The organism is Paenibacillus sp. FSL H7-0918 (genome assembly GCF_038007025.1).
GTDB classification, from domain to species: domain Bacteria; phylum Bacillota; class Bacilli; order Paenibacillales; family Paenibacillaceae; genus Paenibacillus_AQ; species Paenibacillus_AQ odorifer.
Map to the genome: position 1 here is coordinate 230,686 of NZ_JBBOWJ010000003.1, position 115,343 is coordinate 346,028.

At 44.4% G+C, this 115,343-nt stretch carries 91 protein-coding genes (2 of these 91 only partly in view); 15 read left to right on the top strand and 76 right to left on the bottom strand.

Annotation, left to right across the window (positions count from 1 at the left end; genetic code table 11):
- The 9 genes in view from MHI15_RS20980 to MHI15_RS21020 are tightly spaced (at most 43 nt apart) and all read right to left on the bottom strand, a layout consistent with a single transcriptional unit that may run on beyond the window.
- Positions 1–819 carry the 5' portion of a DMT family transporter gene (locus tag MHI15_RS20980; protein WP_341164791.1) on the bottom strand. It extends 63 nt beyond the left edge of the window, so the window shows 819 of its 882 coding nt (coding positions 1–819); the start codon lies at positions 817–819; its stop codon lies beyond the left edge, outside the window.
- A gap of 43 nt (positions 820–862) precedes the next feature.
- Complete coding sequence (locus MHI15_RS20985; RefSeq protein ID WP_076217616.1) at positions 863–2,281, bottom strand: M20 family metallopeptidase; 1,419 nt, start codon at positions 2,279–2,281, stop codon at positions 863–865.
- A gap of 25 nt (positions 2,282–2,306) precedes the next feature.
- Positions 2,307–3,731, bottom strand: coding sequence for an amidohydrolase (locus tag MHI15_RS20990; protein ID WP_076306612.1), 1,425 nt, complete (start codon positions 3,729–3,731; stop codon positions 2,307–2,309).
- A gap of 20 nt (positions 3,732–3,751) precedes the next feature.
- Complete coding sequence (locus MHI15_RS20995; RefSeq protein ID WP_076217618.1) at positions 3,752–5,047, bottom strand: CapA family protein; 1,296 nt, start codon at positions 5,045–5,047, stop codon at positions 3,752–3,754.
- A 30-nt stretch (positions 5,048–5,077) separates the two neighbouring features.
- On the bottom strand, positions 5,078–6,061 hold the full coding sequence (locus MHI15_RS21000) for an ABC transporter ATP-binding protein (RefSeq protein WP_076217619.1): 984 nt from the start codon (positions 6,059–6,061) through the stop codon (positions 5,078–5,080).
- A gap of 9 nt (positions 6,062–6,070) precedes the next feature.
- Entirely contained in the window at positions 6,071–7,054 is a 984-nt protein-coding gene (locus MHI15_RS21005) for an ABC transporter ATP-binding protein (protein ID WP_076217620.1), read from the bottom strand.
- A 24-nt stretch (positions 7,055–7,078) separates the two neighbouring features.
- Positions 7,079–7,975 carry an ABC transporter permease gene (locus tag MHI15_RS21010; protein WP_076279734.1) on the bottom strand — a complete coding sequence of 299 codons (897 nt, stop codon included), beginning with the start codon at positions 7,973–7,975 and terminating at the stop codon, positions 7,079–7,081.
- Positions 7,976–7,991: 16 nt separating this feature from the next.
- Positions 7,992–8,939, bottom strand: coding sequence for an ABC transporter permease (locus MHI15_RS21015; RefSeq protein WP_076217622.1), 948 nt, complete (start codon positions 8,937–8,939; stop codon positions 7,992–7,994).
- A gap of 25 nt (positions 8,940–8,964) precedes the next feature.
- Positions 8,965–10,557: an ABC transporter substrate-binding protein gene (locus tag MHI15_RS21020; RefSeq protein ID WP_076277581.1), complete on the bottom strand. Its 1,593-nt coding sequence runs from the start codon at positions 10,555–10,557 to the stop codon at positions 8,965–8,967.
- 206 nt (positions 10,558–10,763) lie between these two features.
- Between MHI15_RS21020 and MHI15_RS21025 the strand changes: the two genes are divergently transcribed.
- Entirely contained in the window at positions 10,764–12,581 is a 1,818-nt protein-coding gene (locus MHI15_RS21025) for a GAF domain-containing protein (RefSeq protein WP_076217624.1), read from the top strand.
- A 162-nt stretch (positions 12,582–12,743) separates the two neighbouring features.
- Here MHI15_RS21025 and MHI15_RS21030 read toward each other — a convergent pair whose 3' ends face one another.
- The 3 genes from MHI15_RS21030 to MHI15_RS21040 form a co-directional block, all read right to left on the bottom strand.
- The gene (locus MHI15_RS21030; RefSeq protein ID WP_254848813.1) at positions 12,744–13,334 is read right to left on the bottom strand and encodes a TetR/AcrR family transcriptional regulator; all 591 of its coding nucleotides are present in this window, start codon (positions 13,332–13,334) and stop codon (positions 12,744–12,746) included.
- A 115-nt stretch (positions 13,335–13,449) separates the two neighbouring features.
- A complete protein-coding gene (locus MHI15_RS21035) occupies positions 13,450–14,850 on the bottom strand; it encodes an MFS transporter (protein ID WP_076279733.1) in 1,401 nt (466 codons plus the stop codon).
- A gap of 451 nt (positions 14,851–15,301) precedes the next feature.
- Positions 15,302–15,676, bottom strand: coding sequence for a winged helix-turn-helix transcriptional regulator (locus tag MHI15_RS21040; protein WP_076217626.1), 375 nt, complete (start codon positions 15,674–15,676; stop codon positions 15,302–15,304).
- Positions 15,677–15,828: 152 nt separating this feature from the next.
- Here MHI15_RS21040 and MHI15_RS21045 point away from each other — a divergent pair, with 152 nt between their 5' ends.
- From MHI15_RS21045 to MHI15_RS21060, 4 genes are read left to right on the top strand one after another with little or no spacing between them, the layout of a single operon-like run.
- Complete coding sequence (locus MHI15_RS21045) at positions 15,829–16,026, top strand: hypothetical protein (protein ID WP_076279732.1); 198 nt, start codon at positions 15,829–15,831, stop codon at positions 16,024–16,026.
- The gene (locus tag MHI15_RS21050) at positions 16,016–16,867 is read left to right on the top strand and encodes a DsbA family protein (RefSeq protein WP_341164792.1); all 852 of its coding nucleotides are present in this window, start codon (positions 16,016–16,018) and stop codon (positions 16,865–16,867) included. Before MHI15_RS21045 ends, MHI15_RS21050 begins: the two co-directional genes overlap by 11 nt.
- A 13-nt stretch (positions 16,868–16,880) precedes the next feature.
- Complete coding sequence (locus MHI15_RS21055) at positions 16,881–17,624, top strand: pirin family protein (RefSeq protein WP_341164793.1); 744 nt, start codon at positions 16,881–16,883, stop codon at positions 17,622–17,624.
- 23 nt (positions 17,625–17,647) lie between these two features.
- The gene (locus MHI15_RS21060; RefSeq protein ID WP_076277576.1) at positions 17,648–18,115 is read left to right on the top strand and encodes an SRPBCC family protein; all 468 of its coding nucleotides are present in this window, start codon (positions 17,648–17,650) and stop codon (positions 18,113–18,115) included.
- 138 nt (positions 18,116–18,253) lie between these two features.
- Here the strand turns inward: MHI15_RS21060 and MHI15_RS21065 are convergent, their stop codons facing one another.
- From MHI15_RS21065 to MHI15_RS21075, 3 genes are all read right to left on the bottom strand, one after another.
- Positions 18,254–18,694 (bottom strand): hypothetical protein, encoded by a 441-nt coding sequence (locus tag MHI15_RS21065; RefSeq protein ID WP_076307872.1) that lies wholly within the window; start codon positions 18,692–18,694, stop codon positions 18,254–18,256.
- 383 nt (positions 18,695–19,077) lie between these two features.
- Positions 19,078–19,311 (bottom strand): XRE family transcriptional regulator, encoded by a 234-nt coding sequence (locus MHI15_RS21070; protein WP_341164794.1) that lies wholly within the window; start codon positions 19,309–19,311, stop codon positions 19,078–19,080.
- Between the two features lie 408 nt (positions 19,312–19,719).
- The gene (locus tag MHI15_RS21075) at positions 19,720–20,271 is read right to left on the bottom strand and encodes a TetR/AcrR family transcriptional regulator (RefSeq protein ID WP_341164795.1); all 552 of its coding nucleotides are present in this window, start codon (positions 20,269–20,271) and stop codon (positions 19,720–19,722) included.
- A gap of 148 nt (positions 20,272–20,419) precedes the next feature.
- On the opposite strand from MHI15_RS21075, the gene MHI15_RS21080 reads away from it, so the two are divergent.
- The 4 genes from MHI15_RS21080 to MHI15_RS21095 all read left to right on the top strand — a co-directional run bounded on the left by MHI15_RS21080 (position 20,420) and on the right by MHI15_RS21095 (position 22,896).
- On the top strand, positions 20,420–21,343 hold the full coding sequence (locus tag MHI15_RS21080; RefSeq protein WP_341164796.1) for a ketopantoate reductase family protein: 924 nt from the start codon (positions 20,420–20,422) through the stop codon (positions 21,341–21,343).
- A gap of 133 nt (positions 21,344–21,476) precedes the next feature.
- The gene (locus tag MHI15_RS21085; protein ID WP_341164797.1) at positions 21,477–22,046 is read left to right on the top strand and encodes an MFS transporter; all 570 of its coding nucleotides are present in this window, start codon (positions 21,477–21,479) and stop codon (positions 22,044–22,046) included.
- 270 nt (positions 22,047–22,316) lie between these two features.
- Positions 22,317–22,556 carry a helix-turn-helix transcriptional regulator gene (locus MHI15_RS21090; protein WP_036677000.1) on the top strand — a complete coding sequence of 80 codons (240 nt, stop codon included), beginning with the start codon at positions 22,317–22,319 and terminating at the stop codon, positions 22,554–22,556.
- Positions 22,546–22,896 carry a DUF2178 domain-containing protein gene (locus MHI15_RS21095; protein ID WP_339187151.1) on the top strand — a complete coding sequence of 117 codons (351 nt, stop codon included), beginning with the start codon at positions 22,546–22,548 and terminating at the stop codon, positions 22,894–22,896. The genes MHI15_RS21090 and MHI15_RS21095 overlap by 11 nt, the downstream gene beginning before the upstream one ends.
- 209 nt (positions 22,897–23,105) lie before the next feature.
- Here MHI15_RS21095 and MHI15_RS21100 read toward each other — a convergent pair whose 3' ends face one another.
- The 35 genes from MHI15_RS21100 to MHI15_RS21270 all read right to left on the bottom strand — a co-directional run bounded on the left by MHI15_RS21100 (position 23,106) and on the right by MHI15_RS21270 (position 74,211).
- The gene (locus MHI15_RS21100; RefSeq protein WP_341164798.1) at positions 23,106–24,584 is read right to left on the bottom strand and encodes a serine hydrolase domain-containing protein; all 1,479 of its coding nucleotides are present in this window, start codon (positions 24,582–24,584) and stop codon (positions 23,106–23,108) included.
- Positions 24,585–24,950: 366 nt separating this feature from the next.
- Positions 24,951–26,444, bottom strand: a complete 1,494-nt coding sequence (locus MHI15_RS21105; RefSeq protein WP_341164799.1) for an SMI1/KNR4 family protein — start codon at positions 26,442–26,444, stop codon at positions 24,951–24,953.
- Between the two features lie 765 nt (positions 26,445–27,209).
- Positions 27,210–28,067, bottom strand: a complete 858-nt coding sequence (locus MHI15_RS21110) for an ABC transporter ATP-binding protein (protein ID WP_341164800.1) — start codon at positions 28,065–28,067, stop codon at positions 27,210–27,212.
- A 9-nt stretch (positions 28,068–28,076) separates the two neighbouring features.
- On the bottom strand, positions 28,077–29,090 hold the full coding sequence (locus MHI15_RS21115; RefSeq protein WP_076179405.1) for a FecCD family ABC transporter permease: 1,014 nt from the start codon (positions 29,088–29,090) through the stop codon (positions 28,077–28,079).
- Positions 29,087–30,112 carry a FecCD family ABC transporter permease gene (locus MHI15_RS21120; RefSeq protein WP_076281778.1) on the bottom strand — a complete coding sequence of 342 codons (1,026 nt, stop codon included), beginning with the start codon at positions 30,110–30,112 and terminating at the stop codon, positions 29,087–29,089. The genes MHI15_RS21115 and MHI15_RS21120 overlap by 4 nt, the downstream gene beginning before the upstream one ends.
- 74 nt (positions 30,113–30,186) lie before the next feature.
- Positions 30,187–32,157 carry an AraC family transcriptional regulator gene (locus MHI15_RS21125; protein ID WP_341164801.1) on the bottom strand — a complete coding sequence of 657 codons (1,971 nt, stop codon included), beginning with the start codon at positions 32,155–32,157 and terminating at the stop codon, positions 30,187–30,189.
- A gap of 261 nt (positions 32,158–32,418) precedes the next feature.
- On the bottom strand, positions 32,419–32,694 hold the full coding sequence (locus tag MHI15_RS21130; protein WP_340033123.1) for a hypothetical protein: 276 nt from the start codon (positions 32,692–32,694) through the stop codon (positions 32,419–32,421).
- A gap of 59 nt (positions 32,695–32,753) precedes the next feature.
- Positions 32,754–33,305 (bottom strand): NADAR family protein, encoded by a 552-nt coding sequence (locus MHI15_RS21135; protein WP_340033122.1) that lies wholly within the window; start codon positions 33,303–33,305, stop codon positions 32,754–32,756.
- Positions 33,306–33,307: 2 nt separating this feature from the next.
- Positions 33,308–34,195, bottom strand: a complete 888-nt coding sequence (locus MHI15_RS21140; RefSeq protein ID WP_076277376.1) for an NUDIX domain-containing protein — start codon at positions 34,193–34,195, stop codon at positions 33,308–33,310.
- Between the two features lie 26 nt (positions 34,196–34,221).
- On the bottom strand, positions 34,222–35,232 hold the full coding sequence (locus MHI15_RS21145; protein ID WP_076217643.1) for an AAA family ATPase: 1,011 nt from the start codon (positions 35,230–35,232) through the stop codon (positions 34,222–34,224).
- Complete coding sequence (gene pnuC / locus MHI15_RS21150) at positions 35,229–35,909, bottom strand: nicotinamide riboside transporter PnuC (protein ID WP_341164802.1); 681 nt, start codon at positions 35,907–35,909, stop codon at positions 35,229–35,231. Before pnuC ends, MHI15_RS21145 begins: the two co-directional genes overlap by 4 nt.
- A 480-nt stretch (positions 35,910–36,389) precedes the next feature.
- A complete protein-coding gene (locus tag MHI15_RS21155) occupies positions 36,390–36,512 on the bottom strand; it encodes a hypothetical protein (RefSeq protein ID WP_341164803.1) in 123 nt (40 codons plus the stop codon).
- Positions 36,512–38,161: a DUF6138 family protein gene (locus MHI15_RS21160; RefSeq protein ID WP_341164804.1), complete on the bottom strand. Its 1,650-nt coding sequence runs from the start codon at positions 38,159–38,161 to the stop codon at positions 36,512–36,514. The genes MHI15_RS21155 and MHI15_RS21160 overlap by 1 nt, the downstream gene beginning before the upstream one ends.
- A 44-nt stretch (positions 38,162–38,205) precedes the next feature.
- Positions 38,206–39,132, bottom strand: a complete 927-nt coding sequence (locus tag MHI15_RS21165; RefSeq protein WP_076126570.1) for an ADP-ribosylglycohydrolase family protein — start codon at positions 39,130–39,132, stop codon at positions 38,206–38,208.
- 306 nt (positions 39,133–39,438) lie between these two features.
- Positions 39,439–40,380: an alpha/beta hydrolase gene (locus MHI15_RS21170; RefSeq protein WP_341164805.1), complete on the bottom strand. Its 942-nt coding sequence runs from the start codon at positions 40,378–40,380 to the stop codon at positions 39,439–39,441.
- 60 nt (positions 40,381–40,440) lie between these two features.
- Positions 40,441–41,493: an LLM class flavin-dependent oxidoreductase gene (locus tag MHI15_RS21175; RefSeq protein ID WP_036677037.1), complete on the bottom strand. Its 1,053-nt coding sequence runs from the start codon at positions 41,491–41,493 to the stop codon at positions 40,441–40,443.
- A gap of 63 nt (positions 41,494–41,556) precedes the next feature.
- A complete protein-coding gene (locus MHI15_RS21180; protein WP_341164806.1) occupies positions 41,557–42,426 on the bottom strand; it encodes an NAD(P)-dependent oxidoreductase in 870 nt (289 codons plus the stop codon).
- Between the two features lie 69 nt (positions 42,427–42,495).
- The gene (locus tag MHI15_RS21185) at positions 42,496–43,080 is read right to left on the bottom strand and encodes a TetR/AcrR family transcriptional regulator (protein WP_254848966.1); all 585 of its coding nucleotides are present in this window, start codon (positions 43,078–43,080) and stop codon (positions 42,496–42,498) included.
- Positions 43,081–43,270: 190 nt separating this feature from the next.
- Positions 43,271–44,029, bottom strand: a complete 759-nt coding sequence (locus MHI15_RS21190; protein WP_076126564.1) for an ABC transporter permease — start codon at positions 44,027–44,029, stop codon at positions 43,271–43,273.
- Complete coding sequence (locus MHI15_RS21195; protein WP_341164807.1) at positions 44,026–44,799, bottom strand: ABC transporter permease; 774 nt, start codon at positions 44,797–44,799, stop codon at positions 44,026–44,028. Before MHI15_RS21195 ends, MHI15_RS21190 begins: the two co-directional genes overlap by 4 nt.
- Positions 44,796–45,509: an ABC transporter ATP-binding protein gene (locus MHI15_RS21200; RefSeq protein ID WP_076279714.1), complete on the bottom strand. Its 714-nt coding sequence runs from the start codon at positions 45,507–45,509 to the stop codon at positions 44,796–44,798. Before MHI15_RS21200 ends, MHI15_RS21195 begins: the two co-directional genes overlap by 4 nt.
- Positions 45,510–45,601: 92 nt before the next feature.
- Entirely contained in the window at positions 45,602–46,609 is a 1,008-nt protein-coding gene (locus MHI15_RS21205; protein WP_076190266.1) for a sensor histidine kinase, read from the bottom strand.
- Entirely contained in the window at positions 46,606–47,283 is a 678-nt protein-coding gene (locus tag MHI15_RS21210; protein WP_076190267.1) for a response regulator transcription factor, read from the bottom strand. Before MHI15_RS21210 ends, MHI15_RS21205 begins: the two co-directional genes overlap by 4 nt.
- 207 nt (positions 47,284–47,490) lie before the next feature.
- On the bottom strand, positions 47,491–54,288 hold the full coding sequence (locus MHI15_RS21215) for a stalk domain-containing protein (RefSeq protein ID WP_076190268.1): 6,798 nt from the start codon (positions 54,286–54,288) through the stop codon (positions 47,491–47,493).
- Between the two features lie 108 nt (positions 54,289–54,396).
- Positions 54,397–55,338, bottom strand: a complete 942-nt coding sequence (locus MHI15_RS21220) for a hypothetical protein (protein WP_341164808.1) — start codon at positions 55,336–55,338, stop codon at positions 54,397–54,399.
- Positions 55,339–55,679: 341 nt separating this feature from the next.
- Positions 55,680–61,286, bottom strand: a complete 5,607-nt coding sequence (locus tag MHI15_RS21225; protein ID WP_341164809.1) for a golvesin C-terminal-like domain-containing protein — start codon at positions 61,284–61,286, stop codon at positions 55,680–55,682.
- 295 nt (positions 61,287–61,581) lie between these two features.
- Positions 61,582–62,790 carry an SGNH/GDSL hydrolase family protein gene (locus tag MHI15_RS21230; RefSeq protein ID WP_076126551.1) on the bottom strand — a complete coding sequence of 403 codons (1,209 nt, stop codon included), beginning with the start codon at positions 62,788–62,790 and terminating at the stop codon, positions 61,582–61,584.
- A gap of 17 nt (positions 62,791–62,807) precedes the next feature.
- Positions 62,808–65,039 (bottom strand): FAD-dependent oxidoreductase, encoded by a 2,232-nt coding sequence (locus MHI15_RS21235; RefSeq protein ID WP_076281791.1) that lies wholly within the window; start codon positions 65,037–65,039, stop codon positions 62,808–62,810.
- An 84-nt stretch (positions 65,040–65,123) separates the two neighbouring features.
- Positions 65,124–66,746, bottom strand: a complete 1,623-nt coding sequence (locus MHI15_RS21240) for a response regulator (RefSeq protein WP_076281792.1) — start codon at positions 66,744–66,746, stop codon at positions 65,124–65,126.
- Positions 66,746–68,485, bottom strand: coding sequence for a sensor histidine kinase (locus MHI15_RS21245; protein ID WP_076281793.1), 1,740 nt, complete (start codon positions 68,483–68,485; stop codon positions 66,746–66,748). The genes MHI15_RS21240 and MHI15_RS21245 overlap by 1 nt, the downstream gene beginning before the upstream one ends.
- A gap of 190 nt (positions 68,486–68,675) precedes the next feature.
- Positions 68,676–70,262 carry an extracellular solute-binding protein gene (locus MHI15_RS21250; protein ID WP_036677074.1) on the bottom strand — a complete coding sequence of 529 codons (1,587 nt, stop codon included), beginning with the start codon at positions 70,260–70,262 and terminating at the stop codon, positions 68,676–68,678.
- 66 nt (positions 70,263–70,328) lie between these two features.
- A complete protein-coding gene (locus tag MHI15_RS21255; protein WP_036677077.1) occupies positions 70,329–71,198 on the bottom strand; it encodes a carbohydrate ABC transporter permease in 870 nt (289 codons plus the stop codon).
- A 13-nt stretch (positions 71,199–71,211) separates the two neighbouring features.
- On the bottom strand, positions 71,212–72,159 hold the full coding sequence (locus tag MHI15_RS21260) for an ABC transporter permease (protein ID WP_341164810.1): 948 nt from the start codon (positions 72,157–72,159) through the stop codon (positions 71,212–71,214).
- Positions 72,160–72,527: 368 nt separating this feature from the next.
- Positions 72,528–73,109 (bottom strand): TetR/AcrR family transcriptional regulator, encoded by a 582-nt coding sequence (locus MHI15_RS21265; RefSeq protein WP_076279708.1) that lies wholly within the window; start codon positions 73,107–73,109, stop codon positions 72,528–72,530.
- A gap of 91 nt (positions 73,110–73,200) precedes the next feature.
- A complete protein-coding gene (locus tag MHI15_RS21270; RefSeq protein WP_341164811.1) occupies positions 73,201–74,211 on the bottom strand; it encodes a fumarylacetoacetate hydrolase family protein in 1,011 nt (336 codons plus the stop codon).
- 155 nt (positions 74,212–74,366) lie between these two features.
- Between MHI15_RS21270 and MHI15_RS21275 the strand changes: the two genes are divergently transcribed.
- Positions 74,367–75,389, top strand: a complete 1,023-nt coding sequence (locus MHI15_RS21275) for an MBL fold metallo-hydrolase (protein ID WP_341164812.1) — start codon at positions 74,367–74,369, stop codon at positions 75,387–75,389.
- A 201-nt stretch (positions 75,390–75,590) separates the two neighbouring features.
- Here MHI15_RS21275 and MHI15_RS21280 read toward each other — a convergent pair whose 3' ends face one another.
- The 4 genes from MHI15_RS21280 to MHI15_RS21295 all read right to left on the bottom strand — a co-directional run bounded on the left by MHI15_RS21280 (position 75,591) and on the right by MHI15_RS21295 (position 79,473).
- Complete coding sequence (locus MHI15_RS21280) at positions 75,591–76,415, bottom strand: hypothetical protein (RefSeq protein WP_076126537.1); 825 nt, start codon at positions 76,413–76,415, stop codon at positions 75,591–75,593.
- Positions 76,416–76,500: 85 nt separating this feature from the next.
- Complete coding sequence (locus tag MHI15_RS21285) at positions 76,501–77,094, bottom strand: RNA polymerase sigma factor (protein WP_341164813.1); 594 nt, start codon at positions 77,092–77,094, stop codon at positions 76,501–76,503.
- 224 nt (positions 77,095–77,318) lie between these two features.
- A complete protein-coding gene (locus MHI15_RS21290; protein WP_341164814.1) occupies positions 77,319–78,194 on the bottom strand; it encodes a stalk domain-containing protein in 876 nt (291 codons plus the stop codon).
- Positions 78,195–78,591: 397 nt separating this feature from the next.
- A complete protein-coding gene (locus tag MHI15_RS21295) occupies positions 78,592–79,473 on the bottom strand; it encodes an AraC family transcriptional regulator (RefSeq protein WP_312149998.1) in 882 nt (293 codons plus the stop codon).
- A 117-nt stretch (positions 79,474–79,590) separates the two neighbouring features.
- On the opposite strand from MHI15_RS21295, the gene MHI15_RS21300 reads away from it, so the two are divergent.
- Both MHI15_RS21300 and MHI15_RS21305 read left to right on the top strand, forming a co-directional pair.
- Positions 79,591–81,708 (top strand): DUF5054 domain-containing protein, encoded by a 2,118-nt coding sequence (locus MHI15_RS21300; protein WP_341164815.1) that lies wholly within the window; start codon positions 79,591–79,593, stop codon positions 81,706–81,708.
- Positions 81,709–81,765: 57 nt separating this feature from the next.
- Positions 81,766–84,213 (top strand): glycoside hydrolase family 38 N-terminal domain-containing protein, encoded by a 2,448-nt coding sequence (locus tag MHI15_RS21305; RefSeq protein WP_339167910.1) that lies wholly within the window; start codon positions 81,766–81,768, stop codon positions 84,211–84,213.
- Positions 84,214–84,595: 382 nt separating this feature from the next.
- Here the strand turns inward: MHI15_RS21305 and cydC are convergent, their stop codons facing one another.
- From cydC to MHI15_RS21330, 5 genes are all read right to left on the bottom strand, one after another.
- Positions 84,596–86,323 (bottom strand): thiol reductant ABC exporter subunit CydC, encoded by a 1,728-nt coding sequence (gene cydC, locus MHI15_RS21310; protein ID WP_341164816.1) that lies wholly within the window; start codon positions 86,321–86,323, stop codon positions 84,596–84,598.
- Entirely contained in the window at positions 86,320–88,164 is a 1,845-nt protein-coding gene (gene cydD, locus MHI15_RS21315) for a thiol reductant ABC exporter subunit CydD (RefSeq protein WP_339187086.1), read from the bottom strand. The genes cydC and cydD overlap by 4 nt, the downstream gene beginning before the upstream one ends.
- A 68-nt stretch (positions 88,165–88,232) precedes the next feature.
- Positions 88,233–89,249 (bottom strand): cytochrome d ubiquinol oxidase subunit II, encoded by a 1,017-nt coding sequence (locus MHI15_RS21320; protein ID WP_341164817.1) that lies wholly within the window; start codon positions 89,247–89,249, stop codon positions 88,233–88,235.
- Complete coding sequence (locus tag MHI15_RS21325; RefSeq protein ID WP_341164818.1) at positions 89,246–90,610, bottom strand: cytochrome ubiquinol oxidase subunit I; 1,365 nt, start codon at positions 90,608–90,610, stop codon at positions 89,246–89,248. Before MHI15_RS21325 ends, MHI15_RS21320 begins: the two co-directional genes overlap by 4 nt.
- A 551-nt stretch (positions 90,611–91,161) precedes the next feature.
- A complete protein-coding gene (locus tag MHI15_RS21330; RefSeq protein WP_341164819.1) occupies positions 91,162–93,009 on the bottom strand; it encodes a hypothetical protein in 1,848 nt (615 codons plus the stop codon).
- A gap of 80 nt (positions 93,010–93,089) precedes the next feature.
- Here MHI15_RS21330 and MHI15_RS21335 point away from each other — a divergent pair, with 80 nt between their 5' ends.
- The gene (locus MHI15_RS21335) at positions 93,090–93,725 is read left to right on the top strand and encodes a TetR/AcrR family transcriptional regulator (RefSeq protein ID WP_217696907.1); all 636 of its coding nucleotides are present in this window, start codon (positions 93,090–93,092) and stop codon (positions 93,723–93,725) included.
- Between the two features lie 83 nt (positions 93,726–93,808).
- Here the strand turns inward: MHI15_RS21335 and MHI15_RS21340 are convergent, their stop codons facing one another.
- The 12 genes from MHI15_RS21340 to nikB all read right to left on the bottom strand — a co-directional run bounded on the left by MHI15_RS21340 (position 93,809) and on the right by nikB (position 104,835).
- Positions 93,809–94,798 carry an alpha/beta fold hydrolase gene (locus MHI15_RS21340; RefSeq protein WP_076277355.1) on the bottom strand — a complete coding sequence of 330 codons (990 nt, stop codon included), beginning with the start codon at positions 94,796–94,798 and terminating at the stop codon, positions 93,809–93,811.
- Between the two features lie 368 nt (positions 94,799–95,166).
- Positions 95,167–95,739: an NAD-dependent epimerase/dehydratase family protein gene (locus MHI15_RS21345; RefSeq protein WP_341164820.1), complete on the bottom strand. Its 573-nt coding sequence runs from the start codon at positions 95,737–95,739 to the stop codon at positions 95,167–95,169.
- 53 nt (positions 95,740–95,792) lie between these two features.
- Positions 95,793–96,626 carry an aldo/keto reductase gene (locus MHI15_RS21350; RefSeq protein ID WP_341164821.1) on the bottom strand — a complete coding sequence of 278 codons (834 nt, stop codon included), beginning with the start codon at positions 96,624–96,626 and terminating at the stop codon, positions 95,793–95,795.
- 15 nt (positions 96,627–96,641) lie between these two features.
- Positions 96,642–97,463, bottom strand: coding sequence for an N-acyl homoserine lactonase family protein (locus tag MHI15_RS21355; protein ID WP_445668011.1), 822 nt, complete (start codon positions 97,461–97,463; stop codon positions 96,642–96,644).
- Positions 97,464–97,481: 18 nt separating this feature from the next.
- Positions 97,482–97,841 (bottom strand): ArsR/SmtB family transcription factor, encoded by a 360-nt coding sequence (locus MHI15_RS21360; RefSeq protein WP_341164823.1) that lies wholly within the window; start codon positions 97,839–97,841, stop codon positions 97,482–97,484.
- 311 nt (positions 97,842–98,152) lie between these two features.
- Positions 98,153–98,902 (bottom strand): class I SAM-dependent methyltransferase, encoded by a 750-nt coding sequence (locus MHI15_RS21365; RefSeq protein WP_312151154.1) that lies wholly within the window; start codon positions 98,900–98,902, stop codon positions 98,153–98,155.
- A 7-nt stretch (positions 98,903–98,909) separates the two neighbouring features.
- Complete coding sequence (locus MHI15_RS21370) at positions 98,910–99,662, bottom strand: class I SAM-dependent methyltransferase (protein WP_341164824.1); 753 nt, start codon at positions 99,660–99,662, stop codon at positions 98,910–98,912.
- Positions 99,662–101,335, bottom strand: coding sequence for a nickel ABC transporter substrate-binding protein (locus MHI15_RS21375; RefSeq protein ID WP_341164825.1), 1,674 nt, complete (start codon positions 101,333–101,335; stop codon positions 99,662–99,664). Before MHI15_RS21375 ends, MHI15_RS21370 begins: the two co-directional genes overlap by 1 nt.
- Before the next feature lie 18 nt (positions 101,336–101,353).
- Positions 101,354–102,202, bottom strand: a complete 849-nt coding sequence (locus MHI15_RS21380) for an ATP-binding cassette domain-containing protein (RefSeq protein WP_076217688.1) — start codon at positions 102,200–102,202, stop codon at positions 101,354–101,356.
- 37 nt (positions 102,203–102,239) lie between these two features.
- The gene (locus MHI15_RS21385) at positions 102,240–103,025 is read right to left on the bottom strand and encodes an ABC transporter ATP-binding protein (protein ID WP_076126508.1); all 786 of its coding nucleotides are present in this window, start codon (positions 103,023–103,025) and stop codon (positions 102,240–102,242) included.
- Positions 103,022–103,867 (bottom strand): nickel transporter permease, encoded by an 846-nt coding sequence (gene nikC, locus MHI15_RS21390; protein WP_076279698.1) that lies wholly within the window; start codon positions 103,865–103,867, stop codon positions 103,022–103,024. Before nikC ends, MHI15_RS21385 begins: the two co-directional genes overlap by 4 nt.
- Before the next feature lie 23 nt (positions 103,868–103,890).
- Complete coding sequence (gene nikB, locus MHI15_RS21395; protein WP_254848809.1) at positions 103,891–104,835, bottom strand: nickel ABC transporter permease; 945 nt, start codon at positions 104,833–104,835, stop codon at positions 103,891–103,893.
- A gap of 275 nt (positions 104,836–105,110) precedes the next feature.
- On the opposite strand from nikB, the gene MHI15_RS21400 reads away from it, so the two are divergent.
- A complete protein-coding gene (locus MHI15_RS21400) occupies positions 105,111–105,764 on the top strand; it encodes a hypothetical protein (RefSeq protein ID WP_248548635.1) in 654 nt (217 codons plus the stop codon).
- A gap of 137 nt (positions 105,765–105,901) precedes the next feature.
- Here the strand turns inward: MHI15_RS21400 and MHI15_RS21405 are convergent, their stop codons facing one another.
- A complete protein-coding gene (locus MHI15_RS21405; RefSeq protein ID WP_341164826.1) occupies positions 105,902–109,198 on the bottom strand; it encodes a chitinase N-terminal domain-containing protein in 3,297 nt (1,098 codons plus the stop codon).
- Positions 109,199–109,471: 273 nt separating this feature from the next.
- A complete protein-coding gene (locus MHI15_RS21410) occupies positions 109,472–111,391 on the bottom strand; it encodes an AraC family transcriptional regulator (RefSeq protein ID WP_341164827.1) in 1,920 nt (639 codons plus the stop codon).
- Between the two features lie 332 nt (positions 111,392–111,723).
- On the opposite strand from MHI15_RS21410, the gene MHI15_RS21415 reads away from it, so the two are divergent.
- A complete protein-coding gene (locus MHI15_RS21415) occupies positions 111,724–112,902 on the top strand; it encodes a serine hydrolase domain-containing protein (RefSeq protein ID WP_312151162.1) in 1,179 nt (392 codons plus the stop codon).
- A gap of 131 nt (positions 112,903–113,033) precedes the next feature.
- On the opposite strand, the gene MHI15_RS21420 is transcribed toward MHI15_RS21415, so the two are convergent.
- The 3 genes in view from MHI15_RS21420 to MHI15_RS21430 are tightly spaced (at most 25 nt apart) and all read right to left on the bottom strand, a layout consistent with a single transcriptional unit that may run on beyond the window.
- Positions 113,034–113,981, bottom strand: coding sequence for an ABC transporter substrate-binding protein (locus MHI15_RS21420; protein WP_076307854.1), 948 nt, complete (start codon positions 113,979–113,981; stop codon positions 113,034–113,036).
- Positions 113,982–114,006: 25 nt separating this feature from the next.
- A complete protein-coding gene (locus MHI15_RS21425; RefSeq protein WP_341164828.1) occupies positions 114,007–115,056 on the bottom strand; it encodes an NAD(P)/FAD-dependent oxidoreductase in 1,050 nt (349 codons plus the stop codon).
- 25 nt (positions 115,057–115,081) lie between these two features.
- Positions 115,082–115,343 carry the 3' portion of an NtaA/DmoA family FMN-dependent monooxygenase gene (locus MHI15_RS21430; protein ID WP_341164829.1) on the bottom strand. The gene runs 1,049 nt beyond the window's last position, so 262 of the gene's 1,311 nt are visible here — the last part of the coding sequence; its start codon lies beyond the right edge, outside the window — the gene reads right to left on this strand; its stop codon occupies positions 115,082–115,084.

Here is a 115,343-nt window from a genome sequence, read left to right on the forward strand (position 1 = left end):
GCCGGCCAGTAGAAATCCGGTTAACGGCTCATTCAGCAGCAACGCACCAAGGGTTACGGAAACTATGGGGACAAGGAACAGGAAAGAGGATATCTTTTGAAGATTGCCGGCATTCACCAGGAAGAAATACAGCATCCAGGATACAGCAACTCCAAACACGCTCGCGTACAGGAGGCTTATTAAAAAAGAGCCGTTCCATACAATGCCGCTCCAAGTCTCAGTAATGGAACCGGCACCCGTCAGCACCACTCCTCCAATTAAGCACTGCATGGCCGCAAGCCACATGAAGTCTACCCGGCCGCTGACTCTCTTGACGTACACCGTGCCTACAGACCAGCTGATCGCTGTACCCAGGGCAAGAAGCAGCCCAGCTGCAGATGCATTCCCGCTTAAGTTCTGGATACTTGCCACAGCAACACCCGCAAACCCCGCCAGAAATCCGGTCACCTTCAAGGCTGACATTTGGTCTCCTAACCACAGCCAGGCCAGCACACCAACCATAACCGGCTGTAAATATACAATCACTGCGAACATGCCGGAAGGCAGATAACGAAGCCCCATGATTTGTAGACCAAAAAATAAAATGACGTTCAAGACCGCAGAAAGAATATATATCTGCCAGTTGGCCTTCCACCTCAGTGCGCTCCGTTTGTGAACCATCAGCAGAAACAGGATCGCCCCTCCCGCCAAGGTCCTTATACCTGTAAACAGCAGAGGTGGAGCATAATTCAGTGCAATTTTATAGACCGGAAACGAAGCACCCCAGATCAAAATCAGAATCATAACCAGCATAGCCGTACCGGCACGTGATACTTTCATTGTTCATTCCCCTTACTTGCTGTATCACCGCATTAACCTAAGGTTAGCGCTTAACAGGTCCTGGTGTTACGTCATCGGGGAAGGGGCATTTGTAGGTTCTGCCGTTCAGGCGCAAGGCATGCTCCCGCTGGGCTTCAGCCAGAACCTCTGGCTGAAGGAACAGTTCAAGTGCGGTAGCGCCAATGACCTTTCCTGCCTGCAGCATCCCTTTATGCCCTATGGACATTCCGCCCTGACTGACCACCTGCCACGTATGGAAAGGGGTCCCCAGTGCAACTGAGGTAACTTCACATTGAACCGTAGGCACCTTCCAGCTGACGTCTCCGACATCTGTGGAGCCCCAGAGCATGGAGGTCTGCGGATCGTATTCTTCCACCCGGTCTGCCAGCGCCTTGCCGTGCAGCCCGGCCGGCACATTGAATGTCCGCTCCTGACTAGTCAATGTACTGCGGATCGCTTCCGCAAACTGAAGCTCAGACTCATTATGAACCGGTCCGCCCAGCTGGACGAATTGCTCATACATCAGCTTCTCCAGCGTTTTGTTGACAATAAGCTCTGAGGAGCCGGAGTCGAATTGAATCTCAAGCTCTGTACCCGTCATAAGAGCAGCGCCCTTCGCCACATTGCATATCCGGTCATACAATTCTGCCAGATCTTCAGAACGTGGAGTGCGTAATTTGTACAGCACCTCCGCTTCCGCCTGGACTACATTGGGCGAGATGCCGCCGCTGTTGGTAATGGCATAATGCAGCCTGGCTTCAGGAATGATATGCTCCCGCAAATAGTTGCACCCCACATTCATCAATTCGACGGCATCCAGCGCACTACGGCCCAGATGAGGGGCCGCGGAAGCATGTGCACTGCGGCCCTTGAACTTAAAGTACACCTGGCAGGTTGCAAGAGAGGTATGATTGGTAACCTTGTTCCTTGCCTCCGGATGCCAGGTCAATGCAGCATCAACATTCTCGAACAGGCCGTTTCTGGCCATCAGGGCTTTGCCGCCCCCGCCTTCCTCGGCCGGACAGCCATAGAAGCGTACCGTACCGGCAAGACCATACTGCTCCAGGCAGTGCCGGACGGCGATCGCTGCGGCAAGCGCGCCCGTACCGAGCAGGTTATGCCCGCAGCCATGGCCGTTGCCTCCCGGGACTACCGGATGATTCGCGTTCTCTCCACGATGCTGGCTGAGCCCAAACAAGGCATCGTACTCTCCAAGAATAGCGATTACCGGCTTCCCGCTCCCGTAGCTGCCTACAACAGCAGTCCCGATATTGCCTGCGGCACGCTGGACCTCAAAGCCTTCCTGCTCCAGAATCTCCGCCATAAGTTCAGCGGACTGCTGCTCCTCATATCTGGTTTCGGCATACTCCCAGATCCGGTCACTTACAGAGATCAGCAGCTCCTGCTTCTGATCGATATACTCTTCTATAAATCTTAGCGTTTCCGCCTGTATTGGGGTCATCTATACCACTCCCATCAGATTGAATTTATCGTTTGACTGGACCGGGAACCACATCGTCTGCGATCGGACACAAGTAACTGCGGCCCGTAACCTTATGCCGGTGCTCCGCCTTAGCCTGTTCAAGCACTTCCGGCTGCAGGAACAGCTCCAGCGCTGTCAGTCCCATCAGCTTTCCGGCATGGAGCAGTGCCTTGTGAGCCGAAGACGAAGCTCCCTGGCTAACCACCTGCCAGGTATGCAGCGGTGTGCCTAGGGCCATGGAAGCGACATAACATTGCACCATCGGCATCTGCCAGCTGACATCGCCGAGATCGGAGGAGCCCATGACCAGGTGGTCCTGCGGGGAATAAGGCTCCAGCCGGTCTGACAGGGCCTTCCCTTCCAGACCGGAAGGAAGTCCATCCAGCTTATCCTGTTCGGTCAGCGTCGTGCGGATGCGGGAGGCGAATTCCAGCTCAGCCGCATCAAAGTCAGGAACACCGATCTCCTGGAATACCGCATAGGCTGCCCGCTCCAGTGTACGGTTCATGATTAGCTCAGAAGCGCCGGAGTCGGGACGGATCACAAGTTCAGTACCGGTCATCAGAGCCGCTCCCTCGGCGATTCTCACAATCCGCTCATACAAATCTGCCAGCTGCTCGGAGCGGGGAACACGCAGCTTGTACAGCACCTCTGCCTCTGCCTGCACAACGTTCGGTGAAATTCCGCCTGTGTTTGTAATCGCATAATGAATCCGGCAGTCAGACTCCATATGCTCCCGCAGATAGTTGACCCCCATGTTGGTCAGCTCCACACCATCCAGCGCACTTCTGCCCAGATGGGGGGCTGCCGCTGCATGGGCACTCCGCCCCTTAAACTGGAAGTATACCTGGCGTGTAGCAAGCAGCGTAGCGGAATTAATATAATTGGCTGGACCGGGATGCCAGGTAATAGCCGCGTCCACCCCTTCGAACAAGCCCCGTTTAACCATCAGCCCCTTGCCGCCCCCGCCTTCTTCGGCAGGGCAGCCGTAGAAGCGTACAGTGCCGGACAATCCTTGGTCCAACAGGTATTGTCTCACCCCGATGACTGCCGCAAGGGCCCCGCTGCCCAGCAGGTTATGGCCGCAGCCATGACCGTTTCCGCCTTCCACCACCGGCTGCTTGCTGGAAAGGCCCTTTTCCTGGCTAAGACCGAACAAAGCATCATATTCACCCAGGATACCGATCACCGGGGATCCGGTGCCGAAGCTGCCAATTACCGCGGTTGGTATTCCTCCAGCGGCTCTCTCTACTTCAAAGCCCTCCTGCTCCAGAATTTGCGCGAACAGTTCTGCGGAGCGCGCCTCTTCATAACGCGTTTCAGCAAATTCCCAGATCCGGTCGTTTATACTGGCCAGGAGCTCTCTTTTATGCTCAATCGTTCCGCTGATATGCTCAATAGCTTCAGATCTAATTTCAATGGTACCCATGGTCGTCACTCCTAACCCTCTTATAGTAGCTCTACCTTTCCGGTTCCACCTGCAATCCGGATGTTCGTACCCATCGGCTTGGACAGCCTCTGTAAATCCTGAAGCGCTGCATCACTTGAAGATAACTCAGGCCAGCCCCGTTGGTAACGCGGCAGGCCGAAGCCCATTTCAATGGGGTGCAGCGTAATTTCGATAATCCGGCCGTTCTCCATGGTCCAGCGGGGTAGGAAGGACTGCCAGATCCGCAGATTGGCGGCCATTCCCCGGGTATCATTCTGCCCCCTCTGATCAAACGCATCAGCAGTTCCGTGGGAACTGTCCAGGCCAAACTTTGTATAATAATCAGCGGGCAAATGCGCCACCGTCTCATTCTGAAAGATGAAGTTTCCCAGGCTGTAGAAGATCGGTCTCTCTTTGTACATCTCCATCCCGCATACCTTATGCGGGCCGTGACCAATAACTGCATGTGCGCCTGTATCAATACAGGCATGTGCGAACTCGCGCAGGAAATCGGCCGGCTCATCCAGGTGCGCGCCTTGCATTTCATGGGTATGGATACTGACCAGAACAACATCCGCTTGCCTAGCCGCTTCCGATACCGCCTTAAGAATCCGCTTCATATCGCCGGCATGCGCTGAAGTAGCCACACCTTCCTTCTCACCGGCTTCGAAAATATAGCTCCCGAAGGGAAGCTGTCCCTCCGGCAAGGCCACACGGTAGCCGCTCTCCACAGCATAATGGTATTCAGCATTGATGCCGGTAACCTCCGCAATGGCCCGCAGTTCCTCCAGCCGTCGTGCAGTGACCACTTGCCGTATTTCATGCCGTAGCGGGTTGACCCCCGGCCTGCCTATCATATCGGCACGCTGCTCTCCGGCGGGCCACGACTCGTGAAAAGAGGACGTAACCGCGATTAATGCCACCCTACCGGAGGGGGTATCCAAATATTTGGGCTCCCCCGCTCTCGCCAGATTCTCTCCGCATCCGGCATGGACGAAGCCGTAGGCATCCAAATATTTAGCCGTCGCTTCGAGTCCGCCGTAGGAATAATCCAGGCTGTGGTTATTGGCCCAGGCGACCAGATTGAAGCCGTATGCCTTAAGGTCCGCCAGCACCTCAGGCGGAGCAATCGCCCAGGTGCCTCCGCTCACCGCCCCCGGAAAGCCTTCATACCTGTGCGTAGTGACTTCTAGATTCGTGAAGCGCACATCTGCCGATTGGATCAATTCAGCCAGAACCGTATACTTTACTCCCTGATTCGCCAGCCTCCTTGTAATGAAGCTGTCTCCGGTGGCTATGAAAGAAATACTTCCCATTTTAATCCCTCCCTGGCTTAAAACAGCCTGCTAATGCAGATGACAGCTTACGAAATGTCCCTCGGTTACCTCTTTATTCAGAGGGGCTTCCGTCTTGCACCGGTCCATGACATAAGGGCAGCGGGTATGAAAAATGCAGCCCGCAGGCGGGTTTAGCGGAGAAGGTAAATCCCCCTTGAGAATCACCCGCTCGCGGACCTCATTCGGCTTCGTGGCCGGTACCGCTGACAGCAGGGCCTGGGTATAAGGATGCAGCGGAGTCCTGATCAGCTTGTCTGTAGGAGCCTGCTCGACCATCTGCCCCAGGTACATCACGCCGATCCGGTCAGAGATATGCCGGACCACGCTGATATCATGGGCAATGAAGAGGAAGGTCAGCTTAAGCTCACGCTGAAGCTGCTGCATGAGATTGATGATCTGCGACTGAATGGATACATCCAGCGCAGAGACCGGTTCGTCGCAAATGATCAGCTTGGGATTCATGACCAGTGCGCGGGCCAGCCCGATACGCTGGCGCTGCCCTCCCGAGAATTCATGCGGATAACGGTAATATTGATCGGCATTCATGCCCACCTTCTGCAGAATTTCCATCACCTTGTCTGTACGCTCCCGCTTATTCCCCATCCGGTGGATAATCATCGGCTCCTCCAGCGTAGCGCCAATCCGCTTGCGCGGATTGAGTGAGGAATACGGGTCCTGGAATACCATCTGCAGCTGCTGGCGCATCGGCTTCATCTCCCGCTCCGAGAGTCCAAACAGATCCTTGTTCTGAAAAATTGCCTGGCCTTCCGTTGGTTCAGTCAGCCGGAGAATGGTGCGGCCCATAGTGCTTTTGCCGCAGCCGGATTCGCCTACAACACCGAATGTCTCACCCTCGTACATGTTGAAAGAAATGTCATTAACCGCCCTGACCTGCTGGAGGGTTGCCCCTAGAGGGCTTTTTACCGGGAAATATTTCTTGACGCCCTTTACCTCAAGCAGAGGGCGTCTTGGTTGTTGAACGGTCATTGTCATCCGCCTCCTTTACTTGATTTGCTCATAATGCCAGCATCGCACCTTCTGGCCGTTGTCCGCCTCGCTCAGCTCCGGCATCCTCGACAGACACAGCTCATCGGCGTAAGGACAACGCGCGGCAAACCGGCACCCCTTCGGTACATTATTTAATGAAGGCACTGAACCCTTGATGACGTGAAGCGGCAAGGAACGGTCCCCATCCATATGGGGAATAGACTGCATCAATCCCTTCGTATACGGATGAAGTGGAGTGTCGAAGAGATCCTGCACATCTGCCTCCTCCACGATCTGGCCCAGATACATGACTACCACCCGTTTGCAGGATTCAGCAACCACGCCCAGGTCGTGCGTGATGAGAATTACGCCCATGTTAAGCTCCCGGTTCAGCTCCATAATCATGTCCATAATCTGTGCCTGAATTGTTACATCCAGCGCCGTTGTCGGTTCGTCGGCGATCAGCAGCTTCGGGCGGCAGGCGAGTGCCATGGCAATCATCGCCCGTTGTCGCATGCCTCCCGACAGCTGGTGCGGATATTCGTCCACCCGTCTCTCCGGGGAAGGAATTCCGGTCAGCCGGAGCATCTGGACCGCACGCAGCCGGGCTTCCTTCTTGGATACCTGCTGATGGATGCGGACCGCTTCTGCGATTTGATACCCTATCGTGTAGACCGGATTCAGTGAACTGAGCGGGTCCTGAAAGATCATGGCGATATCATTGCCGCGGATATCCTCCATCCCGCCAAGGGATTCCTTCAGCAGGTTCCTGCCCTCAAACAGCACCTCGCCTTCATAGCTGGCTGTGTATTTCTCGTCGAACAAGCGGAGAATGGATTGTGAGGTTACACTTTTTCCGCAGCCGGATTCACCTACAATGCCAACAATTTCACCTTCATTGACATGGAATGTTATTCCGTCAACTGCCGTTACCCTGCCTCGTTCTGTCTTGAAATGCGTTTTGAGCTCTTTGACCTCCAGCAGCAGCTGATTGTTCATGAATAGCCTTCTCCTCTCCGTGTTTTATTTTTTTACATTCTGCGTATGAGGGTCCAGCAGGTCACGCAGCCCGTCGCCGAACAGATTCAGCGAAAGCACGGACAGTACCATTGTTAAGCCGGGAAACACCGTCATCCACCACGCCTTCATGATGACCAGCTTGCCGTCATACAGAATATTGCCCCAGCTGGGCGAAGGCGCCGGAATTCCTGTACCCAGGAAGCTGAGTGAAGCTTCCACGATGATCGCTTCGGCGAAAATAAAAGTGGATTGTACAATCAACGGAGATAGCGTATTCGGTGCGATATGCATCCATAATATCCGGCTGCCGGAAGCCCCCTGTGCCTTCATGGCTTCAATATAGGTCTGCTCCCGGACGACAATCGCCGAAGATCGGACAGCCCGGGCTACTGCTGGAGTAAAGACAATGCTGAGCGCAATAATGACATTGGTGACATTGGCTCCGAGCGCGGCCATCAGTGCGATGGAGAGCAGAATACCCGGGAAAGCCATAAGCCCGTCGCAGATTCGCATTAGAATATTGTCCAGGAACCGGTAGTAGCTGGCGTACAGGCCAATCACAAGCCCCATGGCTGAAGTGGCAAGTGCAACGGCAAATCCTACCCCCATGGATACCTGGGCACCGTAAAGTGTCCGGCTGAATATATCGCGTCCAAAGTTATCCGTGCCGAACCAATGGTTCGTATCCGGCGCCTTCAAGCGGTCTGCAACAGTCATTTCATAAGGGTCATACTTGGTGATGTATGGAGCCGCAATTGCGGCAATGACTAGAATCAGGACAATAATAGATCCGAACACCATAGATTTATTCGCAAGCAGCCTCCTCATCATCAGGCTCCGGTGCTGTTTTTTCATATGGACTTTCACAGTTTGCAGATTCATATTCTCAATTGCGTCCATTTCATGCCCTCCTTGCTTAGCCATTTAACCGGACTCTTGGATCTATGACGCTGTATAGCAGATCCACCAGCAGGTTGATAAATACAAAAGCTACGGTAATAAATAACACAGCTCCCTGGATGACAGAATAATCACGACGCTGGACAGAGTTGACGATCAGCTGGCCGACTCCAGGGATATTGAAGATGGTTTCGAGAACCGCAGCCCCCGCAACCAGCCCAGCAAAGGTCTGACCGATGACTGTCAATACGGGCAGGAATGCATTTCTCAGGGCATGGCGGTAGATCACGCCTCTTTCCTTGACCCCCTTGGACCGGGCTGTCTTGATATAGTTGGCATTCAGCACCTCCAGCATCGAGGAACGGGTCATCCGGGCAATAAGCGCAGCTGTAATCGTGCCGAGCGCAGTAGCGGGAATGATTAAATACCTGAAATGCGTCCATAACCCGTCACTCAGCGGCCTGTATCCGGCAACCGGCAGCCATTTCAGATTGACTGTAAAGATCAGCACCAGGAACAGGCTAAGTAGAAAGTTTGGGATCGACAACCCAAGCAGTGACAGACTCATTAAGGACTGGTCTGTTGCTGTACCCCGTTTCCGTGCAGAGATAATACCGATTGGAATCGCTATAACAACTGCAATCAATTGAGCCATAATTGCTAATGAAAGCGTTGGCCCAAGGCGGTCAAAAATCGCTTCCGTAACCGATTGCTGCATGAAATAGGAATAACCCAGATTACCTATCAGAGCATTGCCAATCCAGTGAAAGTACTGTTGGTAGAGCGGCAGATTCAGACCAAGCTGGTCGCGCAGGGCCGCCACTTCCTCCGGTGTTGCTTCGTCTCCCAGCATGACTGACGCCGGATCACCCGGCGTCAAATGAATAATCATGAATACGAGCAGCGAGACGATGAACAATACCGGCAGTACAGACAACAGGCGTTTAATCAAATATGCTTTCACTCCGTACCGCCTCCTTGACTGAAAATTACTTGTAGACCTTGGTATTCCACAGCACAATTCCTTCGAAATCGTGGTACCCTTCAACCTTCGAGGTTGTTGCTGTCAAGGTGTAGAGATCACCCAACTTAATGGTCGGCAGATAATCCCACACGGTCTGTTGAACATCTTTCCAGATCGCCTGCTCTTCCTCCTCTGATGCAGCGGCGTTCATCTTGCTGAGCCCTTCCGTAATGGCCGGGTCATTTGTCCAGCCGTAATAGTTCGGATTTAAAGCCGAGATTTGGGAGGGTGTTACTACGGAGGTATAACCGCCAAGATTCAAATCCCATTCAGCGGACTCGTTTAACTTCGCTACGAGCGTAGGCCAATCATACACAACCAGGTTAATATTCATCCCTGCTTTTTCAAGCTGATCTTTGATTACAACGGCCTGATCATAGATATAGCCATATTCACGGGTTGCCAGCAGGCGGATTTCTTCGCCATTGTAGCCTGCTTCCGCCAGAAGAGATTTGGCTTTCTCCGGGTCTTTCTGGTTGAAAAGGCCTGCTTCCGGTTCCACGTACCAGTCGCTCTGCTCCTTCAGCATGTACGATTGGTCAATGCGGTAGAACTCCGGAATGCCCGGATTCGCCATGAATATATCATCGATATTCAGCGCCGCATTTACGGCCTGGCGCATTTTCAAATCGGTAAACAGACCTTGCTTCTTATTGAAGTTCATGCTGATGTTCGTTGTCATTACCTGGGTTGTATTCAGGCTGGAATCATCCTTGATGCTGTCATAGTTGTCGGCTCCAAGCTGACTGGCAACATCATACTCTCCCGACTGTAAGCCAATCATGCGGGTGGAGTCCTCAGAGACAAAGGAGAGGCGGATATCCTTAACTTCAGCCACCTTCTTGCCACCAAGTCCGTCTGCTTCCGTATCAAGCGGTTGATAATCATCGTTTCTGGTATATGAAATATATTGATCCTGTTTCCATTCTACGAACTTGTAAGGCCCGGTTCCGATGAATTCCTTAATACCGGAACTCGGGTCGGCACTCTTAATGACTTCAGCAGGCATAATAGCCGGAAATTGCTTGTAGGTTGCCATTACTAGCAACACATCCAGAGAAGGTTTATTTAATGTCAGGACAACGGTATAATCTCCATCCGTTGTGAATCTGCCATCTCCGATGATTCCTTGTGCAGCTGTTGATAAGGTAATCCAGCGATTCATGGAGGCTACAACATCTGAGGAAGTCATCTCTTTCCCGTTATGAAAGTGAATACCCTCGCGCAGCTGGAAGGTGTACACGAGACCGTCTTCACTCTTGTCCCAACTTTCCGAAAGCATTGGGACCACCTGATACTTAGAATTCAAGGTGAGGAGTGTTTCAAAGATTGGACGAGCAGCATCCTTGGTTGCACCACCTGTAACCATCTGCGGGTCTAGCGTGGACGGCTGAGTCGGATAAGCGATTCTTAATTCATCACTTAGCGCTGCACCGCCGCTATTGCTTTCCGAATTGCCGGTTGCTGCACCGGAACCGGAATTCGAACCGGAAGAACTGCAGCCATACAGAAACATCATTACCGCCATAATCATCAGCAGCATCGTACCCTTTTTCATTGAAACGCCCCCTTTAATAATGTTTAATGATATGTCAGAAAAACTATCATAAAAACAAATTTACTCTGACTTGTCTTCATTCTATAGATTTATCGACAATTTTCTATGTTTAAAACCTCTATTTTAGTATAGAATATATGTATGTTACCTCTATAATCTCGATTTTAATGTCATGTATTCTAACGCAATGGTGAGGAGATGTCGAATTGAATCCGAAAGTAAACCCTGTCATTTCCAGCAAGCTGCTGTTCAGCAGCAGTGAATTCAGAAATATTATTGAAGGTATCCGGACACTCACCTCAACACTTAACTACGATGAGTTGTTGAACAGAATCCTAGAAATTGCTTTGACAGTCATTCCCCTCAGCACAAGCGGAATCTTCCGCTTATTCGACGAGAAACGGCAATTGCTGATTCCACTGGCTTATGTGGGGAATATTGCAAGCTCGCTGCTGCATAATACACGCAGAGGTGAATCATTGTCGGGAAAGGTATTTGATGATGGGATTGCTAGGATTTACAATATGAACGATATGCTGGATGAACTGGAGCACCTGTCGCCGGAGAATCAGAACTTCCGTAATAAGCTGCTCACCGATGAACAATATATTGCCCGTTCCATGATTTCTGTTCCGGTTACCATACGGGGAGAACGAAGAGGGACATTAACGCTGCACCGGTTTGATGATGAGGGCTTGTTCACCGCCTATGATCTAGAATTACTGAAAGTATTTGCCGATCAGGTAGCTATCGCTGTGGAGAATGCAAAGCTGTATAGCGAAGTTCAGAATGTATTGCAGGAGGTTACGGAGCTGAGCGGCCAGATTCAGGAGAACAACCAGATTTTGCAGAAACGCCTGGAGGTTCATGAGGCCTTGACTGCTTTGTCTCTGAAGAACAAAGGCATACATGCCATTGTCAAAGAGCTGAACCGCATGATCAAAATGCCGGCGTCCTTCGTGGATATGCTCAACAAGCATTCCCATAACGGCAATTCTCAGCAGATACAGCTTGAATTTGATGATATTGCAGGGCTTTGGGATACCGAGGATCACGTACCGCTTACAATCAGCTTCCATGAACAGGAATTTTATCTGCATCCCGTTACTGTCGATAAGGTGCTGCTGGGGTGCATCATGGTCAGGCTTACCGGACCGATTGCCAGCATGGACATTGTGACTCTTGAGCAATCCAGCTCGCTGTTCGCCTTGGAGATGATCAAGAAACTCAGCCTCACTGACATTTACTATAAGGAGACTAAAGAAATCTTCACTAAGTTGCTGCAGAACCAGAATGACGATGCGCTGATGGCCAAGGGAGTTGAATTAGGTCTTGATTTCTCCGGGTACATGTCGGTTTCTATACTGGAGATAACCGGTCAATTTGAGCTGTATCAGACAGAAATTAACATCCAGCGGCTTGTGTTCAAGCTGAACGAGACTTTTAATAGCACACCCCATATGGCGTTTGGACTTCATAATCAAGTAATCATGCTAACTTCCTTCCCCCATGCTGCAGATGCCGAATGGGTTAAACAATCCATGGAGCGTATGATTCAGGAGTGGCGGTTCAGTTCAAGCAAGTACGTGCTGAGTGCAGCAATGGGTACCCCTTACAAAGGCATAGTCAATATTGCCAAAAGCAATACGGAAGCTCAAAAAACCCTACACTATATGTTCAGCAAGCAGCAATCTGGATGTATTCAATATAAGGATATAGGTATCAACCGGTTATTCCTTGGACAGGATGTCTCCGAGATCCACCAGTTTATCTCAGACATCCTTGGCCCTCTGGAAAGCACACCGGGTCATAGTAGCCAGTTGGAGCAAACCTTGCACATTTATATGTCTGAGGATAAAATTGCAATCAATACAGCAGCGGTGCTTGGTATTCACATCAATACGCTTTATCAGCGGCTCAAAAAAATCCAGCAAGTGCTGAACATACGCTTCGACAATAAAGACGATATGTTAAAAATTCAAATGGCTTATCATCTCAAAGATACCTTTAACCAAAAGCATTAGCACGGGACGAATAGAGTAATGAATATAACATCTTCAGCAATTACACAATGAATACAAAAAGAGACGTATTGGCAAGCACTGCTCCATTCGGATCAAGGCTTGCAATATACGTCTTAGGATCGCTTCACTACGTTACTCCTATTTTCATAAAACGGTTGCTCTTTAAGGCGCCAAGCCTCTAGTAAATGTCTTCACACTCTCCGCAATAAATGATTCAAGTGATATATGAGGGAAAAACCCGCCGTTATCCAGGTTGTTTAGGAAGGTCCCATAATTCATTGAAATGAAGGAGTACGCCTGAAGCTCTGGATTCGTATCAATTAGCTTCCCTTTTTCGAACATAACCTTAAAATAATTCGATAGTATCTCCATGAATTGTCTGGGGTGTTTGATTGTTCTTTCATGAAATCCCGGTAAATTGTCTATCTCTTTAATGCTGATCATAATCATTTTGCGGTTACGGTTCATGATTTCATGATAGGTTCGACTGATCAATAACAAGTCCGTCTGTAAATCCCAAATCAGTTTTTCATTAAATAGCTTTGTCATTTCTTCAGCATAATGAAAACGGTCAAATGCAGCTTCGAGCAGATTTTGTTTGCTGCCAAATTGCCGAAACAGTGTTTTTTCACTGAGTCCGGCTGTCGCAGCAATTTCCTGGGTAGTTACTCCTTTGTAGCCTTTGCTTGCGATTAAATCGATTGCTGCCAATAGCAATTTATCACTAGTGCTTAAAGTGCTGTTGTTGCGCAACTTTCCCACCTCATTTTGTAGCCAGTTCGTACCGACTGTCATTCCTCGCGATAATAGCCCTTCACAAAAGAAATGTCAAGGCAACCGGCGCACACCTGAACCTCATTAATACCGGTTACATTTGGCCCTTTTCCACACGTTGGGCTGTATTCATTTTCGAACTGCGGCCGAATAGAACGAAATATAAAACGGCCATTACAGCAACCAGCAACGCAAGCGCAAGGAAAATATTGCTGTATACGAAAGCAGCGCTATTTGTCGGCAGCGGGTTTAAATGAATAGTTGGGGTACCAAAGTCAAGAATCTTCCCAATAGTCGCTGTGGATACAGCTGCAGCAATGAAATTAAACATCGATAACAAGCCCATACCAATTCCGATTTGCTCCTTCGGCAGTGTTCTTGAAATGGTGTTTGACAAGGCAATCTGCATAAACGATTGACCGGGAACACTTAAGATTAGGAATAGGGAAATAAATATAGGTGACATGCCTACAACGGAAGACAAGCACAGGAAACCAATGATAAGAAGGGCGGCGGCTGTAGACAACAGAAAGGAATTACCTTTTTCATCAGCTAACTTACCGCCTTTACGTCCCATATATGCGGTCACAAGGGCTGATGGCAACATAATGAGCCCTGTTACGGCTGCTGACAAATGGTTTACTTGTGACAGCAGTTGCGGCACCATAAAGGGAACGCCGAAGCCTACTGCAGTCAATACGAAGGTAATGGCTAAACCGAAGGAATAAGATTTGTTTTTAAAAACAACCGGCTTTACGAACGGATCAGCAGCATGACGAATACGTAAGATGAACAAGATCAATAAAACAATTCCGGTTACAGCATAACCTATACCTCCATTGGTTAACGCAAGCAGCAGAGTAGCTACTGTTCCTGCTAACAGAATTCCGCCAATAAAGTCAATTTTGCTGGCACTCCCTTTTTCATTATCCAAATACTTCCGGTAGAAAGGTAACGTAAACAGTGAAAGCAAAGGAATTACAAAAAGGACTTGCCAATTCAATGCGCTGGACACCAAACCAGCAATGATCGGACCAAGTGCAGCACCAAGAGCTGTTCCGATAGCGGTAGTGCCTAACGCACGGCCGCGTTTTTCAGGTGAAAAATAACGAATGGGTATGATCATGGCCAGCGCAGGAATGACGGATGCCCCAACTGCCTGTAAGATACGTGCGACGATCATCATCCAATAAGCGGAGGCCAAGATCCCCGCTAAGGAGCCGGCTGCTAAAAAGATGAGGCCAAAGGTCAGTAAGTTCTTCAAGCTGTATTTGTCTGTCAGTTTGCCGAAGGTGACAGTTCCTATTGCGTATACAATCATATAACCGGTCACCATCCAGCTCACTTGCGACGGTGAAATTTGAAATTGTTTGCTGATCACCGGAAGCACCACATTAAACATCGTTCCATTCATAACGGAAATGATCAGTGTAAAGACCAGAATTCGCATTAAGCGCTCACCGTTATTTTTTTGAATACTATCTGTAGTTTGCATAAGTTTGCCTCACTTCTAAAAGGTAATATATTTTCGTTAAGTACAAAAAAACTCGCTCCTCCTTCTAACAGGATAAGTCTTTATGTAGAATTGGATCGATTTCTGCCGATTGAATTCACACTTTTATTCCAAAAGATAGTACGCTTATAGTTCCCCTTTCACCTCAAGTATGTCTGTCAGTACTTACTGACATTCGAAAAGATAATATCCTCTTTTATATATAGTGTCAAGCCAAAACGAAATAGCAATGAATTCCTAACGTTAGACAACCGTTAGGCAATTTAAAAAGGCTGCCGGTAAATAGCAGCCTTACACAGTCCTCTATCGCCTCAAGTCCGAACCGAAATTGAAGTGAATCACATCATATGAGGAAATAGATCCCTTTTTTTGTAATGTTACATCCTTTTCGTGCTTTATTATAAAGTTATATATTCAATATTTTTTACCACAATCAATCGAAATTCAATATTTCATTCTCCTCGGCCCTTTTCTCAAGCTCCATCTCTTGCATGAATTGCAGGTGCTTGGTACCCCATTCATTCATAACTGCCAACACGGGCTCCAGAGTTAGACCATGTTCTGTAATAGAATACTCCACCTTAGGCGGAACTTGCGCATAGACATTCCTTTTAACGATATGCTGCTCCTCCAGCTCCCTCAGATGCAGTGTGAGCATACGCTGAGTGATCTCTGGCATTAAGCTTCTCAGCTCACTAAACCTTTTGGTGCCTCCTTTAATCAGATGACGCAGAATAAGGGGTTTCCATTTTCCCGTTATGATTTCAAGCACAGGAATCACGCGACATGCTTCGAATTCATAATCCATTTTGAGACCTCCATTAGTACCTTTTTTGATACTATACCACAATTTTGTGCTTACTTCACAATTGGGATGCATGGGTACATAATAACTTCATAGACACCAAATGAGGCTGGTACAAACGTTGTTTCAATGCAAACATAAGGAGGCTTAACATCATGGCGCAACAGATTGATATCGCTGAATACGAAAGTGCTGCTCCCCGGCTTGATTGTGAAGATGATGATGCTTTACTTAATAGCAGTCCCTCTAAGCTTACTCTAATCAACTGGGATAATGAAGAAGCGATTGGTTGTGATCTTAACACTGGTGTTTGTTCACGGATAGAAGAGGAGCAGAAAGAAAATGAAGATTGAAATCATAGCATTTACCGATCCGTTTTGTGTATGGTGCTGGGCATCCGAGCCTATAACCTATCAATTAAAAGAACGTTATCGCGAGCAAATTCAATTTAAATATGTTATGGGTGGGCTAACGAAGGATATGTCTGCTTTTTACGATGCTCAGAATCAAATCGAAAGCACAGCGCAAGTTGCACCCCACTGGAGACTAGTATCAGAAAAAACGGGTCAACCCAGTGATGAACGGGTCATGCTAGATATTACCGACCCCCATTTTTCCACATGGCCTTCCAATATCGCGGTCAAAGCAGCGCAGATGCAAGGCAGTTCCATAGGTGATGATTATTTGCGGAGACTGCGCCGGGCTGTTCATACAGAGCGGAAGAAAATTCAGGAACATGATGTTTATATTCAGTTGGCAGATGATATACCAGGCTTTGACGTCGAACAATTCAAACGGGATCTGGATTCAGGGGCAGCTGAGAAGCTTTTCGAAAAGGATTTGCGCATCTGCCGGATCTATGGAGTGACTGGATTTCCGACTGTAGCCATTCGCTTACTGGATGCGTTAGCCGGAGATAATTCGGATACTCTCCTGTTGAACGGATATCGTCCGTATGACACTTATTTACAGGTTTTCTCCAGGCTAGGGGCTGATTTAGTAGAATATGAGCCACGCTCAGTCCGCGAATTGCTTACGGACTATGGTCCATTGACCACTAAGGAATTGGCAAGTATTTATAACCGGGATTTAGCGGACATGGAAACAGATTTGCTCAATCAATCAGCCGATTTAGGTCTTACCCAAACTGATGTCAACGGACATGGACGGGTATGGGACTTAGAACAAATTTAAAGGAGGAATTTCCATGCAAGTACTCAAAGCTAATCAAGGGCATCAAATGGGGCAAGGCCTCTTTCAGCTTCGTTTAATGCGTCCGGGGTTAATCTGGGGAGATCCTTCGCTTGAAGATTATGCTTTTGGTCCTCTGAGCAGAATCGATCGTGGAATTCTGGGACCCGGTGCGCTTGTTAGAATGCATGAGCATAACAATGATGAGATTTTTAGCTATATGTGGAAAGGAAAGATGCTGCACGAAGATTCGGCCGGACATCGGATTGAAGTATCTCCTAACCATCTAATGATGATGAACGCGGGTAAAAGCTTCTTTCATGAGGAGTCCACACCGAACAGTACCGTCGATATGCTACAAATCTTTATCCGGCCGGAAAAGGCTGATCTTCCTTCGAAAGTTCAGTTCTTTGAGCGTGTTGTCATTCCTACAAACGGAGAATGGACATTGCTGGCAGGACCAAAAGAAGTTGAGGCTCCACTTGAAATTCGACAACAAGTAATCGTTTATGATGCCCATGCTAAAGCGGCAACAGAAATGCAGCCTCCCAGCATAGAGGGCATGGAACCTTGGCTTTATGTGATGGATGGAAGCATTTCAATGAATGATATTACAATAAATAAAGGAGATGCGGTAACTTATTCCCTCTCTGAAATGTCAACGATTCAAATTCTTGAGGACTCTTCTCTTGTGCTGTTCCTGGTTAAACTAGATGCTCCGATGACGCTTGCAGGACCTTTCAGTGGAAGAAAAAGATAAATTACTAAAATAGGAGTGATACCATGTTTACAGTATCCAGCAGCATCCCGGTTAACAATAGTACAAAAAATCATCCCGTATTGGATAGACATCAAGTATGGCAAGGTCTTGTTATGAAAGCAGAAGACGCAACCCGTTTTGTAGGTGCGATAACAGAGTGCACAGTAGTAGAAAAGGACGAAAGATCACTTCTGCGGGAAGTTGTGCTGTACGGTGAAAGAATGAATGAACAGGTTAACTTTTTCCCTGAACAGATGATCGTCTTTGAACCTCTGGGCGGGCCGACTAAAGGCTTCATTAAAAATGAAATCGAAGAAGATGAACATGGCAATTTATCTGTAAGATTTACCTTTACCTTCGAACTAAGAAGCGGAGAACAAAACAAAGCAGCAGAGAAAGAATTCTCTAATAAAATGGAGAAAAGCTATATTGAAGCCGTTGAAACAACACTTGCCTCTATAAGAGAAATGGTTACAGTTGGAGCTCTTTAAGCTAATTCAGACTACTGGAAGGCAAGCAATATAAAGCCCTTTCACCTCCTTAGCCGGGGTAAAAGGGCTTTATTGTGTTCCTGACGGCTGCAGCTATTCAATGCTTACCATCACTCGTGTTTCGCAGCTAACTGCTGCTCACTTTTTAACAAACAATGTTAAGATTGCTCCGGCTAGTGCCAGGAGGGTTGCCACCATAAATGCCGAGTATACACCTCCTATCATATCCTCCGGCATAGGTTGCCCTGTTGAAGTGATTGCATTGAACATGACCGTAACCAGAATAGTTGTTCCGATTGAACCGCCGACGAGGCGCATCGTGTTATTCATTGCTGTGCCATGAGAGATCAGCTTGCGGTACAAGCGGTTGATGCCAGCCGTCATTAGCGGCATCATGACAAGCGAGATACCAATCATTCTAATCATATAAACCGTCAGTACATAGCCGTAAATCGTTCCGGTTTCCAACTGGGTGAACAAAAAACCTGTAACAGTGATAATTGTAAATCCTGTGATGGCAAGGCAGCGAATTCCGAATTTATCGAACAACCGGCCTGAAGCCGGCATCATGGCGCCCATCAGGAGCGCACCCGGGTAGTAATGCAAGACCTGATTCCAGAGCATTATACCCCAGCATGTTCTGCATAAATACCGGAATCAGTGTCTCTGTGCCAATCATTGAAGTGAATGTAAATACCCCGAGAATCGTCGTCAGAGAGTACACCGGATCTTGGAAAACCCTGAGTTCAAGAATTGGACTTACAATACCGGTATTCCCGATATTCGAGGAGAAACCATACTCGACCTGCTTTTGGGAAGAAAGCTGAATGCGTTACGCGCGTATGCCGAGCAGTATCTCACAATGATCAACTGCCTTCTTATTTTGATAGAGCTATCGTTTCCCATTATCTTAGCTTAATGGATCACATTCGTAGTCTTAATGCAACCTACCACTTATTCCATTAATCTCCCTTTACTTCATTATCATTCGGAATTAATTCATACAAGGCACGAACATCACAACCGATGGAATCGGCGATCGATATGGCAATTTTGAGTGGCATCACTCTTTTGTTTTCAATAAAGTCGTAAACTCGTTCCGGTTTAAAAAGCAAGTCTTTTACCAGCCATTCCGCTGACTTCCCGGATTCCATCAATCGTTCATTCAGTAAGCAACGTCCTAGTTCAAATTTCAAAAAGTGATGACCTCCCGCATAAGATAATACTTAACCTTAAGCGTTGTCCATTGCCAGCATGAATATACTTCATAAAGGGTCCTATAACGATGAAGTTCCCCATGTTTCCTGTTAGTTCAATCTGAGGTTTTCCTATTTTCAGCCTAATTTTCCTGTTCACAATTGAGATTAATGATGCATAATAGCACTGTGTAGAAAATCTGCTAAATCCTCCTTGCTATATTGATTAATGATGTTCATATCTCTCACTCCGTGCATATATAAGCAATAACGCCCCATCTCGTGGTCTATAACATCGTCCACCTTAAGAGTAAGTTAGGTCAGTTTTTATGGAGTATATTGTGTAAACAAGCTTATGCGCGCTTTTTTATTGTTATAGAACATATGGATTTGGTTTGAATGACAGACTCATTCTTTAATATAGGGCGTAAACCCTCTTGAATATAGGTTCTCCACTAACTTGAAAAATTCTTCTGACGATAAATCCTTTTGACGGTGGAGCCAAAGACGAAACAAAGAAAGAGCAGTTGTCAGGTAAAACTCAATGAAGTATGGCGTTAGTGATTGGTTTTGCGGAACGTTTAATTCTAATTGATTCAAAGCGATTTCTTTTTTTAAGCGTTTTAAAAAACGGACACTTCCATAATCACCCAAAAGGGCATTAAGAACCAGGAGATGTTCTTTTTTATCCAGACAATAGAGCGTGTCTTGAACCGTATCCAACGATAGCTCTTTATTTGCCAATTCTTTTTTCATTTCATTCAATAGGTCATTTTCAACAGAGTCTAACAATTCGTAAATGTCAGTAAAGTATTGATAAAAGGTGCTGCGGTTATATCCTGACTTATTCGAAATTTCCTGAATCGAAATTTTCTCAATCGGCTTTTGGCTATATAACTCACAAAAAACTTCTACAAACTTTTGTTTTGTTTTCTCCGTTATTTGGGGTTGCTTTTTCATGTTTCCCTCCTACTGGTGAATAAGAATACCATCCGACAAATCATAAAAAACTGATGGTTGATCAAGGAATAATGAAGATTTATAATCACATCATACAACACGTTGTCGGATAATCCAAAGGGAATATTAATAAGTAGGGGTGGTTTATATGTCAGCAAAACAAGATAGAATTTTAATTTTTGGTGCAGGTGTCATCGGGAGCATGTACGCAATTAAGCTTATTGAAGCAGGGTTTGACGTTAGCCTGTTTGCACATTCGAATAGATATAAATCATTAAGAGAAAATGGCCTGCAGTATATAGAAAAAGGTACAGTTAGATCGATACAAGTGAATGTCATGGATACGCTCGAAAATGACGATGTATACGATTTTATTTTCGTTACCGTTCGTTATGATCGGTCCGAAGCAGCGTTGTTAGCGCTAAAAGATAATCAAAGCAAAAATATAGTTACGATGACTAGTAATTCAAATGGATTTTCTTCGTGGCTGGATATCGTAGGGGATAGACTTTTACCAGCTTTTCCCGGCTTCGGCGGACAGATTAAAGATGGAGTATTGCATGCTCGATTTCTACCAAAGTTTATAGCGGCAACTGCATTTGGAGAAATTAATGGTGTAGCGACAGAACGCATAGAAAACCTCGCAAAACTATTTAAAACAGCAAAGCTTCCCTACGTTATTAAAAAGGATATGCAAGCGTATCTAATCACACATTCCGTATCAGATATTGCCATGTTGAGTTTTTTGCATTCTGAGAATAAGATTATTGACAAAAAAACAGCCAGAACCAGAAAGACGGCACGCAAAATAACAGTCACTTTAAAAGCGTATCTTAGGGAAATACAAAAAGCGGGCGTTTTAATTGATCCTCCAATACTTAAAATGGTGCTTAAATTTCCAAACTTACTTTTGGATCTCTTCTTTATGACATGGCTACGAACTAAGATGGTTAGGGATATGATGTTGCCGGATTATGCGAATAATGCTAACAATGAGATTGTACAGCTGAGTAATGATTTAATGAAATTTTTAAGTCAACATGATATCAAATCGGAAATACATGTTCCGTAATTTTTTGTTAAAATAGTATGTTTTTTTTAATTTATTTTCATTAAATCCTTCAATCAGGCATTAATCTGAGTATGAAAATCTAAATATATAGTTTTTTCGTAGCATCCTTGAATAAACTACCGGGAAATGATAATTGAACAGCGACAGTCCAAGACTTTATTTATCAAGTCTTGGACTGTCGCTGCTTTATTATCCGGGACAGTCGGCTGATAAACGCATTTCAGTATTCAAAGTTTTACTCACACCTGGGGTGATTCCTATCTTGGTTGTGGTTCTTGCCTGGATGCTGGCTCATAATATTTTGTATACCTATATCTCTCCTTTCCTGGATGATATGGGGCTTGAACCCTATCTCGGACAGGTTCTGCTTGTTTTTGGAATTATGGCACTGGTGGGAATCTGGGTGATTGGGATTTTCATTGATCGTTGGTTGCGTCCGTTGGTTCTCATCAGTCTTACCGGATTTGCTCTGATATCTCTTGTACTAGGACTTTGGAGTGAGCATGGTACTATTATCTTCATTTCTGTTGCGCTGTGGGGGCTGACATTCGGTGGTGCGGCAACATTGTTGCAGACAGCACTTGCTCAGGCTGCGGGGAAGCAAGGTGTGGATATCGTGATGCCTATCAATACCTTCTTGCTCTGTTTGTTGCCTGGTGTGCTAAAAGGCATGGATTTCGTCCATCCCAGATCCGTTAAGTAATCCGATTGCGATCCGTCTGCTATTGACTGTGAATTGTTCTTGCACGATCGTGGCAATCATTCATCGATTTGCACCACAAAAAAACATAAATTACATTAGATCGATATGTGAACCAGGCGGAATCATGAATCTCGTCAGGTTCTTTCTGCATTCTGGCTTTTGTTAAATCAAAGTAGTCCAGGTAAACATAAATATATTATGTAACGAAGTATAAGTAAACTTTACATTTGTTAAAAATCAGTTTATAATTTGATTCAAGAGGTGATGGTCATGAAGAAAGATTTCGGTGATTCGATATCCAATAAGGTTTATGAATATCGTGTACTTGCCAGAATGTCTCAGCAAGAATTAGCAGAGAAAGTCGGGGTTTCCAAACAAACCATTTTCGTAATGGAAAAAGGGAATTATGTGCCGACTCTGCTATTGGCTTTTCGAATTGCCGATTTTTTTAATGTTGATGTAAACGATGTTTTTACTTATTTGAAAGGAAATGATCAAAATGAAAATTAAGTCTATTTCTGATATCCATAACGCAATTTTCCACCCTTTAAAGTCCTGGGCTGAGCAATCTACGGGAAATTGGAATATTCTCATTGGAGTAGGTTTTTTACTGCTCATGGGTAGTGCGATTTTTACCTATGTATTTTATAAGAAGATTGGGCAAGACGATGAACGGACAAATAAAATCTTTTTGAAAAGCAGTTACTTTATGCTGTTGACAATTATTCTATGTGACATGATTTTTCCTAAAGAGTATATGTGGAACATCTTTTTCTTGTTCAAATATACGCTAGCGTTTTTAGCTGGTGGAATTTACATGGCCATCCAGTATAAAAAGGATTTGTCGTAAGGAAGGGTCAGAGCGAGGACCAGCTAAGGATGAGGATTAGACAATGCTGATAAATATGCTAACTAAGTGATATGGAAGTTCAATAGGTGCAATCGGGTTGTAAAATAAATTGCTAAAATCAAAAATATCCTTTTATGTTCCTTCCCCCCTCTGCTTCTAGCGGCAATGGTTACATGTTCTTGTCCTTTGATCGCGACAAGAACATGTATTTATAAATCAAAAAAAACGCGCTCTGCCCCACCTCTTATGAGACTATTATACCGTTGAGTGTATACAAACCATGTAATGCTTGCTGTTAATAATGCTGAAGAAATCAAGGCTGTAAGAACACTATATGTTTGCCAAATAAGTATCGTTGGCCAATCTAATGCACAGCACATTATACACAGGGCAATCGTAGCCATCAGCAAAATAGCTGTTACGATTATTCGCTTTTTAGTCATTGGCTGCCGCCCATTCATTTTTCTTCTGCGTAATCCTAAGAGAAAGAACAGAACGGCCAATAGGCAAAAAATAATTGTGGTAGACGATAAAATGATGTCCAAAAGCTGTGTGCCGCTTATTTCATATGACTGCGTTAGATTGCCGTCTAATATCTCTTTAACTTTTAGTACCATGCTTCTATTGATATTTGCGCCATTGGTCAGCAAGCAGACGGCTGTTCGTTCATTTGGCAGTATGATCACTTCGGTTCCAAAATTGGGATTTCCCCCGGGGTGCTCTATAATCGTTTGGTTGGCGTTTACCGTCCAGCCCGCCGCATAATACATTTCGTCGATAGCCGGAACAGACATATCACCCTGATGTGATTTTTCGATAACCGTATGGAATATTTCGGGTATGTCCTTCACAATACCCATCTGTATGCCCATCCAACGCGCCATATCTTTTGTACAAGAAATGATGTAGCCTGCGGGTTTATTCCCGGAAAAATCCGGCGCGTTATATGGAGTTGTCATAAAAAAGGAAGAACGGTAGCCCTGTGCCAACTGTCCGGTGGCTTGAGCATCTTCTTTATAAACATACGTCTGGTGAAGACCTAACGGCTGAAATACCTGTTCCCTCATAAAGTCTTCATAGCTTTGTCCCGACACAATCTCAATAACCAAACCCAATACGTCATAATTAACGGTCCCATAGTTGTACTGTTCACCGGGAGGGAACGCCAACTCAACATCTACCAGCATTTCCACAGTCTTTTGCAGCAAATCTGGTGTATTGCCTTGTGGAATATTTTGAGAATGCTTACCATTTGTTAGGCCGCTAGTATGGTGAAGAAAGTTATTGAGTGTAAGGCTTTGCATATCAACAGTTTTTCCTTGATACTTTAACGTAAACCAAGGTAAATATTTTTGGACAGTGTCAGTCATTGACAGCAGCCCTTGTTCCTCCAACAGCAGAATACCCATGCCGGTAAAGGCTTTACTGACCGAGGCCAGTTCATATAGTGTGTTCTCACTTGCAGACAACCCACTTTCACGGTCTGCATACCCGGAAGAAAAGTAGAAAATTTCATCATCAGCTAGTATCGAGATTGACATTCCCGGCACACCTGATATACGACTGGCATCATCCAACAACGTCTGTATTGCCACAGATTGCGTATCTGACAACGACGCATAACTTTGTGTTGCGAATCCTGAGAATACGATAAGTATCGTTATTACACAAACAATAGTCTTTTTCATAAGCTCTCCATTTCGAGTAAATTATGCGAGGATAATATAAACAACCTGTAGTACGCCTTATCCGCCTAATGCGTCGCTCCAATATACTTAATGCTAGACGTTCAATAATTAGATTACAATTGTAAACTTCACAGACCCATGTATATTATTTCTTGTTTCGCCAAAAAGGCTCCTCTGATTGCTTAGCGGAAAGGTCAATGGCTTAAATCTTATGTCTACAATTTTTCTGCTTCATCATTACTATTTTATTAGGTATCAGCGTTGGTCTAACGGCAAAAAGAAAGGAGACTAACCAATATGGCTAGTCTCCTTTCTTTTATAAAAATTTCACCCTATAATGATAAAGCTCAGTGCAGGCAAGCTTCATTAATCTTTCCATGTGACCTGCCATCCATATGACTGAAGTTTAAAGTATTTATTAAACTCCGCAACTACGGACTTCGCGTTCTCTTTCGATGTTGCATGAAATATAGTTATATCGACTATATTACAGTCTGAAATTTCCTCCAAACCTTTAAGTCTTGATGCATCTACTCCAATCTGCTTTAGACTCATACAATTTTTGAGTATTGTTAAATCTCCAACCGGATAAGTGAACTGCTTTAATTTCTTCAATTCTCCTATAACCTCTATATGTGATTCATCTATTGCACAGCTATCTGTCTCAAAAACCGTTAGATTCTTTAAAGCTTTTAAGAATGATAAATGTGGTATTGTCACTTGTTTGAGCTCTAGTTTTATTAACTTACTAAGGTTTGAAATATAAAGCAGGTCGCCAACCTCCATTTCTTCTAAGCTTAGTTCCTTCAAATTTTTTATAGTTCCAATTAATCCCCTATCAATTGAGTTCATTCTACATAATCTCAAACTCTTTAATTTCTTTATATCTTTCAGTGTATGTATATCTTTTAATGGAAGTCCTATTAATGTTAGCTTCCTTAACCCATCTAAAGAAACCAAGTACTTCAAATCAGACTCTTTAAAAGCTTCTGATCCTATCACAAGTTCTGCTAAAGAAGTCAACCGTTGAAGTACATCAAAATTAGTAATTTCATCCGCATGTATAATAAGTTCTTTAAGATTAACCATATGGGTTAAAATATCCAAAGATATTGCTCCGTATTTTTGAGCTTGATCAGCTCTAATAAATACCATTCTCTTTTTTTTCAATGTTTTTGAAGATACAAAACCACTTTCAACATCGTCTTTAAAATACTCTTCCCAAAATCCGCTTACAGGGATAAGGCTGTTCTCTTCGATATTCAAATTAGTCAGAGCCAAAATATCATCTAACAAACTTCCACTTTCACGGGATAATATGATTACAGCTTCTTCTTCACGAATACCAATACTACTATTTCTGAGACTCGAATCGATAAATTCAAAGAAATGTCCCAAACTTTCTGCAATAACATAGGAAAAATGAGAATTATGATCTATCGTAATAATTTGCCCATAAACGCCCTTTTCTCCGGGGTCTAAATCTATTGCCAAAAATGAGCCACCACCATCTTCAGCAAAAGGAATCCAGCCTTCTCTGTAGTTCCCATCTTTTATTACATCTGATTTGCTGGATATAATATCGTACGCTGATTCCAAAAGGGACTTCCAGTTGCTTACTATCGATTCAATGTTCATCCAACCAAGACCAGCCATTATGCCAAAAATCTGCTCTCCTTCTCCATTAAAATTCATGTATAGCTTTCTGAAATCTTCTGGAAATTTGCAGTTCATCATGCTCTCGAAAAGATTTATTTCTGATTCCTCAACTGCTGGATTCAGTAATTCCTCTACATTTGGTATATGCGATTTTAATGTCTCTATAAGTAAACACTCTTCTTTTTTATTAGCTAATGACATATATTGGCCCCCATTCTACAGAGTCATAATAGTTTCAGTAAACATTCTTGGTTGATCATCAATCATTTTGTTATGATTCATCTTCAACAGTTCTATCAATAATTAATTCTATCTTAAATATGGAGCATCTATCTCCCGATTTAGCAATATCGTATCATGAATTTGTAAATATTGTTGTATTAAGTCATATGAAAAAAACTAAGAGTCATCTTAGGGGTTAATTTTATCTCTATATAAACTTCATTCACAACTAATTTTCACCCTATTTAATGGTACGGTTCAGCCCGATTTGTCTTCACCGTGTGATACATCTGTTCCAAGATTTCAGCCACGTTTAGATTCTATTGTGATTGTGCGCCTGAGTCTGAACCAGCTGATCTTCTCAACTGCTGTGTTGCGGTCCCCATCTGCAGTTTCCGGGCAATCTGCTTGTTGCGCATTCCTCTGATACCTTCAATAGTCCTCCTTGCTTCATTTAGAGTTATATATACTGGTTCTCTCAAATTAATCACGTAATCTAGTGCTCCGAATAATAAAAAAAGCCCGCAAGCTAGTTACCTGCGGCTGTGAATTTAGGATATGTTGTTATTTATTATTATCTCTCCCCTCTGCAACAAGCCTTAGCCCACTTTCATGGAGTTAGTTGCTTGTGGAAGCTACACCAAAGGCTATACGCGTTGAATCGTGGCTATCATGACACCGGCAAATCCAATGCCTAACTGCACCAGTATTTCCGTGCGCCTAGGAGGACACGCTATGCGATTTTCAAGTGGCAATCGCCTCCTTCTGTTCCTTAGCTTTTGGGAATCCTTGATCCACACCTTGTTCTCTACGATTATCACGCAAGAGCTCGTACGTCACATACACCGGTCGCCCTGTTCGTGGTTCCAGCATAATCTCGGCATCAATGGCAAATACCTCACGCAGCGTCCGTACCGTCATTACACGCTCTGGCGAACCATGCTCCACCACCTGACCCTCACGAATCGCCACCATATAGTCGGAGAAGCGTGCTGCCAGATTCAGGTCATGCAGCACCATCACAATCGTCACCTGTTGACTGCGATTTAGTTCATAGAGCAGTTCCAGCACTTCAAGCTGATGCGCCAGGTCCAGATAGGTGGTGGGTTCATCCAGCAGGATCAGATCGGTTTGCTGGGCGAGCGCCATCGCAATCCATACGCGCTGACGCTGACCGCCAGATAGCGTATCGACCTCACGATGCTCAAACGCTGTAAGCTGTGTAACCGATAGGGCCCAGGCTACTACTTGCTTATCCTCTTTGGAGAGCTTGCCGAAGCCCCGTTGATGTGGAAAACGCCCATAGGCGATTAATTGACCGACCGTCAAACCGCTCGGTGCGGTCGGCGTCTGCGGCAGAATCGCCATCTGCTTGGCCACTTCCTTGGTGGACAGCGTACGGATATCGGCGCCATTCAGATAAACCGTACCATTATTCGTCTTGAGCAACCGACCGACTGCCTTTAGTACGGTTGATTTGCCGCATCCATTGGGACCAATAATCGAGGTAATCTGTCCACGCGGAATCTGCAAGTTCAGTTCTTTTACGATAAGCGTGTCATTATAGGCAATATCGATTTGGTGCGCTGTAATACTTTCCATGACGTCCTCCTAATTGGCCTTCGATAGTAAATAAAGAAAGTACGGAACACTGATGACCGTAATGACGATTCCCGTCGGCACATCTCCCCCCAAGCTAACCGTGCGCGTAATCGTGTCAGCCAGCACCACGACTAATCCTCCGGTCAGGCTGGCAGCCGGAACGAGCAATTTGTGATCGGGCCCGACCAGTTTTCTTGCCACATGCGGAGCGATCAAGCCAACGAAAAAGAAGCTTCCGCCCACGGCCACACTGCCAGAGGATAAAGCAACCGCAGCGATCGACAACCCCAAAAACTGCCGCTTCACGGCAAGACCCAGCCCTTCTGCCGTCTGATTGCCCAGATGGAGGGTGTTAAGTATGCGAGACTTGTAGAAAATATAGCCGAGTAAAATCAAGACCCATGGTGCCAGTACGGAAATATAACGCCAATCAGCGCCCCATAAGCTTCCCGCCAGCCAATGCAGCATGAAATCCATCTGCGAATCATTCAGCTTGAGAGTCAGGAAGGTGGTCAGCGCTTCATACCCGCTTCCGAGTGCGACCCCGGTTAAGATCAAACCGATTGGCGAAATATCTCGCCCACGGCGATACGACAATAAGAAGATCAATCCCGCCGCCAATAATCCGCCAACAAAGGCCAGTAGTGGTAGGGCAATAAAGGAGCCCTTTCCTGTCGATGCGATGAATACGACGAAGAACAGGACAAACAAACCCGATCCCGAACTAATCCCCAGCGTCCCTGGACTAGCCATGTCATTACGCAGCAAACTCTGCATCACGACCCCAGCCGCTCCCATTCCCAGACCTACCAAGATCGACAGTGTGATTCGTGGCAGGCGAAAATCGAACACGATCAGATTTTGCTTATCTGTACCGTTTCCGAGGAGAACATTCAGCACTTCTAGCGGTGAAAGATTCATTTTGCCAGAATTCATGCTAATGACAGCAAACATAAGGATGAGCACCATAAGCACTATATTGACGATAATGCCCCTTTGCACCGTATAACGCTGCTTGATCATTCAGATTCCCTCCTTTGCTTGCGAGCCAGGAAGAGAAAGTACGGCACACCAATGATAGAAAATATAATACCAATCGGTGTTTCGAACGGCTTATTGATCAAGCGGCCAGCCAGATCGGCCGACACGGTCAGCAACGCACCATATAGTGCAACTGCCGGAATAATGTAACGATAGTTGACACCGACCATGTATCGCACAATATGTGGGGTAATCAGACCAACAAACCCGATCGGACCAACTAAGACAACAGCCAATCCAGTCAGCACGAGCACGATAATCGTCGATAAACCTTTGACCAGTCCGCTACGAATACCGAGTCCACTTGCCACATCATCCCCCAAACTGAGCAGTGTAACAGAAGGAGATAGCGCCAGCGCCAGCAGTACACCACCAACAAATAGCGGTGAGATGATCAGCAATTCCCCCCACTTAACCCCCGCTGTACTGCCTGCCGTCCAGAATGCTAATGCTCGACCCAGATTATAATTGATCGCTAAATACTGACTGAGTGCGCCAAATAGCATAGAGATGGACAGTCCTGCCAGTACCAGCCGCTGAGGCGTCATCCCGCGCTTGCCCAGTGACGCGATGAAGTAAGTGATCCCGGTCGCGAGTGCTGCTCCCAGACAAGCAAACAGCATCATATGCCCATACGAATAACCCGGCAGAAAGGCCAGGCAAAGAGCAATCGCGAATGCTGCCCCAGAGCTGATGCCCATCAGCCCGGAGTCAGCCAGCGGATTTCGCGTCGTTCCCTGCATAATAGCCCCACATACCGCAAGGCTGCATCCGACGATCAGATCGGCTACGGTACGCGGAAGACGTAGGGTTTGTATAATTTGATGCTCAGTGAGCGTTGGATCAAATCGGAAAATAGCCTCCCATGCAGTCGCTAACCTCATGTCGGCGGCGCCGAAGCTAATCGACGCCGCCGACATGAGAACCGTTAATCCAAGCCCTACCACCATGTACATGGTGAAATTCACCGCCCCACGGCGTTTTTGTTCAGGCTTGTTTTTCATTACGCTTTCCTTTCCTTACCTACTGATAGTCATATTTACAAATTGGAGTACTTCTTTTTACCTCGTCAAAATCCTTATCTAGCCATAGCCAGCAATTGATTTACAATATGATCAATCAATGCACTGGAAGTCATTATATCCGTGGACCAAGATAGCGATGTACCCACCGATATGATCCGATTATGTTGCACAGCAGGTAGCGATTTCCAGACAGCATTATCAGTAGGGACTTCCGTATCTCCTATAGCGATTAGATAATCCCCTATGTAAGCAGCCAAGACCTCCATAGAGATATCTCCCCAATATTTATCTGCGTCAATAATATCAGTTTGAACTTTTGAAGGTGCCTTCATTTTAAGTCCATTATAAACAAGCTCGCCAACCGCATGCTTGGCTCCAGCGATGTAGTTACTTTTATCACTGAATTCCCCCATAGTAATCGTCACGTCTGAAAGACCTGCATTCTGAAGGGCTAGCTTCGCTTCTTCGATTTTTCCGGCATAAGCACTCAGAACAGCCTTAGCCTCTTCCTGCTTGTTCAAAACATCACCAATAAAATGTATCCGCTCTTCTGTAGTCATATCACCATAAGGGACATAAATTGTCGGGGCAATTTTGGATAAATCTTCATAATTTTCATCGCCCCATGCTAAAATGATCAGATCAGGCTCAAGAGTCATGACATCTTCCGGCTCCATAGCTATTTTAATAGAGTCTGTAATCTGGTTAGCAAAAACAGCCTCTTTCCCGTCCCTTGCCGCTCTCGCCACCCCTAAAGGAGTTACACCTAGGGCCACTACATCACCAACCAAATAATCGACTACAACACGCTGAGGGTTGTTCGGTACCTTAACGTCGCCCTTTACTGTGGATATCGTTCTCGTCTGCGAGACTGCTTCTGAAGCATTCGTCTCCGATACTTCCGGTTGTGTCGTCTGTTGTGTCTGCGCAGGGTTTGAATTCACCGTTCCCCCGTTATTCGATGGCGTTCCCGACGCACATGCCGACAATAACAGCATCAAGCTCATCGTCGCCGCCAAGATCATTTCTTTACTTCTTACTTTTCCAAACATGATTGATTCCCCTTCTCTATAAGACTGGACTAGACCCGCTAGTTCCCTCTCATAGTAAAGAAAATGAGAATCATTATCAATACCATCAACCTGCATAGATAGTGCGTTTATTTTCCGATAATCACTTGGTGTCATCTTGTAATACTTCTTAAACATCCGAAACAGATTTTTCTCATCTGCAAAACCAGATCCTGTTGCGATCTCTTTAATGGTTGCTTCTGTATGTTTCAAGTCATGGCAGGCAGCTTCAATCCTTCTCTGAATGAGGTACTCCTGTAAGCTCATGCCTTCCTTTTTTTTGAACAGCCGCGTCAATTGCCCGCCACTGATCCCAAACATATCAGCAATTTCTTGGAACATAATCGGCTGCATGTAATGTTTATCGAGATATATCTTGGCAGAACAGGCTGGATCTGGCTGGAGATACCGAATCTCCCCACTCTCAAAATCTCTGTACACCCCATGTATCAATTGATATAGAAAACTTTTGGCCTGCAGCTGATCCATCGCTTTGCCGCGGTTCCAGCCATTCATCATCTGTTGAAACCAATCGAGTAGCAAGATAGGATTACTTGGTGTATAACCATACTGTTGAACAAATGGATTTACTTCCTCCAGTAATTGCTGCAGGTGCCTCTTGAAAAAAAGAGGTAATTCTGCTTTATAAAATACCATAAAGGTCTTCACATTCTCCCCTTTAGGTGAAATACTGAGCAGGCTCCCCTTCCCTCCGTGAACTAAACCAAAGCGTTCCATTCCAAATGTGGTTTCATTCAGTTGAATTTGTGCTTCTCCTCCACATGCATAGATAAACATGCTACTAGGCATTTTATACTGCTCCAACGGGTATTGGGACGCTACATTCTGAAAACGTACATCTATTAATGTAATGATCGAACGTGTCCAAATGTGGGCCATCGTATCGATCATCTCCGGTGTAAATACCTGGCTTGCTGCTGCTTCGTCTTGCATCTATCTGCGCTCCCTCATCTCACCTTTTGCAATTTATATATCACCTATCAATTCAATTGATATTGATTATCAATATCATAATTAATGAGGTAAGTATATCATCATTAAGTGACATTGGGGACAAGTTCTTGCCCTAAACAAAAGACAAGAACTTGTACCGATAAAAAAAGCCGCGCACAGCGCGGCATCCAGTGAGACTATGTTCTTGTCCTCTGAGCGAAGAATCGTTTCTATACTCTCAGTAGAAGATATTATTTACAGCTAAATATTCCGAAGCAGTGAAGGATCAAGTTCCGCTCTCCCTAAGTAGCCGCTGCAGATAACGGGACGGTTAATGATTTCATACATTTTTTTAAGATGCGAAATGTACTCTTGGCTCCAAGTTTCAAAAGAATCGAATTCCGCCTTAGAAATTTGATGGTACTCCGGGGAGTCGGTTACCCCCGTAAGGACCTCATATGCATAAATATTATCGCCAAACTTTCCTACTGATTGGTATCTTCCTGTTTTCAGGCAGATATAATCGGTATATTTCACGGTCATCCCTCATCCTGTCATTGATTTCCTCAAGTCCATTAATTTAATCTTGTATAAATCTAACTCCGCAGCAACTCGTCCCGCGCTTCCGTCAGTGCGAACCCCAGCAGATTTCTGCCCCGCCATTTCATGGGATTCTCCGCATCCGGATTGGACTGGCCCATGCCGATCCCCCAAATACGGTCTCGCGGGCTAGCCTCGACGAGGATGCGGTTCTTCGTCGAGTTAAGATAATCGTTAAGCTTCGGATTCTGCGAAAATTTGGCCAAGCTGGCTCTTTTGACGATGCTGTAACATTCCTTATCCCAAATATCTTTGTCAAAGTTTTGGACCGCACGTCCAAAAGCCTTCATCTCCTTTGGATGCTTAGCTTTAAGGATGGACTCCAGCATTTCGTCATCGCCGAACAACCTTGCCTTCTCGGCCATCATAAACTGCTCGGCGCATGAGTACTGCGTTCCCTCTACCGTGAACGGGCACAGCCACCATTGGCTGAAGCAGCTTTTATCAACGCTCCCGTCCTTAGGCGGTGTATGTCCCCAAAAAAACACGAATTTGAACTTTTTTCCCTCGTTATATGCTTTTCTTAACTCATCGATATTGTAAATCATCGTTAACCCTCCAAATTTCTTCGATATAAGCGGGATGGTCTATGCCCCGCATTTTCGGTATAATGATCGGTCTCCACTACAAGATCGGCTACTTTACGCCGGAAGGCCGCCTTCAACAGCTCTTTATCCATAATTACCTCATAAACCTGCTGCAGTTCCGTCAAGGTAAAAAGCTTCGGCATCAAGTGCAGTGCAATATCGGTGTAATTCACTTTTCCCCGTAACCGATCAATAGCGCATGCTATGATCTTCGCATGGTCGAAAGCCAATCCGTCATTCGATACGATCTCATAATCCGTGCCAGTCGATGTAGTCTTCGCTGTCATAGTCCTCGCCACGACCGCCGAAAGTTCTTCTTCTTCACTACTTAGTTTGAGTTCGTACTCAAGTGTCTTGATGTATCCGTCCACAATCAGTTCTTTTTGCTCCCGCAGCGGCCGATAGGATACCTTGAACCAGGCGGCGTCTGCTGCATCATCTCCTGCCTTTAACTCCAACTTGTCGCTGTTAATCAGAGCCATATAGCTGCAGCTTATTACCCAGGTTCGTGGGTCGCGCCCGATATCACTGAACGTATACAGCTGCTCCAGATAAACATCTTCCACGCCGGTTTCCTCGCATAGTTCCCTTACTGCTGCCTGCTCAGTTGTCTCATTCGGCCGGACAAAACCGCCAGGCAGCGCCCATTTGCCCAGGAAGGGGTGAGCCCCCCGGCGAATTAGTAGGACGCGTAGCTCTTTTTCTGGTAGTTTGCGATAACTGTCAGCCTCGTCTTCCGTCACAGTGAAGATAACCATATCCGTTGTCACTGAAGGACGCTCGTAATCGCCTGCCTTGTATTGCTTCAAAAATTCAGATTCCGTAAGTCCATCCTTATCCAACAAATCCAAGTAGGTATGCCTCCTTTATATTTGATTTAATCGTTCAGCTCTCCGAAATAGTTCCCGTAGGGCTCGAACTTTGCCAACACTTCATCTACCTTGCGTATACGTTCCTCCAGGCTCCCCCGCAGCGTAATATAGGGGATCCGCCGCTCCTTCAAATCCGCGATAATCTGTTTATGAAAGACATGCCGCTTCTGATCCCCGCTGCGGTCCCACGTATCGTCGTAAGGAATATCGTCAGCGCATAAGAAGAACAGATCATAACGTTGCGCGTTCTCCAGAGCGATCCGGGTTAACAGCTCGGGGGCCCGGCCGTGGTAATCTAGGGCGAACATATACGTCGTGATCGCATTGGTATCGACGAACAGAACCCGGTTCGCCGCAAGCATTGCCTGTTCTTCGCGCTCGATATGACCCACCGCGATTTCATCGAACGCTTCCAAGCCGATTCGGCGGTCCACCTGATGTTCGGTCCAATAATCGCGTCCGTATTCGCTTGCGAACGTTGTGCAATATCGCTGTGCCAGTGCTTCGGTGATCGTCGACTTACCCGTTGACATCGCTCCAACGAATACCAATTTCGTGATCAAATCCCGGTACACGATATCACTTACGAACTCCCTGTACTGATATGGATTGGAACGGACCATCGTCGCTGAGATCGGGACCCGCTCTCGGGCTTCATCCACCCGCCGGTCTATTGCACCCAAAGCGAGACTCATATGTTTGCCGTAGAATTCGCTCGAGTAAAAATGCGTTACTTGCTCTCCGTTCAGCAAACCGAGTATATACTGTTCTTCCCGAACCTCATGCTCCCTGTCATCCGAATATCCATCCGGACCATCCCAAGCTTCGATTACCCGGACTTCCGGATAGAGCCTGCGAATCCAATTTGCCCGGACATGAAGCGGGATCGGAGTGACTGTCGTTTCGTAAATGACTAGGATCAATTCATCGACCTCTTGTAGCGCCGTTTCAATCATGAACTGATGGCCTTTATGCAGCGGGGCAAACTTCCCCAGTGTTAGTCCAAGCGTGTTCATGCCGCCACCTCCTTCGCCCCTTTATTCCAAATATAGTACCCGTAAACTGCGTTGACCAGATACGCGCTCCACATCACGATCATCAGTAGGCCTTCCCCGCTGCCCTCCAGCATGCGAATCGCCCACAGCAGCACCGTAAAGAGATTTAGCACGATATAGACCAGCCATTGTTCCTTGAATCTTCTAACCATTAAGAAGGTCGCCACAACAGATAGCACCGTTGTAGTGGCATCAATGTAAGGCGAATTCTGTCCCGGAATGAACGAAAGCCCAAATCCGAGCACTAAACAGCCGATTACACAGACCATCCCAACGAGGAGCAGTCTTCTAAGATCCATCTGCCGCATGGTCAGTCTACCGTCTTTTTGGCGATTATTTTTCCACATGTAGAAGCCAATGACATTCATTGGAACAAAGAATAGCAGATTCAGCATAACCTCTCCAAACAAACCGTTAATATAGGCCAAATAAGCATAACCGATGGTATTGTACATGCCGAAAACATAGCTCATCAGGTTGCCCTTCGCTGCAAGCACCACGCATAACACCCCAGTAATAAATACCGCGAATCCGAATAAAGAGTCCTTTGTAATCACTGTAAACCCGACAGCGATTGAGGTAAATAGTATCAACCACGTAATTTCGAACAGATTCCAGTTAGCCGCCACCTTTTTCATCTTGCATCCCTCCGCTTTTTCCACTCATTCATAGAGCGAAAAAAATTAGTTATACTTAGTATCATTTTGTTAATAACACATTGTTACTATCAAAAATAACAGAAAATTCTGCGAAGGGCAAGCAAATTCTTCCTATTTCCACAGACAGGTACTTATTTAAGGCTTCTCAACAGAACTAACTTTAAATTTGTAAAAATAAAAAGAAACCCCTATTAAAAGGGATTTCCTCTAATTTTGTTCAACTAACGTACCAATAGGTGGACTGTTTTTAAGGTTTACTATTCTGTCTTTCTACTCCAATAAATAATCACCCTCTTTTTCTAAGAGAACAGGTAAATACTGAGTTACCATTTCAGTAAACACGAAATCATCCCCACAATTAAATTGTGCACTTCATTACATAAACCCGTCTTCGGGTTCACCAACATCAAATCCTAATACTTTTGTCGCTTCCAATTTAAATCTCTCTATCCAAGAACTCTAATCACTATTACTCATCTGTGCATAAAATGATAAACCACTTGGCTCCACTGAAGCCACAATAAAAACATCATCATCTTCCTGCCCGAACCAATAGGGAATTCCATTTTTATATATCGTCATCAACTTATAAGAGTCAGTAGCTCCGAGAGAATAACTCTAAGCTCAAGCTCCGTCTGCTCTGACTTCACGGATTTTTCCAGCTTTGCACGGCTTCCGAATATCCGGTATAGAACCTGCTCCCGTTCATATATTTCTTTAGGCGACAGCTCTTGAAGCAGCGCTTCTGCAAGCTCGACCCGATCGATCACGAAGTTTTTGACAGCTCTTGCTTCCTCATTTCCTGCTAGCAGAATGTCGACTAGAACTGGCATAAGCTCAGCCTCCACACCGTGCGTATCAATAAAGGTCTCCGCATAACTATGCTGTATCATTTGGTGCTCCGAATCTACCCTCTCCATATAATGAGAGACGAGTGAGAAATATTCCTTGCTATATAATCCTAATCCGAGTACAGCATAGGTACCAGGCATGACCGACTTTTCACCCGGTTCCGTGTCCTTGTACCACGCATAGGGCTCCATTGCGATATCCGCATACGCAGCCAGCTTAGGAAAAAGAGACGGATAGGCTAGTGCACCAGCAAAAAACTGATGAAGACCTGATTTAGCCATTTTTTTTAGAGGAAGATAGTTCCTTTGTTTGCTTTTCAGCTTCAGGTGATATTCCTTCGGGAATCCCTGCTGCAGCAATTGGGTAATGTGATCCAATGCTTCTCCATAAGCTGCTTCCTCCTCGTTCAAAATCCGGACTTCAATGCTCTGTGTTACATCATTATTATCAACTTCAACACGGGTCCCTTTATATACTGGAGTGAATTTCCCGCTTCCCCCCAGGATATACTCCGCTGCGTGTTTTGAACCAAGTTGGACAGCTAGTTTCAAATATTGTTCCCGGATGTCCGGTTTCGTTTTTCCAATTTGCAGAGCGGCATATACAAAAAAGGAAAGTTGATCTGCATTCGGATCCATAAGCGCCATATCCTCTTTAGGTATCCAATCCATTCTAAAGCTGCCTGTACGCACAAAATAGCGTGGAAGAAAAATATTTTGAATCCAATTATCCATAGCCAAAGTATACTGGCCAGTCCATTCGTCTAAGCGTCGCCTATTACTTCTGAGCTTGTCGGATAAATGCTCAATTAATGGGCCAACCGCATTTTCTTCTTGCTTCATAAGATCAGGGTTCATCAAGTGATGAGAAAAGAAAAACTGGTCATCAACACTCGGCAATACGGGAAGATCAGACATGATTTTGGATGTTATAAACTTCTGTAATGATTTGCGGAGTTCGTTCAGCTTCTCTTCGTTAACCAGATGCACGCAAAGTGTTAAGTCTTCGTCCTCCATTTCAAAGGAAAGTACGATCTGGAATCGGTAATCAAAAAAACGAGGACCTAACTTCTCTGATAAAAAAAGCTCCTCCACTCTCTTGCATAATACCGGGTAAAGTTCAGATCTAATTAATTCATCCGTGAGTTCGGCGATATAAGGACCTGCTTCGATTTCATAAGAGCTGTCCGTCCAATCGAACGGTTCTTCAACATCAATATGTATTTTTCCGTCACGCCAAGCTACCTGAAGATAATCCTTTATCCCTGCCTGGAGCGGACGATTTCCTATGAATTCATTTATTCTTATAGTCTCTTTGTTGTATATGGTTATCATCTCGCTCCACACATCGTCTAAAAACCTCTGTACTGCTGCGTTCATTCCCATTCCTCCTCATAGTTAGTGCTAATAGAACCTAGTACTCCTCATGCAGATTGAAGACGGAGCAGCAGTTGATCAACCAGATCTGTCTCTCGCAGCTGGTTGATCCAGCGCTGAGGGATATGCTCATACCCATATCGGATTCCGGCAAGACCACCTGTGATACAGGCTGTTGTATCCGTGTCGTTGCCTAAGGCAACTGCTCGTTTGACGGCATCTTCGTAGGAAGTGCAGGTTTGGAGGATCATACACGCACTGAACAAGGAATCCACAACATAACCAGATCCTTCGCCATAGAATACTTTATCTGGATGAATGTTCTCTTCGAGCTCCCGTTCATGCTCAGGCATCTGCTGGTAGATCGTTCGAAGCTTGCTAAGAGCAGTTCGGTAGCACAGATTGAAGTCTTGCTCTTGCAACAGTTCACGTGCAATTAACACATAGAAGGCACAACATACCTGATTACAGATATGTGCATGAGTTACAAGGCATTGAGTATGTGCATCCTGAACGAGTTGTTTATCTGTTCCTTTGTGCCACAAGGCAAGTGGTAGCACGCGCATTAGCGCCCCATTCCCTTTCCCATCAGGAACTGTATTGCCACTCTCGTAAGGGGACATTCCTTGGTAATAAGTAGACAACGTACGACTGGTTTGTATTCCAACATCAAAAACTTGTTGGGCTACTGCCCATCTACCTTCATGATACCAGTCGACCAATTTGTCAGCAAAATCAGTTAGCTCCAGTGTACCTTTATCGATCAGACTCTCCAGCAGACATAGTGCCTGCGCACCATCATCCGACCAGGTGCCGGCAGGAACATCTCGGTAGGTGGGCTGAAAGCCCACAGGAGGAGTAAACTCAATCTGCTCCAGAGGTGGGAGCTGCTCCGCTGATCTGAATTCATAGGGGACACCAAGAGCATCTCCAATCAATAAGCCGTAAAGCCCACCCTTAATCTTATCCCACATGTTGTATTCTCCTTATCACTAGATATAATTTGGATCAAGCTGTCTACAAATATATAAGCCTACCCTATCAATATTTAAACTGTTTTGCATCATGTAAATAAAAATTGAAGAAATAAGCTTCCAATGAACAATACGATAGTAATCTAAGCCTTTTTTGAAATCAATAATATATAACAAAAGATGAGGCTGTTTTTAAAATCAACAACCTCATCTTTTTTATGAATCTTTCCCGAATAATTACGTGTCTCTACTTAAATAACCATTCAACTTTTTCTGCGTATTCGCAGTTTATTTTAGTCCCTATAATTAGCTAGGATGAAGTGCCCGGGCCATCGCATCCATATAGCCCTGAACAGCGCGCTGACTCACTTCTGTTTCTGGAGCAAAAATTTCGAAAAGGTGAAAACAACCGGGATACAGGTGGAATTCGACATCTACACCTGCTTGTGCAAGTCGTGCCACATACTCCATTGTCTCGTCTCGGAATAGATCGAGCTGACCTATACAAGTATAGGCTGGCGGCAAACCTGCCAAGTTCTCCGCTCTCGAGGGTACTGCATAAGTAGATTCTCCTCTGACATCGCTCTCCTTGCCCAGGTACATGTTCCAAGCTGCTATGTTGTCTGTTCGGTTCCAGATTGCGCCTGCTTCCGTAATCTCATGACTGGACGGTGTGATGTTACGGTTGTCAAGCATCGGGTATAATGGCATTTGGAAAATAAGAGACGGTCCTCCTTTATCACGCGCCATCAGCGCGAGTGCTGCTGTCAGTCCGCCGCCACCGCTAGCACCGGCAATTGCAACCCGATCCACATCAATGCCAAGCAAGGCTGCCTCCTCCGTCATCCATACCAATCCAGCATAACAATCTTCGATCGCCGCCGGATAAGGGTGCTCGGGAGCAAGCCTATAATCAACCGATACGACTATACATTCAGCTGTCTGAACAAAACGTTCGCATAATTCGTCGTCCATATCCGGATGTCCTAACACGTATCCTCCCCCGTGAATCCATAGCATGGCAGGTAACAAGTCATTCGTTCGCCCGGCAGGCTCATAAATTTTCACCAGCATCTCGCCTCCATCCCTCGGGATTTTGCGCCTGGTTGTGTTTACATGCTCTGATCCTTCCACGGATGCAGCTGACACTAAGCTCCTGCTCCACTCTAAATTCTTCTCCAATTCAAATCCAGGAAATTGTGAATAAACCTCTCTTAATTCTGGTAGTATACGTGGTTCAACACTCATAATAATCCCTCCAAATAAAATAATGAATTCGTTCGTTTACGTCTTATTCATAGATAATCCTTATCCCATTTGAGCTTCCCACTTGGCAATTTCCTCTCGTACTCGCGGCGCAACCTCTGTACCGAGCAGTTCTATAGCCCGCATAACCAACTCATGCGGCATCGTACTTAAGGGAACATACATCATGAATCGTGTAATCCCTACATGCTTACGCAGATGGATTATTTTTTGGGCGACTGTCTCCGGATCCCCTACATACAACGCACCATCAAAGCGTCGGGCAGCATCATAGCTGGAACGATCGTAGTACGCCCACCCCCGTTCTTTGCCGAGCTTATTCATACCGTACTGGGTAGACGGAAAAAAGAGTTCTGCCGCCTGTTCCGTATCTTCTGCAACAAATCCGATGGAATGTGAACCTACCTGAAGCCGTGATACATCATGTCCGGCATGAGCTGCCGCCTTTTTATACAGTTGTACAAGCGGAGCAAAATTGGTTGGGTTTCCACCGATAATCGCCAGGACTAATGGCAGGCCCAGAAGTCCTGCACGCACGGCAGACTCCTGGGTACCGCCACTACCAATCCATACGGGTAAAGAGTGCTGAACAGGGCGCGGGTATACACCCAGATTATTTATCGCTGATCGATGTCCTCCACTCCATGTAACTTTCTCAGATTCCCGTATTTTCAGAAGCAGCTCGATGTTTTCATTAAATAAATCCTCATAGTCATGCAAGTCATACCCAAAAAGAGGGAAGGATTCAACAAAGGAACCCCGGCCCGCTATAATCTCGGCACGTCCATTGGATAAGCCGTCAAGCGTGGCAAAATCCTGAAACACACGGACAGGATCAGCTGATGAAAGAACCGTCACAGCACTCGTCAATCGAATCCGCTTTGTTAGGGGGGCTGCAGCAGACAACACCACTGCGGGTGATGAAGCTGCATAATCTTCACGATGATGCTCACCTATGCCAAACACATCAAGTCCTACCTGATCCGCAAGGACGATTTCTTCGACGACTTCTCGTAATCGCTGTGCGTGACTCATCACAACTCCGGTCTCAGTATCAGGCTTTGTTTCTATGAACGAAGTAACACCTATTTCCATAGTTAATCTCTCCTTATATTTTCTCTAGCAATTCGCCCGACATCATCGGTGCAACCCAATTTCTTAAGAAGAATGCTCAAGACAACGGATTAAAGCCGTCCAATCCAACTCACCATAACCATTGGCAATTCCTTCAGACAAGTGATGGTGGATAAGCTGACCTAAAGGTAGAGGAGTTTGAACGGACTTCGCTGCCTCAATAGCCAATGCAACATCTTTTAACCCAAGCTTCATTTTAAAACCGGCCGGTTCAAAGCGTTGTTCGCTCATGATCGCTCCATAGTTCTGATATATTGGAGATTGAAAAAGAGCATTCACGACATTCATAAATTGGGACGAATCAATACCGTGCTTTTCTACCATTAGCTGCACTTCCGACAAAGCTTCCAGCATTGAAGCAATTAGAAAGTTAACGCCAATTTTCACAACGTTCCCTTCTTCGCCGTGATCCCCAATCTCTACTATCTCTTGACCCAATACTGTTAAAACGGGAAGTACCCGTTGTCTTGCTTGTTCCGGACCAGCTAAAATAATACGCAATTTAGCTTCTTTAGCGGCATCTGGGCGCCCCATCACCGTGGCAGACACAAAGTGTTGCTTTCGCTCCGCATGCGAGACGGATAATTTTCGAGCCAGATCTACGCTGATTGTACTGGCAGAGATGTGAATTCCATTTTCCGACAATCCATTCAGAACACCATCTGGTCCCTCGACGACCTCCTTCAAAGCAGCATCATCAGAAAGCATGGTAATTACAAGATTGCTTTCTTTCACTGCCTCTAGCGGTGTTTTGGCATATCGTGCTCCCTGTTTCATTAAGGGTTCAACTTTTTCATGGGTCCGATTAAAGATGACTAATTCATAACCCGCTTTCAACAGATTTTGGGCCATTGGGAGCCCCATATTTCCAAGCCCAATAAACGATACTTTCATTAGACACCTCTCCTTATTTTGAGGGATTTCTCAATAACGGAATGATCGTTCCGGAATAATTAAAAAAAATTAGATTCCTGCTATTACAAAGCTAATCATCTCTTTTGCACGTTCCGGATTCTGATCTGCTTTGGCCATAATATTAATGCTTTGATGTAAATTCAACAATAAATAAGACAACACTTTGATATCAGTCGTTTTATCAATTTCTCCCCGTTGCTGGCCCTTTTTTAAAAGGTCACAAAAAGCTTGCTCTAATTCCAAAAAACTAGTCTTTATCAACTCATTAATTTTTTCATCTGGCGACTCCAATGTTGTAGCTACATTCGTAACAAAACACCCGCCCGGCAGGCTGGTATCGTATGCTGAAGCAATATGATACTCAAAAAATTGAAGAATTCCATCTCTAACGCTAGATGCATGTTCAAGAATAGCCTGCTTATTGAAATTCCCCTTTTTATAATGCTCAAGGGCATCTGTATACAAGGTTTGCTTGTCGGAAAAAGTATCGTAAAGGCTGGATCTGCTGATGCCCATCACCTCTAGTAAATCCGGTATGCTAGCCGCTTCATATCCTTTTTTCCAAAACAACAGCATGGCTTGATGCAGCGCTTGATCTTTGTTAAATTCTTTTGTCCTAGCGATAAGTAACACCTCCCGTCATTGAAATATAACATATCTGAACTGATCAGTCCAGATTTATAAAATAAACGGACACTCATATTGGTGTCCGTTCTTAAGAGCAAATACTTAGTCATTGAATTGCTCATAAACATCTTTTATCCAAACATCAATGTTTGTTTCATATTATTCTAGTTTAATGATCAAATCAGCTAGCTCAGAATTAGGCATCTCGTTTACGGTAAAATATAATAGCTGCTGTAATAAAGATCAGTGTCCATAACAGGGAAATACCTGTCCCTTCCATTGGTGTAAGGACATTTATTTCATCGGAGGAAGGCGGCATATACATATAATATCCTGCTGTATCTGGAAAAAAATATTTAGTATTGTGTAGAAAATCTTTCGACAATGGACTGACAATGAAGTAATAGCCAAGCAGTACCACTAAAGCAGGAGTAGTTCGTCTTAATAAAGCACCTATAGCTGCACTGAGAAGTGTGGTTAAAGTTAGATAGCCTGTTGCACCTGCTAATGATTTTATCATTTCGTCTATTTCAATCACTACTGCTGTGTCTTTCATCATGATAAAGGTATATAGTACACCTGATGCAGTAGTAAAAGACGCCGCAGGAATGGTTATAATGGTCAAGGCCAAATACTTCGTGGATAATTGAAACCCTCGCCAAGGTATCGTAGTTAAAGTAGTTCGAATCTGTCCCCCTGTATACTCTGAACAAGTAGCTAAGATACCAAGAATAATGAATCCTGCTTGAAGATATCCCATAGAAGAAAGTCCTGTATTCAGTATATTTTGCGTTCCTGCTGCCCCTTGTAGATCAACAGAAGTAAAAGCAGCGGCTAAACCTAAATTAAGAATGAATGTAACCAAAAGAGTGAGCCCTATCAATGGTAATGTAACTAATTTATCCAGTTCAGCACCCAGGATTTGTGTTATCTTTCTACTAGATGAGACACTCATGCTGCAACGTCCCTCCTATGGAATACAATAGCTGCAATAATGAAAACAACGACTACCCAGGCAAACATGACTAAACCGCCTGTGAAGGGGGTGTGAAACCTCTCGAATAAACTGCCTGTGGACGTGTTGTCCGTAAACATAAACATTTCAGCGCCAGCCCTATCTGGTAAGTAAAACGCCAACTTTGTAACCCTATACAACAGGACACTAAATGATACAACGGATGAATTTATTATGAGCACAGCAAGCGGGAGGATGCCATTCTTAGTTAGAAAAGTAATTCCAAGTGCTAAAAGAGCAGTGAATGTCCAGTAACAAATGGCACCGATAAGTCTGGACCATTCAAATGCAGGGGCATATTCACCAAGAATAAGATGCGTTGCAGACACAGTTGTCATAATAGCAACAATACAAAGCAGTATGCTGATCACAGTCACAGCACCTGCTTTTGCCAATAAAAAATGAATTCGGGATGAAACAACAGTTAAACTCGTTGTAATCTGTTGTCCTCCACCAGATTCACTGCTCTCTGTCAAATACTCACTGCTGACAGCAAGCACACCAAGAATAATAACGCCTTGCACACCAAGAGCTAACCCGATATAGCCAACTTCCGATAGCCGCGTGCTAACTCCAGCTATAATCTCCTCTTTTTGTGCTATGCTGTCCAAGGCAGAAATAAGCGCTGGGGCAAACGCTCCAATGAGAAAAGCAAGCCAAATACCCGGTAAGGAGAACAATTTAGATAGTTCCGCGTTAAATGCGCTCATACAACTTCACCTGCATTTTCAGATGTCAGGGCAAAAAAGGCTTCCTCCAGCGTGGAATAGTTACCTATTACTTCTTCCAATGTTCCATCTGCAACGATAGTTCCATGCTTAATAATCACCACATCATCAACCGTCTCTGCAAGCTCTCCCATTAGATGACTGGATAACAACACCGTATTTCCAGACTCAGCACGTTCACGTAAAAATGTCCGAATCCACCGAATTCCTTCTGGGTCGAGCCCATTTACGGGTTCATCTAAAATCAATACTTTTGGATCACCGAGTAGCGCAGCTGCTATTCCAAGTCTCCTCCCCATACCAAGAGAATACTTCCCAACTCTTTTTCCGGCTGCATTAGTAAGACCTACTATTTCCAGAACTTCCTCGACACGTGAGTTAGACAATCCTGCGGCACGAGCAATCCAACGCAAGTGTGCCCGTCCTGTTCGCATACGATGAGCTCCAAATCCATCAAGTGCGGCACCTACTGTGGATACAGGATTCTGTAATTCTGCGAATGGCTTTCCATTGATTAGTGCACTCCCTGAGGTAGCACGATCTAATCCAAGCAGGATGCGAAGTGTAGAGCTTTTACCTGCTCCATTTGGACCTAGAAAACCAGTTACTCTGCCAGGTCTAGCTTTAAAACTGATACCTGATAAGATTTTCCCAGTTCCGCGATGTTTGACTAAGTTATTAATTGTAAGCAACCATAACACTTCCTTTCTGTTATGGTTCTAATTATAAAGAAGCAAAGTTACATCTCGGTTATCCTGCTGTTTACTTCTGGTTTAACTTTAGGTTAAGCTCTACCAATAGCCACTGTTGTGCCGTTTTCATTTGATGTAAAGTCAGCTTTAAGCTTCATTTTATTCAACATATAATTTGAAGTCGATAAACCTATCCCCGCCCCACGCTCATAGGAAGAGTTATCCATCCCCGGACCTCTGTCTGCAACAATGATCTGTTCTTTTTCTACATCAACCACAATGTTTACATATTTGCCCTCTGCTGCATGGCGGAGAATATTCTGAAATAAATTATCCAGAACACGTGTCATCCATTTAGGATCTGCTTCCCAATAAAAAGTCTTCTCTGTCGGTAAATCAACCTCGATCCGGATTTCTTTTTCTTCAAATACAGGATACCACGCAGCAACAGATGCTCTTACTAAACGTCCAATATCTGTTGAAGTGGGCTCAAAAGGATGTTTTCCTGATGTAAGCAATGTATAGGAAAGTAAATCATCCATTAGATCTCCGACTCTAGTAATCGTATGGTTCATCTCTGATAATGAGTTTTGTCCTTCTAGACTCATTGATTCTTTATTTAATCGGGTGACATGTCCTCTCAAAATGGTAAGCGGCGTTCGTAAGTCGTGAGATAAATTCGCGATGAGTCGATGTCGTAACAATTCCTCTTCATGTTCTCGCTTGCGACTGTCTTCAAGCTGTTGAATCATCCAATTAAAGGAACTTCCTAACTGGTCTATTTCATCCATACGATCACTTTGAACAGCTATTGGTTTAGGAAATGAGTTATGATTAGCTGAAAATGACATGACTTCCTGTAAGCAGGTGAGACGTTTACAAAGTCTCAAGAAGAAAATCCAAGAGATTACCACAAATGCGACAATAATAAAACCAAACACAAGAAGTACAATGTAAAAATAATTTAACTTATTCAGCTCTTCTTCATTAAAAGGAGACGCAATGAACGCAGATAAGAAAATAAGTACGATCGGAGGTAAAAAGATAAATAGAAAATGTCCTTTTAGAAAACGACGAAATAGTGATTTAGTCTGTCTCATAGTTTCACCCGATAGCCTATTCCCTTCAATGTTTCAATAATCTCTGGGGAGTCTGGATGGCGTTCCAGCTTTTGACGCAGTCGATGAATATGTACCATTAATGTTTTATCACCTGTGATATAAGCCTCTTCCCAGATGGCTTCATAGATTTGTTCTTTTGGTAAAACTTGATTAGGGTGGCGTAAGAAGTACATCAAAATATGATGTTGTTTCCCTGTCAATATAATTTCTTCTCCTGTGTGTTTGTCAAATACCGTTTGGATTTCCGGATCTACTTCAATATAATTCCCTAATGAAATGCGTTCGGAATGTGTTCCGCCCTTTCGACGGATTAATACTTCTAATCTAGCAATTAGTTCATCCGTATGGAATGGTTTCGTTAAATAGTCATCAGCAAATTGTAACCCTTCTACCTTATCATCTATCGATGTTCGAGCAGTTAACAGCAAAATAGGAACAGCAGGAGCTGCCTTTTTTAATCGTTTCCCCACAGTAAATCCGTCTAAACCGGGTAACATGATATCCAAAATAACGATTTCATGCTGATTTACTTCTTTTTCAGCTCCTTCACCAGAAAGCAGCCACTGTACTGAAAATCCTCGTTGTTCCAATTCTTCCTTTACCCAACTGCCTATCTTCTCATTATCTTCAATATATAACACGTTTCTTTTCAAGTAACTTCCCTCTTTCTAAACCGAGTTCACTATTAGACAGATTAACACAATCTAAAGAATTGTTTCCAGTTAAGACAATTTTATTGTTCGTTAATAGAGGACTTTCACCGCCAAGTTATCGTCTATGCCGGGCGCACACTAGAAAACCCTCTAACATGGCAGTGCATGTTAGAGGGTTTCGAGCGTAGCTGCTAATTTTAGGAAATACTACTTCGTGATACTAATGGATTTCGAAGTATTATCGAAGAATATATTTGCACCAAAATACTCAGCAATGAAACGTAATGGGAGCATAGTACGACCGTTTACAAGTTCAGCTGCTACATCCATTCCTGGTGCAAGTTCACCGATCTTAATCGACAAAGTCTGACCTTTCAAAGTAATCATTACGGTTTTCGTAACGTTATCCCAGCTTACGTTTGCTCCTAAGCTCTCGGCAACGAAGCGCAGTGGGACTAACGTTCTGCCTTTAACTACCGTTGAAGCAACGTCCATACTCATTTCGATTCCGTTTAATTTATATCCTGTCTTTCCTAAAGTGAATTCCAATTTCACAGGTTCAGGCTTGGCTGTAATGAAGATATAACCTAGTCCTTTTGCCGTGAAAGTAAATTTACCTGTCTCACGCTCATAGTTGCCGCCTAAACGCTCCATGTTACCGTTCAATTGAAGCATAACACCGCATAACATGTTAAGCTCGTTTGTCGACAACTTCTCTTTTGACAGATCGAAGGTTACGGGTATAAGCCCTGTATAATCCGTTACTTCCCGGCCATCCACGAAGATCTTTAATTCATATCCCCGCCCTATAGCTCCGCCTCTTTCATCTACAGGTTTAATGACAACCTTCATCCACTTTCCTGTATTCAATTGCTTCAACAATTCAGCGGACAATTTAACAGATACGGTGTTATTCGTAACGATTAGCGGTTTGTCGGCATTAATAATCGCACCGATCGTATCGCTTTGAATCTCAAGCTCATCTTTTCCGGCTGACATCGTCAATGCAATGGAATTGCCCTTCTTCAGCTGCTCTTTGATTGTAGCATCAATACGCTCCGCTACTGATAACTCTGGCGAAGGAGTCGGCGTACTGCTGTGGCCATTTGAATTGCCGCCATTGTTATTGCCATTATTGCCACCACTGTTATTTGCAGTAATTACAATAGTTAACTCTATCGTATCCATGCCAGCATGATTGGAAGCCGTAATATTGAATTTGTAAGTTCCCGCTTCAGTAGGCACGCCTGAAATAATACCCGTAGCTCCTTCTAAATTCAGCCCAGCAGGTAAATAATTATCACTCACTTTCCAGGTAATCGGTTTGTCGCCGTAAACCGCTAATGTTACCGTATACGGTTGTCCAACGTTGCCGCTTGGCAGATTCTTAGTGATAATCTCCGGAGCTGTATCCACTGGCTTATCTTCTTTAATCTCGATGCTCAATTCTCGCTCATCTTTACCAAAATCATTCGTTGCTGCAACCGTGAATTCGTAATATCCTGCCTCTGGAGGCGTACCCGAGATAACGCCTGTTGCTTCATCTAGTTTCAAATCTACTGGCAAATCTCCTCCCTGGACCTTCCAAGAAATCGGTTCACTGCCATATACCGCTAGTGTTACTGTATACGGTTGTCCAACTTTGCCATTTGGTAAATTCTTAGTGATAATCTCCGGAGCTGTATCAACTGAGACATCTTCAGTGATCACTATATTGAACTGTTTTGTGTCACTGCCAACGTCATTGTTTGCTTGAACTTTGAACTTAAATTGACCCCATTGATCCGGTGTACCAGAGATAACACCAACATCTTCATCCAAGCTCAATCCTGATGGTAATTGCCCCTCTACAACGGCCCATTTGATCGGCTTATCGCCATCAGTGGTAAGAACTGCCGAATAAGGTTGTCCTACCTTGCCATCCGCAAGCGAATTCGTCATTATCGTTGGTGCCGTACCTGCGTCTTCAGCCCATTTCGCATATAATTCAATATCCCTTGTAACAGGATCAGCATCGAAATTCCAAGCATCGTTTAATCCTTTATCTTGATACCAACCGCCGAAAACAGTTTTATCTTTTGTCGGCGCTGTTGGCTCGGTAATTGTACCGCCCATGTCAGCGAACTTCACCGCAACTTCACTGCCCCCATTGGAATCAAAAGTTACCGCATAAGGGTTGTGCGCGCCGATGGAATGCGTTCTAGCGCTAAGTGAATTGCCGAAGAAGTCTGTTCTCTCCGTCATATGAGGCAGAGCATTCGCCCGATCCACATATGGGCTTACAATCTCGGCACCTGCACCATAGGCCAGGTTATTACCATCCGCAAGACGGAACCCGTTCATCGCATCGTAATCAAGCTTGGCATCCACTGTCCCACTGTTGGTAATCCAATGTTCAGGTGCAGATTTATAATCTTTTAATATAGAATTCAGTTCCTCTTCCGTTACATAGCGGTTGTCTGTTGCTGTTACGCCTGCACCTAGATATCCGCCTCCACCTGCGTTCATGCTGCCAAAAAGATTAGCCGGATACACAATGTTGTTCGTAAACCGTCCGGCTGCAAATGGAGCTGATGTTCCCCCGCCTTTCAGACCAACCTGGTTGTTTGCCCCAGTGTAGGCAAATATATTATTTTGGAAATAAATGTGCAAGTTGGAGGCTGTCGGGTCAAATACTAACGAACTGCTATTCTTCAATGGTGTGACGATGACATTGTTATAGTATAAGCCACTTAATTCCTCGCTCGTTGAAGAACCTCCTGCAAGCAATATTAGACTGTTAAAGCTCTTGTTAAAATCGGGGCTGCGGCCGTCGTTCACGCTAATATTATAGCGAACGATATTGCCCTTGGCAGCATTCATCTGTAAGTACCAACCACCATAGTTATTTCGGCTGTAATTGTATTCATACACATTATCCTGACAATAGTTGTCAATGTCCCAAGCCATACCGTCATTACTTGCATGATAAGGGTTATCCACAGCTTCATTATAGCGGAAGATGGTGCCTTTACTTGCCATAATCCACGCAGCCGCATAGTTTTGCGAACCTAGATATGTTGGTGTTGTATTATTTGGCCCCCAGTTCGTAACCAGATTGCCACTCTTATCGCTTAAATAGCTATAACCGTTGTCTGTGACCACATTTCGTTCCACAAGGGAGTTGTTCCCGCCGGACATGACAATGCCATCTCCAACCGAACTAGAAACCCAGTTGTTTCTAAACACAGCGTTGGATGCCCAAGGATAGCTAGAATTACTCCAAGTAATGCCTGTGTTATTAGTCCCAGGATTGCTTGGCCCGTAGGCATTATTGCGAATACCTTCGTTATCACAACGAAGGGTTTTGTTGCCTTCAACCAATATATCCACATAACCATTAATAATGATGCCGCCGGATACCTTACTTGCCCCATTTGCTTGGTGCAGCCCATTAACATCATGAACATAGTTATCTCGAATGACGATTCCTTGCATACGAGCATCAGCATAATCTTGAATATTAAACTGACCTTGTCCCAGCTTCGAAATCCTTGACATTACAGCGATACCGGAGCGGCCGTCACCTGCCGCATTGCCGATGTTCGTTACTTCAATTCCACTGACTACCCAATAGTTTACGTCATATAACTCAATGGTACCGTTTAAGGATATGCCTGATGGGCTCGACGCTGTTCCTCCACCATTAATTACCGGGCGTTGGTTAGGGTCGGTCGTATTATATTTTGTAAGCGTAATCGGATTTCCTTCCTCACCATTGCCGCGCAGTCTGATTTGTTCGTTCCATACGCTATTCGCATCCAGATAAATAGTTGAACCTGGCATAAATACATATTCATTAATCTTGGAGATTGATTTCCATGCCGTAGCTGGTGTGCGTCCATCTGCATGATCGTCACCGTTATTGGAGAGATAATAATCACGGACTTCAAGGGGTACAATGTTCAACTCGAAGGTGATTTCGGCAGGATACAGATCAAGTCTAACGGTATATTTTCCCGGCACGATATTATTTCTTGTGAATGATTCTTTGTTAATCTTCAATACATTACCGCTAACCGTATAATCCACATCCCGCAGCAGAGTTACAGCGCCGATCTTCACTCCAGCCAGATCCGTTAAATCAGGATTTACGGTGATATTATAGTCATCCAGACCAATAACATATGTGCTGTCTTCCAAGTGACTATACTCTTTAGGCAAGAGCTTTAGCGTAATAGAAGCTGTTCCGGTTTGGGCTGCTATTCCACTATCGATAACATATACGTCATCGATAAAATGCCTGTTCTGTATATCCTTAACCGTTCCAGGCTTGTTGCCCCAGTTCGTAGCAAGCTGCAATGCATCGATCTTGGAAATATTGTTCTTAACTGGAGTATCAAAATTTCCGCCAGCTGTTGTTTGCCTTTGAATGTCTTGTCCATCGATTTTATAGGTTGTTCCTGTTGATGTAACGAACCATTGAAATTTATGCCAACCTTCGCTTCGCTGGACATCTACAGGATAGAATCTCCCGGATGAACCAGGCCTGACTGCGTAATTGGTCAGATTTTCCGCCCAGTCACCATCTCCATTGCCATAATTTATTGCGATATGTTCATTGGACGATGGGGTTAAGCCAAAGACAGCGTGGTCATTGGAAGCCGCTCTGCCATCATCATAGTACCAAGCAGTAACGATTGTTGTCTTACCGGTTGCAGGGGCATAATTATAGGTACCTGGAACAGTCGCCACCTGACCGGCGCCGCTTGATGTCGCGGCCTTTCCTCCGGTACGAGACATCACATCGCTGTGAACATATCCGTTCGCACCATTTGAAAATTTCTTCTCCCCTTCAAATCCATCGTAAAACTTAGTGTCAGCCTTATTGAAGTAATCAACGCTCACATGTACAGTAACTTCTTCGTTCCCTGTCGGAATATAACCTTTCTTAACCGTCACGAATCCGGCATCATCAACTTCAATCTTATCCTTGTCTTGATCCGCCGGACTGAAGCTGATGTTATCAGCAACGAACACATCAGCTGTGTCAACCATTAACCGCGTTCTATCTCCTGCCCGTAATGTATCGTTCTGGCGAATTAGCGCAATGTTCGCTGAATATTGTGCACTCTCCCCTGACTCATCAGAGTCTAAGAATCGTGACGTTGCGTTGCCGTTTGCTTTTATTTTAAATGTATCATTTAAAGTCGGGGACAAAGCCGCATCATTGCTTGTTGCTGCAATCGGGCTTCCATTAACCACTCCATTACTGAAGAGTTGAACCGAATAGGCAGATGCGTTAGCGACGCGATCCCATGTAGCGTATGTGCCGTTCCATCTGGCATTTGCCGGTGTAGGCAATTTCTCGATTTTCAATATTCCGGATGCTGCAACTTCTTCACTGATATCTCCCGCATTATTTATGACAATAGCTGTAACAGTGTAGTTGCCCACTCCGAGTGCCCTTGCATAGGGCAGAACATGATGCCTTTCATGATTGTTAGGCTGGTCGGGTCCCCCATTTTTCGATAAATAATAACCCACAGGTCCACCGTCTTTGAACAGTGTTACTAGAGTATCGCCGTAATTGGAAGCACCACTATAAATACCCGTGTCCGAGTCAAGCGTTGGATTAATTGGTGCATTCACCTGCGTATTGGTGGTTATCAACAACGGTACAGCATGGGATTTCACCACAACTCCCTCTGCCGAGGAAACCTCGCAATAATAAAAATTGCCTTGTTGTGAAGCTGCGTCCACATTGGAAAGTGTTAATACTGCCTTGTCAGCTCCGCTGACTTTTGTCCCGCTCAAGCCAGTCTCGTCATCAGATACATACCATTGATAAGCAGTAGCAGCGGCTGATGCCGTAATGCTAAATGTTGCTGTCTCACCTTGTTTCACTTCTGCCGCTGTTGGCTGAGTGCTTATTTCTAAATTTGGCAATCCGCCGGGAGGTACCAAATTCACTGTTAATGTTCTGGTTCCTGTTGTTGTAGCCACATCTTTTACAACATAAAAATCGTCGATTAGATGTTTATTTTTAATATAAGCTTTGTTCCCTGTCTGGCTATTCCATCCTCCCGCTATTTTAGGCTGAATGGTTGTACCGCTCTTCATAGCTCTGTAAATATCACTTTGCGCTGAATCGGATATTAATGTTCCGTCTATTTGTAACGTCGCACCATTTGGTGTAATAAGCCACTCGAATTTATGCCAGCCTGTGGAACGTAAAGCCCCGCTATCTTTCCAACGGTTACCTGCTGTACCCGCTGATGATGGTGCATAAGCCCAAGTATATTTCGTTGGGTTATGAATAACATCTGCCTCTGAACTTTGATAGAATGTCCCGGCAAAGGTGGCATTTTTGCCATCTACAATAGCAAATTGCGTTCTATCCGTCGCAGTCTTCTCCTCATTAGGATACGGGTCAAAATACCATGCCGTCATCTTATAATTGCTGCCAGCCGGCAATGCCACATCTTGAGCTACCTTTTCATTATTCGTATCATCCGAAGGTGTAATCGCTTTCAATCCAGAACGGGACTGTGCATCGGACAGCGTGAATGACGAGCCTAATTTGCTCATAGATGTCATCGGACCATTGTTGTTCTCGAAGTCCTCCATGAATAACACTTCTGAGTCAGGGTAATAACCCGCCCTGGCCGTGATTGTCACCGGGACGCCCGGAGCATCTGGCGACGCAAATGTATAACCGTTAGATAACGTAATGTTCCCCTGATTATTAACAGTTAAAAGTTGCGAATTGCTGGAATCATAACTTACCTCGTCAATAACCGGTCCTTTAACCAGACTGCTTAAAGGTGAACCTTTATACGTAAGATTTACCCTACCTGTTTGACCTGCCGCTTGTGTCAATTCTAGTACAACGGAGTCAAAAGATTCGCTCCCTCCCGCAGCTGACACTTCGGATGAAGGTGCCAAGCCGAACAGAGCAGGGAATGCCAACGTTGTAGCTGTAACTATCGACAAAGCTTTTTGCATCCATTTCCATCGTATCATTCCAAAATTTCCTCCCTTTGAAATTAATAAATTTATACTTTATAAAAAATCTGTATCTATGGAAGTCTCAATAGACATAGATTTTTATAAACTTAAAAACTAACTATTCTAGTTCACTACAAACTCACTGAATCGATTACCGTTATACACGATCTTCAATTCATTCGTATTTGCAATTAACGCGCGCAAGTCAGACTCCGCCGATCCGTATAGAATGGAATCTTTCACTTCTTCCAGTTTAAGCTTGGTGATTTCCGGTTTTGTGGTTAATGTAGCAACGACATCCTCACCCATATATTTACCGATTACTGTCTCACCTACAGAAGCAGCAGCTAAAGACTCCCAGAACTTAAGAGACTCGGTATCTTCTTTGGATATATCCAAACGATTTAGCACTTTTTCTTCTTTGGCCTGCCCCGCTGTCGCTAACGCAGCCGTTAATTTATCAGCAACACGAACATATTCCTCACTTTTTGATGCATACTCAACTTGTAACTCGGTGTCGCTCATTTTCGTTTTCTTTACCTGGGTTTCTATCAAATCCGGCCAACGGGCGCCACTTAAATATTGCATGTATTGATATAAATCAAACTGAGGCAACCCATAGTAAGTCTCTCCTGAATCATCCATCTTAGCTCGCTTAACATTTTCTTCTTCCATGTCGGATTTAAGCTCATCAAAGCTTTGGTAAGGGGCGATTCCTCGCTTGTCTGCAATAAATTGCTCCTGCTTGGACATTAGCAATGCTGTCATCGCAGAATTTTTGGCGTATTCAGAGGGGGTTTCATGATTTTTGCCGTATTGACGTGTCCAGAAGCCCTCATCTACTTGGGCCCCATAAGTTCTGAAGAAATAGTCTACCGTTATAGCTCTCTGCTCTTTGACAAAAGATTGAAATTCTTCCTCTGTTACGGCGTATCCATCTACTGTAAATATCCAATTTTCAGGCAGTTCCGCCTTTTTGTTAGTTAAGCCCAACATGAGTAAAGCAAGAACAATCAGAGCGGTAAACAAGATAATCACTGTTGGTTTTCGTCTTGTAATCCCCATGACAGCCTCCTCTCCAATATTCAACCTAGCTTTGCATGAAAGCCATGACAGTGAAATTCTTCGCCATTGCAGGAGAAGTTCCCAAATTTAAATGGTTAGACATTATTGTAAGTTTAGCCACACCCTAATATAAGCGCTTATTTAGACTGAATTAGAACAAATTTGACATGTTCAAATTACCACGTTTGGTTGAAAACGCCCTGCTAATCTAGCATGAGCAGTATTATGTAGATATCACCCAGTTGAGAGCCTTGAAAGATTAGCTTTTTGTATAGCTCTATACTAAATTCCAGGAAATAAAAAAGCCGAATGGATTGTTCTCATCCACTCAGCTCATAAGTTTATTTTACAATAATCTTTATCGTATCACTTTCCGTTGTTCCACTTCCATTCATAAACTCACCGCGATATTGATAGATGCCAGGAGATTTTCCTGAAATTTGTGTAATGGCCGATTGAGCACTTGGTGTTTGTGAAGATAAAGATTGCGTTTCAATAAGTTCGCCATTTTCATATAATCGATACTGTTCTGCGTTCGTGCCCCACCACATATTAGCAGTAATACTATAGTCGCCATCTTGATCCCAGTTGTCACTAGACAACACAGGTTTGCCGGGATTCGCCTCAGCCACGGTGACGGTGTGTGGATCACATGAAGTCGTTCCATACAAATTCGATAACTCACATGTATACACATAGGTTCCATTCGGCTTTCCTTGAATAGGAATAATGGAAGTCTGGGCGGCTGGCGAAACATCGGCCAGTGACTTCGTTTGGATCAATTGACCATTCTCGTACAACTTATACAGTGAGCCATTGTTTCCCCACCACATATTCATTGTAACCTCATAATTGCCATCATTTATACCTGTCGCAACACCGCTATTATTCGAAAGTATCGGTTTACCTGGCACCCCATTTGCAAGCAATTCCGGGCTAACGGAATGCCGTTCGAACTTGACTGCATCAGCCCTCGTATAAATCATATCGGCAGGTAGAGTTGGCGGATCTACCGTTGTCGGAGTAACCCTTGTTAGACGAACGTACTCGCTGCCGTCTCCAGTAAAGTCGAACGTTCCTAGATTAACCCAACCTGATGAGCCGACGGTTGCATCAATATACGTAACCTCGGTAACCGACTGATGCTTCACTTCCACTTTGACATAGTTATCGTTTGCCGTCGTATGGACGAGCTTGTAAATGGAGACCGTATATTTCCCCTCTGGGAACTGGCCTTTCCACGTCGCTGATGAACCTTGAACGGTAGAATAACGGGACTTAACCCCAATTTTGTATCCAGCTAAATTGCTTTGGCTCCAAGATCCTTCTGTCGTGTATAACCCAGTCGTATTCGTGCTGTCGACAATAACCGTTAAGTCCCTGATCGCAATTGTCATAGAAGGTGTTGTTAAGGTCACCCCGTCAATCGTTACAGTGGCCCATACCTCAATATGATCCGTTTCTCCGTCGAGACTTAGAAGGGTCAACATACCGCTACTGTCCACTTCAGCCAGATCGGTTCGATCAACGAAATACTGCACATTTGCCTGTGATAGATCACCAATCAGACCGTTATCCAAATAGCCGGTCACGCTTAGTTGTGCGGTTTGAGTCATTTGCAGTTCACCCCGATCCGACAGGATCACCACAGACTCCAATTGCGGCATACTGTTTGGATCCACCCACATCATCGCATCGGCAACTACCCGTGACTTGTTGGCCTTATTGGTTAATTCGACATATCCGCTATCGCCTGCTGCAAAAGGATAATCTCCCAGGTGCACCCAAGTCCCATTGGCCGTTGTCTCATCAACGGTAACCGTCTCGGAGCCTCCACTATAATAAACGGTAAATGAGGCATTCGTTGCCCAATTTTCACTTGTAGCGGTTATTTGCGGAAGCTTGTAATACACACTGTAAGTAACACTTTCCGGCAGCTCAGGCCGCCATTTAATTCTGCTTGTCGCTGTGCCGGCAGTCGATTTGGCGTACACATAGTTATCATAGTAATAGTCGTTAGCCGTTGTATCCCGTATCCAGACGCCTTCTGTCTCTGCCTCCGTATTATCCACAATGATCGATGAACTCTCCTGCCAATCCGGTTGAACTGGAGTTTCTTGTACTTGATCAGGCAAATAGAGTGTCCGCTTGCGGGTCTGTTTCCCATCCGATTCCACATAATAAGTGAAGGTTTGGGATAAATCGTTTACCCGTATCGACCATTCCATCGGATAGATCGTATCTGGAATGGTTGTATACGTTACTCCGCCATCCAAGGAATAATGGATCGTCGCTGGTTTTGTCGTTTTTGCCTGCACATAAGCATCATAGGCCGTTTCGTCGGGCTTGACGATCAGGATACCTTTAACCGCATCTATTGGACTGTGGATATCGAAGAAATAGCTTGCATCCGATGTATCAGCAGTTCTGACCTGGTGCAGCGGAACATCAATGTTGAGTCCTTCTACAATGATAGCGGTTATTCCTTTGCTTGAAACCGTGGCTTGAATGATTCCACCACTCATAACCGCTTGCTCTGGTGTGCCATTGTCGCGGATGATGGTTACGGTATAATCTTGTGCCGGGTTGAACCCAATGATTTGCGCATTCAATTCGATCGGAGTCTGGACTTCAGCTGATGATTCGTTGCTTAACCCGATGTAGAATTTATTCCCGCTCTCTCCCGTTATCCAGTTCAATTGAGGATGGTTGGTCTTGATAATCCCCTTGGGCATCCAGAGCCAAACGTCGGAATTACCGTAAAAAATCCCTGGTTTATTTCCATAGAGGTGATATTTGAACCATAAAAAATTAGTTTCAAAAACAGAAGGAAATGTAATACTACCATTTGATTTCAACGTTTGTTCGCTGATCAAATAATCCATCGTTTGCCCGAGCTGTCCCGGGATATGGTGATAATAGATGGATGTAGCCCCGCTTGGGCCTTCCAGAGGAAACTCTGGCTCAAGTTGGCTAACGGCGAAGCCCTTATAGTAATAACCTGGATAACTTGAATATCGTCCAATAACTGCATTATGAGCAATATCCTGCAGCAGTTTATCACCTGTATAGAGCGACAATCTCAGCATGAATGGAGCTTCCTGAGCATTCATCCGATAATAGCCAGTTGTACTTCCCGCTTCAAACGTCAATCCATTGGGAGAAACAAGCCAACTATCCGCTTGTACGCCTCCGGCTACATCTTCTGGGAGCTTGATCCGAGGATATTGATATTTACCACTTTCCGGCCAATGGAACGACTCCGCGTAATTATACGTCTCAGGCTGCGGAATCGTAACTCTACCTTCAGGAACCGGACGAGCAACAAACATCGTTGCATACCGTTTGGCTTCCTTATAAGCAGCATTCAAGTATTTGGGATCCTGAGTTTCCTCGTAAAGCTCCAAGATCTCCATCCACAGCTTGCTATAATAATAAATGAACTCATTTTTACTCACATTGACGGATGCAGGCGTATCAATTTGCTGCATGATATAGCTGTCGGCTGCATCCTTGGCAGCCTGTAAATACTGCGTATCTCCCGTCATACGATACATCATCAGGGGTTGAATGACAGGACCACGGTCTTTCTGGTCAGGATCACGCACGAGGTATTCTTCCTGTGCCAGTGCTCCAATTCCTGCCGAAGTACCCATCATCTGATTGAGAGCGGTTACGCTTGAAAAATCAAACGGCAAGGTTGCCATTTTCCATAACGACGGCACACCGTATACTGGCTTTTGCGTAGGCGACCAGCCTATACCATTTCGCGATAAGCCATACTGGACGGACGGCAATGCTCTCGTATCGTAGAGCTGGTCATCCCCAGTCAAATAGTAAGCCCCCAAAAGAACTGCATTCGAGCTTGTTCGAACGCTATCCTCGTTTTCGATGTCAATAAAGCCCTTGGCACGGCTCCACCACCCGCTGGGTGACGGGACATAATCAACAGAGTCATCCCCTTGCGGCTCTATCTTAAGTAAATCGATCATATTGAACATCGCGTCAGTAAGCGACTGATCTGATACATTTTCCCGGTATGCAGAATAACCGTACTCTTTGCGAAGAATATCCGCGTAGGACTCATACAATTTGCTTTTTTGAGCGATTAGTCCCATATGAAATTGATAAGTGCTTTCTGCGTTCATTTGCGAATAGGTCCCTAATTGAGGAGCATACAAGATTGGCTGCACGCTACCTTCGTTGTTGACAAGGCTCATGCCAAGCCTTTGCTTCGTAACGCCTCCCGTCGGTTCAAATTCAACCGGAAGCTCATCCGACGGTACAAATACCCCATATGTCAATGGATTCCCCGAACCGTCATTCTTCTCAATTAGACTCATCGGAGCGCTTAGTTCCCTTAAGCTTGTTGATTCCACTGAACCTACCATTTTGGCGTGTGATCTAAAACCATTTAACACTTCATTGACGTCTGAGATTTGCTCTGTTGTGAAGGACTGATAACCGATTACATAATTGCCATCCTTGCGAGGTGTAAAGGCGAAGGAAACATCAGGTTTGTCCCCTGACATGGACCAGTTCACTTGTAAATCGTAATCGCTTTCATGTGAAGAATCGGTTAATATCGCCGTGTGGCTGTCTGGGAAATTGATCTCGTCGAATGTAATCCAGCGTTTGTTCATCGTATCGTAATAATTGGTTCGACTCCCCGCATTCCCATCCAATAAGACCCATTGTTCTTCAAGTCTTTCCGCCACATTATTGACAGGCACCCAGTTCCCCGTATCCGTATCCTTGTAGAACATATCACGAACGATGGTTTTGCCTTCATCCCAAGCAGCTTCATAAAAGGTAGCCTTATAGCTGGCATTCTCGATGCTGCCTTTTTCCGTGTAACTGAGATTCGCCAATGTACGGCTGCGCAGCGGAGGCAACGGCGGAGCTTGCTGCCGTATATTCCCTTCAAATTTGACCGCATCGGCCCGCGTAATGATTTTTCCGGTCGTAGGTTGTGTTCGAGTCAGTCTGACAAATTCGCTATCATCACCACTGAAATAATAGGACCCCAAATCAACCCATCCGGCCGATGGCCCCGACGAGGGTCTCAGATCCATAAACATAACATCCGTAATCCCATTGTGAACAATTTCGATTTTAACATTACTGTCTGCTTTATCCGCCCAATCAAGCTTGTTGAATGAAATTTTCGCCGTCCCTGCTTCTAATCGCGGATTCCATGTGATGCTTCTTCCTACTGCATCGGTAAATTTGGAACTGGAATTATTATATCCCTTCACTCCCGTACTTGTAGTCCAATCAGGAGCGGAGAACCCGTTATTTGCGTTATCTACATCAGTGGTGACGACATCATCAATCGTGAGGCTTCCATCATCAATGATGATCGTCTTATGAGGCTCTTTTTGCTGAATATTCCCTTCGAACTTGACCGCATCTGCACGAGTAAGTATCGTGCTGGTTGTGCTGGTAGACCGAGTTAATCTAACAAATTCGTTACCAACTCCGGAAAAATAGTACTCTCCCAAATCAACCCATCCCACAGAAGAGCCAAATGAAGGTCTCAAATCCATAAAGAGAACATCCGTCGTTCCATTGTGGACGATTTCAATTTTTACATTGCTATCCGCTTTATCTTCCCAGTTAAGCTTGTATAACGAAATTCTCGCCGTTCCTGCTTCCAATCGTGGATTCCATGATATCGTTCTGCCTGCTGTACTCGTATATTTGGAGCTGGAGTTATCATACCCCTTCACCCCTGTACTTGTGGTCCAATTCGGAGCTGAATATCCGTTGTTCTCGTTACCCACATCAGGTGTCACCACATCATTGATCGTGATGCTCCCGTCATCGATAATAATCGTCTTATACGGTAAGGTCTCTGCATAAGCGGTCCTTATTCCGTCTAGGCTGAAAGGAACTAATATCGTCACGATGAAAACGATTAAGAAAAACAGCTTCCTTTTTATCATACAACTCACAGCCTCCCTTAAGTTGATAACGCTTTCAAAATAATAAAACCCTCCTTTGTTCGAAGATCATAAAGAAGCAATCAGCCGTATTCTTCTGGCTAATCCCGCTCCGTCGTTTTTATCATAGCATGTCACATAACTGTGAAATTTCTTTGATTTCAAGAATTTCTTATAAGATTTTAAGCAAGAAGAAACGACATTGTCTTCCTTTAAAAAGAGACCTACATCATAACTGGCCGCTCAACTGCAGTCAGTATGATATAGGTCTTTCAATTGGAGAAAACCTTATGATTAATTATAATGGCGGCTGCACCAATAACAACTTCCCAAGCTGGATCACCGTTTGATCATACCAATCTGGATGCTGCCGAACATGCTCAATACTTCGTTCATTGCCGCATGCCTCAAATACAGCCGCTTTGTCTGTCTTTTCGGTATCGACTTCGAAGCGCACCGTATGTTTCCCATTCGGGAGCTCCGGCAAGAATACATACTGATTACGATTATGATCGTTGTGTAGTGTGAATCGATCGACAATAAAGGGTTCCCCACCATCCACCGACACCTTCAATCTGCCAGAATCAGGCCCCCCGATATCGAATAACCCGATATGAGTTCCCTCGAACTGCACCGTAATAGCCTCTCCAGGATCGACTGCTCGCCACAGGCCGGGGAACAACCAATTGTACTCGCGTACTAAAGCACAATCATCGGGAGTCATGTAAGACCATCCTGCGGAAAAATCGGTAAGACTATCCAATGACAGCATGCTCGCATATTCCCAAGGATTAGCCGGGACCAACGGATTCTGAGGTAAGTGATGTACTGACCTTCCTGGATGATCCTGAAGTTCTCTAATTTTTTCAAATGACCGGGTGATCGTATCCGTGTAAATCTGATGTCCTTCGGGAATAGTCGGATGGATCGAATCATGTGTAAAAACAACGGCTCCGGAAATGGACACGTCTTCCCTTGAGGTGAAAACGAGTTTTCCCTCCGACACCAAGTGACTGACCGCTACGCCCAGATGAATCGAAGGAATACCGTAATAGTCGGCCACTTCCTCTTGCATTAGAGCCCCCTTCTGGTATTCTCCAGACTGAAATAAGGCCACATCCCGCTCCTTCAGCGTATAAACGAACAGGATATCAGTAAACCGGCTCCGCTTGCGGATCTGACGGACAATCCCTTCGATCCGCGCCTTGGATTCGGGATCTCCGCCATCATTACCGACAAATTCAACAAATACTAGATCAGGTCGATGACGCAGTACATCTGTCTCCAAACGGGCACAGCCCAAATCCGATCCTGTCCCATCAATGCCTGCATTCACAGAGCGGATATCCGCCTTAGGATATTGCTTACGAAGCCAATCCGCCGTCATAACCCTGTAGCCTTCAGAACGTGTATTACTGCCGCCGAAATAGACGATTGTTACGGTATCCCCATTTTCCAATTTTTGAATTATATTGGGGAGCCCTTTACGAGGGAATAATTCCTTCATCGTGACTTCACCTGTCCTCATTTATCGATTTTAGGAGCAAACAATTTCACAGCAAACACTTCAAAATAAGGCGAACCATAAGTTGCGCCGAAATTAATCCGGATTCGGGTTACACCATTCGCATCTATCTTATGTTTATTCAACGTGAGATAATTTCCACGAGTTATGATTGTCCTCTCGGTTCCGTCTTCTAAGGTCAAGGTCATATCATAATCTTGGATAAGGGACTCAATCGGGTCGTTGAAATGCTCCAAATCCAGCTGCGAATTAAAAACAAGATGGATTTCGTCCAGATTTTTGGGGCTTGCAAAACAGAATTCCAACCATTCCTGTCCTTCCGAATGTTCAGAAATCCAGCCATTCGGTTGGCCATAAGGTCTGGAGTAGCCATTGACAACATTCTCAGGACTATACATATTCTGAGCTGGCACCAGGTCCTTAAAGCAAATGCTCTTATTGAATTTCTTCAGCCTGGACGGCTCTTCCGGCCTATAGTGGAAGCTGACCGCTCCTGTCAATTTCTCTTCATTACCGTATATGGCAAGGCTCGCCGTGCCCTCCAATATGATGTAGATTTTGTCGTCAGCCGGTTTCTTGCAGTCCAAGTCTAGCGTAATCCAGTCGTCATGACCGGCTGTAATAACCAAGTGGTAGTCTCTCAACTCGCTGGTTGGAATGTAGTTTTCCTTTCGTTCCCCGCCAAAAAGCTTCACATGTAGAGTTTCCGAATGCTTGGAGCTATTTTTAATTTTGAACCGTACGCTTTCAGCCACGGATGTCTGAATCGGCAAGACCAAACATAACCCTTTCTCCAAGGAAATCTCTTCGGTTGGATGAAGATTGTCATAGCTGCGCTGAGACGAGGCACGAATAGTTAATCCGTCAGCGAAGTAAGGATCCAATTCCTCTTGAAGGCCTACAATGGTTTGTCCGTCTCGAAGCAATAGCGCCTGCAGCTCCCCCATATGAGCTTCGACTATAGCAGCAGGGTCTACCTCATATTTCGAGCACAACGAAGCAGCTGTTCCAACCGCCTGCCCCATACAACCGCAGGTTGCCATAACCCTTGTAGATCCGAAAGCCACATGGGTAGCACTTATATTGCGACCAGCGAACATGAGATTAGGAATATTTCGTGAATATAAACTGCGGAAAGGGATATTGTACAATCCAGGCACGAAATTCCAAGCTGTAGCCGGCCCCTCATCGTAGATGCCCTTATTAGCATGTAAATCCATATACCATCCACCGACCGATACAGCATCTTCGAAATGCGGCTTTGCTGTGAGATCGTTCTGAGACAACATGTGATCCCCAATAAACCGCCTCGACTCCCGCTTTCCCGGGATCGGGCATACATAATCCAAAATGAGATTGTCTACATCATCAAATTCACCGCTATTTTTGAGATAATCCCAAATCCCGTATACCAATTTCCGCAGCTCCAACGCGATGTCTTCATTATTTTTGATAATATCCATATGTCCGCCGTATTCCAGCCACCACAATCCGCCAAGCCCGTTGATTTTTCTTGGAAAAGCCCGATGGTTTAAGCCTTTTCTGATACTATCGAAAAAGGCCAACTTCGTAATATCATACGCAAAGCCAGGTCTTTTGTATGGAACGGAATATCCTACGTCACGGGCTTGAAACAGGATCGTATCGCCCATGGTGTAATGGTCCGCCACTTCAGGAGCCAATTCTTCCTTGTATTCATGTTTCGCTTCTCTCCCCCATCGGAAGAGAGCACCTGCCTGATATCCGACAACTCCATCTCCAGAGCAATCGATATAGGTTCGGCTTTCAAAACGGAATTTCCTTTCGGAAGCCAATTGAAGGCCCTCCACCCATTTAATTCTGCCGTTCTCCATGCCCGTCTCATGCACGCATGTATTCAGAAATAGAGAAATGTTAGGCTCAGCATAGACCATATCCAACAAGACCGTATCCGAAAGCGAAAGCATCAGCTTCTTGTTGTATAACGGATTATAGTGGAAAATCTTCAACTTGAGTTCTTCCACCAACCCTCCTTCGCGTGCATAATAGGATGGACTGTTTCCGAGATATGCCGACCCGTTGATATGAACCCTGACCTCGCTGCTTGCATTTCCCCCAAGAACCGGTCGATCATTAATAAGTGACACTTGCAGCCCTTGGCGTGCGGCAGCAATAGCAGCGCATATCCCAGCAATACCTCCGCCGACGACGGTTACATCTGCTTTAATAAGCTCCATTTTGATAACCTCCATGATTAGATCCTTCTATCATGGTAATCCTTTTGCTCCCTTTTTTTTTACATGATTTCGCGAAAAAATCACACATTTTTTGCAACCTTAATTGGATTCATACCGTGTCATTTTTATCCGATATTGCTTAGGAGTATCACCCGTATATTCTTTAAATAATTTGCAAAAATAACCTTCATTCACAATTCCTACTTCTTCGCACAATTCCAATATAGAATAATCCTGAATATTTAACAGCTCGAGAGCTAATTGGATTTTTTTACGATTGATGTAGCTGATAACGCCTTCGTTCATTGTTTTTTTGAATAAGCTGCTAAAATACGATGGAGCTAAATTCACTTCCTCGGCAATCGCCTCGAGCGTTAATCGCTGTTTCAGGTTTTTCTCTATAAACCGCATAGCACTCATGATTTCTATACGATGTAAAAGTTGGCCGGCGTGTACATATTCGAAGGTAAAGTCGCCGATATAGGCAAGCTGCTCCCGAAAAGCTAAAAATTCTATGGGAAACTCTGCTACTTCCGCGGCCAACTTGTTTCCCGATTTAAACTTCATAATAATGTCTCTGTACAAGTCTCTTAACATAGGCGCCATGATGGACTTATGGATTTTATGGTCCGTAACAAATTGGTTCAGATCAGCAAATGCTTTCTCCAGCTCTTCCTTGGAAACCTTTCTTTTCACCCCAGCAAGAAAATCAGCCAATTTCTGCTGAAATTCTTCTTTTCTGTCATTATGGTAATGGAACCGATGCATGGGTGTTTTTACTACTTTCTCTGTATGATAATAGAAATCATCACTCACATTTTGTGCTTCCGTGTAAGCTTGTTTGATGGATTCCCAGCCTCGGTGTGGACCTCCAAAAGCGACGGATACCCTTTGATTCAAATATTGATGCAAATGGGAGACGATCTGCCCCCCCAATGTCTGGCAATCATATTCCGTTTCCAGATCACTACGATTATTTTCCCAGGATAGAAAGCCAATAAACCGATTATCGGATAGATCCGCAGCTACACCACTGCCACCATTCATCACCGTTTCTTCGATTATATTTGTAATCGCATACCTCAATATGTTCTGATCAGACGCTGAATAATCATTTCGGAAACTTTCATACATATTCATTTCGACAATAAAGCAGCGATAGTTGGCTTGAAAGAAATGGAACTGCATACGATTGGCAAAATCTGATGCCCGATGAGAAGGGATTTCGCCTCTGATAAGCTCGTTAAAAAATTGCTTGCGGACTCTATATTTATTTTCAAGCACGGATACGTTTAAAGATTGAAATTCCGCTTCTTTTTTCTTAACTTCATTTAAAATCCCGGCTGCCTTATCTAAAGCTCGATCCAAATCCGCATCTCTGAGCGGAACCTTAACAATGTACTCCAATACGTTGGCTTGAATAGCTCTCTGGGCGTATTCAAAGGATGAATAAGCGGTCAAAAGAATGAATTGGGTATGGGGAAGCTTTGGCTTTAGCTGCTCAATCATGGAAATTCCATCCATTCGCGGCATGACGATATCAGATATTACGATATCCGGCTTAAGCTTTACGATCTCCTCTATCCCCTTCAGCCCATTATTCGCTTTTCCCACTAAATGAAATCGCTTATCCCTAAGGGAGCGCTCGTGAAAAAACAATTCCAATCTCTGAATGATTAGATCTTCATCGTCAACAATGAAGCAGGTATAGTCTCTCATCATCATGCATCTCCTTTAAACAAGCCTGCTGGGAATAAGGCGCGAACCCGGGTTATTTCCTTAGGTATGCTTATGATTTGGAGCCCGAACTGTTCTCCGTAGTGAAGTCTAATTCGGTCATGAATATTATTTAACCCGATTCTTTTCCTTTTCAATTCCACATCCCCCGGTTCTGAAATTAAAATATGCTTTATTTTATCAGTTGGAATTCCCTCGCCCTGATCAACTACTTCTATGATGACGTTGCCACCCTCCCTGTACGCATGAATAGTAATAGGGCCTTCGATCCCCCCTCCGTTATAACCATGGAAGATACTATTCTCCACAAGGGGCTGCAACAGCATTCGAAAAACCGGAAAATCTATTAGCCCTGCTTCGATATTTTCGATTAATTGGAAGTTTCGGTTATAGCGGATGTTCTGGATCGCGATATAGTCTGATACATTCTGCAATTCCTGACGCAGTGATACCTTCTCCGAAGCGTCGGCTATCCCATATTCCAATATTGAAATGAGAGACTCGATCACCACATCTACTTTCTCTATTTGTCCGAGTCGTATGACATTGCTGATAGAACCAAGCGTGTTATACAGAAAATGAGGGTTTATTTGAGACTGCAGCACTTGAATTTCCAGCTTTCGTTCAAGTTCGTTATGAAGCTCTGCTCCCCGAATCAGTTCCACAATTTGCTGCAGCATACGATCGAATGCTCGGGAGAGATCTCCAAACTCATCATTTCGGTTAATCGATATTGTAGTTGTGAGGGAGCCCTGCTCCACCCGCTTCATTTTTGTTTTGAGTGCATAGAGCGGGTTCCTTATATATTTGGCAATAAAGAAGGAAACGAACAGACTTAAGAGAAAACCAGCAGCTAGAAGCTCGATATAATAGGTTTCCAATCTGGATAAAGCAGCTTTCAAGCGTGATTCATCGTTGATTGAGATGATGGTCCAGTTGAATTTTTCAGTCGGTTTTTTTAGAAGGGAAACTTGAATCCCCTCCTTGGTGTGCAGTTGAAGGTTTGTTTCTGTAGTATCCAGAATTTCTTCTGCTGACGTTTCACCGATTGAAAAAGTATGATCTTGAACATTCAGGGGGCCTTTATTTTCCGAAAATCCGGCAATGATTTTTCCCGATGCGGTGATTAGAGCCAAATTCATTTGTTCTTTTTTATTAATCTTGAACAAGGTATCTTCAATGGCATTTAGATCTAGATCTACTGCAATGGCCATAGGAAACGGAGCACTGTTCAGATATCGGACCATCGTAACTGTCCAGCCGGAATATTTAGATTTGTAAGGATCACTGACAAATGTAATCCTTCTATTCTTGTCAACTGCATCAAACAATGGTTCTCTTTCAGCTAAAGGTTCATCAAATATTCGGGTAGGTGTACTTCCGCCTAGAATAGATAAATCGTTTTTGATCAAATAAATATTACTGACGTAATTACTGTTGAGTTCATAGAGCTCTCTTAATTGCTTTTTAATCACGTCCGGATTGTCAATGTTGGCTTTCACCGATGACTCGACCGAGAACAGCATCGTCTGGAAGGAGGAAAAATTAACTGTGAAATACTGATCAATCTTATCAAGTATTTGGTTGGTGTAATAAATGTCAGAGGTTCTTATTTCCTTTTGGACATAACGATAAGACAATTGGCTTATCAAGATTATGCAGCTTAATACAAATGCAAACACGATAAAAAATAGTTTTAAAGGCAAGCTGATTCTTCTTCGCATCGATCATCTTCCTTTTAAATCTGTAATAAACAAATAATAGCATATGATAAGAAGAAACGCCTTCGGCGTCCTTTTTAAGGACGATAAGCGTTTCTTCGAAAAATAGAAAGATAAAGTATAAAGTAAAACTTATACTTTCTTATATTTCAATAAAGAGAGGGGCTAATTATAGCCGCTCTCTTCGTTTGATTTACTTGATTAAGCCTGCTTCTTTAAATTGCTTGATTACTGAGTCTTTATACTTCTGCATGTCAAACTTAGTTTCCAATGTATTGAGGAAATTGTCCCAGTTCGAAAGAGGTTCTTTGCCAGTCATAAATTTGACCAAGCTTTCATTAATGTAGCGTTGGCGGTCAGCAGCCAATGAATCGTTCGGGTCTTCAGTCAATAAATTCCCGGGCAACGTAGCCGCCACGTATTTCTGATTGTTCTCAAAAGCTTCTGCCGTCTTCGGATTCTGGAAGCTGAAGTACTCAGCATCATCACCACGACGCGGCATTCTATAATGATCGACCCATAAGTACTTTTCTTTCATTTCCTTTGATAATTCGGAGGTTTTATTTTTGATCTTGCCGTCTACCAAATCCCAATGAATCCCTTTAATTCCGTATGCAAAATTCGGATAGGCTTCTTTGTCCGTAAAGAGATAATTCAGCATGGACAAGATCCGAATGATTTTGTCCTTATCCGCTTTCTTGGATATGGCCCATGAATTGCCTTGGAACGATTTTCTCTCTACAATTTGATCACCATAAGGACCTGTCATTGGAGGAATGACGATCCATTCCGGCACCTCTCCACTGATTTCTTTCATTTTTTGCTGATAATCTGGTTCCAGCCTGCGGGCATCTCTTATCATAAAGCCAACTTTACCCTTAAATAACTTTTGGTCCAATAAATCGGGAGTATTCATCGTCACCCAGTCTGGATCTACAACTTTAGCTTCCATCATTTTATTGATATAAGCGAGTGCTTCTTTCATTTTTGGGTCGGTAAACAGGAACACTGGTTCATTGTCTTTCACATCAATGGCTGAGGGAGGATTGACACCAAACATCCACATCAAACTATCGAAGCCATAGGTTTGCAGATTGCCTTCTTTATTCATACCGCCTATGAATCCGTACGTATCATTTTTACCATTGCCGTCCGGGTCTTTCTCTGTAAAGGCTTTCATAACTTCAAATAGCTCGTCAGGTGTTGTTGGCACTTCCATATTCAGCTTTTTCAGCCAATCATTACGGATAAAGAAGCTTCGACTAATACCGTTTACATTATCATAACCTGGAACTCCAATGGTTTTTCCCTGATAGGACATCGCCTCCCAGGAGTCGTTGCTAAAACGTTTCTGCAATTCAGGAAATTGATCCAGATACGGTGTCAAATCCGCAAGAACGCCTTGGTCATAATATTGCGCGAGATCAGCCCGGCTCTTCAAAAAGATCAAATCTGGAATATCTCCGCCAGCAATGAGCGTATTTAATTTAGTCGTTGCTTGCCCTGATTGAGGAATCATCATTTCCAAGTCGATATTTACTGCTTTCTCCAACATTTGGCGTTGGATATCTTCTTCACGGGGAGGAATCGGAGCAGCAGCATTGAAAGTTCCTTGGTTAAACATCGAAATTTTCAATTTGGTTTCAAAGGGACTAGACTGGCCTTGTGAATTACCCGAAGCTGTCGATGTAACCTCTTTTTGTTCCCCACAGCCTGACAATACTGTTCCCACACCGACCATTGCTGTCAGAATAGCAAATGTAATCGCTTTACGTTGCATAATGACCTCTCCTTTGCTTCTATATTATCACGGTTTCCCCGTAACAACTCAGGTTGGAATATCTTTTTAACCTTTAACCGATCCCAAGAGCACACCTTTGGTAAAATGCTTTTGCATAAATGGGTAAACGATCAAAATCGGAACTGTAGTCACGACAACTGCTGCCATTTGTATAGCGAACGTACTAACAGCTCCGGTATTGGCAAGCGAATCAGCACTTTGTGTTGCGACGTTAAGCAGGATGTTGCGCAAGATCACTTGGAGCGGCATTAAGTTGGAATCATTGATATAAACAATAGCATCGAAGTAACTATTCCAATGCCCGACTGCGTAAAATAATGAAATTGTGGAAAGGACGGGCAAGGACAGAGGTAAAATGATCCGCCATAACGACTGAAGTTCACTTGCACCGTCTACCCTCGCTGATTCCTCGATTTCAGCAGGCAATTGCTCGAAAAAGCCTTTAATGATCACCAGATTAAATGCACTAATGAGATTTGGAATGATCAATACCCACGGACTGTTTAGCAATCCCAGAGAGCGGACTAGTAAATAAGTCGGAATTAATCCTCCTCCAAACATCATGGTAAAGACAATGAATAGTAAAAATGGGCTGCGACCCGGCAAATATTTTTTGGATAACGGATATGCCGCGATTACCGTAAAGAACACATTGAGAGCAGTGCCTACAATCGTTCGAAACAATGTGATTTTATACGCCTGCCCAATACCATGAGAAATGAATACTTCTTTATAGGCTAGAAAGGTAAAGGTTTCTGGTATAATAACAATTCCTCTTCTTAGCACTTCCGATTCTGGCGTTACTGAAACAGCAACCACATATAGAAAGGGTAGTAAGCAAAGTAGAGCTAGCAAAATAAGAATAAAATAAACGAATGCTTGCCAGACCTTTTCTCCGATTGTCAAATTGATCATTTTGATAACCACCTCACCAAATTTGCCCATCGAATTTTTTGGCGAGCTTATTCGCTGCCAACACTAAAACAAATCCGATGACCGCTTTAAATAATCCCACAGCAGTAGCCAAGCCAATCTTAAGTCGCTCGAGCCCTTCACGGTATACCCATGTGTCGATAATGTCGATCTTCTCCTGATTAAAGCTGTTGGCAAACATGAATATTTGGTCAAAACCAGCATCCAGAATATGGCTTAATTTAAGGATCAGCATCAGAATCATCACGCCTCGAATGCCGGGAAGTGTTACATGCCATAGCTGTCTCCACTTGGAAGCGCCATCAATTCTAGCCGCTTCATATAAGCTTGGATCGATTCCTGCTAATGCTGCAAGGTACAATATCGCTCCCCATCCAATATCCTTCCATATTTCAGATAAGATGATCAGCAGTCTGCCCCAGGCAGGTTCCGTTAGGAATGAGATGGGTTCAACTCCAGTTTCCTTCAATATCATGTTAAAAAGACCATCCCCTGGGGCTAATAATGCCACCATCATTCCATAAACAATGACCCATGATAGAAAGTGGGGTAAATAAGTGATCGTTTGAACGATTTTCTTAAACCATTGGGTATAAACTTCATTGAGCAGCAAAGCAAGTATGATAGGAGCTGAGAAACCGAACAACAGCTTATACAGGGATATGATAATCGTATTTTTCATGATGTCCCAGAAATAAACGCCGTTCATAAAATCTGTAAAATTTCTAAATCCCACCCATGGGCTATCCCATAGTCCCAAAGCTAGGTTATAGTTTTTAAAGGCAATAATGATTCCCGCCATAGGAATGTATTTGAATACGGCAAAGTAAACTAATGCCGGGAACAAGAGAGCGTACATCACTTTATACTTTTTTATCGTCCTTATCCATGAGTTCCGCTTTTTGGGGAGGGGAATGGCGTCCGCTGCCAATTTTGCTTGCATATCATCACCTCGTCTTTATTTGTATTTGTATAATAGCATCCCCCTACTGGATAAATTTCTGTAATTTCAAGAATTTCTTATAAGATATTAAGTAAGTACAGCCTTGGATAATTCCAATACAATAGGCATGATTGTCTTGCATTAAAGCTCGTACAATAACTCTGGCTCGAAAGTTTGGGTATAGACCAAATACAATCCTGAGGACCCAAACAAAAAAAGCCCTAGAAAAAATTGGGCTTAATTTAATGAGTCATGTTTTTTATATAATGCATCCACGTATTTTATTTTCCATTACTAAAAATAATCACCACATCATCAACCGTCGCTGCATGCTCTTCCATTAGATGAATGGGATAAATCAATAATGCTTATGACTGGGCTAAAATTCCTTTAACAAACAATGAGACACTATGCTTGTAGAACTCTTCCTCGGTGACGAATTGGGATTGATATTGCCGGTGAATCAGTTCACTCATCTGAAATCCGTAGCACATCGAGAGAAAAGACATTGCGACAAGACGCTCATCCTGTCTGGCGATAACTTTTTTCTTCTGCAAGCGTTCAAAATATTCAACCAGCAAGGAGTGAAGCTTCGCCGGCGGATCGGCGAGCATTCTGTCTAATTCGGGAAGCATTCCTTTGTCGCGGATGCCAATCAAAATGATGTCCGCATTTTTATGGAAAAACAAACGGTACTGCTGACTTACATTCAGCAGATCGACTTCCGGATTATCGGTCGCTTCCTCTTTTAACAGCTTCTCAAATTGCGGAATATCCGAATGTCTTTCAATGATGGCTTCCAATATGCCTTGCTTGCTTCCGAATTGCCGAAAAATCGTAGATTCATTGACTTTAGCTTCCGTTGCAATGGCTTTGGTGCTTACTCCCCGATAGCCATTCTTTTTGATGAGCTGTGTCGCGGCTTCAATGATTCTGTCTGAAGTTTGCATTGTAGTTCTCCTTTTGCATATGTTAATCCTATTCTACTACAAGTTTTGCATATGCAGCAGGGTCGGGGTTCATCATTTTGATAAACGTTTTTTAAGGCAAATCGCTTCTTTTTTCCCAGCGGCTTGGTTCCGTAATCTTGACATGATCAGGCACCAATTGCGTGAGCGTGCCTAATTTATCAAATGTAATCTGGATTCGGTCAGAGGGCAACAGCCATTCTTCGGTCTCGATTGCGCAGCAATCCGGTATCGTCCCCATTCCTATAATCGTGCCCGGGAGCGGCGTGAAAACTTTGAGAACCTCCTCCATCACTTTTGCAGGGTGTGCAGCATACTCGGATGTGCTCCCCTTCCAGTGCAGTCTCTCCCCGATGCATACATTCACATCCAGTACCAGCGGATTGTCGATTTCATCCGGCGTAACCAGAAATGGCCCTATTCCTTTGCTGCGATCAAAATCTTTGCAGCGCGTCGGTCCGGTCAGCCCCTGGAAGTCCGGCCATTGCACATCGCGGACAGTACTGTCATTAAAAATAACATAACCTGCAATGCAGTTCTCCATCCCTGTAACAAAGGCCAGCTCCGGCTCAATATCCAGGTAGGAAGAGTACGAAGGCCAATGAATCGTATCTCCATCGCCAATTAATGCATTATGGTTACATTTGTAATAACTGAAAGTTACTTTGTTCGGATCTTGCTGGAATTTTTCAGCAATTTTTTGTTTAAGCTCTTCTCTTTCCGGCCCTGTATATTCTCTTTGCAGCAGATTTACGCCAGCATTTCTCAGATGTCTTGGTGTCAGCCCGAAATCGATAAGCGCAGCCGGATTTGGAACTGGCGGCAGCAGGTTTACCGCTACAATCGGGCAGATTTCATTTTCATTAAATTGATGCGACTGTTCGACCGCATATTGCATTAATTCCTTAGCGGCATCATAACTTGCCGGTAAATAATGAAGATAGCTGTCTATACTTTCAAGACTGTCAACGAATGTTCCCTGCTTTTTCATGATTGCGGCAAAAGACACGACAAATTTCTCGTTAATTACAAGCCCAAACAAAGGTTCCTGGGATGTCTTGGTTTGAAAGGTTACTAGTTTCATGTTGCAGCGCCTCCATCCATGTAGTGTGATGTTGTTCTGTTACATCATATTACACGGAACAAATGCATGCAAGTACATGCTTGCAATTATGTTTTCCACTCTCTATAATAAAGGCATGCTTTACCCCAAAAACATATACGTAAAGGAGAATTTTTATGAAGTATGGACGTATTATCCAAAAACCTCGCGTTAAATTTTTTGAAGTCGCAGATGGCGTCTTTGCTGGTATTTCGCCGTATCGCGGGATCAGTTGGGCCAATGCCGGATTCATCAACAAGGGTGACGGGTTGGTGTATGACACGTTTTTCGATTTGTTCCATGCGCGGGAAATGCGGGAGGCTTTTATGGATGTAAGCAACGGCGGCTCTCCCGCATATGTGGTGAACTCGCACTATAACAGCGACCATGCCTGGGGAAACAAAGTGTTTGAAGATGCTTGTATTATTATGCACAAGGAAGCCTCCAGAGAGCGTCTCACCGAAAATATCTCTTGGATGGACAGCGTCATCAGAAGAGGAAAGAATTCTCCGGAATCGACTCCGGGCGAGCGGTTTTTTGCAGCGGAATTTGAAGGATTTGACCTGGAAGGCGTAGAATGGGTGCTCCCGAATATTGAGATAAAGGACGATATCAACATCCGTCTTGGCGATACAGAAGTTATGATTCAGAACGTAGCTCCAGCCCACTCTGATAGTGACTTACTGTTGTGGATGCCAAAAGAAAAAGTACTGTTCGCTGGCGATGTCGTGTTTAATGGTTGTACGGCATACAGCGAAGAGGGAACCCTCAATTGGGTTAAAGTGCTTGATCGCATTATTGATGAAATTAAACCCGAAATCGTTGTTCCAGGGCATGGCGCCATATGTGGCCTGGAATTCGTGAAGGAGCAGAGAGAATACCTCCTAAACCTGATTAGCGAGTTCAACAAGCATTACAATGACGAAATTGATTCCTTGTCTCTGACCAAGCAAATGGATATTTCCCGCTTCCTTCATTGGATTCAGCCAGAACGCTTGTATGTTACAGTGGATATCCTATTGAAAAGCAAACGAGGGTTACCACCCTTTCCAATTTGGAACGAGGTGCCTGCTAAGCTGGAAGACATGAAAGCTTTTTTGGCTGGAAAATATGGCAATCAGATCAAGCCATGGGACCCTATGAGTGTTTGGCAAGAATAGCAATTTACAGCTAACCTATGAAAAACAAAAAAACGGCCCTGTCGCAAATGATGCGAACAGCGGCCGTTCTTATGCATTGTTCCACGGAATTAAAATCGGTGCTTAGAAACGATTATGATAAAAAATGAAGAAGGACTATGGTTTACTAGAGGGGAATCCCCCCAATTGGATGGGAGGAGACTCCCGTTGTTGTTGTATTTATTATTCCAAATAGCCTTCGGCAAGTTTCATTAGGGTTTCTTTGCTTACTTTATTTAGGTCACCTCGTAAAGTATAGGCGTATTTCAGCTTTTTGTCTGGGCTCTCGTATACCCATTTCAGCTCGTGCGTCTGCGAAGGAGCAAATTCTGTATGCAGCATTTCTACTCCCTTCACTTGAACCTTCTCCTGCTTAAATTCAACCTTCTCGTCAATATACATTGTAGGATCGCTCTTTCCACTCAGATTAGTGATATTAACCCCGATTTTATCTTCGCCATTTTGATACGTAGCAAAGAGAAGGAAAAACTGATCTGTCATTTCAACCTGCATCATGGCATATCCCTGATTGGATTCTTCCGCCTGCTTTCTCAGCTTTTCTGCCATTTTCTTTTTTTCTTCCGAAGAAGGAGGATTCACTTCCTGAGCATTTTTAAAGATTACGTCCGCCTTTTGGAATGTATAATTTCCATTGACTTTGTCTGCGATCTTAATGGATTTATCCGTAATCTTATCTCTCAATTGAGAAAGATCTTGGAAGATAGTCACCTTCGTTCCAAGAATTGTTTCATGATTCGGATTATTGGCAACCATATAGAACAGCCCAGCTTCCCCGTTCTTTAGCACCTTATCCTTAAGTTCATAAAATGCCTTGTAACGCTCTATATCATCTTTCGATTCTGTTTTTCCGTAATCTTTCGTCGATTTAGTCTCATATACGACTTCGCCATCCTTATTCGTCAAAGAATGATATTGAACTGCCGCATAACCTGTGGAGGCCATTAACATCATCCCTACACACGCAGTCAAAACAACTTTATATTTCATAAAAAACCTCTCCTTTTCTTTTGGCTTAGCATGTAATATTCTCATTACTTTTCCTGTCAAGTCGGCGTCGGGAATGCGCGGGTCATCAAACAGTTTTTTCAAATCCCGATCCCTGTCCATATTCATACACTCCCACTCCCTTCACTTGAGCGTAATACTTTCGAAATTTTGCAGATGTACGTTCGTACCTTTTACGAAGGCTGGCGCTGTTTTTACCGAGAATCAATCCAATCTCCTGATAGCTTTTATCCTCGACACAACGTAAGATTAACAAATTACGCTCTTCCGCCGATAATTTTGCCATGGCCTGATGTACGGATTCATCAAAATAGTTGGCTTCAATATGCAAATCGACTTCATTATTTTCTTTCTCATCTTGGTAAAAGAAAGGCAAATACTTCACCAACTTTCGCTTACGGATGATGTCGATACATTGATGGTAGGCAATCTTGTATACCCAGGCACCAAAATCCATCTGATATTGGGTATATTTTTTCAAGGTGCGGAAGGTCTTCAAAAATACCTTCTGTGCGTTTTCCTCGGCTTCGGCATAATTGCCCAGCATGTGATAACAGTAGAGAAAAATCGGTTTTTGATAAATCTCCATGATTTTCTCAAATTGTTCTGTGTTCCCATCCAACACATCTGCAATGATCTGATTTAACTCCGCATCATTCAAGCTGTCTCCCCCCCTTTCACTCTATACAACGAAGAGCTCGACCTAAAATGTGACTGCAATAAAAATCTCAAGAATAAATCTTCTTTATTAACCCCTCGTTTTTTAGCATCTCCCCTGGCACATATTGCTTTTCAAACTTTAATATTAATAAACATAACAAAGAAGCCCTTCTTGTGAGGGCTTTCTTTGTTTTTCTTACTCAAATATCAGGAGCCTATGAATAATTATTGAGGTTGAAAATCTGAGAACCCTGAGATTAGTACCCTCAACCCCTTGCTGACGCTATCGACCTTCCATACACCATTCGTAAATACGAGAGTGATCGTACGATCCTCGGCATATTGATCTTCTCCTGTTAGACCATTTGCCAATATAACCGATTGCGCAAGCGTGGCTAAAGTCTTGTTAATGTATACTGGCGACGAGGCAGGCGATTCATAGGTACTAGCTGTATTCAAGCCTTTATTTTGAACGATAGACTTAATTAATTTATCGGTGAAGTACGGTTTGAAGTAGGAACTAATATTTTTAATTGAAGAGATATCAGCTGCTTGATTTAATTTATCGGAGAGTTGTTTTAACCGTGGATCCATAATTTTCTGCTTATCAGAGATTTGAATAGATTGTTGCTCCATGTTGACTACGAGTTCCTTACCCCCCAATGTTATGGTCGCCTGCTTAGACTGTTGGTTCCATAAGACATTTGCACCTAGCGATTGACCGACAAAGCGTAGCGGAACATAGGTTGTTCCTTTAATGACCTGCGTGGCAGTATCTATATCAATATATTCCCGGTTCGGAATATCCGGGTTATCTGTAGTCGGTGGTGATTCAATAATTGCGCGTTTGAAATTTGCAGCAAGCCAGAGGGTCGTGTCTCCATTTTTAATCTTTACTTCTTTCTCCGTTTGAAACCATTCCACACTTGCGCCTAAATTTTCTGAAACAGCTCGTAACGGAATGAGAACTCGACCGTTGTTAATTTGGCCGTTATTTATGATCGTAGGTTTGGATGTATCCGCTGCAAAGCTATGCACCGGTATTACTGGAAGCACAAGTAAAGCTGAGGCAAATAAGGAAATCATCAATTTTTTCTTCATAATAAAACCTCCCATAATAGATTTATCTTAATAATAGAAGTTTTCCTTTCTTATTTTGTTTGAGTTGTTTGAATACCCAAATTGTTATAAGTTTATCCAATATTTATACACTATTACATGCAACGAATCTAGAGAAACTTCCATACTATTAAGGAGCTGTAGCGTAAGCGATGCTGTATCTCAGAATCGCGTCCGTAGAAACATCAACAAATTGCCGAAAGCTTTAAGCGCTTTATTTGACTTGAAAGATTTAAGTACATCCAATGCGCTAGTTGAGAAGCACTGTCCGGGCCGGCGTTCGAGAATAAACCTGTTCATCAAGTCCTGCCGATCAATCTTTAAGTTCATATGACCACTCCGTTATATGACGAGTGTTTTCAAAATTTCAATACCAAATTCATCGCTGCATATTCTGCTTTCTCCAGGCCTTCGGTGTCACCCCTATCATTTTTTTAAATACTGTAGCAAAATGCTGACTTGTCTTAAATCCAAGTTCCATGGCAATATCCGTGATGGACATCTTCGATTCCTTCAGCATCTGGCTTGCACAATCTATACGAACTCGTTCCATATACACTATAGGCGATTGTCCATTCGTCTCTCGGAACACACGATAGAAATGCGACGCACTCAACCCGAACTCCTTTGCAAGCTGTTCAATTGAATAACGAGCAGATGGATTCTGCTGAAGTCTGTCCTTCAGCTGCTGCGTGTAGGTATGCATGTTTGGGGAATGCACAACAAGCTGCGAATGATGAAATAGATGCAGCAAAATTTCCATGACATAATGCCGAAGTTGAAATTCCAGCAGTACCGTACTCTGGTTCTGTAGAAGCTGCTTCAATTGTTTGAAATAGACGACAACGTCCTTGCTGACCAATTGAATGCGTGGACAGTTCTGCATCCAATTAACGAAGATCTGACGCTCCTCCTCTTGAAGCCCGAACCATTCCTTGTTTCGGGCTGGGTCGCGAATAATCATCCACCAAATGGTGGATGGACCAATATAATCAAATTTGGCACGGTGCCGCTCCCCCGGACTTGTATGTATAACTTGCTGGGCATTCGTATGGTATGTTTCGTCTCCGATCTCCCAGTCGACAGCCCCCTGATCAACATAGACGAATTCGTATGCATCCTCATGCACATGATTCGTTAAAGGCATCGCTTTGCTAAAATGGTCATACCCCATTAACAATAAATCCTTTACTCGAGCCGAGTTGCCATTCTCTCCCTCTATGACATATACCCACCGTTCATTTTTGATATGATTCGCCACAATCTATACTCCACCTCTGCATGATTTGTTTCTGATCCTATTCAATATAAATCGAAAAGTCAAATGAGATAAATTGCTATACACTGAAATCGTGATTATGAGGAAGGAGCGATGAACTTGAATCAGAGCGCAACACACATTCACGTTATATTCAAAACACACTTGGATATTGGCTACACGGATTTCGCGAAAAATGTGACGGACCGATATATGGGGCAATTTTTTCCAAGTGCGATTCAAACAGCGAAATATTTTGCCGAGAACCCGGAGAAAGGTTCCTTTATCTGGACAACGGGCTCATGGTTAATCCATCATCTATTAAAGCACGGTTCCGACAAAGTAAGACAACAAGTCGAAGAAGCGATTGCAAAGGATTATTTAAGATGGCATGGTCTTCCTTTCACCACATATACCGAGTTATATGATCGCGAATTGCTTGACTATGGCATTGAAATGGCGACGCGACTTGATGAGCGATTTGGCAAGCGTACGATCGCAGCCAAAATGACGGACGTTCCCGGTCATACACGCTCGTTAATCACGCATATGGCAAAGGCTGGTCTAAAGTATTTGCACTTAGGCGTTAACCCTTCCAGCTATGTTCCTCACGTTCCTGAAATGTTCCTATGGCGAAATACGGACGGATCTGAAATTGTTGTCCACTACAGCAAAGATTACGGCACAACCTTTGACATCGAAAGTTTGAACGATATCCTTTACTTCGCGCATACCCATGATAATCATGGCCCTTCTACGGTGCAGCAGATTGAAGCTGAGTTCGCCAAGCTGCGAGAAGCCTATCCGCAGGCAGTGATACAAGCTTCCACATTAGACCAGTATGCCGAAAAGGTATGGGCTATTCGTAATACCTTAACTGTCGTAGAAGAAGAAATCGGCGATAGCTGGATTCACGGTTCTTCCACCGACCCTTACAAATTAGCATGTTACCGAGAATTGCTACGCTTGAAGAGTAAGTGGCTGCAAGAAGGGGCGTTAACAGACAGCGATGAAGAATATCGCAATTTCTGTGATGAGTTAATTATGATTCCTGAGCATACGTGGGGTGTAGATATCAAAAGATATCTTGCAGATTATATCCACTATGGTAAAGATGACTTCCAAGAAGCACGCAAACGCGATAAGGTCGATATCAACTTAAACCCGCTGGAATATCGGTTCTACGAAATGAACTCCCGCGCTGAAATGATTGAAATGTTTGGTGAGGAAGCCGATGCCAAGCTGAATGCACGTTCCTTTAGTCTTATAGAGAAGTCTTGGCAGGAACAGCGTGAATACTTGAAACAAGCAATCCAAGCACTTCAACCTGAACGACAAGAGAAAGCCGAAGTTGCCCTGCTCGCGTTGAAACCATCTCGTAGCACTCTAACGGATGCAACTATCTTATCAAGTGACCAGCCTTATGTATTAGGAGATTTTGAGGTTGTGTTTGAGGATAGTGGCGCAATTGTCGGACTGAAAGATGCTCGCGGTCGGGCATGGGCCGGTCCAAAAAATCAAATTGGTTTATTCTCCTACGAAACTTATTCGCAGGCCGATTATGACCGATGGTATCGTGAATATCATCTCAGTTGGAGACATACGCATGTGTGGGCAACCGGAGATTTTGGGAAACCAGGGATGGACTTAACCCACGAGTGGATAGCACATGAAGTTATGACACCAAGGCTTCAGTCCTTGCAGGCTGTCTTTTGTGAAGAGCAGGATGTCGTGCTTGCAAACCTACGTATGCCGAGAGCGGCATGTGAGTGTATGGGCGCTCCACGGGAATTAACGCTTGAGTATGTCTTTAAAAAACATACGCATACAGTGGAATGCAAGCTGCAGTGGTTTGACAAAGATGCCTATCGCCTTCCCGAAGCCTCTTGGATGAGCTTTAATCCGATCGTGAACAATCCAAATCAATGGAAGCTGGACAAAATCGGTCAACTCATCTCACCTTTGGATGTCGTTCAAGGTGGAAATCGCAATATGCATGCGGTTCAGCAAGGGATGTACTATGCAGCAGCAGATGGAAAAGTGCAAATCGATACGTTGGATGCTGCACTTATCTGTCCTGGGAAGCCACGCTTGCTTCAGTTTGATCATACTTTTGCTCCGCTTACCGGAGGTATGCATGTGAATTTGCATAACAATGTATGGGGAACGAACTTCCAAGCATGGTATGAAGAAGATGCTTTGTTCCGCTTCAAGCTGTATTTTCAAACTCATATATAATTTCCCTTCGTTTATATCTCGATTGGATAATCCTGTAATTCCGAAAGGAGCTCTACGATGAATCAGCACAAACCTTGGACAATTTACGTCATTCAACATTCCCATACCGATGTCGGCTATACCGAGCGTCAAGAAAAAATTCGTCAATATCATGTCAATTATATTCGGCAGGCTCTGCAAATTGTACGTGATATTGAGAGCGGCGCCAGACCTGACTTAAAAGGCTATAAGTGGGTATGTGAAACCTATTGGCCTGTTGAATCCTTCCTATTGAAAGCCACAGACATAGAAAAAGAAGAACTCGCTCATGCGGTGAAGAAAGGTTATATCGGTCTCTCCGGCACCTATCTCAATTTCGGTGAGCAATTAAATCAAGAGATACTCTCTATCATGATTAAGCGGATAACAGATTATGGACAATCGATTCAATTCCCGGTACGTTCTGCGATGACGGCAGACATTACAGGCTTTGGTTGGGGATACAGTCAAGTGCTGGCGGATGCAGGTATCGAGAATTTGATTACATGTATTCATACGCATCATTCCATGTTTCCACTGTGGAAGAAGCAGATTCCGTTCTGGTGGGAAACGCCGAAAGGAGATCGTATTCTCACCTGGAGCGGTGAGCATTACATGTTCGGCAATGATCTTGGATTGACCCCAGGCATTGGCGGATCTTATACGATTCGCGATGATCATGATGTCCGAAACGGTGTATCCTTTGTAGTGGCCGAAGCACGTTTTGATCGTTATTTACAGCAATTGGTTGCTGATGGTTACACGTTCCCGTTCGTACCGGTGATGGTGTCCGGACTTCCTACCGACAACGGCTCGCCGAACGCAGCGTTGATGGATTTTGTGAATCCATGGAATGAGAAGCATGGCGAACGCATCCGGATTCAACCGGCGACCTTGGACGATTTCTTTGCAGATTTGAGAGCTTATGCAGAGGAGCATCCCGAGGAAATCGAGACCTTCCGTGGGGACTGGCCAGATTGGTGGACAGATGGCTCGGCGACGACGCCGATGCATGTACAGATTTTCCGTGAAGCACAGCGTGTCTATACAAAGGTGAAGCTATTAGATCCCGCATGCGAGATCGTCTCCAAAGAACGTCTTGAAGCAATGGAATATGAGCTAGCGCTATTCGCTGAGCATACATGGGGTTATCATTCCTCGGTCACCGAACCTTGGAATCCGTTCGTTCAAGAGCTTGGCTGCAGGAAAGAAGCCTATGCGGCCAATGCCAGCTCACTCGCTCATACCGCTTTATACGACATCCTTGAGGCTCGCGGTGACGCTTTGCTTCGTCCTAATTGTCCAATGAAATTTGAGTTATATAATCCTAATGATTTTGCGCAAACTGATTATGCTGAACTCATTATGGAAGGCTGGAATATATCGGAATTGAAGAACGGTTTTGAAGTCATGGATGAATCGACGGGCACTGAATATGAGGTGCAAATGGTTACAGGGCACCGCGGTGTCATCCTTACCATTCCGGTAACGCTTCAGCCAAAGCAGCAGGTACAATTGACGATCAAGTCTCTTATCAATCACAAACCTGTAACTGCGTATCGAACAGATTACGTAGGCTCGGATCGTATGTTGGATATCATCCCGCCAGTCGCACCGAAGCTTCAGGTTACGCCGAAATATATGGAATCGCAATACGTAAGACTTGAATGGGAGATCGGTGCTGGCATCACGAAATGGATCGACAAGACCGTGAATCAGAACCTGCTTCGTGCAGATCGGAATCACCATGCATTTTCTCCTGTTTATAATGTGACTCGGGCAGCTAACGAATTTGGTATGTATGATGTTCGGCGCAAGATGGGACGCAATCGTAGAGGCCCTGATGCAATTACTTCTGTGGGAACACTGGTTAATGTTGATATTGTTGAAAAAGGCGCACTATACGCTAAAGTTCGTCTGACATACAGCGTCAATGGCTGCAGTCATTATTCCTTACTTGTCACCTTATACAGTGATCGTGCGCGAATTGATGTTGCCGTACGCATGCATAAGGAAAGTGTATGGGACCCAGAAAATCTATACATTTCTCTTCCGTTCGGAAGTGCTCCCTCTTCACCGCAGCAAGAACTATGGATTGAAAAAACCGGTGCGTCAGTACGACCGCGTATCGACCAACTCCCGGGTTCCCTTGCCGATTTCTACTGTGTTGATGAGGGTGTGGCGTATATCAGTGAAGGACGAGGGATTGCGATTGCCATGCCGGACACGCCGCTGATTCAAATCGGTTCATTAGACTATGAGGATCGTCTTCTGAGCGGCCATCCGGAGCTTGCCCATGATCCAGCCCACCTGTACTCATGGCCCATGAATAATTATTGGGAGACAAACTTTAAGGCGACACTGGGAGGATTCTATGAATTCCGATATTATGTTACTTGGGGTGAGGAACTTCATACCCCAGAATCTGCAATGAAGGCGTGCAGGAGCATGAACGCGGGTATCCTGTCTTGGAGAACAAATTTATAAGCAATAATCATTGAAAATAATCTCCCTACAAGATGTCTCTTCTCCCTTAATATAGTAAACTAAAAAGTTGATCTGCAAAATAGATCAACTTTTTAGTGTCACGTAAATTGAGGGCTTCTCCGAGATTAAACCCATTGCTTCTTCCAGACGCTCCAATTTACGTGTGCTAATACAATTTGAGCCGGTTTAGCGTTTTTCTCTGAAGCGATTTTTATTACCAGTTTTTGAAGAACTGCTCATCGTTTAAGACAGACGTGGATTATAGTCTAGGCGAGAATCGCAAAACAGGCTAAAGAACTGCTCCCGATATTACACCGGAAGTTATTCTTTAGCCTGTTGCTTGGTAAGATTGATCGAATGCTCAGAGGAGCTCTTGCTTTTTTTACACTCCAACTTCTCCGATCATTTGCTGTTCGATTTGTTTCATCTCATAAAAATAGCCTTTTTGCCCCATCAACTCCGAATAGGACCCTGTTTCGACTACCTTGCCTTGGTCCATGACCACAATCTGGTCCATCTCTTCCAATCCGGTTAGCCGATGACAAATCAGGAGAAGCGTATCATTAGCCGCCTGTGCGTAGAGATGCTTCAAAACATGATGCTCTGTCACATAATCCAGCGATGAAGTGGGTTCGTCCAGAAGCCATACCCGTCCTTTGCGGAGCATCGCTCGCGCCAGAGCCAACCTCTGCTTCTCGCCGTCTGACAGATTCTCCCCTTTTTCATACACCATATCGGTCAACGATGTATCGGGCAGCTGCATTTTTGCTAGCACATCCAACAATTGTTCGTCTGCATGTTCTTCTCCATTCAGCAGCAGGTTGTCCCGGATCGTTCCCCGGAAGAAATGACTTTGCTGAAACACTACAGTAGCCGCTTGCCAAATGCTCGTTTCATCCAGTTCCTTCACCGAAATGCCGTTTAACCGTATATCACCGGCCGTTGGTGTTCGCAGCTTGAGCAGCAATTCGATAATCGTTGATTTTCCTGATCCACTCGGCCCGACAATCGCCGTTTTGGAACCAGGTAAAATGTGCAGGGATACATCCCTGAGCGCCGGTCTCCACTCCCCTTCATATTGAAACGTAACATCGGATAGCTCCATCGTAACGGCATGATCAACAGACAATGTGCCACTTGGCTGCGAAGACTGCTCATCAAAGGTCTGAACTGTTTCCGTCAGTCGTTTGGCTGCGTGTTCGCTATCCTCTTTATACGCGGGTAATGTGGCCATAGCCGCCGCTTCTTCAAATACGGTTTGTGATGCCATAACCAGCATGGCAAGAAATACGCCTGCAAGCGCTCCTTCCATAATTAAATAGGCGCCAAGCGTAAGCACTCCCCAGGAAACGAAAAACGTAACAAAAGTGTGCATCGATTGCCCGCGCAGCAGTTGCCCGGCTGCTCGTTGCTGCTCAGCTGCCAATACAGTGGAAGCATGCTGGAGATGTTCCTCACGCTGTGCCAATTGACCATATACTTTTAAATCCCGGAAACCGTATAACACTTCGGTAACTTCCGTGGACAGCTGCGCCCTCTGCTCACGAACGCGTCCATGTATTCTCCGCTGCCCGAGTAACACAATTCCCGGTACAACGAATGCCGTTACCAGCATACCTATTACAAACAAAACGGCAATCCAGATCGAAAAGGTAGAAGTAAACAGCACCGTAGTCAAAAACACCATGACGACCATGATCGGAGGATAAGCGACTCGCAAAAAATAATTTTGCAAACTTTCCACATCCCCAACGATCCGCGCAAGCAGATCCCCGCTTCGATTTTTGTTCAATATACCAGGCGTTAAAGGAATAAGCTTGGCAAAAAAGGATGTACGTAAACGGCTAAGCATGGAGAATGTCGCCCGGTGAGAATACAAGCGTTCTCCATAACGACTCGCCGCCCGAAGCAGACCCAGCAGTTTGACCATGGAGGTGAGTACAATTAAAGTATAAAGCGGTGGCGCAAATACCGTTTGCGAAATCAGATATCCGCTCGCAGAAAAGAGTGCCACACCGGCTATGCCGGCGATAAATCCACCCAAAATCGAAAGAATGATATCCTTGCGCTCCTGAATCATCGCCTTTGACAGAACAGCCAGTTCATTCATGAGGATATCCCCCCTTTCCGCTCTACATCAATCATCTCGGCATACTGAGGCAGGCGCTCCAGAAGCTCGTCATGTCGTCCCGAGTCCACCAACACTCCATTGTCCATAAACAAAATCTTGTCGGCTTGTTGAATCGTATATAATCGGTGAGCTACCGTAATCATTGTAGCCGTTTTTGCCAGTTTGGCTATGGAGCGTTGCAGTACCCGCTCGGTGTGCAAATCCAGTCCAACTGTGGGTTCATCAAACAAAATGATAGCAGGACGCTTCAAAAAAGCGCGTGCTAAGGCAAGCCGTTGCTTTTCCCCACCAGACAGTCCCCGGCCTCCTTCACCAACAAAGGTATCAAATCCATGCTCTAATTGGGCTGTAAGCGCAGCGAGTCCTGCTTCTTCCCCCGCCCGCTCAATTTCTGCCCTGGAGATGCTCCCACGAGCACCAATCGCAATATTTTCAGAAAATGTGCCTGCAAAAATATACGGATGCTGCGTAATGTAGCTAACATGTTCGAACCATTCAGTTTCATCGTATTGCGAGAGTGGACTTCCATTCACCAGAAGCGTTCCCGATTCTGGTTTCAGCAGACCGGCAATGAGATGTAGCAAAGTCGTTTTGCCGGAACCGCTTTTGCCAACAATGGCAATGTGTTCTCCTGGACTAAGCTGGATCCGCCCCGTCTTAAGCTCGAAAGAATCTGGAGCATACTGAAACCGGAGTTGGTCAATTACGATGGACGGCGGTATTAAAAGGTCTCCAGAATGGGTAAGTTCCAATTTGCTTATTCTGTCGGTCCTATCACCGACCTTATCCATGCTGTCGATCTCGTCGATTCCATCGGTTGTTAATGCTCCTTCAATGCCATTAGCGTCCCTGCTCCCCCCTGCCGTTTCCTCAAGCATCTGTTCCACCTTACGAACCGCACCCATACTTGTCCGGCCACTGTGAAAGGCCGTTCCCGTATTCTTTAACAGGTTGTAAAACTCGGGAACGAGCAGCAAAACGAGAAAGGCGGTGTGGAACGTCATAGCTTTGAAAACGAGCAACTGGATGGCCAGTTCAAGAGCGACAATGCCAATGCTAAGCATTACGATCGATTCCAGCATGAAGGTATTCGTAAACGCAATCTTCAAAATGCCCATTGTGGCATCACGATAACCCAAGCTACTGCGCTCGATCTCCTGTTGCTGACGGTAAGCCCGTCCAAATATTTTCAATGTCACCAGTCCTTGAAGAGAATCCAGAAACGTCCCTGAGAACTCAGCCAGTTGCGCATATTTTTCTTCGGATTTGTTCTTCGTTTTCAGCCCTACCAAAATCATGAACAGCGGGATGAACGGAGCAGTAAACAATAGAATGAAACCTGTGTTGGCATGTTGGATAAATGTAACGACCAAAATCAGAACCGGGATGATAGCAGCTTCCATCATACGCGGCATGTATTGACTGAAATAACTATCGGCCTCATCCACAGCATCCAGAGCAACACTGACCTTTCCTCCCGTCTGTCCACGAAGGGTTGAAGGCATGGAGGCATGAGTCAAGTTTTGCAGCACGGCAGCGCGCATATTTGTCTTAGCAGTGGCAGCCATATGTAAGCCAACTATACCGTTTCCATAAGACAACAGTGTGCGCACAGCCATAACAGCTAGAAGTATGCCGAGCAACAGGATAACCGATGAAAATGAAGCTTTCTCGACAAAAATCCGTTGGACTGCTTCAGCAAGCAGTCCAGCCTGACTCACAATAGCTATACCAAGCGCTAGTGAAATGATTGCGAGGAGAGCCATGTTTTTCCTTTGTGAAGACATTTGTTGAGAAATCAGACTGGATTTCCTCTTCACAGATCACACCTCCTTTATCTATAGGCTGGTAGGAAAACCTCAAACATACCGTAATGGATTAATCAGCTTTATTTTTTCCCTTTAACATAATCCGCATCAAACAGGAAGAGTTTGAAGACCAGAATAAGGGATGGGATCAACAGGCATAGACCGCCGATAAACACAATTACTAACGCTAAACCCATTGCCGGTGAAGTTGCACTGCTCTGAATCGTGATATACGGATCAAGAATATAAGGGTATTGCCCAATCCCATAAGCGAAAAAGGCACAGAAAAACTGCAACATGACGCATATAAAAGCTAATCCGTAAAGGCGTCCGTTATATAATAGCCACATCGCGATCATGAAGAAAGCAACGGAAAGTGCCAGCAACCACCATAAATCCATCATATTTTGAAAATGCCGCTCATTGTGTTGACCCAAATAGATAAATGCTGTCAGTGCGAGGATTATCGTCGGTGTGCTCCAAAACAGGGCGTAGTTGCGCATCAGCTTCAACGCGGAATGATCCTCCGCCCGAGATGCGTAAAATGTCAGAAATGAGCCGCTAATGAACAAAACGGACACGATTGCCAGTCCAACGATACTCCACGATAATGGATTGGTAAACAGCGCCCAGTAATCTAGAGAAACCGTCTCCCCCTGCTTCACGATAAAGCCGCCTTCAGACAAAGTTAGCGCCACTGACAACGATGCTGGAATAAGCAAACCTGTAGCTCCGTACAAAAAAAGATAAACTATGTTTTTCTTGGAACCGTAATTTTCAAAAGCATAGAATGAACCGCGAATCGCAAGAAGAATCACTGCAATGCTTCCCGGAACAAGTAACGCGGAGCCATAATAATAGGCTGTGTCCGGAAAAAAACCGACGATGCCAATATAGAAAAAGATAAAAAATACATTTGTAATCTCCCATACGGGTGATAAATATCGGGAAATCAGACGATTAATGAGATGATCCTGCTTTGTTAAACGTGCATAAAAGGCGAAGAAGCCCGCTCCGAAATCAATGGAAGCTATAATTAAATAGCCGTACAAAAACAGCCAGAGCACCGAGATGCCAATCAATTCGTAACTCATCATTCAGTGCCCCCCTTTTCCGTAAATTGATTAGGATGATCCTTCATCCATTTCTCCATCTCAGCTTCTGCCGGATTATTGTTGAACAAGCGTCTCAGCACGATTACACACATACTGCCGAGTACGATGTACAAGAGCAATAAGGCGAAGAATATAATTCTTACATTCGGTGAAGACGTGGCAGCCTCCTCAACACGCATATATCCACGGATAATCCACGGCTGTCGGCCAATCTCTGCATAAAACCATCCCAGCTCAACAGCCAGAAAAGCGAGAGGGGCGCTCAGTGCGATGATGCGAAGCATCCATTTGTTAAGCGCATTACGCTTTTTCCAGAACACAAACAGAAAATATAAAAACGAAATCGCGAGCAGAGTAAATCCAATTCCGACCATTAAATCAAACAGATAATGAACGAGAAGCGGTGGCCATTCTTCCTTGGGGAATTCCTCGAGCCCCGTCACCTCTGCATTAAAGTCTCCAAAGGCCAGGAAGCTGAGCAGCTTCGGCAGATGAAGAGCCCCTAGAACTTCATGCTCTGCATTCAGCCATCCCAATAGCACCAAATCCACACTGCTGCTCGTCTCAAAATGCCACTCTGCCGCTGCAAGCTTCTCTGGCTGATGCTCGGCCAAAAACTTGGCGGACACATCACCGGCTAACGTGTTCAGCAAACCGAATAGTAAAACGACCGCCATCATTAGATTTAAAGATTTTTTGTGGTATGCGGACACACCTTTTCTCAGCATCGCGAAGGCTGCAATCCCGGCTAACAAGGCAGCTCCAGTCAAATAGGCCGAGCTTAATACATGGAACACTTTGGAGAACGTCGCCGTATTCAGCATCGCTTGCACCGGGTTAATCGCTGTGAATTGGCCTGCTTCCATGACAAAGCCTTCAGGCTGGTTCATGAATCCGTTCACCGTCGTAATAAAAACGGCAGACATGCCTGCCCCGGCGACAATCGGTATCGTCAGCAGCCAATGGATATACGGATTTTTGAACCGACCCCATGTATACAAATAAATGCCCAAGAAGATAGCTTCAAAGAAGAACGCGAACACCTCCATGAATAACGGAAGTGCAATGACATTCCCAGCCAGTTTCATAAAATTCGGCCATACCAGGGCCAGCTGTAGTGAAATCGCTGTACCGGTCACGACACCAACCGCCACAGAAATGACAAATCCTCGAGACCACCGCTTTGCCATAAGTGTATAATGGGGGTCCTTCTTCCGAATCCCGATAAACTCTGCTATAGCGATCATTAGCGGTATACCGACGCCAATCGTCGCAAAAATAACGTGGAACCCGAGAGTCAAGCCTGTCACCAGCCTGCTCCATAGCACCGTATCAATTGCCATTCTTTACTGCTCCCTTCAAAACACTGTTCATTTTTCTATGATTAGGCCTGCTAACTGTTGGCTGCATTCAATATCAGGTTTAGCAAGGTTCAGCGACATCGTTGCCTGTTCGTTTTAGTATGACGTTCATCGTTCTTTGCTATGTAAAAAGAGAAAAAATTCACAAAGCAAGAGTTGGCGAGCCCGATTTATCTGATACTGAGCAGTCAAAATTATAATGTGACCTAATAATTAAAATCATCTTATCTTAAATTGCAAGTAATTCAATCACAGATATCTCTTAATCCCTAAACGTTCAAGAAAGGGTCAAATCTTTCTGACAACTCAGTGAATAACACAAAAAGTACCCGAAGGAGCTATTGATTGATTAGTGTATATGTGATGTCACAAGTTCCCTCCTACTTCGATGCTGGCAAAAAAAACGATATTTTCTCATTTTGAGCCGTAATATATCCCCCTTTTGCAACAAAAAAACACTGACTCAAATCATCAGTGTTTTTTGAATTAAAGCTAATGTCATCTTCGTCATGACAAATCTTGATCTGCCAATATCATTTAGTACGGCCGTAGAAAAAAGAATACCCATCTGACTTCCCAAGCTTAGTCGTCTCCGTTCCGTCCACTAGCTTGACCGCTTTCAGCAACGATACAATTTGCGTATGCATTAGCTTTGCATCAAATTTGTCCATCTCTCTGTTGTCACTATCCACGAGCAGATAGTCGGGCATTGGAATGAAACCAATCACCGGTATCCCTGCTTCAAATAAGGGCTGACTCTCTCCAAACTCAAACTTGTTATGTCCACGCAATAATACAGTACGTGTGCTATCTGTCTTTTCAATAGCCTTCAGCCAAATGGCTGCCATCATTTCATTGCCCGCATAGGTATATTCTGTACTTATTTGTCCAGTTGGACCATAGTGACCCGTATCATCGTCCTTCCACTCCATGCTGCCTAAATGCTCAATCGTAATTCCAGCTACAGCTTTTAAATGGCCATTCTTGCCATCCCACAGCTCTCGATGCCCCTCCATCCAGGTGGAAGTTGCCTGAGAGGACCCTTTGAACTCCGGTAATCTAAAATGCCCTGTCACAAAAGCAAATATCATCGTACGTTCCGGCTGCTCCTGCTGTAAGTAACGAATCATAGACAGTATGCCCACAGCGCCATTCTCCTCCACCACATTTATCCCATCCGTATGAGTATTTACGATAATTGCTTCGTCTTTATTCTTACCGTCAATTTTCACATAAAAGGATTCTGTTGGGGCATCTTTTTGTATTACCGCTTCTAAAATAACCGTACCTTCTTTATGCTCCTGAGCTGCCCTGATCACCTTTTGCCCTTCCGTTTCATTCACCCAGATCGCAGGGATTCCAGCATAATCGGTGGTAAAAGGCACATATTGCTCTTCAACCTTATCGTCAGATACCCCTTTCCAGACTAAAACAACAGCTTTTACGCCCTTTTCCTTCGCTTGCTCCAATTTAGCTTCTTTTAAAGCTGTAGTGAGGACCAGATCGCCTTCATTTGGGGCAATTTGGTTGTCCATTGGAGATGAAGCCCGCATATTCATAACGATCCCACTTGGAAAATTTCTGAAATTCTCAATTTCAATGACAGCAATTTTTCCGCTGGCCTGGCCATATTCACCACGCTTCGTATACACCAGCTCCCCAGTTACACCTTTTTCGTCAGTTTCCCCGGAATAGGGAAAAGCTGAAGAGACATGAATTTCCTGCTGATCAATCATTAAAGCACTGTTCTTTTCTTCCCATCGGTCAAAAGTATAGCGATCACGAAATACTTGCAGCCCCATATCCGTTACCTGTTGCTCCAGCCAAGCAATAAACTGATTGTGACCCTCAGAGCCGGTTGTACGGCTTCCAAAAGAATTCATTACTTCAATATCTTTGAGCATCACTGCTGCAGAATCCAATTTACGTTCATCGATCGTCACTGCCGTATCAGCTGCTAATGCTACAGGTGTTGTAATAGGTTTCGCATAGATTCCAATACCCCAAAGTGCAGTAACGATAAGTGCAGCAATGCTGAATAACACTTTACGAACCACTAGAAACGGAGTAACTCTTCTGCTTACCTTTTGCCCCAAGAGTCCTCTCCATATGCCCGCTATGATCAGCAAGAGGATAGAAAGCGCAAGCAGCCAAAAATTTCTTGTTAGTAAGAATAACCCTTCTGCCACCATCGCACTAATAAATACTACATGTAACTTCTCACGCTTCTTTAATAGTAAAAAAGAGATGCCTAATTCTGCTAACAAAAAGATAATGGTCACGATCGAGATTACCGTTTCTTTGCCAATGAATACCGTAGCACATAGTGCTAGGATCAAAAGCAGCACCGCTGACAATCGTCTATATAAGATTTCTAACATGACGCCCTCCCATTTTAACTAACGATTATTTTGACATTACATTTGTAATGCCTTATGGTTTTAGCATATTGAAAATACTCATGAAAAACAATGAAACGAACATCAGAATGTACAAACGGAGGGGAAATGTCATCTCAAATCATGAATTATACAGTCCAAATACCTCTCAGCATCGTTCCAATAAAGAAACCAACCGTTTGACAAGAGAAGCCATCTGTACGGCATTAGTCTTCTTGATCCAGGAACAGCCTTTTGACAAAATCACCATCACCGATATTGTGAAGCGCGCAGGGGTTTCTCGAACAGCCTATTACAACAACTATTCCTCCAAGCAAGAGATCCTGGTGGATTTGGTCGATTCGCTTATTTTTGAAATTAATCAAAAACTCTTACCTTACACCAATGAATTAACAGGCAAAGCTAAAGAACCTCAAAAATTTATCAAAGTGCTTTTTGAAGTTATTTTTCAGCAGCGGAACATTTACAAAGCACTTCAGAGTGCAAAGTTTGATCATGTAATTCTGGATTGCTTGAATGAAATGATGCTTTCTACTGCTCATGACAAAAGCGACGAGAATGTGTACCGAATATACTTTAAAGCGGGGGCCCTCTATAATGTTCTCCTTAAATGGATACAATCAGACTTTGCAAAATCCATTGACGAAATGACCAAAATTTGTCTTGAGGTATACCATACTCCAATGTCCCAGGAATAAGGTTTAAAAATCGTGTTTATAAATGAAAAAAACAAAGAAACCACGGAACCAAGTTCGGCTCCGCAGTTTAATTATCAACCCTACTATTGAATTTGAATTTGTTTCATGTACTCTTTGAATGCCTCAGCGATTTCTTTGTATTTTGTATGATGCAGATAATGTGAACCTTCCATTGGGATCATTTTGCCCTGTGCGGATTGTTTGACTTGCTCCTCATGCAGCGGAATCCACTGTTTATTGTGCTCGTTATTCGATTGAACGAAGAGAAGCAGCGGCAAGTCATTTGGCATTGTGAGTTTTTCTCCATTTTTGAAATTGGAACCGAGGTGGCCCAGTTCATTCATCAATGTTGGATTGGTCGCGACTTGATTCGAAATCAAACGCATCTGTTCTTTGGTATGCTCATCGAACGCAAGCGATTCATAGGGATCTCCGCTCACTTTTTGGACCAATCTCATTAGACCTGATTTTTGAAGAAATTTCATGGCGTTCAAAGGTAATTTGACATCCATTCCGGGTTGATTGGGAACGCTGCTATCGATGCCGACAAAAGCAAGAACTTCATCCGGATATGTGTTCACATAGGTCGCTCCGTAAAGTCCCGCGATGGAATGTCCCATTAGAATATAACGGTCTAAACCCAGTTGCTGCACTGCTTCGTGAACCTCACTTACTATATTCTCAGTCGTTCTCTCCTTCTCGGTTTCATCGCTCAAACCATAACCGAAAGGCTCGACCACCACGACTTTATAATTAGGGGTAATTTCATCGATCAGCAATTTGAAATCAAGTGCAGGCGTCGGGGTTCCTTGTCCCGGTAGGAGTACAACCGTTTGTTCACCGCTTCCTTGAATAAGCACATTCATTTTTTTCCCATCCACATTGACATACTGGCCATACGATTCGATTTTCTTTTTCTCTACCCCATCGCTAATAGAATCAACGATAAAAACGATGCCCATGAACAACACGAGCGCCCCTACAATACCTCCGATTATTTTTAACCATAGGTTCCGTTTCTTGTGGCTCTTAGTCCCTGTTGTTTTTAATTCCACCTTATTTGCCACGTTCATCTCTTCCCTTCCTTGTCCCTGTATCTGAAGTGCCGCCTTGACGACATATTCAAAGTGTAATCAATCAAGATGTACCCTTCGTGACGACAATATGAACGGAATATGAACAAGCCCAAAAACTGATTCCTTAACACAAAAAAGCCGCTAACATAGCGACGTGGTATGTATTCTTGTCTCGCAACAGCTGATCCCTTAATAAACATTGCGAAATGATCTCCAGTAAATTAAGTTAACTAAAGCACCATGCTTTGGCACGGTGCTTTAGTTAACTTAATTGATTATTTAGACTTTTCTCCATCGCCTTTAAACATTTGTGGTCACTTTTTTTGTATAGCTTCAATTATTACCTAAAAATTAACTAACTCTTTCTATCTGCGAATGATTTTTTGGACTAGTTCTTCCGCTAATTGTGTTACCAATACCGGCTTTAGTCCTTTAGAAAAAATACCAAGAAATTTAAAAATGGGAACCATCTTGGACAGACTGTCATTTCTATCTTCCCCATAGACAAGTGTAGGTTCGACGACCTCCAACCGGATTTGGCCTTTCTTCAGTTGCTCTATGATATCTGTTTTCATACTAGTAAACGATTTAGGACCAAGCGTACCTCCAATAAAGCCCATCGCTTTAACCTCATAATTCTCTGCAATTTTTTTCATCACATCCGCGGGTACACGATTGATTAATTCTAAATCAGCATCATTCTTTTCTGGGCGACCAACTAAGTCCACGATATAATCAATCTTCTCGGGTATGACTGCCACAACTGCTTCATAATTAGTTACATCGGCAACGACATTATGAATCCGTATGTCATTCAGCTTGTTGTTCCCTGTTCTCGATACCACCCAAAAATGAGCTTGGGGATCTTTCTTCAGCCAATGCTTAGTAACCGACCTCCCAATATACCCATTTCCGCCTAGCAAAACGATTGTTGCCATGTTAACGCACTCCTTTACTATTTAATTAATAAATAATGACTTTAATCTTCCAGTTATCGGATAAACCGGAGGAACCATAAAAAAAGTTTGTTATTTGGGTCATTTATCCCCCGCTTATTTCTCTCCAGTGTTGAGATGCGGTTCATGTCTCCATCAGCTATTTGAAAATCAAATACCTCCAGATTTTGCTGTAGCCTATCAGGATGTACCGATTTGGGAATCACTGCAATCCCAAGCTGAATGCTCCACCGTAGCATGATTTGCGCAGTCGTTTTTCCATACTTATCTGCAAGCTCACTTAATAGCTGATCCTGGAACAGCTGGCTGCTTCCCTGTCCTAATGAACCCCAGGCAATGTGCTGGATTTGGTGTTGTACCAAGTATTCATGGAGGGCATGCTGTTGAAGATAAGGATTGGTTTGAATTTGATTAACAGCAGGTTTTATCGTTCTTTGTTTCATTATCTCTTCTAGCTGGTTTTGTTCAAAATTCGCAACGCCGATCGCTCTGATTTTTCCTTCCTTATATAGTGTCTCCATTGTCCTCCAGCTTTCGAGGTACCCTCGAACTGGCCAGTGAATCAAGTAAAGATCTATATAATCGGTTTGAAGTTTTTGTAAGCTTTTTTCAAAAGCTTGATTGGTTTTTTTGCCAACATCGGAACTCCAAACCTTAGTGGTTATAAAGAGGTCCTTTCTTTTTACGCCAGACTTTCTAATTGCACTGGCAATAAGCTCTTCATTATGATAGAAAGCTGCAGTATCGATATGTCGATAACCATGATTCAACGCCCATACCAATGCATCTTCATGTTCACTTTTCATTTTGTACACACCAAGACCAACTTTAGGCATTGCTACATCATTGTTCAAAATATAATCTTCCATTAAAATCCTCCTATATTATAACTCAATCAAATGAGGATGGACTTCAGGATCATGATTGGCCAGAACTTCGATACAATTTGGGTCTAAACTCATTTCCTTTACCCATTTCAAGGATTCTTTAGCCTGTTGCCTATTTACCACAATTCCCGGTGAAATCATCTCTTCCCAGGATTTCCTGGCATATCCCGTATCGTTAGCCAAAAGTACGAAGCGCCCATTTCTCTGTACGAGTGTGGAGACCATACCCCGGGAATGCCCCGGTGTATGAACAAACACAATAGAATTATCACCAAATAAATCGAAGGATTGCTGCTCAGGACCATATTCTGAATTCGTCATTGAAAAAGTACCCACGTTTACGCCTGACCACATGTGACTCGCGTAACGGAGTTTACTTCTTTTCGCTGCCTCCCATTCAATTTGGCTTGTGAGAATCTGTTTGGCTTCCTTCACCAGCTTCAGACCTCCGGCATGATCGGCATCCATGTGACTGATCACGACATAATCCAGATCCTTCGGCATAATTCCAAAGTTTAAAAGCTGTTCATGAACAGCTTGGCCTTCCGGTAGAAATGCTTTACTGACCATGTAGGTCATCCGTCCCAAATAACCGATTTGATCGCTTCTCACATCCGTATGCCAACTGGTGTCAATCAGAACTAGCCCTTTTGGGTGCTCAATGAGATAGGAAGACACTGGCAGTACAATTTGATGTTTCTGAGAGCGAAATAAGCCCGTAAACGCTAGTGGATTCAACTTGTTTTGCTGAAAAGGCACAGCAGAATCCACTTGAACTAGACCGCAATGTAAAATATGAACTTTAATCGTAGAAGAAATAATCAGCACCTCCCGTATTCAATCCGATGATTCACTTTGAACATCATGTATAAATTGAGTAATGTTATCAAACAATCTCTTTAATTTAAAAATATCGCTATCTTCGATATCTAGGTAGTAATAATTCATCGTACCTTCACGACTCATTCCAATCAAATTAGCGTCCTTCAACACTTTCAGATGATGAGATACGGCCGGGCGGGACAAGTGTGTCCTTGCAGTCAGTTCACCCACTCGAATTCCTTCTTCACACACACTCTCGCCCTCTATTAAAGCCATAATAATGGATTGGCGCGTGTCATCTCCAATCGCAGTTAATGCTCGTTGGCAATTTTTAAACTCTGTGGCCAACTCAATCAAGCGTTCTTGACGATTCAAGATAATCCCCCCGTTTAATGGTTTAACCTTGTCGACTATTGTAACAAAAAAATACTGCAAAACATCATTGGGAAAGAAATTCGAGACGAACACCGTGTTGATTAATCAGGCTAGCCCTATCTGGGAGCCTGCCCTGTCATTGCACAATCTTTACACCACCATCTCAGTCGCGGGGATGTCTACTCAGGCATACCAATGTGAACTGCTAAGATTCAATTGATAATATCAAACAAAAAGCAGCGCCTCTCATTTAGAGATCGCTGCTTTTTATTGTATACTTCATTTAATATGTGTAGGTTCTCACTATTCTATTATTTCTCAGCACAAATCATGAACATTGGTGTTGACCGGTTTAAGACTTGCTGTTTCGCATCCAGTACTTTGGCGTTCAAATTCTCTTCAGCAAAAATATTAGCGAAGCCTTCTTTTTTGAGAGTCCGTATATCCCACTCGGGACGCCATTCTCTGGTCAGCGGCAATACAAGACTCAGACGGTCTGTCTCCTCTATGTCCTTATGATGCGGGAGTTCACCAAAGCCCTTATCTACATAGGTTTGCTGATCCTCTACTCGCTTTTGCTGCATCTCTTCGTCCCAGAGATGGCGATTCCAGTTGGCATCAAAAACTAGCAGCCGTCCCCCAGGCTTAAGTACTCTTCTCCACTCTTTGTAGGCTGACTGCGGATCGGTAAGGCTCCAGGTAACATTGCGGCACACGATCAGATCGAAGCTCTCCGCAGCAAAGTCAAGCTTGTGCGAATCCATCTTGCGGAAAGTAACGGTTACACCTTCCCGAATGGAGTGGGCACGTGCTTCTTCCAGCATATTGTCGGTACAATCGATCGCAGTAACCAGATGCCCGGCACTCGAAAGAATCACAGAGAAGAAGCCAGGACCGCAGCCAATATCTAGGACATGCAGTCTTTCCTTCTGCGGTGCATTAGTGAGAATAAGCTTCAGCCAGGCTTCCCGCTGGAATCCGTTGAGTTCCTTCTGAATGCCTTCGCTGTACAGCTCGGCTTCGCCTTCCCAATACATTTCCACCTCTTGTTGTATACCCATTTATCATTCACTCCTTCTTGGCAAGTATCATGAACCGGTTTACATTCTGGTAACCGTATTTCAAATAATCTAGCGGCATCGCACGGGCAGGGATAAAGTTCCGGTGAACATCTATGGTTCGGAACCCGGCCTGTTTCAGCGCTGTCTCGTCAGCTTCAGGCCGTAATACATTAACATATGGCAACTCGCTTAGCAGGCTTTTATCTTGACTGCTTCGCTGGCGGATTCTTTGTTCTGTGAGTAGAATCAGTGTCCAGGACAAGGCATACCAAAGTCTATGGAATACAGTCTTGCTCTCTTTATACAAATAGTTGCCGTCAAAAATAATCAGGGTCCCGCCCGGTTTTAGAATCCGGTACCATTCAGCATAAGCACTCTGTGGATCAGGAAGCGTCCATACTACATCCCTGCAGACCACTGCCTCAAAGCTATTCTCTAGCTCCATATGCAAATCGGCAGCATCAGCGACATAAGCTGGAACTTTATATCCATAACTCTCAAAATTTCGTGAAGCTCTATCGATCATTCCCTGAGAGGTATCCACCGCTGTAGGCAGATGACCCATCTGTGATAAGAGTATGGAGAAAAAGCCAGGCCCTGTTCCCACATCCAGCACCTTTTGCTGGGGAGTTGTTCCCAACCCTTTAATAAGCAGTTGTTTCCAGAGGTTTATGGTTTTTTTGCTGCGGAATTGAGTCTGTATGACTTTGTCATAACTCTCCGAGCTTGATGTCCAGTATTTCGAAATCTCTTTTAACATCATTTTTCTCCTATGTCGAGTAGATTCCAGAAGACCGGCATAAAGGTGGAGTATCCCGGTTTAAATCCAGTCACTCTATTATTTACTGCTAAGATATCGTCAGGGAAATAAATAGCTGCAAACATAGCCTCCTGATACAATTTGGAGAAAATGGAGTCATATGCGGTCTGACGTTCCTGAATATCGGTTGTTCCTACTGCTGTGTCAATCAGTGCTTCTAGTCCAGGATCAGACCATACGACAGCAGATGCGTCAGCTGTTTTATGAAATAGGGACAGCAAGAATGCATGCGGATTATAAGCATCATCATAAGTCCGGTACATGATTAGATCATAGGCTTTGCTTGTCCATAAGGCATCATAATAAGCATTCGGCTCAAGAACCTGAAGATTCACTCTAATGCCAATCTCCTTTAACTCAGACTGAACCAGTTCACTGATGGACTTCCATTCGGGATATTCAGCCTGCTGCAGCACGAAATTAAGCTCAAGCTGCGCTCCGTCCTTCTGTACAATTCCATCTCCGTCCGAATCCGTGTAACCGGCAGCTGCTAGCAGTTGCTTCGCTTCCAGCGGATTGAAGCCGTACCAAGTATTATTGGACTCCGTCACATAAGGAACTGTCAGCGGGAACAGGCCTTGAGCTTCACTGCCGATACCGTCCATAAGATCTTCGACAATGCTTTTTTTATTAATTGCCAAATTGATAGCTTTGCGCACATTCAGATCTTGAAGTGCGGGCGTTTTGTAGTTAAAGATCATGAAATGAGAGTTTGTTCCTTGTGCTTTTTGCAAAGTTAGTGAAGAATCCGCTTCAATCACTGGCACGCTTTCGACTGGAATCTTTCCCATTTGTCCCCCGGCAATGTCAATGTCTCCAGCTTGCAGCGCTAGTACTCTGGACTGTGGATCTGGGATTACCTTCAAAATAATTTTCGACAGCTTCGGCATTTCTCCCCAATACTTCGGATTTCTGACGAGTATGGCTTCCTGATCTGTTTTGTAGCTCTCTGCCATCCATGCGCCAGTTCCAATCGCTTTAATGAATTTACCCGTAATATCTCCTGCGGGTTCCACAGCGGAAGGGCTGATAATTCGGACCGGTCTTGCAAAGGATAACTCGGTTAAGAAGGGATAATACGCTTTGTTGAATGTCATTGTGATCGTATGTTCGTCCACAACAACAAGGGATTGCATCGCAGTTGCTACATTTAACGAATTGGCTGGATCCTTAATCCAGCGTTCGAAGGAGAATTTAACTGCGTCGGCATTAAACTCCGTACCGTCAGAGAATTTGACGTCATGGCGAAGATGGAACGTATATACTTTCCCATCTTCTGAAATATCCCAAGACTCCGCAAGCGACGGCAGTATTTCGCCTTTTTCACCATACTCCACTAACCCCTCATATATCATCGCGTGCACATTCATCGAACCATCATAGGCACCGGCATCCAATCGGTCTATACCGGCATCAGACGATATAGCAACAGTGACTGTCTTGTCCTGAGCTTCAGATCCTTGTGCAGCTTCATTATTGGCGGTATTATTGGCTCTAGCCGTAGAATTGCTGTTATTACTGTTGCTGCAACCTGATATCAACACAACTATTACAAGAAGCATAAAGAATAACGATTTTGATAATAGGTTTTTTGTCTTAGGGTTCGTTCTCATTCTTGGTACATCCTTTCTCTACTTAACATCATAGGAATGGCTGGGTTGCCACTCCTCTCCCAGTCTCTTCTTTCTTAAGCGGGGGTCCTGCACAGGTACCGAGGAGAGCAATGTTTTTGTATAAGGGTGGTCTGCTTGCTGCAACATGGTTGCACCCGATTGCTTCTCTACAATTTCCCCTTGACACATCACAGCCACACTGTCGCAAAAACGATTTACAACTGACAAGTCATGTGTAATGAATACATAGGATAATCCCAGCTCATGCTTCAATTCCTGCAGCAGATCCATCATTTGCTTTCGCAGGGTGACATCGAGACTTGAGAAAGGTTCATCGCAGATAATCAACTCCGGCCGCAAGGCGATTGCGCGCGCAATTCCGACCCTTTGCTGCTGTCCGCCGCTGAGTTCATGCGGATAGCGGTGAATATGCCGCCTTTCAAGTCCCACAAGCTCAAGTGTGTCTGCTACCGTGGCCCTGCGGGCTCCAGCCTTCCTCTCTCCATAGTTTCGAAGAGGCTCCCCGATAATTTGCTCTACCGTAAACAACGGATTAAATGAAGCCAGACTGTTCTGAAACACCATCTGCATCTTCCTGCGGATCATGCGCATTTCGCTAAAGGTCCAATCCGTATAATCCTCGTTCCGGTACATAACTCTTCCGGAGGATGGTTTCTCCAGTCCCAGCAGAAGTCTGGCCAAAGTGCTCTTACCACAGCCACTTTCCCCCACTAAACCAAGGGTCTCACCGCTCTCCAGACTGAGAGACAGGTTGTTGACGGCATGAACACTTCTGGCATTACGTGTGAACCACCCCCTTTCCATCCCATATTTCTTGTTCAGGCTTACCGCTTTCAATAACTTCAAGATCACCACGTCCCTGAAAAATGTAATATTACCGTTGTTATCTGCACTCCATTAAGTATTTAGTATAGGGATGCACGGGATTAGAAAAGAGTTCAAACACATTGCCTGATTCCACAATCTTCCCGGACTTCATCACATATACATAATCTGCAAGCTCCGCAACAACGCCAAGATCATGGGTAATTAATAGGATGCCGACATTGTTCGTCCATCTGATTCGGTCTAGCTCTTTAAGAATCTGGGCTTGAATGGTTACATCCAATGCCGTTGTAGGCTCATCTGCAATTAGCAATTGTGCTCCGGATACCAGGGCGATGGCGATCATTACTCTTTGACACATACCACCGCTAATTTGAAAAGGATATTTATTGAAAAGCAATTTAGGCTCGCTGAGCCCTGCTTGCTCCATCTGCCTCATGGCAAGCAGCTTTGCTTCTTTTCCCGATATACGCTTGTGCAGTTTAATCGTCTCCATGATCTGCCTGCCAATAGTAAGTACCGGATTCAGCGCGTTCATAGGATCTTGAAAGATAACAGCCATTTCTGTTCCCCGAAGTTTCTGTAACTGACGGCTGGAGCACTCACGTAGATTGTTACCCTTAAGCCAGATTTCTCCACTCTCAACTATGCCTGGAGAATCTACTAATCCTAATATGGACATTGCCGTAACACTTTTACCGCTGCCGCTCTCACCTACAAGTGCGACAATCTGCCGGGATTTCACCTCGATACTGACATCATCAACCGCTGTAACTTTATAACTGCCTGTGTGAAAGCAGGTGCGTAAATGACTGACCTTCAGCAGTGGAGACTCTGCCATCATATTCTGGCCCCCCACTTTACTACAGAATTGAAAGCACGCTCTGGTTGTCGCAAGCCTTCTCCCAACAGATTAAAGCCCAGAACCGCCAGCATGATCATCATTCCCGGAAATAGCATCAACCGCGGCTCCGTTTGAATATAGGCACGGCTGTCGTTCAGCATTACTCCCCATTCCGGTGTAGGCGGCTGAGCTCCCAAACCCAGAAAGGACAAACCCGCAATGGAGAGCATAATCGTACCCACTTCCATAGAAGCAAGAACCAGAATAGGCCGGGCTGCGTTCAGCAGAATATGCCTGAAAATAATTTGTAAATGAGAAGTGCCTGACGCTTTGGCCGCTGTAATATATTCACTTTCCTTGATTTGAAGGACCATACTGCGTATCACTCTGGCATACCCCGTCCACCAGACAGCAGCAAATGCGATTAGCAGATTCTTCATACTGGGACCTAGCATGGCTGTAATAGCAAGTGATAGGATTAAGCTGGGAAAGGCAAGCAATATATCTATGATCCGCATAATCAAATGATCGATCTTGCCGCCAGCGTAACCAGCCAGTAAACCAACAGGGATGCTAATCGCAAAAACAACGATCAACACCATAAACGAATAATTTAGGGAGGTTCGGGTCCCATAGATTAACCGGGATAAGACACAGCGTCCCAGATGATCCGTACCGAGCGGGTATTGCCAGGAAGGTATAGCCAGTTTGTGTTCCATGTGAATCTGCAGCGGATCGGAAGGTGAAAGCCATGGGGCAAAGAGTCCAACGGATATGAACAAAAGTACTATGCCCGCTCCTAACCTTGCTCCCTTATTCTTAAATAAGCTAATACGAAATATGACAATCCGCTCCTTCTAAATCGTCACCGCAGCCTGATTCGCGGATCCAGCAGCAGATGTAATAAATCCACTGTCAAGTTAATCAGGACAACGACAACAGCCATCCATAATACGTAACCCTGAATGACAATATAGTCTTTCGCAAAAATCGCCTCAACGGCATACTTACCAATTCCCGGCCAAGAAAATATAGTTTCAACAATAACGGAACCGCCTAATAGCCCCGCTATGTTAACCCCAAGGAGGGTAAGACTCGGAAGAAGCGCATTACGAAGTGCATGCCGAATGATTATTCTCCATTCCTGCAGCCCCTTAGCTCTAGCTGCTGTGATGTAACGCTTGCCCAAAACGTCTAGGAGACTGGAACGAATCAAGCGGATGTAGACTCCTGCCATACCAAATCCTAGTGTGAAGGCAGGTAGAATGACACTGGATACCCCATCCATTCCCATCACAGGAAATAGCTTAAACTTCACCGCACCATAATAAATCAGAAGCAGACTTAGCCAGTATCCTGGCATTGAAACACTGAGCATTGCACATACTCTTCCCAGTCGATCAAGCATTCTACCCGGATATAATGCAGACCCCACTCCTATCGGCAGGGCAATAAGAATAGCGGACAATACGGAACAGGCACTGAGCAGTATAGTTGCCGGAAAACGACTCATCAGCTCTGTGAACACTGGACGACCGCTGCTGTAAGATAAGCCAAAATCGAGATGGGATACCCGGTTCAACCAGTGAAAATATTGCTTATGTACAGGACCATCCAGACCAAGTGTATGTCTGGTCGCCTCAATAGCTTCCTGCGTAGGTTTGATGCCGTCAGCACGCAGCATGATCTCCGCTGGATCACCTGGTGTTAAATGCATCAGCGCAAAGGTAATGCAAGAGATGCCGAGCAGCACGGGGATGAGCTGCAATAAGCGTTGCAACAAGTATCGATTGATGGCATTCAACTCCAAAATCTTAATCGTAATAATTACGATTATAGCATAATCTTTTTAAATTAATAGTCTTAAATTGATTTATTTTATGTAGGACATAAAAAAATCAACCCCTATTAAATGAGTTGATCTTTAAACATTTGGTCTCTGCACAGTCGCAACTATTTTTCACAATAATATTGTCAAATCCTTAGGAATCATGTCATTATAAGTAGGTTCATATTAAAAATAACAATAAAGGAAGTGTGTATTTGAGTCGGTTCAATCTAGTCCTCATCTATGTTTTATCCATCATGATAGCTTTTCTTTTAGGAATTTACGTGGCCCCTAGCGTTGAAACACGCTTGAATGGGCAGACTGTGGCAAGTAATCCCGTTATCGAAGAAATACCGCCTAGTACCGCAGATAAAGCTGCTATTGCTGCTGAATCCAACACTACTGGATCCAATCCTATTGAATCAGATCCTACTGAATCTTCACCTTCACCTTCCCCGGAAGCCGTTGTCTTGGAAGATATGCCTTCGGACGATGATACTGGACCCGTTGGTGATGACTCTGAAGATCTGTCAGTAGCAGATACCCCATCCGGTCAAGGGATTGGTGCGCCATTAGAATTCAAGTATAGTACGAACTCTGCCGATGCTGTTAAGCTTACTTGGGAAGCTGACAACTTAACTGGAAAAAGGATCAATTATTACACTGCCCACATCAGCACGTTTAATCCAGTAGGCGATCCTTCCAATGATCAGCTGAACGGTAAGAGCAGCTTTTCGCTTAAATATGTGGGGCCGGTTGAGCCCAATGATACTTTATTTATTTTCAGTGATTTTACATATCAGAATACAATACATACGATTATTATTGACCAGCTCACACTTCAATATGATGATGGTACTATCGAGACCTTCGACTATGGTTACGAAACTACCGATGATAGCGGCCTATAATCCACATGATTTGCAGCCCTGGTGCGAACCAGGGCTTTTTGCGAGGCACAATTGAACTAATGGTAATGTAAAAAACGAAGAGCGGCCTGGAATCCGGCGCTCTTCGTTTTTTACTTTTATTGTTACTGTCAGTCTGTTTAGCGGATGACCGTTACCTTGATCGTATCACTGGCAGTCACTCCCGCCGCGTTGACCAGCTCCGCCCGATATTCGTACACACCGGCAGTGCGTCCGCTGATAGTGGTTGCTGCACTTTGTGCCGAAGGCGTATGGGCATTCAGCGGCTGCGAGTCGATGAGCTCCCCGTTCTCATACAGGCGGTATTCTGTAGCGTTAGTCCCCCACCACAGATTCATCGACACCTTATAGGTGCCATCTCCGTCCCAGTTATCTTCGGATAGTATCGGCTTACCCGGCGCGGAGTCACTTATGGTGACCGTAAGCGGATCGCTCTTGGTCGTGCCATATTTGTTGATTAACTCCGCAGTGTAAACATAAGTGCCGTTCACCTTACCATGAAGCTCTGTACTTGCCGTCTGGGCAGCCGGCGATACATCTTTCAGTGTCTTGGAATCAATCAGTGTGCCGTTCTCATAGAGTTTGTAACTCGTGCCGTTATTACCCCACCATAGGTTCATGGTGACTGTATAGTTACCATCACTAAGTCCATTAGCATAGCTGCTGTTGGAGGATAGCACAGCTTGTCCTGGCTTACCAGACGCAATCACCTGGCCGCCAATAACCTGGAACGTATTGTTCTTTTCAGTTGTATTGCCGGCCGCGTCATGCACGATGTATTTCACGGTGTGGGGGCCGGCGCCTAAATCGGCGGCGCTCAGGGTCTGGCCTTCGGCAATCGGTCTTCCATCTAATAGAAGCTGTTTCGAGGTTACACCTGACAATACATCGTCAGCAGTCAATTCAAAGGAAAGCTGCGCTCCTTCTTCTACATCTCTCACCTCATGACCGGATTCTTTCAGTTCGGCAACCGGTGGAGCCGTATCAATATTGAGGTTCAGCGTCTTTAGATCTTCCGCTTTGCCTTTTGCCGGCACAGCATGGTATGTCAATGTATGCCGCCCATCTTCCTTCAGGTTCACAGGTGTACTGTACTCAGCTTCCTTGTTGCCGTTCAGCGAGTAATAAACATTAGCTGTATCTGTATTCGCCTTCAGGGTAACGGTGACCGGCTGGTTAAACCAGCCGGAAGCATTAGGCTCGGCAGAAAGCGTCGCCGTTGTTACCGGAGCCCCCTCTTCTGCTGCTGCGGCGAAGTCATCGAGGCTTCTCGGCTTGAGCTGGTAGATGCCTTTAAAAATTGCGGAAACACCTGTAATATTAAGTTTCTGTCCTTCTGTATAAGGGAAGTTATCCTTAGTAATGCCTGTCCGGGCATCCACGCGCACATGATTGCTTGTCCCGTCGGCATTGACGGCGTCGAATTCAAAGGAGCCGCTTGGCGTAGCGTTGATAATGTTCGCCACGGTCACACCGTTCAGTTGAACCAATTGGCCTTGGTTGGCATCATTCACCATACTCGCCGCAATCGGCTGCGGCAGTGTCGCCGTGCCCGTCTTCGCAATTTGCACTGCTTCTGTCAGCTCCAGCTCTGTGTTGTACAATGCGGTGGACGCTGTTACCTTGACCTTATCGCCAACGTGGAAGCCGCTCTGACTCTGAAAGACATAAACCCCACCGGTTCCATCTTGGAGATAGAAGGACTGTCCGCCGAAGATACCCGGCTCAGTCGTCACGGTCCCCTCCACCGTTACCAGTGATCCGGCTGCCTTAGCCCGGGAGTCGCTGATAGAGATTGTAGCCGGAATGGGATCTTCCTCAGCCGGAAGCGGTTCAGCAGGAACATTGCCCAGCGTCACCGATTCAGTCTTGAGGTTTGTACTGTTCTGGCGGAGGCGCAGATTGGATGCAGCTGTGGTGCCCGGCTTGATCTGGATCGTCAGATCCTTATAGGCATGACCGTTCAGATCAGCTGTCAGATTGAATGAGGAGCTATAGCCGTAGCTGCTTGGCCAGGTACCGTCGCTGTTCTGAATCTTGGCGATTTGGGCGCCGCTGCTTACCTGGTAGACACCTACCTGGAAGCCGGATACGCTTGTGCCTGCAGGAAGATTATCTGCACTCACCCGAATCTGAAAATTCTGTGCATTTGGCAGCACAGCCTGGTGCGTGAAGTTATAAACCGCACTTGCAGTGGCTGCCGGTCCGCCGTAGGAGCCTGCTTTGAAGGTGCTGCGATCATACCATTTGTAGCCAGCATTAGGTTGAGCCCAAGGCTCCGGCTGCGGCTCAGTGGACAGCGCCGGCTCCTCGAATGGCAGCAGTGTTGTCGGCTGATCTAGCGTCAGGCCATTCACCTGGGTGAAATCCGTATAGCTCTCCTGCTCGGCGAGCCAGTTCACGGTGTTAACCAGCAGTGTGGCATCGTCCACTTCCTTGAAGCCATCGTAAGTTGTTTTCTTGGCGCCGGTATCTTCGCGCAGGTATTTCGGTGTTGCATCCTCTACAGGAGATGAGTCACCGATGAAGGCTGCCTTGCCGGCGCCTTTTTTAGCAACTGCCACATAGGGACCTTCTGCCACACCGCCGCCGTTATAGACCCCCTGGTCTACGGCATTGGCCCAGGCAGCATTGGTTTGCGGCAGGTAGACGATACCTTTCGCACGGGTTGGGTCTAGAATGGCCAGCGTGGAACCGGCATGCATAGCTACCGCTGATACGCCCGTTGTAATGCCGAAGGCTTGATCGGGAGCTACGACGTTGGTTGCGTTAATGTCGCCAAGCGCATTGTAGCGGAAACGGACACCGAACTCGTCCGCCAGCCAGTCAGAGCTAACCACACCCTGCATGGCTGCAGAAGCGACCTCATCGGCATTCATGCCTTTGGCTGGATTGTCCCATGCTCCACGGCGGTAGCCGTTGAAAGCTTCTGAACCATCCCAGCGGTTTTTGTTGCGGTCGGCGTTATAATGGTCACCGATGAAGAAAATACTGCCGCCATCCTCCACATATTCCGCCATCGCAAGCTGCTCGCTTGCTTTGTAGGGCACGTTGGATTCGGCGACGATGTAGACATCATAATCGGAAAGATCACTCAAAGTAATTGGAGTCGTCTTGCGGAGTTCTTTGACATAATAGCCTTCCTGGGCAAGGGCATTCCCAAAGTCTGAAAAAGCGCCGTCAATCACCCAATCGGCTGCTCCCGCAGTCTGCTCATGGGTGTTGTCGAACAGGATCTTCTGGCCTGCATGCTCATTGACGACTTTGGCCTCAATGTACGGCGCAGGATCGTTTGGTCCTTCTGCGAATACCGCCGAACCGGCTCCGAACGTGAACAGCTGAAGTGGTACGGCCACCGCCACAGCTAGAGTGCTGTTCATCAGCCTCTTTTTCCAAACTGAATTCTTCTCCTTCATACCCTTCCTCCTCAAGATATAGTCCGGTGAGTAATTACCATAAATACCCACCTGTTAGACATCTACTATCCTATCTCAAAACAATTAAAAAAAAGATAGATTTATGTAAACTGCTGTAAAAATTATACTTTTGGCCTATAAAACGGGTCGAATATAGAAAGGGTATTATGAAAAAAGTCACAGTTGCTGAGGCTTATGATGAAGGATTGGACTATCGGCATATTAGCAAAAAAAAACGAAACGGATAAATGCTCCGTTTCGCTCTCTCCTAATTTACTGATAACCAAGTAACAAATTCACAATCGTATCAAGCTGAAGCTCTAATGAAAAAGGATCTTCCATTACGAATTCATCATGATAATTATCACCATACAAATAAACTTTGCCATTTTTCACTGCAGGGATGCCTTTCCATATGTTACTTTCCATTGCTTTATTGGTAGCATCCGCATCGCCATTATAAACAAAAACATAATCACCTAAATATTCTGGAAGCACTTCTAATGAAATCGATTCAAATCCCTCCGCCATATTTTTTGCACTTTCTGTTGGAGGCAGCTGAAGCATATTGTATATAGTGGAAGAACCATAGTTTCCTCCCTTTGCCGCTAAGACGTATACCGCCTTTTGTGAAAACTGAACAATCGAAACGGTTTCCCCTTCCTTGATAACCCCGGCAAGTTTAGACTTTGCTTCAGCTACTTTCTGTTCATATTCCGTAATCCATTCTTCTGCTTCTTTTTCTTTTCCGAATATTTTGCTTACACTCCTAAATTTATCAAGCGGCCCTGCTGTTTTTAACCCCTCCCAATAAGGCAGAAAAACAGTGGTCCCAATTTTCTCATATTGTTCTATGTTCTCATCGATCGAACCGATAATTAAGTCCGGATCTAGCATCGTTAATTTTTCCAGATTTAAAGGGAAATCCCCTAAATCCTCAATTTTCTCGATCGTTTCTTTGGGTATGTCCGCTTTTTCCATCCAGCCTTCATCCAGCATAAACGTTCTTGCTCCGATGGGTACAATTCCTAATTTCAATAAATGCCCCATATATTGGTCAGCCGCCACTCTTTTCGGCTCTGCTGGTACTTCCAAATCTCCCTTAGGCGTTGATACTATTCGAGTGTTCGTACTTTCTTCTGATGTTGCTTGATTTACGGTTCCATTCCCATTACTTTGTTCCTTCGTAGCTGTACCCGTCCCACTTGAGCAAGCACCTAATAATAGAGAACCGCAAAGCAGTAAAGCGGCCGTCGTCTGAGATTTTGTCATTTTAAACATATGTAATTCCCCTTTTTCCGTATTATGATAATGATTATCATTATTAATATACTGTTGAGCGATGGGTTCAAAAATAGAGGATGTGGGGAAGTTTAATGGACTTTCAGCAACTTTTGGCCGCTGTGACTCTTTTGTTCTAAAATGTGCAGGGGATACACCTTTTCTTTTCTTGAAAATTCGGCTGAAATAATATACGTCTTTATAACCAACGCTTGCTGATATTTCCCCGACCGAAGCATCTGTTGTCATTAAAAGCTCTGTTGCAAGTTCAAGCCGAAACCGAATTAAGTAATCAATCGGACTCATACCTGTGTACTCTTTAAACAAGGATGACAAATGATAAGCACTGAAATTAAATACTTCCGCAAGAGAATCTAATGTAATTGGCTCCGCATAGTACTCCTGAATGTAGGTGATTACTTGGACTGCAACACTGGTCTGTTTCACCTCAGTCTCTTTTCTATGTAATTCTTTTAAAACCTGATGAATGAATTGATAAAAAAGTGATTTTATGTTGAGTCTCTCTTCTTGCTCGTTCCATTTTTGATACATCAATTGCATTTTGTTATAAAGTAAAATGGGTGCATCAGGGGAAAAACAATATTGTGATTGGAACAGATCCTCCTCTTGAATCCATGCACGGTAATAAATGATATAGTAAACAAAATTCTTACTTGTCGGAACAATATTAAGTATCGCCCCTTTCCCGCTATGCAGGACTTGAAATCCTGTAAAAGAAAATTCAGAGTCATCTAACTGAACTTGAGCGCTCCCTTGTACCGAAAGTAAAAATATACTGGCAGGAATCTTGTACTTATGAAGAATTTCGCCTTGAACCCTTTCAATATGGCGCACATCCAATAACTTGACCGTCGCTTGGTCCCAAAGCAATATTTCATTGCTTTTGTACATAATGACTACCCCTCCGTTATCTGTCTAATCCTCATCATAAATGATAACCATTATCAATAACAGCTTATTTCGTTTATTTGTCTCTACTACGTTCCTCTTTCAATTGTAGATGGTGGAGCGACATGCGGTAGTCAACCGTTATCGTCTCTTTGCTATAAGTCAATATAATAATAATTCTGTATTGAACTGCGGGAATTTTATATATATTTGTATTTTTTAATTCTGTATATTGATTTGTATGAGATTTCTTTTACTCATGGTTAACAAATAAATACAGGATTAATCTATTACTTGGCTAGTGAAATTTATTTAGAAAAGAGGTTGTTCGGGGAATGCTGGATATAAACACAATCGCCCAATTAAAAGGAACATTAAAAGCGAGTATAAACAATTATGAAATCGCAGGTGCAAGCATTATGGTAATTAAGAATGGTAAAGAAGCTTTTTATCACAATGATGGATTGGCTGATCTTGAGACGGGACGCCCTATTACAAGGGATTCAATTTATAGACTATATTCAATGACAAAGCCGGTCACTGCCACTGCTATTATGATGTTGCTAGAACGAGGAGAAATTGACTTATTTGATCCAATCAGCAAGTACATACCTACTTTCAAGAACCAGTTGGTCGTTAGTTATGGTAAATTAGTTCAGGCGAGCCGTGATGTCAATATTCACGATTTACTAAATATGACATCGGGAATTCTTTATGATGGTCCTGATTTAGCTGGTCAACATTCATATGAACTTTTTCAAGAATTGGACTCCCGTTTGTTAAGTGGAAATCCAATGAGTACGTTGGAATTTGCCAGTCGAATGGGACAAGGTCCTCTATCGTTTGATCCAGGCTCAAACTGGCAATATGGAGCTTCGGCAGATATACTAGGTGCAATTATCGAGGCAGTTAGTGGAATGCGGTTTGGGCAATTCTTGAAAAAGGAACTATTTAATCCTTTGGATATGCAGGATACAGATTTTTGGTTGACAGAGGATAAGAGAAACCGTTTAGCCAAAACATATCAGGATGATGGTGCAGGACGATTGAAACTATACTCAGGAAATCATCTTGGTATCATTCATCAGATGGATCGGACGCCAGCGTTTGAATCAGGAGGTGCGGGCTTAGCATCAACTATTGATGATACAGCTAAATTTACAATGATGCTGTTAAATCAAGGGACCTTTAACGGGGTTCAACTCATGAAACCTAGATCAATTGACTTTTTGACCTCAGCATCATTAACAAATAGGCAACAGAAAGGTTTCGATAATTGGCATACCTTGTGTGGTCACAGCTACGGGAATCAGATGCGTATTATGACTGACCCTGCGAAAGCCGGGTTCATTGGTAGCATTGGCGAATATGGTTGGGATGGTTGGTTAGGTGCCTATTTTACTAACAGTCCTCAAGATGATTTATCAATACTATTTATGGTCCAGAAAAAAGATGCTGGTACTATGTCGATCACGCGTAAGCTACGCAATATAGTGTTTAGTAGTTTAAAATAAGACGAAAGACACGTACGATATGTGAAATCGTGCGTGTCTTTTTTTTAAATATAAAGAAACTATAAAGTTTATCAGCGCGAATTTCGTTTTTATTAATGAATTTTCAACGTAAATGGGATCTACTAATAAATTTATTGTTCAGACGCCAATTGCAGAAAATGATCTGCAGCCAAACGGACAGCCAGGATACTTGCGCTATTAAGTGAGTTATCAAAGATTAGAACATGATTGTTTTTCACTGCTTCCAGTGAGTTCCACACGTTCGAAGTTTCCTTGTCCTTGATGGCTGCCTTTGCGATATCCATATCATGCTGGATAATAATATAATCAGGATTCATGCTGTATATCCCTTCCAGAGAAAGGGCCCCTCCCTCTTCAGGATATCCCTTCGGTGGCAACAACCCGAAGCCTACAGTTTGATTGTAGTACATCGTGTTTTTAGAGCCTTGAGCATTAAAATTAGCTTTTCCGTCGACCCGTAGTAAAGCAAAGGTTTTATTCTCAAGACTACTTAGCTGTTCTTTTGTTTTTGCAATCATTTCTTGGGTTTCCTTAATGGCTTGTTCCGCTAATGTCTCTTTACCAACAATCTGAGCACACAGCATCGTCGTTTTTTCCCAGGTATCGGTGTAGTCAATTAAGATGACTGGTGCAATCTTATTCAACTCTTCATAATTGCTATCAACAGAACCCTTGAAGGTTACAATCACATCAGGCTTTGCTTCCATGATCATTTCCAGATTCGCATTGCTGCTGCCCAAATCAATGATTTCAGCAGTTCCAGCGTAAGGCTGTAAAGTAGCAAAATCCTTCATCGCTTCCGCTGCGTTAGTTGATGCGATTGGAGGCGTATCAAGAGCAAAAAAGTAATCTAAATACAAGGGATGCAGAACCGCTATACGCTCAGGTCGTGTCTTGAGCACCACTCCATTGTCGCTGGCATCCGCAATTGTTCTTGGCCATCCTGCTTCTTCGATCTTGCCAACTTCTGGTGTAGGCGTGACTGAAGTTTCGGAACACCCAGCCAGTAATCCTGCTAGTATAATTAAGGATGCAATCCATCCATATAGTCTTTTCATTTGGCTCCCCCTTGAGTTGTTATCATTACTGTCTGTATAAATGCTTCATTAAATCACGGTTTTTCTGCGTGAACAGGTCATTATGTGAAGACACCATCCCGGACGAATTTGCCTCCGGTGTGATGTATTGTTTGGCTTGGTTTACCGCATTGGCAGCATCCTGGAATGCCCCCGCGATCAGGTGCAGTTTCCCCTCATGATGTAGAACATCCCCTGCCGCATAAATACCCGGCACGGATGTCCCGCTCATTACTGATCCTGAAATCCGGTGTTCCCACAGATCCATTTTAATTTCACTGTTCACCAGCAGTTCTTTGTCGCGCTCATAACCGTGATTAATGATGACCTCATCGACAGACAGCTCAAATCCCTCTCCGTTGTCATTACTTTTTAGCAGTACAGTCCCTATTCTTTCGTGATCCGGTGTGGCAATCAACTTTTCGATTGAAGTATTTAACAAGCACTCTACGCCATTGTTTGCCAAGCGTGAAATATCGGCTTCATGCCCCTTTAAGTTCTCTTTCCGGTACGTCAGAAACACCTTTTTGGCAATCGGAGCCAGTTCATTCGCCCAGTCTACAGCAGAATGGCCGCCTCCCGATATTAGGACAGTCTTCTCTTTAAAGCGGGCAAGTGACTTCACCGTATAATGCAAATTTGTGATTTCGAATCTTTCGGCACCCTTGATTTCGAGCTTGACCGGCTTCAAAATGCCTCCTCCAATGGCCAATATGACAGTTTTAGTGAAATGCTTCTGGTTTGCGGCTGTGTGTAAAATAAAGTAACCTGCTTCATCTTGCGCGATGGATGTGACCTTTTCATTAAAGGCAACCTCCGGTTGGAAAGTCATCCCTTGACCAACCATTTGTTCAATAAGCTGCGAGCCAAGAATAGGCTGTAAGCCTCCCACGTCCCAGATCATCTTTTCCGGATAGACATGCACTTTGCCGCCAAGCACAGGTTGGAATTCTATAATTTTGGTTTTCATTTCACGGAGTCCGCTATAAAATGCAGCAAATAATCCAGCCGGACCGCCGCCAATAATCGTAACATCAAACAATTCCTCTTCATGCATCGTTCAATCGCCTCATTTCTCTTTTTTAAATCCCTAAATGCTCACGGAAAGTGCTACCCGTATATTCGCTCCGGAATAAGTCTCTTTCAACCAGCTGCGGTACCAACTTCTCAAAAAACAGCTCCATAGATTGTTCCGAACCGCCTGGCAGGGCGATGAAGCCATCTATAGCCCCCGCTTCAAACCGTTCAATAATATCGTTCAGCACATCCCCGACTGTCCCGACAGATACCCAATGTGCAGATCCGACAACCTCCGGCCTGTCCAAGATTTCTTTCACTGTAGGC

Bases quoted from the DNA above. Each gene is read 5' to 3' on its own strand.
- MHI15_RS20985 (WP_076217616.1), bottom strand. From the start codon at position 2,281: ATGACCCCAATACAGGCGGAAACGCTAAGATTTATAGAAGAGTATATC.
- MHI15_RS20990 (WP_076306612.1), bottom strand. From the start codon at position 3,731: ATGGGTACCATTGAAATTAGATCTGAAGCTATTGAGCATATCAGCGGA.
- MHI15_RS20995 (WP_076217618.1), bottom strand. From the start codon at position 5,047: ATGGGAAGTATTTCTTTCATAGCCACCGGAGACAGCTTCATTACAAGG.
- MHI15_RS21000 (WP_076217619.1), bottom strand. From the start codon at position 6,061: ATGACAATGACCGTTCAACAACCAAGACGCCCTCTGCTTGAGGTAAAG.
- MHI15_RS21005 (WP_076217620.1), bottom strand. From the start codon at position 7,054: ATGAACAATCAGCTGCTGCTGGAGGTCAAAGAGCTCAAAACGCATTTC.
- MHI15_RS21010 (WP_076279734.1), bottom strand. From the start codon at position 7,975: ATGGACGCAATTGAGAATATGAATCTGCAAACTGTGAAAGTCCATATG.
- MHI15_RS21020 (WP_076277581.1), bottom strand. From the start codon at position 10,557: ATGAAAAAGGGTACGATGCTGCTGATGATTATGGCGGTAATGATGTTT.
- MHI15_RS21035 (WP_076279733.1), bottom strand. From the start codon at position 14,850: ATGCAAACTACAGATAGTATTCAAAAAAATAACGGTGAGCGCTTAATG.
- MHI15_RS21040 (WP_076217626.1), bottom strand. From the start codon at position 15,676: ATGGATTATGAATTCGAAGCATGTCGCGTGATTCCTGTGCTTGAAATC.
- MHI15_RS21045 (WP_076279732.1), top strand. From the start codon at position 15,829: ATGGCGCAACAGATTGATATCGCTGAATACGAAAGTGCTGCTCCCCGG.
- MHI15_RS21050 (WP_341164792.1), top strand. From the start codon at position 16,016: ATGAAGATTGAAATCATAGCATTTACCGATCCGTTTTGTGTATGGTGC.
- MHI15_RS21055 (WP_341164793.1), top strand. From the start codon at position 16,881: ATGCAAGTACTCAAAGCTAATCAAGGGCATCAAATGGGGCAAGGCCTC.
- MHI15_RS21060 (WP_076277576.1), top strand. From the start codon at position 17,648: ATGTTTACAGTATCCAGCAGCATCCCGGTTAACAATAGTACAAAAAAT.
- MHI15_RS21065 (WP_076307872.1), bottom strand. From the start codon at position 18,694: ATGGGCGCCATGATGCCGGCTTCAGGCCGGTTGTTCGATAAATTCGGA.
- MHI15_RS21075 (WP_341164795.1), bottom strand. From the start codon at position 20,271: ATGAAAAAGCAACCCCAAATAACGGAGAAAACAAAACAAAAGTTTGTA.
- MHI15_RS21080 (WP_341164796.1), top strand. From the start codon at position 20,420: ATGTCAGCAAAACAAGATAGAATTTTAATTTTTGGTGCAGGTGTCATC.
- MHI15_RS21090 (WP_036677000.1), top strand. From the start codon at position 22,317: ATGAAGAAAGATTTCGGTGATTCGATATCCAATAAGGTTTATGAATAT.
- MHI15_RS21095 (WP_339187151.1), top strand. From the start codon at position 22,546: ATGAAAATTAAGTCTATTTCTGATATCCATAACGCAATTTTCCACCCT.
- MHI15_RS21100 (WP_341164798.1), bottom strand. From the start codon at position 24,584: ATGAAAAAGACTATTGTTTGTGTAATAACGATACTTATCGTATTCTCA.
- MHI15_RS21105 (WP_341164799.1), bottom strand. From the start codon at position 26,444: ATGTCATTAGCTAATAAAAAAGAAGAGTGTTTACTTATAGAGACATTA.
- MHI15_RS21110 (WP_341164800.1), bottom strand. From the start codon at position 28,067: ATGGAAAGTATTACAGCGCACCAAATCGATATTGCCTATAATGACACG.
- MHI15_RS21115 (WP_076179405.1), bottom strand. From the start codon at position 29,090: ATGATCAAGCAGCGTTATACGGTGCAAAGGGGCATTATCGTCAATATA.
- MHI15_RS21120 (WP_076281778.1), bottom strand. From the start codon at position 30,112: ATGAAAAACAAGCCTGAACAAAAACGCCGTGGGGCGGTGAATTTCACC.
- MHI15_RS21125 (WP_341164801.1), bottom strand. From the start codon at position 32,157: ATGCAAGACGAAGCAGCAGCAAGCCAGGTATTTACACCGGAGATGATC.
- MHI15_RS21135 (WP_340033122.1), bottom strand. From the start codon at position 33,305: ATGATTTACAATATCGATGAGTTAAGAAAAGCATATAACGAGGGAAAA.
- MHI15_RS21145 (WP_076217643.1), bottom strand. From the start codon at position 35,232: ATGAACACGCTTGGACTAACACTGGGGAAGTTTGCCCCGCTGCATAAA.
- pnuC (WP_341164802.1), bottom strand. From the start codon at position 35,909: ATGAAAAAGGTGGCGGCTAACTGGAATCTGTTCGAAATTACGTGGTTG.
- MHI15_RS21155 (WP_341164803.1), bottom strand. From the start codon at position 36,512: ATGACGATATATAAAAATGGAATTCCCTATTGGTTCGGGCAGGAAGAT.
- MHI15_RS21160 (WP_341164804.1), bottom strand. From the start codon at position 38,161: ATGAACGCAGCAGTACAGAGGTTTTTAGACGATGTGTGGAGCGAGATG.
- MHI15_RS21165 (WP_076126570.1), bottom strand. From the start codon at position 39,132: ATGTGGGATAAGATTAAGGGTGGGCTTTACGGCTTATTGATTGGAGAT.
- MHI15_RS21170 (WP_341164805.1), bottom strand. From the start codon at position 40,380: ATGAGTGTTGAACCACGTATACTACCAGAATTAAGAGAGGTTTATTCA.
- MHI15_RS21175 (WP_036677037.1), bottom strand. From the start codon at position 41,493: ATGGAAATAGGTGTTACTTCGTTCATAGAAACAAAGCCTGATACTGAG.
- MHI15_RS21180 (WP_341164806.1), bottom strand. From the start codon at position 42,426: ATGAAAGTATCGTTTATTGGGCTTGGAAATATGGGGCTCCCAATGGCC.
- MHI15_RS21190 (WP_076126564.1), bottom strand. From the start codon at position 44,029: ATGAGTGTCTCATCTAGTAGAAAGATAACACAAATCCTGGGTGCTGAA.
- MHI15_RS21195 (WP_341164807.1), bottom strand. From the start codon at position 44,799: ATGAGCGCATTTAACGCGGAACTATCTAAATTGTTCTCCTTACCGGGT.
- MHI15_RS21205 (WP_076190266.1), bottom strand. From the start codon at position 46,609: ATGAGACAGACTAAATCACTATTTCGTCGTTTTCTAAAAGGACATTTT.
- MHI15_RS21215 (WP_076190268.1), bottom strand. From the start codon at position 54,288: ATGATACGATGGAAATGGATGCAAAAAGCTTTGTCGATAGTTACAGCT.
- MHI15_RS21220 (WP_341164808.1), bottom strand. From the start codon at position 55,338: ATGGGGATTACAAGACGAAAACCAACAGTGATTATCTTGTTTACCGCT.
- MHI15_RS21225 (WP_341164809.1), bottom strand. From the start codon at position 61,286: ATGATAAAAAGGAAGCTGTTTTTCTTAATCGTTTTCATCGTGACGATA.
- MHI15_RS21230 (WP_076126551.1), bottom strand. From the start codon at position 62,790: ATGAAGGAATTATTCCCTCGTAAAGGGCTCCCCAATATAATTCAAAAA.
- MHI15_RS21235 (WP_076281791.1), bottom strand. From the start codon at position 65,039: ATGGAGGTTATCAAAATGGAGCTTATTAAAGCAGATGTAACCGTCGTC.
- MHI15_RS21240 (WP_076281792.1), bottom strand. From the start codon at position 66,746: ATGATGAGAGACTATACCTGCTTCATTGTTGACGATGAAGATCTAATC.
- MHI15_RS21245 (WP_076281793.1), bottom strand. From the start codon at position 68,485: ATGCGAAGAAGAATCAGCTTGCCTTTAAAACTATTTTTTATCGTGTTT.
- MHI15_RS21250 (WP_036677074.1), bottom strand. From the start codon at position 70,262: ATGCAACGTAAAGCGATTACATTTGCTATTCTGACAGCAATGGTCGGT.
- MHI15_RS21255 (WP_036677077.1), bottom strand. From the start codon at position 71,198: ATGATCAATTTGACAATCGGAGAAAAGGTCTGGCAAGCATTCGTTTAT.
- MHI15_RS21260 (WP_341164810.1), bottom strand. From the start codon at position 72,159: ATGCAAGCAAAATTGGCAGCGGACGCCATTCCCCTCCCCAAAAAGCGG.
- MHI15_RS21265 (WP_076279708.1), bottom strand. From the start codon at position 73,109: ATGCAAACTTCAGACAGAATCATTGAAGCCGCGACACAGCTCATCAAA.
- MHI15_RS21270 (WP_341164811.1), bottom strand. From the start codon at position 74,211: ATGAAACTAGTAACCTTTCAAACCAAGACATCCCAGGAACCTTTGTTT.
- MHI15_RS21275 (WP_341164812.1), top strand. From the start codon at position 74,367: ATGAAGTATGGACGTATTATCCAAAAACCTCGCGTTAAATTTTTTGAA.
- MHI15_RS21280 (WP_076126537.1), bottom strand. From the start codon at position 76,415: ATGAAATATAAAGTTGTTTTGACTGCGTGTGTAGGGATGATGTTAATG.
- MHI15_RS21290 (WP_341164814.1), bottom strand. From the start codon at position 78,194: ATGAAGAAAAAATTGATGATTTCCTTATTTGCCTCAGCTTTACTTGTG.
- MHI15_RS21305 (WP_339167910.1), top strand. From the start codon at position 81,766: ATGAATCAGCACAAACCTTGGACAATTTACGTCATTCAACATTCCCAT.
- cydC (WP_341164816.1), bottom strand. From the start codon at position 86,323: ATGAATGAACTGGCTGTTCTGTCAAAGGCGATGATTCAGGAGCGCAAG.
- MHI15_RS21320 (WP_341164817.1), bottom strand. From the start codon at position 89,249: ATGATGAGTTACGAATTGATTGGCATCTCGGTGCTCTGGCTGTTTTTG.
- MHI15_RS21325 (WP_341164818.1), bottom strand. From the start codon at position 90,610: ATGGCAATTGATACGGTGCTATGGAGCAGGCTGGTGACAGGCTTGACT.
- MHI15_RS21330 (WP_341164819.1), bottom strand. From the start codon at position 93,009: ATGTTAGAAATCTTATATAGACGATTGTCAGCGGTGCTGCTTTTGATC.
- MHI15_RS21335 (WP_217696907.1), top strand. From the start codon at position 93,090: ATGAAAAACAATGAAACGAACATCAGAATGTACAAACGGAGGGGAAAT.
- MHI15_RS21340 (WP_076277355.1), bottom strand. From the start codon at position 94,798: ATGAACGTGGCAAATAAGGTGGAATTAAAAACAACAGGGACTAAGAGC.
- MHI15_RS21345 (WP_341164820.1), bottom strand. From the start codon at position 95,739: ATGGCAACAATCGTTTTGCTAGGCGGAAATGGGTATATTGGGAGGTCG.
- MHI15_RS21350 (WP_341164821.1), bottom strand. From the start codon at position 96,626: ATGGAAGATTATATTTTGAACAATGATGTAGCAATGCCTAAAGTTGGT.
- MHI15_RS21365 (WP_312151154.1), bottom strand. From the start codon at position 98,902: ATGGGTATACAACAAGAGGTGGAAATGTATTGGGAAGGCGAAGCCGAG.
- MHI15_RS21370 (WP_341164824.1), bottom strand. From the start codon at position 99,662: ATGTTAAAAGAGATTTCGAAATACTGGACATCAAGCTCGGAGAGTTAT.
- MHI15_RS21375 (WP_341164825.1), bottom strand. From the start codon at position 101,335: ATGAGAACGAACCCTAAGACAAAAAACCTATTATCAAAATCGTTATTC.
- MHI15_RS21385 (WP_076126508.1), bottom strand. From the start codon at position 103,025: ATGATGGCAGAGTCTCCACTGCTGAAGGTCAGTCATTTACGCACCTGC.
- MHI15_RS21400 (WP_248548635.1), top strand. From the start codon at position 105,111: ATGATAGCTTTTCTTTTAGGAATTTACGTGGCCCCTAGCGTTGAAACA.
- MHI15_RS21405 (WP_341164826.1), bottom strand. From the start codon at position 109,198: ATGAAGGAGAAGAATTCAGTTTGGAAAAAGAGGCTGATGAACAGCACT.
- MHI15_RS21410 (WP_341164827.1), bottom strand. From the start codon at position 111,391: ATGTACAAAAGCAATGAAATATTGCTTTGGGACCAAGCGACGGTCAAG.
- MHI15_RS21415 (WP_312151162.1), top strand. From the start codon at position 111,724: ATGCTGGATATAAACACAATCGCCCAATTAAAAGGAACATTAAAAGCG.
- MHI15_RS21420 (WP_076307854.1), bottom strand. From the start codon at position 113,981: ATGAAAAGACTATATGGATGGATTGCATCCTTAATTATACTAGCAGGA.
- MHI15_RS21425 (WP_341164828.1), bottom strand. From the start codon at position 115,056: ATGCATGAAGAGGAATTGTTTGATGTTACGATTATTGGCGGCGGTCCG.